At 48.0% G+C, this 115343-nt stretch carries 123 protein-coding genes, 1 riboswitch and 1 other annotated feature (2 of these 125 running past the window's edge); of the genes, 57 read left to right on the top strand and 66 right to left on the bottom strand.

The genetic code is table 11. The features are described 5' to 3' along the window. On the top strand, nt 1-372 hold the final stretch of the coding sequence (locus tag KNP04_RS11925) for a Na+/H+ antiporter NhaC family protein (RefSeq protein WP_353047927.1). Its footprint begins 987 nt before the window's first position; only the last 372 of its 1359 coding nucleotides appear in the window; its start codon lies off the left edge, out of view; it ends in the stop codon at nt 370-372. Nucleotides 373-390: 18 nt separating this feature from the next. Here KNP04_RS11925 and KNP04_RS11920 read toward each other — a convergent pair whose 3' ends face one another. Continuing rightward, complete coding sequence (locus KNP04_RS11920; protein ID WP_214785617.1) at nt 391-1035, bottom strand: TVP38/TMEM64 family protein; 645 nt, start codon at nt 1033-1035, stop codon at nt 391-393. 228 nt (nt 1036-1263) lie between these two features. On the opposite strand from KNP04_RS11920, the gene trhO reads away from it, so the two are divergent. From trhO to ald, 4 genes are all read left to right on the top strand, one after another. After that, on the top strand, nt 1264-2205 hold the full coding sequence (trhO, locus tag KNP04_RS11915) for an oxygen-dependent tRNA uridine(34) hydroxylase TrhO (protein WP_214695947.1): 942 nt from the start codon (nt 1264-1266) through the stop codon (nt 2203-2205). A 126-nt stretch (nt 2206-2331) separates the two neighbouring features. Continuing rightward, nucleotides 2332-2745, top strand: coding sequence for a divergent PAP2 family protein (locus KNP04_RS11910; protein WP_074034273.1), 414 nt, complete (start codon nt 2332-2334; stop codon nt 2743-2745). Nucleotides 2746-2836: 91 nt separating this feature from the next. Beyond that, nucleotides 2837-4060: a PucR family transcriptional regulator gene (locus tag KNP04_RS11905; protein ID WP_214876352.1), complete on the top strand. Its 1224-nt coding sequence runs from the start codon at nt 2837-2839 to the stop codon at nt 4058-4060. A gap of 132 nt (nt 4061-4192) precedes the next feature. Further along, the gene (gene ald, locus KNP04_RS11900; protein ID WP_214695941.1) at nt 4193-5323 is read left to right on the top strand and encodes an alanine dehydrogenase; all 1131 of its coding nucleotides are present in this window, start codon (nt 4193-4195) and stop codon (nt 5321-5323) included. 86 nt (nt 5324-5409) lie between these two features. Here ald and murB read toward each other — a convergent pair whose 3' ends face one another. Together murB and KNP04_RS11890 are read right to left on the bottom strand one after the other, a co-directional pair. Continuing rightward, the gene (gene murB, locus KNP04_RS11895; RefSeq protein ID WP_214695939.1) at nt 5410-6330 is read right to left on the bottom strand and encodes a UDP-N-acetylmuramate dehydrogenase; all 921 of its coding nucleotides are present in this window, start codon (nt 6328-6330) and stop codon (nt 5410-5412) included. Nucleotides 6331-6482: 152 nt separating this feature from the next. After that, nucleotides 6483-7133: a diacylglycerol/polyprenol kinase family protein gene (locus KNP04_RS11890; RefSeq protein ID WP_214876350.1), complete on the bottom strand. Its 651-nt coding sequence runs from the start codon at nt 7131-7133 to the stop codon at nt 6483-6485. Nucleotides 7134-7284: 151 nt separating this feature from the next. Here KNP04_RS11890 and KNP04_RS11885 point away from each other — a divergent pair, with 151 nt between their 5' ends. After that, nucleotides 7285-7908, top strand: a complete 624-nt coding sequence (locus KNP04_RS11885) for a DUF1836 domain-containing protein (protein WP_214747004.1) — start codon at nt 7285-7287, stop codon at nt 7906-7908. 57 nt (nt 7909-7965) lie between these two features. On the opposite strand, the gene KNP04_RS11880 is transcribed toward KNP04_RS11885, so the two are convergent. Both KNP04_RS11880 and KNP04_RS11875 read right to left on the bottom strand, forming a co-directional pair. Beyond that, entirely contained in the window at nt 7966-8448 is a 483-nt protein-coding gene (locus KNP04_RS11880; protein ID WP_015880506.1) for an LURP-one-related family protein, read from the bottom strand. 219 nt (nt 8449-8667) lie between these two features. Then, nucleotides 8668-9162: a restriction endonuclease gene (locus KNP04_RS11875; protein WP_214876348.1), complete on the bottom strand. Its 495-nt coding sequence runs from the start codon at nt 9160-9162 to the stop codon at nt 8668-8670. Nucleotides 9163-9288: 126 nt separating this feature from the next. Here KNP04_RS11875 and KNP04_RS11870 point away from each other — a divergent pair, with 126 nt between their 5' ends. Both KNP04_RS11870 and KNP04_RS11865 read left to right on the top strand, forming a co-directional pair. Continuing rightward, nucleotides 9289-11463 carry a PAS domain-containing sensor histidine kinase gene (locus KNP04_RS11870; RefSeq protein ID WP_214876346.1) on the top strand — a complete coding sequence of 725 codons (2175 nt, stop codon included), beginning with the start codon at nt 9289-9291 and terminating at the stop codon, nt 11461-11463. Further along, nucleotides 11460-12530, top strand: a complete 1071-nt coding sequence (locus KNP04_RS11865) for an SDR family oxidoreductase (protein ID WP_214876344.1) — start codon at nt 11460-11462, stop codon at nt 12528-12530. The genes KNP04_RS11870 and KNP04_RS11865 overlap by 4 nt, the downstream gene beginning before the upstream one ends. A 91-nt stretch (nt 12531-12621) precedes the next feature. Here KNP04_RS11865 and KNP04_RS11860 read toward each other — a convergent pair whose 3' ends face one another. Together KNP04_RS11860 and KNP04_RS11855 are read right to left on the bottom strand one after the other, a co-directional pair. Further along, nucleotides 12622-12993 carry a hypothetical protein gene (locus KNP04_RS11860; RefSeq protein ID WP_214876342.1) on the bottom strand — a complete coding sequence of 124 codons (372 nt, stop codon included), beginning with the start codon at nt 12991-12993 and terminating at the stop codon, nt 12622-12624. A 97-nt stretch (nt 12994-13090) separates the two neighbouring features. Beyond that, complete coding sequence (locus KNP04_RS11855) at nt 13091-14470, bottom strand: TrkH family potassium uptake protein (RefSeq protein ID WP_214876339.1); 1380 nt, start codon at nt 14468-14470, stop codon at nt 13091-13093. Nucleotides 14471-14691: 221 nt separating this feature from the next. On the opposite strand from KNP04_RS11855, the gene KNP04_RS11850 reads away from it, so the two are divergent. The 3 genes from KNP04_RS11850 to KNP04_RS11840 all read left to right on the top strand — a co-directional run bounded on the left by KNP04_RS11850 (nt 14692) and on the right by KNP04_RS11840 (nt 16488). Then, the gene (locus KNP04_RS11850; protein ID WP_251024965.1) at nt 14692-14862 is read left to right on the top strand and encodes a hypothetical protein; all 171 of its coding nucleotides are present in this window, start codon (nt 14692-14694) and stop codon (nt 14860-14862) included. An 86-nt stretch (nt 14863-14948) separates the two neighbouring features. After that, nucleotides 14949-15731 (top strand): flagellar motor stator protein MotA, encoded by a 783-nt coding sequence (gene motA / locus KNP04_RS11845; RefSeq protein ID WP_214790347.1) that lies wholly within the window; start codon nt 14949-14951, stop codon nt 15729-15731. Then, the gene (locus KNP04_RS11840) at nt 15709-16488 is read left to right on the top strand and encodes a flagellar motor protein MotB (protein ID WP_214876337.1); all 780 of its coding nucleotides are present in this window, start codon (nt 15709-15711) and stop codon (nt 16486-16488) included. The genes motA and KNP04_RS11840 overlap by 23 nt, the downstream gene beginning before the upstream one ends. A 32-nt stretch (nt 16489-16520) precedes the next feature. Here the strand turns inward: KNP04_RS11840 and KNP04_RS11835 are convergent, their stop codons facing one another. From KNP04_RS11835 to KNP04_RS11820, 4 genes are all read right to left on the bottom strand, one after another. Beyond that, complete coding sequence (locus KNP04_RS11835) at nt 16521-17945, bottom strand: dihydrolipoyl dehydrogenase family protein (RefSeq protein WP_214876335.1); 1425 nt, start codon at nt 17943-17945, stop codon at nt 16521-16523. Further along, entirely contained in the window at nt 17942-18307 is a 366-nt protein-coding gene (locus KNP04_RS11830) for a DUF1499 domain-containing protein (RefSeq protein ID WP_214695922.1), read from the bottom strand. Before KNP04_RS11830 ends, KNP04_RS11835 begins: the two co-directional genes overlap by 4 nt. Before the next feature lie 64 nt (nt 18308-18371). Continuing rightward, complete coding sequence (locus KNP04_RS11825; RefSeq protein ID WP_214876333.1) at nt 18372-19751, bottom strand: sensor histidine kinase; 1380 nt, start codon at nt 19749-19751, stop codon at nt 18372-18374. Then, nucleotides 19748-20440 (bottom strand): response regulator transcription factor, encoded by a 693-nt coding sequence (locus tag KNP04_RS11820; RefSeq protein ID WP_026824524.1) that lies wholly within the window; start codon nt 20438-20440, stop codon nt 19748-19750. The genes KNP04_RS11825 and KNP04_RS11820 overlap by 4 nt, the downstream gene beginning before the upstream one ends. A gap of 125 nt (nt 20441-20565) precedes the next feature. Between KNP04_RS11820 and KNP04_RS11815 the strand changes: the two genes are divergently transcribed. Together KNP04_RS11815 and KNP04_RS11810 are read left to right on the top strand one after the other, a co-directional pair. Continuing rightward, nucleotides 20566-21387, top strand: coding sequence for a Cof-type HAD-IIB family hydrolase (locus KNP04_RS11815; RefSeq protein WP_214876331.1), 822 nt, complete (start codon nt 20566-20568; stop codon nt 21385-21387). A gap of 30 nt (nt 21388-21417) precedes the next feature. Then, nucleotides 21418-22416, top strand: a complete 999-nt coding sequence (locus tag KNP04_RS11810) for an alpha/beta hydrolase (protein WP_214876329.1) — start codon at nt 21418-21420, stop codon at nt 22414-22416. Between the two features lie 43 nt (nt 22417-22459). Here the strand turns inward: KNP04_RS11810 and KNP04_RS11805 are convergent, their stop codons facing one another. From KNP04_RS11805 to KNP04_RS11790, 4 genes are all read right to left on the bottom strand, one after another. Continuing rightward, nucleotides 22460-24019 carry an aromatic amino acid hydroxylase gene (locus tag KNP04_RS11805; RefSeq protein WP_214876327.1) on the bottom strand — a complete coding sequence of 520 codons (1560 nt, stop codon included), beginning with the start codon at nt 24017-24019 and terminating at the stop codon, nt 22460-22462. A 44-nt stretch (nt 24020-24063) separates the two neighbouring features. After that, nucleotides 24064-24257: a binding site (T-box leader), on the bottom strand. Between the two features lie 143 nt (nt 24258-24400). Next, on the bottom strand, nt 24401-25078 hold the full coding sequence (locus tag KNP04_RS11800; RefSeq protein WP_214876438.1) for a uracil-DNA glycosylase: 678 nt from the start codon (nt 25076-25078) through the stop codon (nt 24401-24403). A 79-nt stretch (nt 25079-25157) separates the two neighbouring features. Continuing rightward, nucleotides 25158-25793, bottom strand: a complete 636-nt coding sequence (locus KNP04_RS11795; protein WP_015880490.1) for an FMN-dependent NADH-azoreductase — start codon at nt 25791-25793, stop codon at nt 25158-25160. Between the two features lie 120 nt (nt 25794-25913). Further along, a complete protein-coding gene (locus KNP04_RS11790; RefSeq protein WP_214746962.1) occupies nt 25914-26345 on the bottom strand; it encodes a MarR family winged helix-turn-helix transcriptional regulator in 432 nt (143 codons plus the stop codon). A 159-nt stretch (nt 26346-26504) separates the two neighbouring features. Here KNP04_RS11790 and KNP04_RS11785 point away from each other — a divergent pair, with 159 nt between their 5' ends. From KNP04_RS11785 to KNP04_RS11775, 3 genes are all read left to right on the top strand, one after another. Then, nucleotides 26505-26879, top strand: a complete 375-nt coding sequence (locus KNP04_RS11785) for a hypothetical protein (RefSeq protein ID WP_074034233.1) — start codon at nt 26505-26507, stop codon at nt 26877-26879. A 131-nt stretch (nt 26880-27010) separates the two neighbouring features. Continuing rightward, nucleotides 27011-27895 (top strand): diacylglycerol/lipid kinase family protein, encoded by an 885-nt coding sequence (locus KNP04_RS11780; RefSeq protein WP_214695902.1) that lies wholly within the window; start codon nt 27011-27013, stop codon nt 27893-27895. Nucleotides 27896-28036: 141 nt separating this feature from the next. Then, nucleotides 28037-28477 carry a GNAT family N-acetyltransferase gene (locus KNP04_RS11775; RefSeq protein ID WP_353047926.1) on the top strand — a complete coding sequence of 147 codons (441 nt, stop codon included), beginning with the start codon at nt 28037-28039 and terminating at the stop codon, nt 28475-28477. A 34-nt stretch (nt 28478-28511) separates the two neighbouring features. On the opposite strand, the gene cbpA is transcribed toward KNP04_RS11775, so the two are convergent. Then, nucleotides 28512-29147 (bottom strand): cyclic di-AMP binding protein CbpA, encoded by a 636-nt coding sequence (gene cbpA, locus KNP04_RS11770; protein WP_214695898.1) that lies wholly within the window; start codon nt 29145-29147, stop codon nt 28512-28514. 186 nt (nt 29148-29333) lie between these two features. Here cbpA and pdxK point away from each other — a divergent pair, with 186 nt between their 5' ends. Genes pdxK through bshB2 form a run of 3 tightly spaced genes read left to right on the top strand, consistent with a single transcriptional unit; the run spans nt 29334 to nt 31232 of the window. Beyond that, nucleotides 29334-30158: a pyridoxine/pyridoxal/pyridoxamine kinase gene (gene pdxK / locus KNP04_RS11765; RefSeq protein WP_214785603.1), complete on the top strand. Its 825-nt coding sequence runs from the start codon at nt 29334-29336 to the stop codon at nt 30156-30158. Nucleotides 30159-30213: 55 nt separating this feature from the next. Beyond that, nucleotides 30214-30585, top strand: a complete 372-nt coding sequence (locus tag KNP04_RS11760) for a YojF family protein (RefSeq protein ID WP_214695888.1) — start codon at nt 30214-30216, stop codon at nt 30583-30585. Then, complete coding sequence (gene bshB2, locus KNP04_RS11755; RefSeq protein ID WP_074034220.1) at nt 30582-31232, top strand: bacillithiol biosynthesis deacetylase BshB2; 651 nt, start codon at nt 30582-30584, stop codon at nt 31230-31232. Before KNP04_RS11760 ends, bshB2 begins: the two co-directional genes overlap by 4 nt. Before the next feature lie 162 nt (nt 31233-31394). Here bshB2 and KNP04_RS11750 read toward each other — a convergent pair whose 3' ends face one another. From KNP04_RS11750 to nhaC, 5 genes are all read right to left on the bottom strand, one after another. Then, on the bottom strand, nt 31395-32228 hold the full coding sequence (locus tag KNP04_RS11750) for an undecaprenyl-diphosphate phosphatase (RefSeq protein WP_214876325.1): 834 nt from the start codon (nt 32226-32228) through the stop codon (nt 31395-31397). Nucleotides 32229-32341: 113 nt separating this feature from the next. Beyond that, nucleotides 32342-33412 carry an MFS transporter gene (locus KNP04_RS11745; protein ID WP_214876323.1) on the bottom strand — a complete coding sequence of 357 codons (1071 nt, stop codon included), beginning with the start codon at nt 33410-33412 and terminating at the stop codon, nt 32342-32344. Between the two features lie 165 nt (nt 33413-33577). Then, complete coding sequence (locus KNP04_RS11740) at nt 33578-34090, bottom strand: type 1 glutamine amidotransferase domain-containing protein (RefSeq protein WP_026824537.1); 513 nt, start codon at nt 34088-34090, stop codon at nt 33578-33580. Between the two features lie 82 nt (nt 34091-34172). After that, a complete protein-coding gene (locus KNP04_RS11735; protein ID WP_214876321.1) occupies nt 34173-34757 on the bottom strand; it encodes a DNA-3-methyladenine glycosylase in 585 nt (194 codons plus the stop codon). An 84-nt stretch (nt 34758-34841) separates the two neighbouring features. Then, on the bottom strand, nt 34842-36218 hold the full coding sequence (nhaC, locus tag KNP04_RS11730; RefSeq protein ID WP_214876319.1) for a Na+/H+ antiporter NhaC: 1377 nt from the start codon (nt 36216-36218) through the stop codon (nt 34842-34844). Nucleotides 36219-36435: 217 nt separating this feature from the next. On the opposite strand from nhaC, the gene queC reads away from it, so the two are divergent. From queC to queF, 4 genes are read left to right on the top strand one after another with little or no spacing between them, the layout of a single operon-like run. Beyond that, nucleotides 36436-37080 (top strand): 7-cyano-7-deazaguanine synthase QueC, encoded by a 645-nt coding sequence (gene queC / locus KNP04_RS11725; RefSeq protein ID WP_015880476.1) that lies wholly within the window; start codon nt 36436-36438, stop codon nt 37078-37080. Further along, nucleotides 37077-37535: a 6-carboxytetrahydropterin synthase QueD gene (gene queD / locus KNP04_RS11720; protein WP_214876317.1), complete on the top strand. Its 459-nt coding sequence runs from the start codon at nt 37077-37079 to the stop codon at nt 37533-37535. Before queC ends, queD begins: the two co-directional genes overlap by 4 nt. Continuing rightward, nucleotides 37517-38227: a 7-carboxy-7-deazaguanine synthase QueE gene (queE, locus tag KNP04_RS11715; RefSeq protein WP_214746937.1), complete on the top strand. Its 711-nt coding sequence runs from the start codon at nt 37517-37519 to the stop codon at nt 38225-38227. The genes queD and queE overlap by 19 nt, the downstream gene beginning before the upstream one ends. Before the next feature lie 11 nt (nt 38228-38238). Beyond that, the gene (gene queF, locus KNP04_RS11710; protein WP_015880473.1) at nt 38239-38727 is read left to right on the top strand and encodes a preQ(1) synthase; all 489 of its coding nucleotides are present in this window, start codon (nt 38239-38241) and stop codon (nt 38725-38727) included. 29 nt (nt 38728-38756) lie between these two features. On the opposite strand, the gene KNP04_RS11705 is transcribed toward queF, so the two are convergent. Beyond that, nucleotides 38757-39413, bottom strand: coding sequence for a TVP38/TMEM64 family protein (locus tag KNP04_RS11705; protein ID WP_214876315.1), 657 nt, complete (start codon nt 39411-39413; stop codon nt 38757-38759). Nucleotides 39414-39524: 111 nt separating this feature from the next. Between KNP04_RS11705 and KNP04_RS11700 the strand changes: the two genes are divergently transcribed. Next, complete coding sequence (locus tag KNP04_RS11700) at nt 39525-40022, top strand: hypothetical protein (RefSeq protein WP_074034204.1); 498 nt, start codon at nt 39525-39527, stop codon at nt 40020-40022. A gap of 24 nt (nt 40023-40046) precedes the next feature. On the opposite strand, the gene KNP04_RS11695 is transcribed toward KNP04_RS11700, so the two are convergent. The 3 genes from KNP04_RS11695 to KNP04_RS11685 all read right to left on the bottom strand — a co-directional run bounded on the left by KNP04_RS11695 (nt 40047) and on the right by KNP04_RS11685 (nt 41907). Next, nucleotides 40047-40538: a hypothetical protein gene (locus KNP04_RS11695; protein WP_214876308.1), complete on the bottom strand. Its 492-nt coding sequence runs from the start codon at nt 40536-40538 to the stop codon at nt 40047-40049. Nucleotides 40539-40625: 87 nt separating this feature from the next. Beyond that, nucleotides 40626-41117, bottom strand: a complete 492-nt coding sequence (locus KNP04_RS11690; protein WP_353047928.1) for a GNAT family N-acetyltransferase — start codon at nt 41115-41117, stop codon at nt 40626-40628. Between the two features lie 25 nt (nt 41118-41142). Further along, nucleotides 41143-41907, bottom strand: coding sequence for a TrmH family RNA methyltransferase (locus KNP04_RS11685; RefSeq protein ID WP_214876306.1), 765 nt, complete (start codon nt 41905-41907; stop codon nt 41143-41145). Between the two features lie 221 nt (nt 41908-42128). Here KNP04_RS11685 and KNP04_RS11680 point away from each other — a divergent pair, with 221 nt between their 5' ends. The 3 genes from KNP04_RS11680 to KNP04_RS11670 all read left to right on the top strand — a co-directional run bounded on the left by KNP04_RS11680 (nt 42129) and on the right by KNP04_RS11670 (nt 45897). Beyond that, on the top strand, nt 42129-43757 hold the full coding sequence (locus KNP04_RS11680) for a PTS transporter subunit IIBC (RefSeq protein ID WP_214876304.1): 1629 nt from the start codon (nt 42129-42131) through the stop codon (nt 43755-43757). Between the two features lie 52 nt (nt 43758-43809). Then, nucleotides 43810-44601 carry an endonuclease/exonuclease/phosphatase family protein gene (locus tag KNP04_RS11675; protein ID WP_074034194.1) on the top strand — a complete coding sequence of 264 codons (792 nt, stop codon included), beginning with the start codon at nt 43810-43812 and terminating at the stop codon, nt 44599-44601. A 117-nt stretch (nt 44602-44718) separates the two neighbouring features. After that, on the top strand, nt 44719-45897 hold the full coding sequence (locus KNP04_RS11670) for an MFS transporter (protein ID WP_214876302.1): 1179 nt from the start codon (nt 44719-44721) through the stop codon (nt 45895-45897). 34 nt (nt 45898-45931) lie between these two features. Here the strand turns inward: KNP04_RS11670 and KNP04_RS11665 are convergent, their stop codons facing one another. Next, complete coding sequence (locus KNP04_RS11665) at nt 45932-46636, bottom strand: alpha/beta hydrolase (RefSeq protein ID WP_214876300.1); 705 nt, start codon at nt 46634-46636, stop codon at nt 45932-45934. 73 nt (nt 46637-46709) lie between these two features. Between KNP04_RS11665 and KNP04_RS11660 the strand changes: the two genes are divergently transcribed. After that, nucleotides 46710-47975, top strand: a complete 1266-nt coding sequence (locus KNP04_RS11660; RefSeq protein ID WP_214876298.1) for a purine/pyrimidine permease — start codon at nt 46710-46712, stop codon at nt 47973-47975. A gap of 24 nt (nt 47976-47999) precedes the next feature. Here the strand turns inward: KNP04_RS11660 and KNP04_RS11655 are convergent, their stop codons facing one another. From KNP04_RS11655 to KNP04_RS11640, 4 genes are read right to left on the bottom strand one after another with little or no spacing between them, the layout of a single operon-like run. Further along, a complete protein-coding gene (locus KNP04_RS11655) occupies nt 48000-48392 on the bottom strand; it encodes an RDD family protein (RefSeq protein WP_214876296.1) in 393 nt (130 codons plus the stop codon). Then, nucleotides 48389-49036, bottom strand: coding sequence for an NAD(P)H-binding protein (locus KNP04_RS11650; protein ID WP_214876294.1), 648 nt, complete (start codon nt 49034-49036; stop codon nt 48389-48391). The genes KNP04_RS11655 and KNP04_RS11650 overlap by 4 nt, the downstream gene beginning before the upstream one ends. Before the next feature lie 34 nt (nt 49037-49070). After that, nucleotides 49071-50375, bottom strand: a complete 1305-nt coding sequence (locus KNP04_RS11645; RefSeq protein ID WP_214876293.1) for a nucleobase:cation symporter-2 family protein — start codon at nt 50373-50375, stop codon at nt 49071-49073. Then, nucleotides 50372-50953 (bottom strand): xanthine phosphoribosyltransferase, encoded by a 582-nt coding sequence (locus tag KNP04_RS11640; RefSeq protein ID WP_214876291.1) that lies wholly within the window; start codon nt 50951-50953, stop codon nt 50372-50374. Before KNP04_RS11640 ends, KNP04_RS11645 begins: the two co-directional genes overlap by 4 nt. A 77-nt stretch (nt 50954-51030) precedes the next feature. After that, nucleotides 51031-51132, bottom strand: a riboswitch (purine riboswitch). A gap of 126 nt (nt 51133-51258) precedes the next feature. On the opposite strand from KNP04_RS11640, the gene KNP04_RS11635 reads away from it, so the two are divergent. Genes KNP04_RS11635 through KNP04_RS11625 form a run of 3 tightly spaced genes read left to right on the top strand, consistent with a single transcriptional unit; the run spans nt 51259 to nt 54629 of the window. Next, nucleotides 51259-51867 carry an NAD(P)-dependent oxidoreductase gene (locus KNP04_RS11635; protein ID WP_214746901.1) on the top strand — a complete coding sequence of 203 codons (609 nt, stop codon included), beginning with the start codon at nt 51259-51261 and terminating at the stop codon, nt 51865-51867. Nucleotides 51868-51927: 60 nt separating this feature from the next. Beyond that, the gene (locus KNP04_RS11630; RefSeq protein ID WP_074034179.1) at nt 51928-53481 is read left to right on the top strand and encodes an ABC-F family ATP-binding cassette domain-containing protein; all 1554 of its coding nucleotides are present in this window, start codon (nt 51928-51930) and stop codon (nt 53479-53481) included. A gap of 20 nt (nt 53482-53501) precedes the next feature. Continuing rightward, complete coding sequence (locus KNP04_RS11625) at nt 53502-54629, top strand: DUF418 domain-containing protein (RefSeq protein WP_214876289.1); 1128 nt, start codon at nt 53502-53504, stop codon at nt 54627-54629. 90 nt (nt 54630-54719) lie between these two features. Here the strand turns inward: KNP04_RS11625 and KNP04_RS11620 are convergent, their stop codons facing one another. The 5 genes from KNP04_RS11620 to KNP04_RS11605 form a co-directional block, all read right to left on the bottom strand. Next, nucleotides 54720-55649, bottom strand: a complete 930-nt coding sequence (locus KNP04_RS11620) for a manganese-dependent inorganic pyrophosphatase (RefSeq protein ID WP_214876287.1) — start codon at nt 55647-55649, stop codon at nt 54720-54722. A 94-nt stretch (nt 55650-55743) separates the two neighbouring features. Further along, on the bottom strand, nt 55744-55878 hold the full coding sequence (locus KNP04_RS15465; protein ID WP_285801235.1) for a hypothetical protein: 135 nt from the start codon (nt 55876-55878) through the stop codon (nt 55744-55746). A 97-nt stretch (nt 55879-55975) separates the two neighbouring features. Beyond that, nucleotides 55976-56257 (bottom strand): HesB/YadR/YfhF family protein, encoded by a 282-nt coding sequence (locus tag KNP04_RS11615; RefSeq protein WP_074034990.1) that lies wholly within the window; start codon nt 56255-56257, stop codon nt 55976-55978. A gap of 67 nt (nt 56258-56324) precedes the next feature. Continuing rightward, nucleotides 56325-57284, bottom strand: coding sequence for a LacI family DNA-binding transcriptional regulator (locus tag KNP04_RS11610; protein ID WP_214876285.1), 960 nt, complete (start codon nt 57282-57284; stop codon nt 56325-56327). A gap of 10 nt (nt 57285-57294) precedes the next feature. Continuing rightward, nucleotides 57295-57528 carry a hypothetical protein gene (locus tag KNP04_RS11605; protein ID WP_214876283.1) on the bottom strand — a complete coding sequence of 78 codons (234 nt, stop codon included), beginning with the start codon at nt 57526-57528 and terminating at the stop codon, nt 57295-57297. 245 nt (nt 57529-57773) lie between these two features. Between KNP04_RS11605 and KNP04_RS11600 the strand changes: the two genes are divergently transcribed. The 4 genes from KNP04_RS11600 (at nt 57774) to KNP04_RS11585 (ending at nt 62118) form a co-directional block, all read left to right on the top strand. Further along, on the top strand, nt 57774-59057 hold the full coding sequence (locus tag KNP04_RS11600; RefSeq protein WP_214876432.1) for an NCS2 family permease: 1284 nt from the start codon (nt 57774-57776) through the stop codon (nt 59055-59057). 228 nt (nt 59058-59285) lie between these two features. Beyond that, complete coding sequence (locus tag KNP04_RS11595; RefSeq protein WP_214876281.1) at nt 59286-60023, top strand: (Fe-S)-binding protein; 738 nt, start codon at nt 59286-59288, stop codon at nt 60021-60023. A gap of 2 nt (nt 60024-60025) precedes the next feature. Beyond that, a complete protein-coding gene (locus KNP04_RS11590) occupies nt 60026-61426 on the top strand; it encodes a LutB/LldF family L-lactate oxidation iron-sulfur protein (protein WP_285801236.1) in 1401 nt (466 codons plus the stop codon). Further along, on the top strand, nt 61426-62118 hold the full coding sequence (locus KNP04_RS11585; protein ID WP_214876276.1) for a LutC/YkgG family protein: 693 nt from the start codon (nt 61426-61428) through the stop codon (nt 62116-62118). Before KNP04_RS11590 ends, KNP04_RS11585 begins: the two co-directional genes overlap by 1 nt. Nucleotides 62119-62150: 32 nt before the next feature. Here KNP04_RS11585 and KNP04_RS11580 read toward each other — a convergent pair whose 3' ends face one another. Continuing rightward, complete coding sequence (locus tag KNP04_RS11580; RefSeq protein WP_214876274.1) at nt 62151-63182, bottom strand: DUF4097 family beta strand repeat-containing protein; 1032 nt, start codon at nt 63180-63182, stop codon at nt 62151-62153. Continuing rightward, the gene (locus tag KNP04_RS11575) at nt 63179-63499 is read right to left on the bottom strand and encodes a PadR family transcriptional regulator (protein WP_214746862.1); all 321 of its coding nucleotides are present in this window, start codon (nt 63497-63499) and stop codon (nt 63179-63181) included. The genes KNP04_RS11580 and KNP04_RS11575 overlap by 4 nt, the downstream gene beginning before the upstream one ends. A 189-nt stretch (nt 63500-63688) precedes the next feature. On the opposite strand from KNP04_RS11575, the gene KNP04_RS11570 reads away from it, so the two are divergent. Continuing rightward, on the top strand, nt 63689-65644 hold the full coding sequence (locus KNP04_RS11570; RefSeq protein ID WP_214876272.1) for an ATP-binding protein: 1956 nt from the start codon (nt 63689-63691) through the stop codon (nt 65642-65644). Nucleotides 65645-65677: 33 nt separating this feature from the next. On the opposite strand, the gene KNP04_RS11565 is transcribed toward KNP04_RS11570, so the two are convergent. Further along, entirely contained in the window at nt 65678-66475 is a 798-nt protein-coding gene (locus tag KNP04_RS11565; RefSeq protein WP_214876270.1) for a glucose 1-dehydrogenase, read from the bottom strand. A 189-nt stretch (nt 66476-66664) separates the two neighbouring features. Here KNP04_RS11565 and KNP04_RS11560 point away from each other — a divergent pair, with 189 nt between their 5' ends. Both KNP04_RS11560 and KNP04_RS11555 read left to right on the top strand, forming a co-directional pair. Next, nucleotides 66665-67987, top strand: a complete 1323-nt coding sequence (locus KNP04_RS11560; protein ID WP_214746854.1) for a hemolysin family protein — start codon at nt 66665-66667, stop codon at nt 67985-67987. Nucleotides 67988-68186: 199 nt separating this feature from the next. Further along, nucleotides 68187-69179, top strand: coding sequence for a 5'-3' exonuclease (locus KNP04_RS11555; protein ID WP_074034157.1), 993 nt, complete (start codon nt 68187-68189; stop codon nt 69177-69179). A 13-nt stretch (nt 69180-69192) separates the two neighbouring features. Here the strand turns inward: KNP04_RS11555 and KNP04_RS11550 are convergent, their stop codons facing one another. Next, a complete protein-coding gene (locus KNP04_RS11550; RefSeq protein WP_214876267.1) occupies nt 69193-69996 on the bottom strand; it encodes a VOC family protein in 804 nt (267 codons plus the stop codon). Between the two features lie 106 nt (nt 69997-70102). On the opposite strand from KNP04_RS11550, the gene KNP04_RS11545 reads away from it, so the two are divergent. Further along, on the top strand, nt 70103-70429 hold the full coding sequence (locus KNP04_RS11545) for a winged helix-turn-helix transcriptional regulator (RefSeq protein WP_318247829.1): 327 nt from the start codon (nt 70103-70105) through the stop codon (nt 70427-70429). 63 nt (nt 70430-70492) lie between these two features. Next, nucleotides 70493-71500 carry a S66 family peptidase gene (locus KNP04_RS11540; protein ID WP_214876263.1) on the top strand — a complete coding sequence of 336 codons (1008 nt, stop codon included), beginning with the start codon at nt 70493-70495 and terminating at the stop codon, nt 71498-71500. A gap of 4 nt (nt 71501-71504) precedes the next feature. On the opposite strand, the gene KNP04_RS11535 is transcribed toward KNP04_RS11540, so the two are convergent. After that, a complete protein-coding gene (locus KNP04_RS11535) occupies nt 71505-72695 on the bottom strand; it encodes a helix-turn-helix domain-containing protein (protein WP_214876261.1) in 1191 nt (396 codons plus the stop codon). Between the two features lie 110 nt (nt 72696-72805). On the opposite strand from KNP04_RS11535, the gene KNP04_RS11530 reads away from it, so the two are divergent. Continuing rightward, nucleotides 72806-74059, top strand: a complete 1254-nt coding sequence (locus tag KNP04_RS11530; protein ID WP_214876259.1) for an MFS transporter — start codon at nt 72806-72808, stop codon at nt 74057-74059. 21 nt (nt 74060-74080) lie between these two features. On the opposite strand, the gene KNP04_RS11525 is transcribed toward KNP04_RS11530, so the two are convergent. From KNP04_RS11525 to KNP04_RS11510, 4 genes are all read right to left on the bottom strand, one after another. Next, a complete protein-coding gene (locus KNP04_RS11525) occupies nt 74081-74377 on the bottom strand; it encodes a DUF3817 domain-containing protein (protein ID WP_074034148.1) in 297 nt (98 codons plus the stop codon). 80 nt (nt 74378-74457) lie between these two features. Then, a complete protein-coding gene (locus KNP04_RS11520; RefSeq protein WP_214746834.1) occupies nt 74458-74964 on the bottom strand; it encodes a DoxX family membrane protein in 507 nt (168 codons plus the stop codon). Nucleotides 74965-75142: 178 nt separating this feature from the next. Then, complete coding sequence (locus KNP04_RS11515; protein ID WP_214695810.1) at nt 75143-75556, bottom strand: pyridoxamine 5'-phosphate oxidase family protein; 414 nt, start codon at nt 75554-75556, stop codon at nt 75143-75145. 117 nt (nt 75557-75673) lie between these two features. Continuing rightward, entirely contained in the window at nt 75674-75874 is a 201-nt protein-coding gene (locus tag KNP04_RS11510) for a cold-shock protein (protein ID WP_015880427.1), read from the bottom strand. Between the two features lie 262 nt (nt 75875-76136). Here KNP04_RS11510 and KNP04_RS11505 point away from each other — a divergent pair, with 262 nt between their 5' ends. Beyond that, nucleotides 76137-77735, top strand: coding sequence for a glycoside hydrolase family 55 protein (locus KNP04_RS11505; RefSeq protein WP_214876257.1), 1599 nt, complete (start codon nt 76137-76139; stop codon nt 77733-77735). On the opposite strand, the gene KNP04_RS11500 is transcribed toward KNP04_RS11505, so the two are convergent. Next, nucleotides 77699-78205, bottom strand: coding sequence for a flavodoxin domain-containing protein (locus tag KNP04_RS11500; protein WP_214876255.1), 507 nt, complete (start codon nt 78203-78205; stop codon nt 77699-77701). The genes KNP04_RS11505 and KNP04_RS11500 overlap by 37 nt on opposite strands. A gap of 103 nt (nt 78206-78308) precedes the next feature. Beyond that, entirely contained in the window at nt 78309-79958 is a 1650-nt protein-coding gene (locus KNP04_RS11495; RefSeq protein ID WP_214876253.1) for a glycoside hydrolase family 13 protein, read from the bottom strand. A 123-nt stretch (nt 79959-80081) separates the two neighbouring features. Here KNP04_RS11495 and KNP04_RS11490 point away from each other — a divergent pair, with 123 nt between their 5' ends. The 3 genes from KNP04_RS11490 (at nt 80082) to KNP04_RS11480 (ending at nt 83210) form a co-directional block, all read left to right on the top strand. Next, entirely contained in the window at nt 80082-80873 is a 792-nt protein-coding gene (locus tag KNP04_RS11490) for an AraC family transcriptional regulator (RefSeq protein WP_214876251.1), read from the top strand. A gap of 77 nt (nt 80874-80950) precedes the next feature. Further along, complete coding sequence (locus KNP04_RS11485; protein ID WP_214876249.1) at nt 80951-82291, top strand: globin family protein; 1341 nt, start codon at nt 80951-80953, stop codon at nt 82289-82291. A 19-nt stretch (nt 82292-82310) separates the two neighbouring features. Beyond that, nucleotides 82311-83210 carry a class F sortase gene (locus KNP04_RS11480; RefSeq protein ID WP_214876241.1) on the top strand — a complete coding sequence of 300 codons (900 nt, stop codon included), beginning with the start codon at nt 82311-82313 and terminating at the stop codon, nt 83208-83210. A gap of 49 nt (nt 83211-83259) precedes the next feature. Here the strand turns inward: KNP04_RS11480 and KNP04_RS11475 are convergent, their stop codons facing one another. The 3 genes from KNP04_RS11475 to KNP04_RS11465 all read right to left on the bottom strand — a co-directional run bounded on the left by KNP04_RS11475 (nt 83260) and on the right by KNP04_RS11465 (nt 86799). Further along, on the bottom strand, nt 83260-83967 hold the full coding sequence (locus tag KNP04_RS11475) for an ABC transporter ATP-binding protein (RefSeq protein ID WP_214695778.1): 708 nt from the start codon (nt 83965-83967) through the stop codon (nt 83260-83262). Further along, complete coding sequence (locus tag KNP04_RS11470) at nt 83967-85604, bottom strand: ABC transporter permease (protein WP_214876232.1); 1638 nt, start codon at nt 85602-85604, stop codon at nt 83967-83969. Before KNP04_RS11470 ends, KNP04_RS11475 begins: the two co-directional genes overlap by 1 nt. 133 nt (nt 85605-85737) lie before the next feature. Continuing rightward, nucleotides 85738-86799, bottom strand: coding sequence for a Fe(3+) ABC transporter substrate-binding protein (locus KNP04_RS11465; RefSeq protein ID WP_214876230.1), 1062 nt, complete (start codon nt 86797-86799; stop codon nt 85738-85740). A gap of 228 nt (nt 86800-87027) precedes the next feature. Between KNP04_RS11465 and KNP04_RS11460 the strand changes: the two genes are divergently transcribed. Next, nucleotides 87028-87594, top strand: coding sequence for a TetR/AcrR family transcriptional regulator (locus tag KNP04_RS11460; RefSeq protein ID WP_214876228.1), 567 nt, complete (start codon nt 87028-87030; stop codon nt 87592-87594). 29 nt (nt 87595-87623) lie between these two features. Continuing rightward, complete coding sequence (locus tag KNP04_RS11455; protein ID WP_214876226.1) at nt 87624-90776, top strand: efflux RND transporter permease subunit; 3153 nt, start codon at nt 87624-87626, stop codon at nt 90774-90776. A gap of 45 nt (nt 90777-90821) precedes the next feature. Here the strand turns inward: KNP04_RS11455 and KNP04_RS11450 are convergent, their stop codons facing one another. Further along, on the bottom strand, nt 90822-91559 hold the full coding sequence (locus KNP04_RS11450) for a YwqG family protein (protein WP_214876224.1): 738 nt from the start codon (nt 91557-91559) through the stop codon (nt 90822-90824). A gap of 149 nt (nt 91560-91708) precedes the next feature. Here KNP04_RS11450 and KNP04_RS11445 point away from each other — a divergent pair, with 149 nt between their 5' ends. The 4 genes from KNP04_RS11445 to KNP04_RS11430 all read left to right on the top strand — a co-directional run bounded on the left by KNP04_RS11445 (nt 91709) and on the right by KNP04_RS11430 (nt 94576). Continuing rightward, complete coding sequence (locus KNP04_RS11445; RefSeq protein ID WP_214876222.1) at nt 91709-92062, top strand: CidA/LrgA family protein; 354 nt, start codon at nt 91709-91711, stop codon at nt 92060-92062. Beyond that, complete coding sequence (locus KNP04_RS11440) at nt 92059-92733, top strand: LrgB family protein (protein ID WP_214876220.1); 675 nt, start codon at nt 92059-92061, stop codon at nt 92731-92733. Before KNP04_RS11445 ends, KNP04_RS11440 begins: the two co-directional genes overlap by 4 nt. A gap of 102 nt (nt 92734-92835) precedes the next feature. Further along, on the top strand, nt 92836-94074 hold the full coding sequence (gene pepT, locus KNP04_RS11435; protein ID WP_214876218.1) for a peptidase T: 1239 nt from the start codon (nt 92836-92838) through the stop codon (nt 94072-94074). A 52-nt stretch (nt 94075-94126) separates the two neighbouring features. Then, nucleotides 94127-94576, top strand: a complete 450-nt coding sequence (locus KNP04_RS11430) for an SACOL1771 family peroxiredoxin (RefSeq protein WP_427373410.1) — start codon at nt 94127-94129, stop codon at nt 94574-94576. A gap of 38 nt (nt 94577-94614) precedes the next feature. Here the strand turns inward: KNP04_RS11430 and KNP04_RS11425 are convergent, their stop codons facing one another. Then, entirely contained in the window at nt 94615-95238 is a 624-nt protein-coding gene (locus tag KNP04_RS11425; protein WP_214876216.1) for a hypothetical protein, read from the bottom strand. A 189-nt stretch (nt 95239-95427) separates the two neighbouring features. Here KNP04_RS11425 and KNP04_RS11420 point away from each other — a divergent pair, with 189 nt between their 5' ends. Continuing rightward, the gene (locus KNP04_RS11420) at nt 95428-97053 is read left to right on the top strand and encodes an ABC-F family ATP-binding cassette domain-containing protein (protein ID WP_214695756.1); all 1626 of its coding nucleotides are present in this window, start codon (nt 95428-95430) and stop codon (nt 97051-97053) included. A gap of 33 nt (nt 97054-97086) precedes the next feature. Here the strand turns inward: KNP04_RS11420 and KNP04_RS11415 are convergent, their stop codons facing one another. Next, a complete protein-coding gene (locus KNP04_RS11415; protein WP_214876214.1) occupies nt 97087-97836 on the bottom strand; it encodes a FixH family protein in 750 nt (249 codons plus the stop codon). Nucleotides 97837-98101: 265 nt separating this feature from the next. Between KNP04_RS11415 and KNP04_RS11410 the strand changes: the two genes are divergently transcribed. Both KNP04_RS11410 and KNP04_RS11405 read left to right on the top strand, forming a co-directional pair. Then, nucleotides 98102-99298 carry a LysM peptidoglycan-binding domain-containing protein gene (locus KNP04_RS11410; RefSeq protein WP_214876213.1) on the top strand — a complete coding sequence of 399 codons (1197 nt, stop codon included), beginning with the start codon at nt 98102-98104 and terminating at the stop codon, nt 99296-99298. A gap of 65 nt (nt 99299-99363) precedes the next feature. Further along, nucleotides 99364-99627 carry an LlsX family protein gene (locus KNP04_RS11405; protein ID WP_214876211.1) on the top strand — a complete coding sequence of 88 codons (264 nt, stop codon included), beginning with the start codon at nt 99364-99366 and terminating at the stop codon, nt 99625-99627. A 24-nt stretch (nt 99628-99651) separates the two neighbouring features. On the opposite strand, the gene KNP04_RS11400 is transcribed toward KNP04_RS11405, so the two are convergent. The 5 genes from KNP04_RS11400 to KNP04_RS11380 form a co-directional block, all read right to left on the bottom strand. After that, a complete protein-coding gene (locus KNP04_RS11400; RefSeq protein ID WP_214876198.1) occupies nt 99652-100089 on the bottom strand; it encodes a hypothetical protein in 438 nt (145 codons plus the stop codon). After that, nucleotides 100086-101411, bottom strand: coding sequence for a PepSY-associated TM helix domain-containing protein (locus KNP04_RS11395; RefSeq protein ID WP_214876196.1), 1326 nt, complete (start codon nt 101409-101411; stop codon nt 100086-100088). Before KNP04_RS11395 ends, KNP04_RS11400 begins: the two co-directional genes overlap by 4 nt. 215 nt (nt 101412-101626) lie before the next feature. After that, a complete protein-coding gene (gene aceA, locus KNP04_RS11390; RefSeq protein ID WP_214746768.1) occupies nt 101627-102895 on the bottom strand; it encodes an isocitrate lyase in 1269 nt (422 codons plus the stop codon). 75 nt (nt 102896-102970) lie between these two features. Then, nucleotides 102971-103267 (bottom strand): hypothetical protein, encoded by a 297-nt coding sequence (locus KNP04_RS11385; RefSeq protein WP_214876193.1) that lies wholly within the window; start codon nt 103265-103267, stop codon nt 102971-102973. Then, complete coding sequence (locus KNP04_RS11380) at nt 103264-105447, bottom strand: malate synthase G (protein ID WP_483297972.1); 2184 nt, start codon at nt 105445-105447, stop codon at nt 103264-103266. The genes KNP04_RS11385 and KNP04_RS11380 overlap by 4 nt, the downstream gene beginning before the upstream one ends. A gap of 181 nt (nt 105448-105628) precedes the next feature. On the opposite strand from KNP04_RS11380, the gene KNP04_RS11375 reads away from it, so the two are divergent. Both KNP04_RS11375 and KNP04_RS11370 read left to right on the top strand, forming a co-directional pair. Continuing rightward, nucleotides 105629-106075, top strand: coding sequence for a MarR family winged helix-turn-helix transcriptional regulator (locus tag KNP04_RS11375; protein ID WP_078146066.1), 447 nt, complete (start codon nt 105629-105631; stop codon nt 106073-106075). Continuing rightward, nucleotides 106072-106707, top strand: coding sequence for a nitroreductase family protein (locus KNP04_RS11370; RefSeq protein WP_074036693.1), 636 nt, complete (start codon nt 106072-106074; stop codon nt 106705-106707). Before KNP04_RS11375 ends, KNP04_RS11370 begins: the two co-directional genes overlap by 4 nt. A gap of 39 nt (nt 106708-106746) precedes the next feature. On the opposite strand, the gene KNP04_RS11365 is transcribed toward KNP04_RS11370, so the two are convergent. The 9 genes from KNP04_RS11365 to KNP04_RS11325 all read right to left on the bottom strand — a co-directional run bounded on the left by KNP04_RS11365 (nt 106747) and on the right by KNP04_RS11325 (nt 114001). Then, the gene (locus KNP04_RS11365) at nt 106747-107409 is read right to left on the bottom strand and encodes an NAD(P)H-dependent oxidoreductase (protein WP_015880376.1); all 663 of its coding nucleotides are present in this window, start codon (nt 107407-107409) and stop codon (nt 106747-106749) included. A gap of 16 nt (nt 107410-107425) precedes the next feature. After that, nucleotides 107426-108037 carry a class I SAM-dependent methyltransferase gene (locus tag KNP04_RS11360; protein ID WP_214876188.1) on the bottom strand — a complete coding sequence of 204 codons (612 nt, stop codon included), beginning with the start codon at nt 108035-108037 and terminating at the stop codon, nt 107426-107428. Continuing rightward, the gene (locus tag KNP04_RS11355; protein ID WP_214876185.1) at nt 108034-109041 is read right to left on the bottom strand and encodes an ABC transporter permease; all 1008 of its coding nucleotides are present in this window, start codon (nt 109039-109041) and stop codon (nt 108034-108036) included. Before KNP04_RS11355 ends, KNP04_RS11360 begins: the two co-directional genes overlap by 4 nt. Then, nucleotides 109038-109712 (bottom strand): ABC transporter ATP-binding protein, encoded by a 675-nt coding sequence (locus KNP04_RS11350; protein ID WP_214876182.1) that lies wholly within the window; start codon nt 109710-109712, stop codon nt 109038-109040. The genes KNP04_RS11355 and KNP04_RS11350 overlap by 4 nt, the downstream gene beginning before the upstream one ends. Nucleotides 109713-109753: 41 nt before the next feature. Further along, complete coding sequence (locus KNP04_RS11345) at nt 109754-110482, bottom strand: GntR family transcriptional regulator (protein ID WP_214876180.1); 729 nt, start codon at nt 110480-110482, stop codon at nt 109754-109756. 79 nt (nt 110483-110561) lie between these two features. Further along, on the bottom strand, nt 110562-111962 hold the full coding sequence (locus KNP04_RS11340; RefSeq protein WP_214876430.1) for a glycoside hydrolase family 1 protein: 1401 nt from the start codon (nt 111960-111962) through the stop codon (nt 110562-110564). Between the two features lie 61 nt (nt 111963-112023). Then, nucleotides 112024-113331 (bottom strand): PTS cellobiose transporter subunit IIC, encoded by a 1308-nt coding sequence (gene celB / locus KNP04_RS11335; protein ID WP_031424291.1) that lies wholly within the window; start codon nt 113329-113331, stop codon nt 112024-112026. A 23-nt stretch (nt 113332-113354) separates the two neighbouring features. After that, nucleotides 113355-113699 carry a PTS sugar transporter subunit IIA gene (locus KNP04_RS11330; protein WP_353047925.1) on the bottom strand — a complete coding sequence of 115 codons (345 nt, stop codon included), beginning with the start codon at nt 113697-113699 and terminating at the stop codon, nt 113355-113357. A gap of 5 nt (nt 113700-113704) precedes the next feature. Next, complete coding sequence (locus KNP04_RS11325) at nt 113705-114001, bottom strand: PTS sugar transporter subunit IIB (RefSeq protein ID WP_015880368.1); 297 nt, start codon at nt 113999-114001, stop codon at nt 113705-113707. 133 nt (nt 114002-114134) lie between these two features. Here KNP04_RS11325 and KNP04_RS11320 point away from each other — a divergent pair, with 133 nt between their 5' ends. Next, nucleotides 114135-115343: the 5' portion of a type I phosphomannose isomerase catalytic subunit gene (locus KNP04_RS11320; protein ID WP_214876176.1), read on the top strand. 579 nt of this gene lie beyond the right edge of the window; only the first 1209 of its 1788 coding nucleotides appear in the window; the start codon lies at nt 114135-114137; its stop codon lies off the right edge, out of view.

Genomic DNA, 115343 nt, shown 5'->3' with positions numbered 1-115343 from the left:
TATTTGCGTGATGCATTGACATCACGGATTCAAAAACGTGCTGGTGCCGAGTGGAGTATCGCTGGTCTCGTCAGTGCGACGAACGTGGCGACGGCGAACAATACGATTTCCATTCTCGTAGCCGGACCACTTGCCGCGAATATTGCCGACGAATATGACATCGAACGGAAGAAATCAGCTAGTGTGCTCGATATCTTCTCATGTGGTGTACAAGGGATTCTCCCATACGGAGCGCAACTTCTTATCGCCGCAGAGTTGACGAAGACCGCTTCGCCGGACCTCGTCCCGTTCATGCTTTATCCGTTCCTCCTCTTTATCTGCGGAGGAATTGCCATCGCATTCAATTTCCCGCGTTTTAAAAAGCAGTCTTAAGCGAAAACACCCCTTTATTCAAAGGGGTGTTTGTCGTTTGGTCACCATTTCTTGTTTCAATTGCTCGTTGCGTTTCTTGAAAGCACGTCGTTTGAGCACTTCTTCTAGTCCTCGACTGATGGCCCACAACGCGACCAAAAGCAGACCGAGCATCGATAAACGAAACGGGCTTTGGATAAATTCTTCCCATTGATCCCCGATGACCGAGAAAATGACGACGACGAGTAGTTTCCCGAATCCCGCCGCCAAAATGAACGTACGGAGCGGCATCTGAATGAGCGCCAGCAAATAGGTGATCAAACTGACTGGGATGAACGGGAGTGAATACAAGAACCCGAGTGAGATCGGACTCATATGGTTGATTCGTTCTAACCAATAGACCGCCGCTTTATGTTTCTCGAGCCAGCGCGTCATCGGTTTACGAAACACATATCGGACCGCTGCGAAGACGACAATCGTTCCGAGTAAGTTCCCGATCCACGATAAAAGGACCCCTAACAAAAAACCATATGTTGCCGCATTCGCTGAAATGATTAAAACGAGTGGCAAAAACGGAAAGATCGCTTCTAAAAACGGAGCGCCGAGTCCGGCCCAAGGACCGCCAGGCAAACTTTGAAGCCATTCGATTAATTGGATGATGTACTGTTGGAGAGAAGTGAGCATAGTCGTTCCACCTTCAACTTTCGTTACTACTACTCTAATACCCGAATTCGATTTGCAAGACGCATCTCCCTGCATTCGTCAAAAAAAATTAAAAACCATTTGCGAAAATTCGTCGTGATATTTATCATATAATAATGGACTTGTGGTTGCAGGCAAGTCTATTCGTCGAACGACACAACCCAACGTTCGTTTTCCTGCAAAAAACTGAACACAGGGGAGCAACACAACATGGAAACAAAACCAATGCGGGTCTTGCTGTACTATAAGTACGTCAACATCGAAGACCCAGAAACACTCACGCAAGAACATTTGAAGTATTGTAAAGACCTCGGCATCAAAGGACGCATCTTGATTTCCTCCGAAGGAATCAACGGGACGTGCTCTGGTACTTGGGAACAAACTGAGCAATACATGAACGACTTGAAAGCAAACCCACTCTTCAGCGATATCGAGTTCAAAATCGATGAAGTCGAAGAGCATGCGTTCAAGAAAATTTTTGTCCGTCACAAGAAAGAGCTCGTGACGTGGCGCTTTGATGGTGAGTTTGATGTACCGAAACAACACGGTGCATACCTCGAACCAGCAGAATGGAAAGAGATGATGAATCGTGATGATGTCGTCATCCTCGACGTTCGTAACAACTACGAGTACGAACTTGGTCACTTTAAAAACGCGATCAAAATCGATGTAGAGGCTTCACGTTACATGCCAGAATGGCTCGAAGAGAACAAGGACCTCTACGAAGGGAAAACACTTCTCACTTACTGTACTGGTGGCGTCCGTTGCGAGAAATTTACAGCATATATGCGTGACCAAGGTCACGACAACATCTTCCACTTAAAAGGTGGCGTCGCAATGTATGGAAAAGACGAAGCGACGAAAGGTGAAAACTGGGATGGTGAGCTTTACGTCTTTGATGAGCGCATCAACGTTCCTGTTAACTCTGTGAACCCGACTGTTGTTTCACACTGCATGCACTGTGGAACCGAGACGGTTCGTTACGTTAATTGTGCAAACCCGGAGTGTAATGTACAGCATTTCTGTTGTGAAGAGTGTGAACCGAAACAAATGCGTTCATGCTCGAAAGAGTGTCAAGAACACCCACGCAACCGTTATATCATCGACAACATTGCAGAGAAACTTCAGGAAACTGAAGGAGTAGTCGGGTAACAAAAATCGACCAAAAGGTGTCATGGACAAGCCGTCCGTGACACCTTTTTTTGACGAAATCTTAACGTCTAGTCTGTCCCGCTTTCGGGTATAGTGAAGTTACTATGTCAGACAGGAAGTGAATGCATGTTTAACGAACCTTTACTCGCTGCGATTCTTGCTTGGTTTATCGCCCAAGCGGCCAAACTCGTTACCGAACTTATTAAAACAAGGGATTTTGAAATTGAAATCATGTTCGCTTCAGGCGGCATGCCAAGCTCACACTCGTCCACGGTCGTCGCGCTCGCAACGGCAATCGGACGGATGGAAGGGATCGACTCGAGTATGTTTGCCCTCGCTGTAGTCTTCGCCACCATCGTCATGTACGATGCGACCGGCGTCCGGCAAGCGGTCGGCTTTCAAGCTCGACTGCTGAATGATTATTTCAAAGGAATTAAACACGAGACCCCACTTTTAAATGAACTCGTCGGGCACACGCCGTTCCAAGTCATCGTCGGGGCGCTTCTCGGTCTCGTCGTCGGATTGTTTTTCCCGATGTAATCCACTAAAGGTATGTCATTTCTCACACTCTCGATTCTTTTTGTGAAGTTTCACAAAGAAGAAGTTATACTCAGAGAGAGGAGGAATCGACATGCCTTTTTTGCAGAAATCTTATGAGTCTCTCGATACACTCGCCGAAGCAATCGGTCAAGCGATCCGAGCACCCATCACGATTGAAAATCGCCACCACCAGTTGCTGGCGTATAGCACCCACCCCGATTCGACCGACCCGGCCAGGATTGCCACGATCATCGGTCGTCGTGTTCCAGAGGCCGTTATTGAAGATTTATGGGAAAGTGGGATTTTACGAGAAGTCATCGACCAAGATGAGCCTGTCGTCATTCCGGCACGGCTCGCTGTCGGGCTCGGCGAACGTGCGGCCATCGTGATCAAGCAACATGACGAAGTACTCGGTTATATTTGGAGCTTGGCTCGAACGAATCCGTTTACCACTCAAGAATTAGCCATCTTGCAAGAAGGAGCGACCATTGCCAAGAAGTTGCTCATGACAATCGCGATGCACGAACGACGCATTAGCGCAGAGCTCGAGCGTTTCTTGTTAGATGTCCTCGCTTCCCCGACGCTTTCCGATGCCAATCGCGAACGATTGAACGAACTCGCGCCAATTGCGGTCGCCAGTCGATTGACGATTATTGAATGCGCTCAACCGATCACCCCGCAACTCGCTGAGCGTCTGCATTATGTGCTCGCGACCCAAGAGGCAATCGAAGTCGTCTTGCATGCCATCGATGGACAGCAGTTACTCGTCTGGCATTATATGAAATCCGAACTTTCCGATGAAGAAGTGGAATTGCTCGCTTGGGCGGAACGATTCGAACAGTTGCTTCAAGACAAGTTCACTGAATCTGAGCCGCGACTAGGAATCAGTCGACGCTTTTTCGAGAGTGACATGCTGTACGCCGCAGCGGAAGAGGCACGTCGTGTCACAACACTTCGTCGTAAGTTCCCTCTTGAGCTCGCGACTTCTCGCGCCTTCGAACAGATCGGGATTTATCAACTCGTCCCGGAACTAGCACGTCGCATTGGACTTCGACTGGAAACCCATCCGACCGTCGAGCGGTTGCAACAATATGACTCGTCCCATCAGACCGAACTCGTGAAGACGCTCGAATGGTATTTTTATTTCGATGGGAACGTAAAGCGGGTCGCCGCCCACCTTCATATCCATCCGAATACCGTCTTGTATCGGATTCGACGCATCGAAGAGTTGACGAATATCACGCAAGTTTCCTTACCCGAACGGTCCATGATTTATTTGGCGATTAAAGCCGGCCAATATCGATTAGAAGACTAGACGTTCGCTTTGTGTTTTTTCACAAAGTGAGCGTCTTCGTTTTTAGAATCCATGATAAAGACAGCGTTTTCGAATGGGTCTATACTAGGGGTGTGAACAATTTGTGTCAACGGAATGAAAGGGGAATGTTCCATGAAAATCGGGGTATTAAAAGAGATTAAAAACAATGAAAATCGGGTGGCTTTGACACCGATGGGTGCATTTATGTTAACGGAACTTGGTCATGACGTCTTCGTCGAAACAAATGCCGGTCTCGGCAGTGGTTTCACAAATATGGAATATATCGATGCCGGTGCAACAATCGTCGAAACGGCGAAAGAAGTATGGGAAGGCGTCGAACTTGCGCTCAAAGTGAAAGAGCCGCAGCCGTCTGAATATCAATACTTCCGTCCTGATCTGACGCTCTTCACGTATTTGCACTTAGCGGCAGAACCAGAATTAACGAAAGCACTCGTCGAATCAGGCATCACTGCTATCGCGTATGAGACGGTCGAAGTCGATCGGACGTTACCGCTTCTCACACCGATGAGTGAAGTCGCAGGTCGTATGGCCGCTCAAATCGGGGCACAAATTCTCGAAAAACCGCACGGTGGAAAAGGAATCCTCATGTCAGGTCTTCCGGGCGTACCTCGTGCGAACGTCACGGTCATCGGTGGTGGCGTCGTCGGAACGAATGCAGCGCGTATCGCCATCGGTCTCGGGGCGAGCGTTACTTTGATGGATATCAGCCCAGCTCGTCTTCGTCAAATCGACGACTTGTTTGGAAACACAATCAACACATTAATCTCGAACAAATACAATATCGCCAAACAAGTAGCTGAGAGTGATCTCGTCATCGGTGCTGTTTTGATTCCTGGAGCAAAAGCACCGAAACTTGTCACAGAAGAAATGGTACAACGCATGTCCCCAGGATCGGTGATTGTTGACGTTGCCATTGACCAAGGTGGAATTTGTGAAACGATTGATCATATCACAACGCATGATGCGCCAACGTATGAACGTTACGGTGTGCAACATTACGCCGTCGCCAACATGCCAGGTGCCGTGCCACGCACATCGACAATGGGGCTTACGAACGCAACGATGCCATATATTATCGAATGTGCACAAAAAGGTGTGCTCCCGGCACTCCTCGGAAACGATGCCCTTCTTAAAGGCTTAAACGTTATCAACGGTACGGTCACATACGAAGCGGTCGCTCGTGATTTAGAGTATCCGTTCGTCCCTGCCTATGAGGCAGTCGCAAAACAAACACAAGCGTAATCAAAAGACGACGAGATGCCCGTTCTCGTCGTCTTTTTCGTAAAAAAAGAAGGGACTGAACATAATCGCCCAGTTCCTTCTTCTCATTATGCGTTTTCGACAGCGATATCTTCCCCGATGATTTTCACTTCCGGTTCCAATTCCACTTCGAACTTCTCTTTAACGGTCGCTTGCACGTGACGGATTAGCGAAATGTATTCTGTCGCTGTCGCCTCCGCGATGTTGACGATGAATCCGGCGTGCTTGAGCGATACTTCCGCCCCTCCGATTCGTTTGCCCTGAAGACCAGAGTCTTGAATCAACTTGCCGGCAAAGTAGCCTGGCGGACGTTTGAAGACACTTCCGCACGAAGGATATTCGAGCGGTTGCTTCGACTCACGTTTATACGTCAAATCGTCCATGACTTCTTTGATCAATTCGTAGTTTTTCGGTTCGAGCTCGAACGTTGCTTCTAACACGATGAACCCTTCTTTTGATACACGGCTCGTACGATAGTCGAGTTCTAATTCGTCTTTTGACAAATGAAGCACTTGTCCGTCCGACGTCAATACTGTCGCAGACGTGATGACGTCTTTCGTTTCTCCACCATATGCACCCGCGTTCATATAGACGGCGCCACCGACCGTTCCAGGGATACCACAGGCGAACTCAAGACCGGATAAACCTTCCGCAAGCGCTTGACGTGAGACATCGATAATCGCTGCCCCAGCCTGTGCCACGATTTGGTTCCCTTCGCGACGAATCGTATTTAGTTCATTCAAGTTTAAAACGACTCCGCGAATTCCCCCGTCGCGGACAATCAAGTTTGAACCGAACCCGAGAATCATGAACGGCATTGCTTCCTGATGGGCTAGTTCTAAGACGGCTTGGACTTCTTCGTACGTGTGTGGGGCTACGAAGTAATCTGCTTTCCCGCCTAGTTTTGTATACGTGTGTGCCGACAGCGGCTCGTCTTGGAGGACGCGCTCAGCCGGAATAATACTCTGGAGTTGCTGTAAAAAGCTCATGCGTTCACTCAATCCTTTACGTTCTATTTAAGTATCTCGATCACATCTTCTTCGTACCGAGCACGTCACTGAATGGTTTCAGTACGAAACACAGTATACAAATGATTGTCGGACGTGACAAGCAACGTTTTTCTTACAATGTCATGATTAGTTTATAACAATAGCGATGTCGCTACAGCCACTACAATTGGAATTGTAAAGTTATCCCAATCTCGGTATGAAATCGCTTCGGTTAGCGTGGCGATGATGGAAATGATAAATCCATATGTTACCACTTGCCACATGACGACATCATTCCACAAAAACAATAAAAATAAGACCGCATACGAGCTTAAGAACATGGCGACGCTCCCTTGGAAGGAACGCTTTTGACCGTACAAATCATAGATGACCGTACCGTATTTCCGTCCAATCAATGCAGCCATCCCATCCCCCCAGGCGAGGACGAGTGATCCCGCTAAAAATGCAATCGGTTCCGACTCAAAGAAGAAGTACAAAATGATAAGTAAGGCGATTGGATAATAGACCGTTCCGAAAGACTTCCGTTCCGTCTGATGTACCGGTGAGGGACTTTTATATAACAAGACCGCGTTCGCAAACGTGAAGAAGATGAGCGGGACTGCCGCGACGTACCAGGAATCCATTAACCAGACCGCTAGTAACGACCAATGTCCGACTGCGATATGTACACTTTTTCGAATCGTTTCGTCTGTCCACCCAAGACGCTTCCCGACCTGTTCGAGACCGACGAGAAATACAAGGACAACCACGATGGAAAGAATCGAACTAATCCATTCATTCATTGCTTGACCACCTCTATGTATAGGATGTGTATAATACCGTCATTATACCTTAATCAGTGCCCAACCTAGCTTACTTTTCAAACATTTGGTAGAATGAGGTCAAATGACTGTATAGCCAACGTACGATGTTGGTGATAGAAAGGGTGGCCGTATGCGCGACGCAACTTCAATTCAAACTTTGGCAGATTGCCTTCACTTCATGCAGGTCGGAGAAATCGAGCGAGCCATCGCCCTCTTCCCTGAAGACGTGCGTGAACATTTTCCAAAAGAGCTTCGAAAAATCCACTTGTTTCATATTGAAAAGAACGGTCTGTCGATTAATCAAATCGTCGCCCTTGCGAACGCATTGACCGGAGAACATCTCTCGGCGACGACAATTCAAAATTGGACGAAGCGTGAAGTCCGTAAAATCATCGGAGTCCCACGAATCGGTAAAAAGTATTCCTTGCATCAAGCAGCCATCATCTACCTCCTTGATGACTTGAAACACCTTTTCTCACTTGAAGAGACAAGTTCCTTATTGGCACTTATCTTCAACAACCCTGACCGGGACGAAGACGACTTCATCACTCCGATTGACTTTTATCGACTATACGCAGAGTATGCGAAGTCGACGAGCCCAATCGACCTGCTTGATACACGGGCCAAACGTTCTCTCGAAAAAACGAAGTACACACATCCGAATATCATTCATGTCTTAAAACTCTGTTTGTACGCACACCGTGTGACGACACTCGAGCTCGAGGCCAAACACTATTTGAACCGTTTCATTTGATGGAACGGTTTTTTATTTCATCAAAAAACACCGGTCTAAGACCGGTGCTCGTCATCGTTATGAGACAGATGCTGCGAGCGGCATCCGCGATTTAACCGTTAACGTTTTTAAGACAGAAAGGAGTTCGAACATCGATAGCTGATCTGCTTCTTTCGTTAAGCAGAACGTGTCGTCCTCTTGTTTCCGTAGCTCCGCGACAAGTTTACCCGCTTTGTCACGGACGCTGAACTTATGACGTTCCACATCGTATTGAATCGTGAAGAGTCCGCGTTCATAGACGTTGTACTCACACTTTTTCCCGAATAACGAGAACTTGTCTTTCAATTGACCAATCGCCTGTCCATCATGGTTCATCACGACCCATTTTTGGCAATTCGGGATATACTTCCCGTGAGCGATCTGTCGTCCAGACAAATTGTGCACTTGGACACTGCCTTCCGCGTCGCGGTGAACAGATCCGATCGCATCATTTGTCTCATCATAAATGGTCGCCTCGCCTTGCGTAAAGACGCAACCTTTTACATAAATTAATTTGCGCACCGCTTTTTCCTCCTAGCACGTTCCAACCGTGATTGTTTGTATGTGTACGGTCGGGCATTTCTTGAAACCCCAATCGTTTCTCTGTGTAGTTTTTTATCTCGTTTCAACTACTACATATTTCATATGACGAAGATGATTATTGCATCGATTAAAGAAAAAGACAAGCCCTTTTTTTCGACATCATTTTGGATTCTGTCGAACTTGTGAACATGCCTATTCTTATCGCTTATATCCCGCTTCTTTTAAGAGTTCTTCAAGCTCCATTCTTGCAATCAGACGAACTTGATTTGGTGCTGCCAATTCATACGCACTGTCCGTGAACGTCGAGTTCGTCACGACCCATCCTTCATGTGCCTGATAGTACGGAACGGCAGCCGCGATTTGTTGAACCGCTTCAAGACCGACTACCTTTTCATAGCGTTTCGCTTGTACCGCAATCGACCATCCATCGGGGGTCTCGAGTAACAAGTCTGCCCCGAAGTCACGCGATGCCGGTGTCACGGTGACCGTGTATCCGAGCGCCGTAAACACATCCTCTAAGAATAGTTCGAATTCTCGGCCATCCATTCGGTCAATCCGGTCGATGGTCGACAGCCGAGCTCTCCAGATGAACCACACGATTCCGAACACGAGTAGTAAGATACTGCTCCAAAGCGGTGCTCCGACCCACCATAGACTAACGGCACCGACCATACTTAGAAGTAATCCAATCATCCCCATCTTTCCTTTCCACGTCCTCTCTCCCACTTTACCGTTTTGAGGGCAGGAAATGAAAGGGGGATCTGTCGAATGTTATAGAAGATATGCTCGTCTGACACCACGAAGGAGGGATGATCGTTCATGGAGAATCGCACCAATCTCCAAAGTGAGTTATTACATGCATTACCTTACGGGGTTGCTTTAATAGAAAAAGATGGAACAATCGTTCAGGCAAACCGACCATTTCTAGAAAAGTTCCCAGAGAATCTACAGACTCGTACGAACCTCTTTCATATGGTCAACCAGTCTCCGATGACAATGGAATTATCTCGCCGAATGGAACAAGGACTTCCATGGATGTATGAGCTGCCGACGATGCGCGTGCATGCCATCCCTTGGGAAAAACACTACATTCTTTCCATCGAACCACTCCCTCATGATACGCGCGTGACAATTCAACACAATGCGTTTGAAGCGATGATGCACACTGAGCTCGACATGGCGATGATTATGACCGATGCGAATATGTTGATCACTCGATTTAACCAGGGAGCTACGGAACTGTTCGGCTACGCCCCTCATGAAGTGTTATATGAAATGACCCCGTTCGCTTTGTTCGAGTCAAGAGAGCTGAGCGAAAAGCGTTCTGCCTATCAAGATGAAACGGAACGGTTGCTTTCGTTCGAACAAATGTTACGCCTCGCACTCGACAAAGGAGACCGTGAGTGGAAGTTTCAATGTAAAGACCGGACACATTTTATCGGAAAACTCTTTATGCATCCCGTCTATGAACAAGAGCAACTCATCGGATTCTTTTTCTTCGTATTTGACGTGAGTCCTGAGATTGAACTAAAACGAGAACTTCGTTATAAGGAACAACGCTATCGCATGTTTGCCGAATCTGTCATCGAGGCGGTCCTATTCCACGAAGACGGGATGATTCTTGACGCGAACAAAGCAGCGGAATCCATCTTCAAAATCCCAGCTGAACAAATGGTCGGTCGGCAAACGGTTGAATTTATTGCCGAAGGATATCGGGCAGATGTGTTACGACGGATTCGCAATCATATCCAAACGCCATATGAAGTGATTGGACGACGAGCGGACGGCACGTTTCTAGAGATGGAGGTTTACCCGAAAGAAGTGACGTATCTTGGCCAAACGTTACGAGTCGCCGTCATGCGTGACATTAGCGACCGAAAAAAAATAGAACGCATGCTCGAACGAGAGAAAAATGCGATTGCCCGCCAACGGGACATCATTCAATCGATTTTACAAGCGTCAAACGAAGCATTCGTCTTGACCGAGTCGAACGGGAGTGTCTTGTTCATGAACGTCCATGCGCGACGCCTCATGGACTTACCTGGGATCGCCCCGAATAAAATACAAGAGCGTATCCCCCTCCTCTCCACGTTCCGTCCTCGCGACCGAAGCGAGATGTTGCGCAAGATGGATCAACTGTTAGACGGAACGGCTCGGGAAGTGTCCATGCGTTTCTCCATCCCTCAACCGAACGATCGGGATGAGGAATATTACGAGATGTATGGCACGACAATGGATACGAAACGACAAATCGGAATGGATAGCGGTTTCTTATTCGTATTCCGTAACCGGACGGAAGAAGAGCGGATGGACCAGATTAAAAATGAGCTAGTGAGTACGGTCTCGCATGAACTGCGGACACCACTTTCTTCATTATCTGGTTACATCGAGTTGATGCTCGCTCGCGATTTGACGCCTGATAAGCGAGAACGGTTCTTAAAGACGATGTCACGGGAAGCGTCGCGGTTAACGGCGTTACTCAATGACTTCTTAGACATTCAACGTATGGAAGGTGGACATCAAGAATACAAGCAAGATCATTTCTCGTTGAATGAACTCGTCTTAGAGGTGGTTGAACGCTTCCGTGAAACAAATGACCATGCCATTCATTTCGATAACGCTGATGAAGACCTACGCTTGATTGCTGACCGGGACCGTATTGAACAAGTACTCGTCAACTTGATTTCCAATGCGATCAAGTACTCTCCAAACGAACAAGAAATCGAAGTACGGGTCCGGCACAACCACAATCAGGCCCACGTCTCTATTCGTGACTTCGGAATCGGTATTCCTGAACACGCCTTCGAGAAACTTTTTACAAAGTTTTATCGCGTCGATAACTCCGATACGCGTAAAATTGGCGGGACCGGTCTTGGCTTATCCATCTGTAAAGAAATCATCGAATCACACGGCGGCAGTATCGAAGTGGAATCGACTGTCGGAAAAGGATCGACGTTTACATTCACATTAGACTTAGCGGAGGAACTGTCATGAACGATTATGCCTTTACCGGATTTCCTGGATTTTTAGCTGGAAAGTTAATCGAACATCTCGCGTCGTTGCCTCATCAAATCGGAACAATCTATGCACTTCATCTTCCGAACCAACAGCGGGAAGCGGAAGAACTACGGGATACGTTGCTGTCTACGACATCCCTTGAGCCTCGTCAGCTCATCTTAGTGGAGGCGGACATCACGTTACCGGAAGTGATTCTCGACCCGATTATGCGCTCTGTCATCGAGCGCGACGTGCATTACGTCTTTCATCTGGCTGCCGCTTACGATTTGAGCATTCCGTATGACCTCGGGTATCGAATCAACATCCTCGGTACAAAACATGTGACGGCATTCGCCAAACGTTCGAAACAGCTAAAACGGTACGTTTACTTCAGTACGGCCTACATTGCCGGTCGTAGGCAAGGGACCGTCTATGAGAACGAACTCTGGCATCGGGCTCGATTTAAAAATCATTATGAAGCAACCAAATATGAAGCAGAAGCGCTCGTCTCCCGCGAGATGGGCACAATGCCAATCACCATTATTCGTCCTGGTATTGTGATTGGGCATAGTCAAACAGGTGAAACGAAGAAGTTTGACGGTGTCTATTTTGTGTTGAAATTGATGGCGCAACTTCAACAGATGCGACCGCTCCCTTATATCGGGCGCGCGAACGTCGAAGTGAATCTAGTTCCTTATGATTACGTCGTGGAAGCGACCGCCTTCTTAGCACACTCGCCAGTCGGGTCGAAGCGAACCTTTCATTTGACGGACCCTTTCCCGCACGGTGCGCGTGAAGTGTATCGGATGCTACATGAAACGATGTTTCAACGTCCACCTCGCGGCACGGTCCCTCATGCTGTTGCAGATGTCGCATTCACGACTTGGAAAAACGCCGCACAACTCGATGTTCCGCACGAACTGCTAGACTATTTCAAACATCCTGTCCATTTCGATACGACGCAAACGATTCGAGCACTCGATGGAACTGGGATTGTCTGTCCGGATCTTCAAGATTATCTACCGGAGATCGTTCGTTATTTCATGACACACAAAAAGCCCTGAATGCGTTCAGGGCTTCAACTATAATGAACTGAATGATTGGGATCAACAAGTCGAATGCGAGTGTACTCCGTAACGAGAGTACACTTGTTTTTTATACTTGATCCCTTTCTTTATGAGAAATCGCTTGTTCGTGTAGCAGACGCTCGAGAACGAGGATATAGACCAACGCCACGAGAAGGCCGATTATACCAGGGAGAACAGCAATGATTGCATCCTCCAAATATATTTTTGGAATCAGGTAAAGGAAGAGTGACTTCACCACATTCATCAATATCAGTGAGGTGAGCAAAACAAGCGTCACCGCTCTTTTTGATACATCCCCGAAGAATGGACGTCCTTCTTCCTCTCTTTTTGTCATACCTAGCCAAGATAACAAGTTAAAAACCCCCTTGATCGATTCAGACAGATTACTCATCTCCAAATCCATTATATACCAATTATTAAATGGGATAAAAGCTAACATAAATGATTTCGATTTCTGATTAGTAGAGACCTAAAAAAAGCTGCACTTCCACATGCGTGGATTGCAGCCAAATACATTCTTTCTTCATGCGCTCTTTTTAACCAATCAAAATCTTCTCTTTCGGATAGCGAATCTTTCGGTCGGCTTGTCGTGCGACCGTAAAGAGAATCGTCAACGACCCGACACGTCCAAGGAGCATCATAAACATGATGAACCCTTTACCCGCAGCATTCAAATCAGCGGTAATGCCTAATGATAACCCGACCGTCCCGAACGCCGACACCGTCTCAAACAGAATGGCGCTCGCTGGAATATGACCGTTCGTCAAAATGACGAGTGTCGTGATCATCAGGATGAAGAAGAAGCTTGAGATGGCGACAACGTATGCCTTTTTGATTTGAAACGCATCAATCGTCCGCTCCATAATGACCGTTTCTTTCTTACCTGCAATGAACGCCCACATGTCCGCAAAGATGACCGCTAGCGTCGTCACTTTAATTCCTGACCCTGTCGAAGCTGCACCGGCCCCGATATACATCAAAATTAAAATCAAGCCGATTGAGGCAGGTGCCATCGTTGCGATATCAATCGTATTGAAACCGGCCGTACGTGTCGTCACGGCTTGGAAAAAGGTTACGTGTAGTGCCTCACCGATGGACCGCCCATAGAGAGAACCTTCGTTTGATACCCACTCAAACATCATGAGCACGAACCATGCCACCCCATTGATGACCAAAAGGGATAGAATCATGATCTTCGAATGGAGAGCGAGACGCTTCCATCCTCGCACCTCTGTCGCATCGGCAATCGTCGTGAACCCGAGACCCCCAATCATGATCATGAGGGCGATGGTCACGACAATCGCCGTGTTTTGTTCAAATGACATCAGACTGTCCGGGAACAACGCGAAGCCTGCATTGTTAAAGGCAGAGACGGCATGGAAAAAGCCGTAGTAAAGTGCCGCACCGAAAGAATAACTCTCTGTACTATATAGCTCGAACGTCAAAAACAGCATCCCGATAAATTGAACGATGACCGTCGTGAAGACGATATTTCGCACGAGACGAACCGTTCCACCGGGTCCGGCTAAGTTTAACGACTCTTGTAAGAGAATCCGTTGTTTCAATCCAATTTTCTTCCCTAATACACTCAGGAGCATCAACGCAATTGTCATGAAACCAAGACCTCCGATTTGAATGAGGGCGACAATCACCAATTCCCCGAACAGGTTGAACGACGAACCGATGTCTACAGTCGATAATCCGGTCACGGTACCAGCAGAAGTCGCGATAAATAGACAATCAATCCAAGAAACTGGTTCTTCTTGAGCAAATGGCATATATAAGAGTGTTGCTCCAATAAAAATCGCAAGTAAAAATCCTCCCGCGATAAAGCGGGCAGGTTTTTCAAACACGACTCGATATAGTACCTCGATTCGCTTCAAACGCATTTCACGCGCTGACAGTCTATGTCGCATCACGACATCCCCTTCACTTCTGTTATTCTAAGCCTCATGTTACTCCTCGCCTTTCTAAATGCCAACAAGAAAATGTATCTCTAACGCTTTCCTCGAATTTTTGGTATTATGGGAGATAGACTTTAAGAATGTTGAGGAGGTTGAATGAAACCGTGGACCCTAGTACGGTAGATCATTCGATAGAGGATGTCTCGCGAAGGTTGGAGCGCCAATCACAATGTATGCCCGCTCACCTTTATTTTCAGCTAGAAGAGTTACTCAATTGGTCACTTGAACAAGAAGTCGTGAATCAATTGTACGCATTGTTAAAAAAATACGACGTATTAACCGATATAGAGCGTGAAGAACGAAACATCAGCATTCAAATGCTGATTGATGAAAACGGCGCTTAATCATCGGGAACGCATGTTGCGGGAGACGAGTAGCGTCTCTCGCTTTTTTTGTCCTGATTTATTTCGGAAAGGTGGAAAACAAAGACATGGATGTCGTCACGTTAGTCGGGCTCATACTCGGGTTCCTCACCCTCGTTGGTGGAATGTTATTAAAAGGAGCGGGTATCGCACCGCTGATCAACCCTGCCGCAATCGTTATCATTTTCGTCGGTACAGCTGCTGCGGTCAGTATCGCCGTATCGAAAGAACAGCTTCAAAATGTACCGAAGTTATTTAAAATCTTGTTCAAAAAACAGGAACTCCCAAGTAAATCTGGATTACTTACACAATTCGTCGACTTATCGACGCAAGCTCGGAAAGAGGGACTCTTATCCCTTGAAACAGCACTTGAACAAGTTGAAGAACCATTTTTACGCCAAGGCATGATGATGGTCATCGACGGTCAACCTTCTGAATACATTGCAGAAGTCATGTCACGTGATATCGAAAATATGGAACAGCGCCATAAAGCGAACGCCGACATCTTCACCCAAGCCGGGACGTATGCTCCGACGCTCGGGGTACTCGGAGCCGTTATCGGATTGATTGCTGCCCTGAAAGATTTGTCGGATATCGAAAAACTCGGACACGCCATTTCGGCGGCCTTCGTCGCAACACTATTCGGGATTTTCACCGGGTACGTACTTTGGTTCCCGTTTGCCAATAAATTAAAGCAGTATTCGAAGAGTGAAGTCATCATCAAAGAAATGATGATTGAAGGGATTTTATCGATTCAAAGCGGTGAATCTCCAAAAACGTTAGAAGATAAGCTGTCTGTGTATTTGTCTCCAAAGGAGCGAGCTGACTATGAAACGCAAAAAGAAGCATGATCATGAAGAACACATTCCAGAAGGTTGGCTCATTCCTTATGCTGACTTATTGACGCTCTTACTCGCGCTCTTCATCGTGTTGTTCGCATCGAGTAACATCGACCAAACGAAGCTCGAGAAAATGTCGCGTTCATTCAACCAAGTGTTTTCTGGAGGTGTCAGTGTCTTTCAAGCCTCGACCGCCTCAAACAGCGACATCAGTCGGACGGATAAAACGAATACGACCGCCAATCCGCGCACGTACGAACTCGCTCAGCTCGATGAGTTGAAAGAAGATGTAAATCAGTACATTAAGAAGAATGGGTTAGAGAGTCAAATTAAAGCGACAATTAACTCCAGTGGTCTCGTCTTAACGATTCAAGACCGCGCCCTTTTCAACTTAGGAGAAGCGACACTTGATGCTGATGCTCGAAATGTGGCTCAAAATATCAGTCAAATCTTAGAGAAGGCTGGAAAGCGAGAAATTGTCGTGTCTGGTCATACAGATAACATCCCAATCAACACGGCCCGCTTCCCATCGAACTGGGAACTCAGTTCAGCGCGTGCGACGGCATTCATGCGTGGATTATTAACGAATGACGCACTGAATCCGGCTCAGTTTACACTTGCGAGCTATGGGGAATTCAAACCAATCGCCACGAACGATACAGAAGAAGGTCGTTCGAAAAACCGACGCGTCGAAGTGCTGATAAAACCGCTCGTCGACTTATCGGAGGGCGAACCAAAGATGGTTGAAACAATCACATTACCGAACTAAAATCACCCACTCAAACGAGTGGGTGATTTGTGTTATTGCGTCAATTTGAAGTAACGTCTCGCCAGTTCCGTGAGCGGACTTTCAAATAAGCGTTTCCGCCAGTAGAGATCTGTCACTTTCTTCACCGCTTCACTTCGCGATGGGTAAGGGTAAATCATTCGTGACAACTTGCCGATCTTATCGCCGCGTTGCATCGCATAGACGACGATTTGCATCCAGTCGCCAGCTGATTCACCAACCGCATGTGCCCCGATAATCTTTCCATTTTTCTTCGTGATGACTTTGACAAAGCCCGCCTCTTGGCGTTCGGCGATGAAACGGTCCACTTCTGACAGTTTCGCTTCATATGTCTCGATGTCATCCCCATAACGCTCACGTGCTTCTTTCTCCGTCATCCCAACGTGAAATACTTCGGGATCTGTGAACGTGATCCACGGTAGCTTACTGTAATCTACCTTGTTCCATAGTCCAAACAGTGCGTTTGCGACAACAGCTTTCCCTTCTTCGCCAGCCGCGTGTGTAAACGGTAACGTCTTGATCGTATCGCCAATCGCAAAGATATGCGGCTGTGACGTCCGATACGAAGATGAGACATCGATGTATCCTTTCGTCACTTGAACATTTGCACGATCGAGACGAAGTGCGTCGATGCGTGGCACACGCCCTGTCGCCATGAGCAGTTTATCTGCTTCATATTCGACTGTCTTGCCGTCCACCTCTGTCGTAACACGAATGCGGCCATCGACTTCATCGACCCGATTGACCTTCACGCCAATTTTTAAGCGCATCGCCATCTCAAGTTGAGATTTTAGGTAGGTTGAGACGTCCTCATCTTCTTTTGGTAAGAACGCATCCTGTGCCTCGAGTACGGTAACTTGCGAGCCGAGTCGGACAAACGATTGTGCTAGCTCGAGGCCGACTGTCCCGGCACCGATGACAATGAGGCTTTCCGGAAGCGTCTCTTCTTCAAAGACCGTTTCATTCGTTAAGTATGGGACTTGGTCCAATCCGTCGATTGGAGGAACTGTCGGTTTTGAACCGGTCGAGATGACAAATTTTTTCCCAATCAATAAATCGTCCCCGACTTTTAATTCAGTCGGGCTTTGGAAAGAAGCCTCTCCGATGTACACGTCGACCCCAATCTTTTCAAAACGTTCTGTCCCATCATGATCTTGGATAATGGCGCGCGCCTTGTCGACTCGTGCTTTCGACATTTGATAATGCTCGCCTCCGTTAAATTCCGTTCCGAGAACGCGCGCTGCGCGCATCATCGCATTTGCTTCTTTTGAGGCGGCAATCAAGGCTTTTGATGGGACGCATCCGACATGCAGACAGTCGCCACCTAAATGTTTATTTTTTTCAACAAGCGCAACTTTCGCGCCTAAGTTCGCTGCTCCTGCTGCTACCGTCATTCCAGCGGCACCGCCACCGATGACAATCAACTGATAGTCCTTCATCGAATCAACCTCCGGTATCGTTCACTCACATCTTCCATCCGTTTCCGGTTCACGCCAAAGTCTGAATAGCCGACACGTGACGCAGACCGAAACTCGACTTGTTGAGTGGAATCATCAAATAGAAAATTCACATCATCTTTAAAGCGCATCACTTTCGAGGTCACCACATAATGAAGGCCCTCATCTGTTTCTTTGATCAGTTCGGCCCGTGGCAATTGATTCATTGCCATCTTGATCGCTTCAATTGATTGACCGCGACTACCCGCATATGGGAGCGGAGACATGCGTAACTCTTCAATCGAGGTTTGCGTCGAGACGGCGTTTGGACTTCCTTTTAACGGCTTCAATGACTGATTGGCCATAACAAAAACCTCCCTCATTCTACATACATCTATATGTATCCTGAATTCGGGAGGTTTAACCCTATTAATGTAGTTCGCTCGGGTCGAGAGGCAACAAGACGGTCACGGTCGTTCCATGTCCGACCTCACTCTCGATGACGAGTTTTCCTTCATGTGCCTCAATCAACTCTTTGGAAATGGCGAGTCCGAGACCGCTACTTCCTTCCGTCACATGGGCCTGATAAAACATCTCGGTGATACGCTGCAAATGCTCACGTGAGATACCAGGACCTTCATCGATGATGGAGATGAAGGCGACACGTTCCGATTGAACGAAACGGATGGTCAATGTCCCGCCGTCTGGCGAGAAGCGAATCGCATTCTCAAGAATGTTCAGGAACACTTGTTTCAATCGATTCTCATCAAATAGCCCGACTGACTTTTGAGGATAGCGTTCGATGAGTGTAATGTCTTTGTCTTCAAGCGACTGCTTTAACTGCAATGTCACTTTCCGCAACAAGGAGACTAGATCGAGTTCCTGACGATACAAGACCAATCGACTCTCTTCAATCTTTGTGTAATCGAGAAGCTGCTCCACAAGACCAATCATGCGCTCTGTTTCCGAATGAATGATACTCAGACCAAGCTCCGTTTCTTCAGATAACTTCTCATCGCCACCTCGAATCGTCTCCGTCCATCCTTTAATCGATGTGAGCGGTGTCCGCAGTTCATGGGAGACGCTTGAGAGAAACTCATTACGTGTCGACTGGTGTTGCTGTACTTTCGCACCTAAATACGTGAGTGTTCGAGCCAATGCCCCAAGCTCGTGTTTCTCATTCGACTCCACAGCGACGTCGAAATCACCTTGAGCCATCTCATCCGCCGTTTCGATGATTTGACGAATCGGACGGACGAAACGATCAGCAATGCGAATAACGGTGTAGAGCGCGAGTAACCAGATGAGGACACCAATCATGACGACGGTCATCCAAATCTCACGAATCAGCGTGTCTAGGTCTTCGAGCGGGCGTGTAAAGCTAATCGCAAACTCTGACGTATCGTTCGTCATAATCGGACTGGTGACCGATAAGTAATGCTCGTCACCGACGTCATAGTCCTGAACGACCGACTCACCTCGTGACAGCTCTTGCAATTGTTCTTGTGAAAAAGATGCCTGCCTCGTCCGTTGACCGGTCGTCTTGACGATGGAACCGCTCTGGTCGACAATCGTCAAATCGGTGCCGGGATATCCGAATGTCCGGACGAGAACGGAAAAGGCACTCGGCGTCTCAAACCCGACTTGGGCTTGAGGGTAAAGATATGCACTCGTGGTCGCATGACTAAGTAACGCTTCCGACTCATACTCGTAATAGTATCGATATGTCCCGTAAGACAAGACACTGACGAGTAAAAGCAAAACGATTGTCACGACAATCATCATGCGAATGACTAACTGTTGTTTCATGCTTCATGTCTCCGCCATTTATATCCGTGACCCCATAATGTTTCAATATAAATCGGATGACTCGGGTCATCTTCGATTTTTTGACGCAATCGACGAATGTTAACGTCGACAGTCTTGCGGTCACCGAAGTAGTTGACGCCCCATACGGCATCGAGTAGTGCATCACGCGATAAAACAATTTCCTCATTTTGAACAAGATGACAAATCAAGTCATACTCGGTCGGCGTCAAATCGATCGATTGACCGTACTTCGTCACTTGCTTCGCCGCAAGATCAATCGCGAACGGTCCTGACTTCAACCGCTTCGAGTCTTTTCGTTTCACTTTTTCGACGCGGCGTAGCAACGCTTGAATGCGTGCTACCAATTCGCCTGGACTGAACGGTTTGGCGATATAATCGTCCGCCCCTTTTCCGAGTCCTTCGATTTTATCTTCTTCGAGCGTCCGTGCCGTCAACATGATGATCCCGACGTTTTCATCGATATCTCGAATGGCCGCACATGCCTCGAACCCGTCCATCTCCGGCATCATAACGTCTAATAAGACAACATCGAACGGTTCACGGTCAAATGCGGTGACCGCCTCTCGTCCATTCGTCGCTTCGAACACATCGAAACCGGCTCGTTTTAAATTCACAATAATGAAGCTGCGAATCGCATGCTCGTCCTCAGCTACTAAAATTCGATTCATATTTACACCTCTTCTAGAGTTCACTTCTCTACATTATAGTTACGTTTTTGCGACAAGGTTGTCAATTGACCTTAAAAAGGTTTAGGATGGAGTCATTAGATTCTGAAGGAGGACCCCCTACTACTATGAGTTACAAGATGATTGTATTGGATATGGATGATACGCTCCTCACGAGCGACCATACGATTTCCCCTAAAACAAAAGAAGCACTTCTCGATGCGCAAGAGCGCGGCTATAAAGTCGTGCTCGCAAGTGGCCGCCCAACGTTTGCAATGTGGGATGCAGCCCGTGAATTAGAACTTGCGAAGTACGGTAGCTTCATCTTATCGTTCAACGGTGCCTCGGTCATCAATTGCGCGACGAACGAGGAAATTTTCTCGAGCACGCTTCAACCGGACACAGTCGCTCATCTCCATGATATCAGTGAACGGGAAGGAATCGCGATTCATACGTACGTCGGTAACGAAATCGTAACCGATCGCCCGAATCCGTATACGGATATCGAAGGTGAATTGACAGGTATGCCGGTCGTTCATGTCAACGACTTTAAAGAAGCCGTAACAGCACCTGTCGTCAAATGTTTGATGCTTGCCGATGGTGACACCCTTGCTCCGATCGAGACGAAGCTACAAGAAGAGTTGGCTGGAAAATTGGCCGTCGCTCGTTCAAAACCGTTCTTCCTAGAGTTCACGGAAGCCGGTGTCACAAAAGGGACAAGCCTTGCTTTCCTAGCAGATCAACTCGGCATCGCCCAGAAAGAAGTCATCGCTTGCGGTGATGGAAACAATGACTTGACGATGATTGAATGGGCAGGTCTCGGTGTTGCGATGGGTAACGCCAATACGACAGTCAAAGGGAAAGCGGACTTCATTACGAAGTCAAACAACGAAGACGGAATTGCGCATGTCATCGAGACATACATGGCGGACGTACTCGTCACGCAATAAGCTTCTGGTTGTAGAAAGGGAGGAAGTAAGATGAATAAAGGGTTGAAACGCGCTGGAGTCGGGCTGATTGGAACAGCGGTCGCGGGAGCGGCTTATGTGTTCCTTTCACCTAAACCAGCAACACGTTTAATCAAAACTTCGTTCGCAGGGGGGAACGAAGTGGAGATGAAGGGATTCGAGGAAGTCGTTCAAAAGACGTCTGTCCGAAAAGACATCGACTACTTGTCTTCTTATGACAACGGGACGTTTGATTTGATTCGCTATGAAGGTGACCGAAAACCTGTCCCAACAATCTTTTGGGTGCATGGTGGCTCGTTCGTCGGTGGTGATAAATCTGACGTCTTAAAATACGCCACCTCGATTGCGAGTAACGGCTACAACGTCGTCAGTATCAACTACGCGCTTGCGCCAGATGTATCGTATCCGACACCGCTTCAGCAAATGGAAGAAGCGTATGCATTCATCGCTGAAAACAACGATCGATTCCGTCTCGATTTGGACCGCGTCTTTTTTGCGGGTGATTCGAACGGCGGACAGCTCGTTGCACAGTTTGTCGGGATTCAGTTGAATGACGACTACTCGCCTTCGGCCGAAGTCAGACAAGTTGTACCGAAATCGTCTATCCTTGGAACCATCTTATTGTCTGCACCATTCGACTTGAAGCGTTCATGGCTCGAATCATCGAAATCTGTGAACCGCTTCTTGTTCAAACGCATCGGTTGGGCTTACTTCGGCACATACAACTGGGAAACACTCCCGGTCGTCGCTGAAGCTTCGCCGCTCGTCAACGTACCGGCCACATTCGTTCCGACGTTTATCGCTGACGGAAACGACCATTCGTTTGAAGATCAGGCAAAAGAATTTGCAACGATTCTCTCAGGTCGAACAGATGTGACGACTGTATTTTATGACCGGAACGAACATGAACTCGGTCATAACTATTACTTCGAAATGGACCGCCCGGCGGCAAATTCGACGTATCGCCGTCTGATCACGTTCTTACGTGAAACGACGAATCAATCCGTATAAAAATAAGCGACGTTCTCTGTTCGGAGAACGTCGCTTATTTTCGTTAGCGCAACAGTTCGAACGCGCGTCCAATCAATTCATTTCGAGAAGGAGATGTATGACGAAGTGCTTCAAGTCTTTCAATCAAGGTCTGCTTCAGTTCCTCGTCTTCTACTAACTCCAGACACTCAATGTGTAACAACCACGCATCTGGATGCTCGGATAAAATGTCTGGAACGAGACCATCAATCGATTCCCCGCGTTCACGCATGAGGTGAATGCGGTTGAACATCGGGTCATCCTTCGTCCATACACGTTCATCCCGTTCGATGATCACCGGCTTTTCAATGATCATCAATTCTTCCACCGTCGTTCCAGGGAATACCGATGGAAGTGAATCGACGCGTACTTCGAGTGAATCGAGTGAGATCGTCCGTCCTTCTAGTTGAACGGTCACACCTTCGAGCATGTCCAATGCACATGCTTGACGAAGGGTCGTTCCGTCCTCGAGGAGATCATCGCGGTCTAACGCAGATTCCGTGTCATGGACAATGAGAAGTCCGTGACGTTCTCGTTTCGTCAACTGACCACTTTGTACGACTGTGCACTCATCCCATTGGATAAGCGTATGTTCCTTCGATTCTGTCATGTGGCGAACGATGCCGACACGTTCTGAACCGTCTTCGAGTCGAATCGTCGATTGACTACCCGACGCCAATGCTTTCGCGACAGATTCAATCCCACCTTTTCGAATGGCCATTCTTCCTTCTAATTCATCTAAAACGGAAGAAAGCGTCTCAAAGTCTGGAATGACGAACAGTTCTTTTTGCATATTCGTCACGTCTTGCTTCGTCTGTAGCGCATGCTCTAAATCAAATGGATGTTTGACGACCGCATCCGTCAGACAGTGACGGCTTTCACCGACAGATGACAAGAGGCCCGCCCCGTAAATCATCGGATTTTCAAGGTCACCAATCAATCCAAATTCAACTGTCCACCAAAAGATACGTGCGACTTGTTGTGCCTCTGAAAAACCGGTCACTTGCGCTTTCGCTTCGTGTACCGCCCGTTCTGCCGCCTCGATGTCTTGCTCCGTTGAGTTGGCGTTCTCTTTCACGATCGTCAAGCGTTTCAACGCCGCGAACGAAGCATGCTCTTCTCGGTTCATGAACGCCTTCGCCCCTAGTTGACCGAAACGTTTGACGATTGCCGAGAACGTAGGGTCCATCAACATCGGCGCGTGACCTGCTGCCTCATGAATGATGTCAGGTGCTGGACTGTATAAGATATTCTCGACTTTTCGAATGTCTGTCGCGACCGGCAACATTCCGTTCCCTTGGAAATCAAAGAAGGCAACGCCTGGGATGAGTCCATCCACTGCGACCGTCGACCATCCCACTGCCCGCATCTCATCCGTCATCTGTTCGACGTTCGGTAATCGGTCTGGTCCCATTCCTGTCCGTTTTAATCCTTCGATGTAAAACGGGTGCGCTTTTCCTTCTAACGTATGCAGATTCAAGCTTAAAACGAAGCGCCACACGGCGTGATCCGTTGGTGTGTATTCATTGTAAAACTGCGGTGAAATATGTGGGGCAAGATGTGCTGGAATCGATTGTGTCAACATGTGAAGTCCTCCTTTAAAGTCAAAAAATCCCTATCGATTAAATCGATAGGGACGACAAAGCCGCGGTACCACCCTGGTTGCTAGAAAACATCTAGCCACTTCATCCGATAACGGGGGACCGCTCAATCATGAGAGCTCGGGAACTGTAATTCGATTCATCTTTTGGTCGTGTTCGCAGCACCACACGCTCTCTGGGCCAGGGAAGATGTCTCTACTTCGGTTCCTTCTTCGCTTCTAATACGTATTCATTTCTCTATCTTTTATACAGTTATGCTGTTATGCATATATGCTTTTAAGCACTAAAGTGACGTCTTGTTAGTTACTGTACCAAAGGTTTTTCAATGCGTCAACAAAAAACAGTCTACGAATTTTCGTAGACTGTCAAAGACACCAATCGATCGGGGACTGTCCCCACTCGTTTAAAGCGTCATTCACTTGAGAAAACGGCTTCGAACCAAAGAATCCTCGGTGGGATGACAATGGACTCGGATGAACGGACGTGAGCACTTTATGCTGCTCCCCAATCCATTTCATTTTCTTCTTGGCGTCATTCCCCCACAGGATAAATACAATCGGCTCTTCACGACTCCCAAGCCGCTCAATCACCGAGTCGGTGAACTGTTCCCACCCTTTCCCACGATGCGAACCCGCCTTTCCCGCTTCGACCGTCAGCGCTGTGTTCAAGAGGAGGACTCCTTGTTTCGCCCACTTTTCTAAATTCCCACTCTTCGGAATGTCACATCCGACGTCATCCTTTAGTTCTTGAAAAATATTTCGTAACGATGGCGGAAAACGCACCCCATCCTGTACAGAAAAACTGAGGCCATGTGCTTGGTTTGGTCCATGATACGGGTCTTGCCCTAAGATCACGCATTTCACGTCACTGAATTTGGTATAGATAAAAGCGTTCCAAATGTCTTCACGGTTCGGATACACCGTCGTCTCTTCATACGCTTGATCGACGAATTGCTTCAACTGTTGGAAATAAGGTTGACTCATCTCGTCTTGGATGATGTCTGTCCAATCCCCAAGTAATCGACTCGATAACTGCTCTCCCATTGCATACTCCCCTTTCCCTTTGTATGATACCCAAAATGAGTGCATACAAAAAGACGAGTCAATCGACTCGTCTTTCGCATTATACTGTTACTGCGCCTGCAACTTCTTTCGCAAGTGCTTCTGCTTTCGCTTTCGCGTCTGCAACGATTTCTTCGATTTTGTCTGGGTATTGGTTCATCCCTTCAACCGCTACCGTCGTCACTTCAGACACACCGACGAACGCGAGCGCTTGACGGAGGTATGCATCTGCAAAGTTAAGGTCAGTTCCTGTGTAGATCCCACCTGTTCCTTGGATGTGGATCGCTTGTTTGTTTTCAAGCAAGCCGACAGGACCTTGCTCTGTGTAACGGAACGTTTTACCTGCCATGAGGACGCTGTCGAGGAACATTTTCATGCGTGCCGGGAAGAAGAAGTTCCACATTGGCGTCGCGAATACATAAAGGTCCGCTTCCATGAACTTCTCGAGCATGCCGCTCATTGTGCCTACTTTTTTCGCTTCCACGTCAGTGAGTGCTTCGCCTGATGCGAATTTGCCCCATGCGCTGAGCACGTCTCCATCGATTTCTTGTACATCGACATCGTAGAGTTCGATCGCTTCTACTTCGATTGATGCGTTTTCAGCCTTGAGCGTTGATACGAATGTTTCTGCAACTTGTTTGCTGTATGAAAGTTCAGTTGGTTTCGGGTTAGCCGATACATATAATACTTTAGTCATCGTGTAATCCTCCATTTGGTAATCTCTAATTTTTTTCAATAACAGTTAGAACTATATCATCTGTATATCTCATCGTCAATTATTTTAACTTCAAGATATTAATGAAAAAAGCAACGGGCTTTATTTGCCCGCTGCGTTATAACCGACTCGTTTCAATAACGAAATCAATTGTTCCGTCTCTTCATCGCTTAACGGTCCGTATATATCTTTAAAGATTTCGATGTGCTGTGGATAGACGACATCCATGAGCGCCTTCCCATCCTCTGTTAACGAGGCGTATGTGACGCGACGGTCGGACGGACAGGCGATTCGTTCAATCAGCCCACGCTTTTCCAACTTGTCGATCACGTATGTCACGCTACCACTCGTAATCAAAATCTGGTCCCCGATTTGTTGTAACGGGGTATCTCCTCGTTTATACAAAACGGATAAAACACCGAACTCTGTTGAATTTAACTGGTGGCGTCGTAAATCTTCTTTCACACGATCGCTGATGGCATCCATCGTTCGTGCGAGAACGACCCATGCCTTCAATTCAAGGGATTCAATCATGTCGGTTTCACCTCAATTCGTTCATCATATATCACTAGTATAGCAGGACTTATGCAGTATAAGCCGGGAAAAATACTTCGTCAAGGAACTTCTTCATTGTCGCGTATGTCGGAAACGTTTAGAATGGTAGTATTGTGATTTTAAGAAAGGGTGGACCGTATGCGTGAGTATTACGAAATTTCATTGACGATTAAACGGGAGTTTTTGCATGCTGTCATCGATTTGTTGAATCGGGAAGGCATCGCACCGGACTATGCGCTCGAAAAGGAAGGCGCGGTCTTTTTATTGTTCAATCATTTACCTTGGCCAAACGTGACCCGTGAACCGCACGCCGTGGAACGTTTCTTGTTGACGTTGAAGCGATCGGATTATTTATTCGTCAAAACGAAACGTAAATCACCGGTCCCCGACCATGAACCGGTCGCCTGCATGGGCGCCCTCGTTTCTCCGTTTCATGAACATCTGCGTATCGAACTCGCAGTGGATGAGTCTGAAGCGAGTCATTTAGATATGTCCGCATTCCGTCATTATTAAACGAACGACATGTTCCAATCCCCATGAAGATCAGCCGAAAGTGCTGACGATCATGGGGATTTTTTAGGAGTAACCGATTTCGCAGACGGGAATAAAGGACAGTATTCGAACCGAAAAGGAGATATGTTGGAATGGACACAGTCATGTTAATCGTCAATCCATCCTCAGGAAAAGAATTGGGGGAACAACACGCGACACATGCCGAGGAAGTATTGCGTGAACGATATGGACACGTCGATGTCCGCTTCACCGAGAAAGAACAGGATGCGACGAACTTTGCACGAGAAGCAGCAGAAAAACAATATAAGGCCGTCATTGCGATGGGTGGGGACGGAACGTTGAACGAAGCGGTCACCGGACTTGCGGAAGCGCCTCATCGTCCCGACTTTGGAATCATCCCGCTCGGTACGGTCAATGACCTTGCCCGCGCACTTGGTGTACCAAATGATCCAAAAAAAGCGATTGAAGCTCTTCGTAACGCTGAACCGACACCGATGGATATCGGAAAATATGAGAACGGCTATTTTATGAACGTCATTGCCATTGGTCTCATTGCCGAGGCGGTCGATGAAGTGAGTGTGGAAGAAAAGACAAAGTGGGGGCCGTTCGCCTATCTAATTGAAGGCGTGAAGGCGTTCCGCGAACATAGTCCTTATGCGTTGTCGATTGAAAGTGAGGACGGTCAATTTGATGGCGAAGCTTATCTCGTCGTCATCGCTTTGACGAACTCGGTCGGAGGATTTGAGAATTTCGAACCGGACGCACGACTGAACGATGGTCTGTTGCACGTCTATATTTTTGAAGAACTCGGTCTAAAAGATGCACTTCAATTAACGCCTGCCCTGTTCACCGGAAAATTAAAGGAAACGGACAGTGTCACGTCATTCTGTACGACACGGGTGAGCGTCCACTCGCCTGAATCTCTTCCTGTGAATGCAGACGGTGACACTGGTGGAACGTTGCCATTTACATTTGAAATTTTACCGAGTCATTTGAACGTATTGAAGCCCGTATAAGAGAAGGACTTTTATGAACGAAACCGAATGTTAACAAGCGAGAAAGGAGAATGACCTATCAACATCTCGCTTGTTCAACTTACAACAGCATCCGACGAAATCGTCGAGACATTCAATCGCTGGAATAATGACCCACAAATCGTGCATTTGATTCGTCCGAGTCGGTCTGAAGAAGAATTGACCGCTCATTATGAGATGACGGTCGAAGATTTAGAGGATCGTCTTCTGACACATGATATTTTTCTCATTTATGCAGACGACCATCTCGTCGGTGAAATGAACGTCATGTATGACCCCCCTCATCTGTACCGTCAAGAACCTGGTACTGCGTGGCTCGGGTTTGTCATCGGGGAATCCGTAGGACGTGGCAAAGGTGTGGGCACGGAGTCCCTTCGTTTGCTGGAGGAGAAACTGCGGGCGCAGGGGACGCCTCGCATGGAGCTCGGCGTGTTCGCCTTCAATCACACGGCCCATCGACTCTATACGAAACTCGGTTATCAAGAAATCGGACGAATCGAGCACTTCACTTACTGGGACGGACAATTCTGGTCCGACATCCGGATGGAGAAACGACTCGACTAAAAAACCCTTTCACGTCACGTGAAAGGGTTTTGACTTAGTTGTTCAAGTTCTCGACTTCGACGATCCGGAAGCCTTTTTGTTCAAGCTTGGCAACAACTTTGTTCTTCATGTCTTCTTCGCAATCCGGTGGTAACGTCACAAGTACCCGACGCAACACTTTACTTTTTGCATCAAGCGTCATCAAGCTTGCGATTGACGTATACTTGTTCACGATTTTTGTAATCTTCTCGAGCGCTCCTGCCTGTTCGCTCAAGGCAATCGTCAAGACGTAGCTACCTGTGTCACGACTCCATGCCTCCTCGAGCATCCCAAGCATCTTCCCGTGCGGAAGAATCCCATAAAATTCATTACTTTCGTCTTTCAACACGGCAATGTATGGCAATTCTTTGATCGAGAAAAAGACTTCGAAGAAGCCGTCGGATTCATGAACGTATTTTTGCGTATTTTTAATGAGCGTCATCACATTATCGTCCATGTTTTCCCCGTTCATTCCATGACGATAAATATGCATCTTATAAATGTTACCGCGGAAAAATTTCCCCGTCTCGTCTAAAACAGGCACACAACGATATCCTGTTTCTTCAAGCGTATGAAGCGCTTCCCGCAATGTTGCCTTTTCACTGATCGTGACAACATCTTTCTTCGGGATACATAAGCTATGCACTAACATGCGTTTTCCTCCCAGCCAATAATAAAGTGGTCTACACCCTATTCATTATTATTCCCCAAATATGATGAACATCCTGCATACTTTTTCTGAAAAGTTATGAACACTTCTTGTAATCCTTGCATTTGTCGGAATACGAAAAAGTCGTTATAGTGAAACTATCCAAACAGACAAAGGGGATGGACGATTATGACGATGAAGAAAGCATTGACGATTGCCGGTTCTGATACGAGCGGCGGCGCGGGTATCCAAGCCGACCTCAAAACGATGGAAGAACTCGGTGTGTACGGTATGACAGCTTTGACTGTCATTGTGGCACAAGATCCACATAACGCATGGAACCACGAAGTCTTTCCAATCGACACGACATTGATTGAGAAACAAATTGATACGGTACTCGCTGGGATCGGAGTCGATGCAGTGAAGACGGGAATGCTCCCGACACCTGAAATCATCGAACTCGCAGCACGTAAGATTAAAGAATACGGAATCGAGAATGCCGTCGTCGACCCGGTCATGGCATGTAAAGGTGCGGATGAGATTCTTGACCCGAACGTTGCGGTCGCGATGCGTCAACATCTCGTACCAGTTGCAAAAATCATCACTCCAAACTTATTCGAGGCGCGTATGCTCGCTGGCCTCGATAAAACACCATCGACGATGGACGAAATCAAAGAAGCGGCTCGCCTGATCCATGAGCTCGGCGCTGAAATCGTCATCGTCAAAGTCGGTGGCAAACTTGGTTTCGATACAGCATTCGACGTCTTGTACGACGGAAACGAATTCCGCCTGCTTGAAAGTGAAAAAATCGAGCCTGCGTTCACACACGGTGGTGGATGCACGTTCTCTTCTGCCATCGCGGCCTCTCTCGCAAACGGCCATACGGTCGAAGAAGCGATTGAAATCGGAAAAGAATTTATCACAGAAGCAGTTCGTCACTCATTCCGTCTCAACCAATATGTTGGACCGACGAACCATACGGGATACCGTAAAAAAGTAGCAACACAATCGTAAACAGATGACCCGGAACGTGACGTTTCGGGTCATCCTTTCCATTGGAGGGACAGACGTGAAAGCGATTCAACCTGATCACATTCAGCAATATTTAGACAATCACGTCGCAACACCACTTTTCGTGCATGTCGAGACGACAAATGGTGCCTATGCGACACATAACGACCCGGACTTCCATAACGCCGGGATGTTTATCCGTAATGCCAAAATCGAATATAGCATCGGTCAAATCAAAGGAAACGGACCTTACCGTGTCGGCTTAAAGCTCGATCACGGCTGGCTCTATGTTGAAGGATTGACCGACTACGAAGTGCACGGCGAACAGTTACTACTCGCTGGTCACGATCGTCTCGGTCGACTGGCGTGTGCCTTGCATATCGATATCAAACCGCTCCCTCAAGGAGCATCGGAGGTGGAGAACCAATGAATGGACCATTACTCGTCATTTTCCCACACCCGGACGATGAGGCGTTCAGCTCGGCCGGAACAATCATCCAACATCGTCAAAAAGGACTCCCGGTCACGTATGTCTGCTTAACACTCGGCGAGATGGGACGCAACATGGGTTCCCCGATCTTTACGACGCGTGAGGAGCTCCCTAAAATTCGAAAGCATGAACTTGAAGAAGCTTGTCGGATGATGGGCATCGAAGACCTGCGCATGTGGGGACTTCGTGATAAAACCGTTGAATTTGAGGACGAGGCAGAGCTCGCTGGTCGCTTCCGCGCCTTGATTGACGAAGTGAAGCCGGAAACGGTCATCTCGTTCTATCCAGGATATGCCGTCCACCCGGACCATGAAGCGACAGCTCGTGCTGTCGTACGAGCACTTCAGGAGATGGGAGAGTCACGCCCTGAGTTTTTAGGTGTCGCCTTCGATCGCCGCACAGAAGAAGAACTCGGACAACCTCACGTGATCGTCGATGTGACGGAAGAGAGCGAGCAGAAAAAAGACTCTCTCTTTGCTCATCGTTCTCAGACGGAAGGTCTACTTCGCGCGATTGACAACGCAGAAAACGCCCACGTCATGGAGTTACTCCAACGTGAGCGCTTCTATCATTATCCGTTCTCATGATTCATAGGCTAGACGGGTCATATAAAGCAATGCCCCAACGGTCCCAAGACCGATTAACGTTCCGAATACTACGACGATTTGTCCCATGTTTTCACCTCTTCTAGACTATACGAACAATTCCATTCATTGGTTTCAAACACGTGCCGTTCGCACGTGTTTTTTTTAGAAATAAAGAACGTAAATCACGATGGCCAATACGATTCGATAGACCGCGAACGGCATCAATTTCACTTTGTTGATCAACTTCAAAAAGAACTTAATCGAAATAAGCGCGAACAGAAACGCACTGATGAACCCGACGATAAACACCGGCAATGTATCGAGCGTAAAGTACGTCCATTTGCTGTAGAGTGACAACGCACTTGCTCCGAACATGATCGGCACCGCCATGATGAACGTAAAATCTGCCGCTGCCCGGTGACTCATCCCGAGGAGGACGCCACCAGAAATCGTCGAGCCCGACCGCGAGAATCCTGGCCATAACGAGAAGCATTGAATCAATCCGACACCAAGCGCTTGCTTATACGTGATGTCATCGAGCGTTGCAGTCGTTTGTCGTTTCACACCTGATAAATCTGCGGCAATCATAAAGAAAGCCCCAATGACTAACCCAATCAACACCGTCTTGACCGAGAAGAGGTGTGTATCGATGTAATCTTCGAACAATACACCGAGGACTCCGGCCGGAAGCAGTCCAATCAAAATATGTATCAGGTTTAATTGGCGTACTGCCTCGTTTTGTCTTAGTGTGAACAGCGACTTCGGGTTCAGTAACGCTTTGAATCGGTTTCGAAAGACGACAACGACTGCTAAAATCGAACCTAATTGAATGATGATTTTAAACGTGTTCGCCACTTCCTGACCTAAAAACTGATTCGAGTTCAACCAAAGCCCGTCCACGAGAATCATATGATCCGTCGACGAGACCGGAGCAAATTCGGTCAGTCCCTCAACGACCCCTAACAAAAAGCCTACGAATAACTCATACCATTCCACGATGTTTCTCCTGTAACTCTTTAGATTGTTCTCATCATACACTTCTCCTCACCATCTTGCGTCCGTCTTAAGACGTAAAAACAGGCATGGCTTATGGCCCATGCCTGTGAGAATTATCGTGCAGTCGCATGAACGACCCACACAACAAGTCCAATCATTGAAAACGCCAAAAATAGCGACGCTGTCGTCCCTATAATAAAGACAACCCCTAATCCAAGAATGCCAAGATGCCACAGCATCGAGACAGACGATTCCGTCGTCGCTCGAATGGATGAAGGAACTTGATGGTGCAAAAGTCCATAATAAAGCGGCTCCATCGCCCCATAGAGAAGCGCCAACAATCCCATGACACCAATTCCGATTGGACTCGGAAATAAACCAATGAAGAGAAACCCGCCACCCATCACCCAACCGAATCGTTTCAACCAACGTTCCGATGGCGCAACACGCACGATGGTACCTGCGAACAGTTGCCCAGGTAACTGGATCAAGAGCAACCCGCTTGAAATGACACCGAACCAATAGATCGGAACGGACACATCGCGAGCGTACAGTTGCCAAAATTCATCGATGAAGTTAAAAGCGGATGCCGCTGCCAAAAAACCGATTGTGACATAACGAAGTTGTCGGTTTGACCAAATAAATTGGAACCCTTTGAACAAATGACGCCATGTCAAACGTTCCTCCCGCTCTCGATGAGTCGGTTCAACGAGAAATACGCTACATAGTGTCGCCATCATCAAACTCAAAATCGAGACTCCATAGTTCCACTCCAAGGGAAGGTACTGCGCCAACATACTACCACTCAATGCCGCCACCACAGCGGCCACAATCCCAATCGCGTTCAGCTTCCCAAGAACCCGTTCGAATGACGACGCTTCGTGACTTTCCTGTAAGGACTCGTATAGCAGCGCATTCTCTGCCCCACTTCGAATGACCGACCCAACGGCCGAACAGCTGATCGCGACAAAGAAACCCGTGAACGTGAACGAATACAAAATGACGATAAACGACAGCCATTCTAACGCGACACCGATTTGGACAAGTCGACGCCGTGCCGTATGGTCCGCCCATACACCAGTCGGTACTTCGAACAGAACGATGATGAGCGCATATACCATCTCTAAATAAACGACTTCCTGAATGGAGATGCCCCGTGACTCCCAGAACAGGCGTTCAATCACGTATGCGGGAATCAAGCCTTCAAACCAACGAATCCATCCTAATCGGACAACGTTTCGACGAACTTAACTAGGTGAACGTGCTCGTTTTCTCATTTGAATCTCCTCCTTACTTGTCTATTCCCGAAAACACAAAAAAACCACGAGATTCCTCTCGTGGTTGACGTGTTATTTCAATAAGTTGAGAATCTCGCGATTGAACGCCGGAATGTCATCCGGCTGACGGCTCGTCACAAGCTGGTTCTGACAGACGACAACTTCTTTATCCGCATATTTTGCACCGGCATACTCCATGTCGACTTTAATCGATTTGTAGCCGGTCGCGTCACGACCTTCTAACGTCTTCGCCGTAATCAACAGCTGTGGTCCGTGACAGATGGCAAAGACAGGTTTTTTCGCGTCCATGAAGGCTTTGGCGAACGAGACGAAACGCTCGTCCTCACGCAACAAGTCAGGTGAGAATCCGCCTGGTAAGAGAAGGGCGTCAAAATCTTCTGGCGATACATCGTCAATCGATTGATCGATGTTCACTTTCGCCTCTCCTTGCTTCCCTTCTACCGTATTACCTGCTTTCTTCTCAATCGTCACGACGTCATGTCCCGCATCCACCAATGCGTCACGGGGACCCGTGAATTCTACATCTTCAAACATATCTGTAATGAGCGTTGCTACTTTTGCCATGTTCTAAACACTCCCTCTGTTTGTTTTATGCACATAAGGACTGTTCCACAGGCATGAATCACTTAAACATCACTGCATGCATTCAACGGAACTTTGAGACGTACGGATTGTCGCGTTCAAAGAAGCGATACGGATAGTCACGCGCCTCACCCGTGTTCGGGATCCCGATGCGTGGCCCGGACTCAATTGCCATCCCCGTCTCGCCTTCAGCAAGATAGAGCGGGTCTTGTTGGAACGAATGACCGTATAAGTCCATCGTGATTCCAAGTGCTTTCGTCAGCTTCCCTGGTCCGTTCGTTTGGTCATATCGTTTCACCCCAGGACGGTTCGAAGCAATCCATTCATGTCCTTGAATCGGTTCGACGGCTCGAATCAACACGGCTTCCGGTGTACCAACCGGACCACTGACCACGTTCAAGAGCGTATGCGTATGCATTTGATACGTGTACACATGACCAGGTTGCCCGAACATGACTTCCGTCCGTTTCGTTCGACGCCCTCCGAAACTATGTGCCGCTCGGTCGATGGCACCGAGGTAAGCTTCTGTCTCAACAATCTTCGCGATGATGTCACCTTCCGGATGTCGCCGCACCAAATATTGCCCGAGTAAGGCACGGGCCAATTCGAGTGTCGGTTGTTCATAAAATGCTAGATCGAGTCGCTTCATCGTTCCACCTCCGTTTGTTCTATTTTCTCAAAAATCGTGTCTCGCACACAAAAAAGATGCCCTGCATGGCAGGACACCTCGCTATTATGATGCGATTTTAAGTGGTTCACGTTGCTTCCCCAATCGGACGTATCCCAAAATGATGGAGAAGACCGGGCTAAGCCAGAGGAAGAATGCAAATGGTGCGTATTCCAATACAGGTACGCCGAGAGTCGCCGCGAAGAACGCTCCGGAGACACCCCACGGAATGAGCGGGTTAATCACGGTCCCACCATCCTCAAGCGCACGTGACAAGTAGCGTGGGTCGATCCCGCGATTGATGAACCCTTGTTTGAACGCCTGTCCCGGCAAGAGAATTGACAAGTACTGTTCTCCTGCGAGCAAGTTTACCCCGATTGAGCTGAGGACGACCGATAGAACGGAACTTCCTGGTGACTTCAAGCGCTCGAGCAACGATTCAACGATTGCTTGGAACACACCGAGTTCACGTAACAGGCCACCGAATGCAAGGGCGATCAAAACGAGGCTGACCGACCAAAGCATCGATTCTAGACCACCACGATCGAGTACCGTCGCAATCGTCTCATTCTCGACACCTGACTTGAATCCAGACTGCATGACACCGAGCCAGTTCGAGATGCTCCAGTTGCCTTGAACAAAACCTGCCGTCAACACACCAGCGAACATCCCGACGAGCATCGTCGGCAAGACAGGCATCCGACGGAACGCAAGCACTGCGACGAGTACAGGGGCAATTAACGTGAGCCAAGAAAGGTCGAAACGTCCGCTGAGCGCAGCTTGTGCTTCCGCGATTTGAGTCGTATCAGCAGTTTGACCGCTACGTCCGAGGAACGTGAATAAAATCAGTGTGATGATGAACGCTGGAATCGTCGTCCCCATCATGAAGCGAATGTGGTCGAATAGTTTGACACCCGCCACTGCTGGCGCAAAGTTTGTCGTGTCCGACAACGGGCTCATCTTGTCTCCGAAAAGCGCACCCGATACGATGGCACCTGCAGCGAGAGCTGGCGAGATGCCTAGTGCCGTCCCGATTCCGAACAAAGCGACACCGACCGTTCCGACTGTAGTAAACGCACTTCCTGTGAATGTTGAGACGATCATCGTAATCAATAAGACACTTGGTAAGAACCATTCAGCAGAGATTGTATTTAATCCGATGGAGAGGATCGTCGCGACCGTCCCGGACATTTGCCATACTCCGATGAGCATCCCGATCAACAACAAAATCAACACCGGCATGATGGCTTCACGAATCCCGTTGATCATCGCCGTCTCAATTTGTTTGAAGTCGCGTGAACGATAATACGCGTATCCACCTACTATTACCATTGTTCCAAAAATCGCCATATGCGGCGTCGCTTTGGCCAAAAACATCAGTGCGAGCAAGGTGATCCCGCTCATCAACACGACGAATACAGCTTCTTTTCCTTTCATCTGCATCGACGTCCCCTCCTTTCGTTATATCATGATCATTTATTATTTCGCCTAACCGCTTAAACGCTTTTATGCACAAAAGCACGTCAGTGATGTTTTTTACTATACTCGCTTCCTTTCTCCCTGTCAAACGCCTTTTTATGATAAATTATATGCTTGAGGGTGACCTCCGGAGTTCGTAACCTCCTCCGACATCAAAACTAGCGAAAAGGAAGTGTGCTTCATGCAACACGAAAAAGCTTTGGTCGTCTTCAGTGGTGGCCAAGATTCAACCACTTGCCTATTTTGGGCAAAACAACAATTCTCTCATGTGGAGGCGGTGACGTTCGCATATGGTCAACGCCATGATGCGGAAATCGAGGTCGCAAAAGAAATCGCGGCAGAACTCGATGTCCCACACCACATCCTCGACTTGTCCCTACTCGGACAACTCACATCAAACGCGCTCACGAGACATGATCTCGACATCGACAATGCGGACGTTCCAAACACGTTCGTCGATGGACGCAACCATCTATTCTTATCATTTGCGGCTGTCATGGCCAAACAACTCGGTATGCATCACATCGTGACCGGTGTATGTGAAACGGACTTTTCAGGTTACCCGGATTGCCGAGACCAATTCATCAAATCACTCAACGTGACACTTAATTTAGCGATGGACTATCCATTCGTCATCGACACACCGCTCATGTGGCTCGATAAAAAAGAGACGTGGGCACTCGCCGACGAACTTGGTGCCTTTGACTACGTCAAAGAACGTACGCTCACTTGCTACAACGGCGTCATCGGTTCAGGCTGTGGAGAATGTCCGGCGTGTAAGCTTCGCCAAAACGGACTCACAGCTTACGAGGAGGTGCGCGTATGAAACATGCTCCATTCCTTGCCCCGACCAGTGTCGAATCGAAACAAGAAGGGTCGCTCATCTACTGCCCGCATCGCGTTCAAATCGTCAAAGAAGTGACATTCGACGCGGCGCACCATCTATTTGACTATGACGGCAAATGTCGTGCCCTTCATGGTCATACGTATAAGCTCCAGATGGGTGTCAGCGGTTTTCTCGATAATCGCGGGATGACGCTCGACTTTGGTGACTTGAAAAAAATCTTCAAAGAAGAGCTTGAGCCATATCTCGACCATCGCTATTTGAACGAGTCACTCCCTTATATGAATACAACTGCAGAAAACATGTGCTATTGGGTTTTTGAACAACTGGCGACACACCTGCCAAATGAACGCGACGTCCGCGTCGAATTCGTACGCCTATACGAAACACCGACGTCATACGCAGAGTTCCGCCGTGAATGGTTGGTGGAATCGTGAAAATCCCTGTTTTAGAAGTATTCGGACCGACCTTCCAAGGAGAAGGACGTGCCATTGGACAGAAGACGATGTTCGTCCGGACCGCCGGTTGCGATTATCGCTGTTCGTGGTGCGATTCAGCATTCACATGGGACGGTTCAGAAAAACCGGACATGCTGACGGCGGACGAGGTCATCGATCGCCTTGACGCACTCGGTGCGTACGATTACGTCACCATATCGGGTGGAAACCCGCTCCTCATCGCGGCCATGGAGAACCTCGTCGTGAAATTGAAAGAGCGTGGCGTCACACTCGCCGTCGAGACGCAAGGTAGCCGCTATCAAGAGTGGCTCACACAGATCGATGACGTGACCCTCAGCCCGAAGCCTCCTTCATCTGGCATGAAGACAAACTGGGAACAACTCGACGCCATCGTCGAACGGCTGCGCCCGGAGCAGACGACATTCAAAGTCGCTGTCTTTGATGAAGTGGACCTCGCCTACGCGAAAGAAGTACAACAACGCTATGCACCGGACGTCATGTATTTATCTGCCGGTAACCCAGAGCCAGGTGCTGACGGTGATATCACCGATGCCCAGCTCCGTCGTTTAAAACAATTGTGGGAAGACGTCGCACGCGACCCTTCATGGCAAAGCGTTCGCGTCCTGCCACAACTACACACATTACTGTACGCCAACGAACGTGGCGTCTAAGGAGAATGAACATGAGACCAGAAGACTTACAAGACCTCTCGCTCCTCGGACAGAAGAGCGTCCCTTACATTTTTGAATATACACCTGACGTCCTCGAGGCGTTCCCGAACCGTCACCCGGAGAACGACTACTTCGTCAAATTCAACGCACCGGAATTTACGTCCCTGTGCCCAATCACAAACCAACCCGATTTTGCGACGATCTACATCTCGTATATCCCGGATGAGAAACTCGTTGAGTCGAAGTCATTGAAGTTGTACTTGTTCAGTTTCCGTAACCACGGTGACTTCCATGAGAACTGCATCAACGTCATCGGGAAAGACCTCGTCAAGTTGATGGAGCCGCGCTATCTCGAAGTGTGGGGCAAATTCACACCGCGTGGCGGTATCTCGATTGATCCGTATTACAACTACGGAAAACCGGGTACGAAGTACGAAAAAATGGCGGAGCATCGTTTGTTCAACCATGACCTCTATCCAGAGACGGTCGACAACCGTTAACTAAAAAGTAGGCGCTCCATTGGAGTCGCCTACTTTTTTTGATAGCGATGGATCTGTCGCTTGATCGGTTCACGGAACACGGTCGCGATGAGCGTCAATACGAGCATGATCCCGAACGCCAATGCAATCAGCGTCCAATCTCCGCTCGCGATGCTGCTTCCGAGAAAATTGTTCGCGAACGCCCCAGGAATCATACCAACGACGGTCGCAAACAGATACGCCGGTACGTTTACTTTTGCCAAACCGGAAGCATAACTGACCAAATCGAAATTGACGAGCGGGATGAGACGTAGGATGAGTACATAAAAGAATCCGTCCTCTTCGATTTTGTGCTGAATCGCTTCATAGTTCTTTGATTCGAAGTGATGCAAGAAACGGTCGCCGAAATAAACGGCCACATAATACGCGACGAGAGCACTCAGTGTCGCCCCGATGACGGTATAGACGACACCTGGTAACATCCCGAACGCCAAACCGCCGGCGACCGATAAGACGGACGTCGGAAACAGGATGAGCGGGCGAACCGTGAATAAGAGAATATAAATCAAAGGAGCCAACCAACCGAATTGAATGATATAATCCCGGATGTCCCCTGGACTTACATCAATCCATTGATAGAGGAACGTCGCTGTCCCGAACAGGAGTAGGACGAGTGCAATCATCCACTGTACCTTCCATTTTTTCATCGTCCTCCCTCCTTCCTATTTGGTTTTATTCCCGCAATCCGAGATGTCATCCATCTTTTTTCAGCCATCCCGATGTGGTACGGTTAGAGAAAGCAGAAGGAGGAAATCGATATGAACCTTGCAGATGCCCTAACATTAAAACAGTTGCTCCATGAGCAAATCGATACATTGACCGAAGAGATTGAGCACGTGGCATTCATCTCGCTCGAAGTGAATGATTCCATTCCGACGATTCAGTCCCGCTCCCTTCAAGATATCGAGATGGAACTTGAGCACATCCGTCTGGACTTACGTCAGCTCGACCGTCTCATTCAAGAAGCGAACGTCCAAGCCGTCGTTGAAACGCATGACGGTCCGCTCCCGCTCGTAGAGGCAATCGAACTCGCCATTCAATTGCGTGTCCAAGCACGTCTTTATGAGAAATTGTCATTACGTCCGAAAAAGGAATACGTGCACGGGGTTTCCGTGATCAAACACGCCTTATATGACCCGGAGCTATACCGCTTGAAAGCACGCGATATTAAAAAACGAGCCATTCGAATCGAAAGTGCCATCCAGGCCGTCCGCTACCAGACCGATATCGACTTTGATGCTTCACGATATATGTAAAAAGCGAAGGGGTCCCTTCGCTTTTTACATATGGTCATGGTGATTATGGTGGATATCATGATGGTTCGATGAAGAAGAACGGTGACGTGGTGGAGCCTCATCGGCAAATTTTTCCCCGTCCAAAATGCCGAGACGCTTGTATTGACGGTCGAGCCGCTCTTTCGTCTCCTCGCGAACGGATCTTGATTCCATCACCAATTGATAGCACCCGAGTGCGACACGGAACGGTTCCATCCGTGTCCGTTCAATCGAGAAGGAATCGACACCTCGTAAATACTCGGCCAATCGCTCGGCCGTGTCATCGTCCGGATCATCGGCGAGTTGCGAGGCGAATTGTTGTAAGTCCTTCAACGTGCTCGATGTTTTGGAATGTTGAAAAATCGTTTTTACGAACGCAAAAATAATCAGACCGAACACAACCATGAACACGATAGGAAATATCGACACAATCCCGGTAAAGAATGAGTCCCCCATGGAGTCACTAAACGGATCTCCGCCAAATCCAAACACTGTCATTTCAAATTCCCCCTTTTTCTTTGTGTACGTTCATTCAGTCGAATCGGTTTCATCAAAAAACCGCGATCATTCGACCGCGGCATCCATTCAACTGTTCAATTGTTTCTCCATCATGATACGTGGCTCGCCGTCTTCGGTGTAGGCGCCCATGATGTCATATCCGCAAAGGAGGTTCAAGATGATGACCCCTTTGTTCGTATTGCGCGCTTTCGTCCGAATCGAATGGAATCCTTGCGCTTCGACCCATTCAAGTTGCGTGTCCATCAGCTTGCGACCGATACCATGCTTTTGAAAGTCTGGGTGTACGCCACCCGCCCAGCTATAAAATCGATAAGGCTCTGCCTCATAACCAATTTTAAAGCCGACCAGTTGCTCTTCTGAGAATGCTAAGAGCACTAGTGGATTGGCGTGTCGATACAGGCGCTCTTTAAATCGCAGCTGATCGAGGTCACCATATAACGTGCGGTACAGTCGGAAGAAGTCCTCTTCAAAATCTTTAAAGTTGTTCGTCACATCTTTTACGATAAATGAACTCGTCGTACTCATCGTGCCATCCCCTTTCAGTTTCTGGACAAAGATTCCGTACGTCTGTTCTTTTCGCCGTTCATTCCGAATTTCCTGTCTCCCGTTCGAAAGCTGTTACACCTTTTTGTTTATATAGTCCGAGCGTACGCTTCGGTAAGCTCTTGACCATCCAGTCTTTGAAGATGCGCGCTTGATCTTCGACAGGCAGTTCATAGCCATCCGTCACGATATGACGTGACCGTGTCGTGACATCATACAAAGAAATCGCAGCCGCCACCGAGATGTTCAAACTTTGAACGTATCCTTGCATCGGAATGACAAAGTTTCCGTCCGCCTTGTTGAGTGCGGCCTCCGAGACGCCACTATGTTCGTTCCCGAATAGAAGAACCGTCGGCTTCGACACATCTACTTCTTCGAGCGGAATCGCTTCCTCGCTTAGCGCCGTCGCATATACTTGGTAACCACTTTCTTTTAAAGCGTCAATCGCTTCTTCAATCGATCCGTGCTCCACGACGTCCACCCAGCGATCGGCGCTTTTGGCGATAATCGAGTTCGGTTTGAACTTTGCTCGCCCTTCGACGACATGCAACGTTTGTACCCCGAACGCATCGGCTGAACGCAACACAGCGGATTGGTTGTGCGGATCGTCCACACCTTCCGTCAAAATCGTGATATGGTTCGTTCGTGTATTCAACACTTCATACATCCGTTTAATGCGGTCTGGCATGAGCATTTCATAGAGAGGAAGATCGTCCTCCTGCAATACACCCTTCTGCAATAACTGTTCTTTTAATTCAATCTGCTCGTCCTTCGTCAAAGCAGATGTGGTCTGTCTCCAACCCATCTTTCTCGCTCCCTTCAACCTATCATATTGTAGCTAGATTCGATTCGACTGACAAGTTCACCTAACATCTTCCATTGTCGCTTTGAAAATGAAAACAAATGAAAATAGCGAAAACGGTTGCATGAATTTATGCAATCGATTACAATCATTTATGCAAGCGATTGCACTATTGGCAAACACAAAAATAGATAAAACTCCCTCACAGGAAGGAAGCGTATAGCATGAAACAATTGATCTCATTCGATTTCTGGCAAAAACTCGGTAAGGCCTTGATGGTCGTCATCGCCGTTATGCCAGCTGCCGGTTTAATGATTTCCATCGGTAAATTGATTGGAATGTCAGCCGGAGATGTCGGTATTTTATTAACAACAGCTCGCATCATTGAAGATTTAGGTTGGGGCATCATCGTCAACTTACATATCCTCTTCGCAGTCGCGATTGGTGGTTCGTGGGCAAAAGATCGTGCAGGTGGTGCGTTCGCAGCACTTCTCGCCTTCATCTTGATCAACCGTGTCACAGGTGCCATCTTCGGTGTCAACGGTGCCATGCTTCAAGATCCGGAAGCGACAATCGAGTCACTCTTCGGTGCAAACCTTGTCGTCGCTGACTACTTCACATCTGTACTCGGCTCACCTGCCCTCAACATGGGTGTGTTTGTCGGGATCATCGCCGGTTTCCTTGGTGGTGCACTATACAACCGTTTCTACAACTTCAACAAATTGCCGAACGCCCTCTCGTTCTTCAACGGGAAGCGCTTCGTACCATTCGTCGTCATCCTTGGTTCAGTCGTTGCTGCCATCGTTCTATCGATTGTATGGCCAACGATTCAAGGTGCGCTCAACAGTTTTGGTGAGTGGATTGCCACATCACGCAACACGGCTCCAGTCCTCGCTCCGTTCATTTATGGTGCGCTCGAGCGTCTCCTCTTGCCGTTCGGTTTACACCACATGCTCACTGTTCCAATGAACTACACGGAACTTGGTGGAACGTACACAATTTTAACAGGCGCGACAGCTGGGTCAGTCGTTGCCGGACAAGACCCGCTCTGGTTGGCATGGGTAACAGACCTCGTCAACTTGCGTGCCGCTGGTGATACAGCTGCATACAACGCCCTTCTCGCTGATGTCGTTCCGGCCCGCTTCAAAGTCGGTCAAGTCATCTTGTCATTCGCTGCTTTGATCGGTGCCGCATATGCGATGTATCGTAATGTTGACGCTGAGAAGAAAGCACAATACAAGCCGATGTTCTTGTCAGCTGGACTCGCTGTCTTCTTGACAGGTGTCACAGAACCAATCGAGTTCATGTTCATGTTCGTCGCGCCAGTCCTTTACGTGGTCTACGCGCTTATGGCCGGTGCTGCATTCGCATTGGCAGATATCATCGACCTACGTGTCCATGCTTTCGGTGCGATTGAACTCTTGACGCGCATCCCGATGATTGTAAAAGCGGGACTACTTCAAGACTTGATCAACTTCGTTCTCGTCTCTGTAGCATTCTTCTTCCTCAACTTCGGTGTGTTTAACTTCTTCATCAAGAAGATGAACTTGCCGACACCAGGACGTAACGGGAACTACATGGAAGAGACGACAGAGAAGTCATCTGTGACAGGTAACGAACAAGTCATGGGGATTATCGCCCTTCTCGGTGGGGAAGAAAACATTGAAGATGTCGATGCATGTATGACTCGTCTTCGTGTGACCGTTAAAGACGTCACACTCGTTTCTGACGAACAAGATTGGAAGAAAAATGGCGCCATGGGTCTCATCGTGAAAGACCGTGGAGTCCAAGCCATCTATGGACCGAAAGCCGACGTATTGAAATCAGACATTCAAGACGTCATCGGTGCATAATCTACTGGCCAACTCGCTCGAGAGTTGGCCTTTTTTCTAAAGGAGGACTATCGTGAATATTTTAACGCTCAATTGCCACGCCTGGTTAGAAGACCGTCAACAAGAAAAGATTGACGCCATCGTCGAACGCATCGCGAGTGAAGAGTACGATCTCATCGCGCTTCAAGAAGTCAATCAACATAAAGAGGCCCCACTGATCTACGGGAACATCCGTGAGAACAACTTCGCACACGTCCTCGTCGAGCGCTTAAAAGAGTTGGACGTTCACTATCATATGACATGGGACTTTGCCCATTATGGATACGATATTTACGAGGAAGGCGTCGCCATCCTGTCGCGCACACCGTTCCTATCAACAGAATCGTTCTTTGTATCGAAGACGACGGACCCAGACAACTACAAGTCTCGTAAGATTGTCAAAGCTGTGATTGCAGGCGCAGATGCTCCAACGACTATTTACTCGTGTCATCTCGGATGGTGGCATGATGAAGAGGAGCCGGTGAAACACCAACTCGATGAACTGATTCGTCGCGTCGAGCATGACGACCATGCCCTTCTACTCGGCGACTTCAATAACGATGCTTTCATTCGAGGAGAAGGATACGATTACTTGATGGAGAATGGACTCCAAGATTTGTTCCATCTCGCAACAGAACGGGAAGGCGATGCGACGGTACAAGGAAAAATCGCCGGGTGGGACGAAAATAAAAAATCACTTCGCATTGATTTGATGTTAACGAATGCCCCGATTCATGTTTCTCGCCATGCGGTCGTCTTTGATGGTGAGAACGGACCGATTGTCTCCGACCACGCCGGTGTCGAAGCAACTGTATTTTGGCGCTAATTCGCCTTTTTCTCCTTACTTGGGAGAAAAGGGTTTTTCTTTTGGAGAAAATCTTGTAACGTGATAGAAGACTGATGTCTAACTACTAATGAATGAGATAGAAAGAAGTGTTTGAATATGAAGACAAGCTCGCTCAGTCGAAGCGACTGGACTTTAGTTTTATCCTTATCCTTATTAACTTTCGTTCTCGGAACGAGTGAATTTGTCATCGTCGGGATTTTACCCGATATCGCAAACGGGTTATCCATTTCGATCGCGACGGCCGGGAGTCTCGTATCGGCATTCGCCATCAGCTTTGCCGTCGGCACACCAATCACCATGTCCTTGACGAGCCATCTTCCTAAACGTAAATTGATGCTTGGCCTGACGATTCTCTTCACTATCCTGAACTTGTTGAGCAGCCTGGCACCGATGTATGAGTGGTTACTCCTCTTGCGTATGTTGACGGCCGTCGTCACAGGTGTTTTGATCTCGCTTGCCATGCTCGTCGCAAGTGAAAGTGTCCCACCGACAAAGCGTGGGGTCGCCGTATCCTTTATTTTTGGTGGATTCACGATGGCGAACGTGTTCGGCGTTCCAATCGGGACATTCATCGGACAACAGGCAGGTTGGGAATCCACATTTATATTAACGACTGCACTCGGTGCAGTCGCCTGGATTGCCATTTACCGCGTCTTGCCGAACCAATTGTCTCAAGAAAAAGCATCACTTCGTGAACAATTGACATTGCTGACGAATCCGCGCATCTTGATCGCATTCCTGATTCCGGCGTTCGGTTTCGGGGCAACGTATGTCGTATATACGTATCTCGTGCCGATTTTAAAAGATGTACTCGGTGTACCGGTCGCTTGGGTCAGTCCGATTTTATTCGCATACGGATTCATTTCGATTTTCAGTAATATCGCTGCCGGAAAGATTGCTAGTCACAATCCAATCGGACGCTTACGGTTCGTCTTTCTCGTCCAAGCGCTCGTCTTGGCCGCGCTATTCGTGACGACGTCGAATGTGACGCTCGGTCTTCTCAATATCGCACTTATGTCGTTCATGGCGATTTTATTGACGACATCGACTCAGATTTATTTGATCGATTTGGCAGAGAAGTTCAATCCGAATGCCAAAGGTCTCGCCTCGTCACTTATGCCCGTGGCGAGTAATGTCGGGATTGGACTCGGTTCCGCTCTCGGTGGTGTCGTCTATGCGACGAGCCCCATCATGACGCTCGCACTTGTCGGCGGTCTGGTCGCCTTCGTCACAGCCGCGTTGACCGCAGTCAGTTATTCGCTTGATCAACGCTAACACGTGTGCACCTTCATCGAGGTGCACACGTTTTTTATAACCATTCGAGAATCGCTGATAGGACTTCGTCCAATTGTTCTTTCGATGTGAGCGGGCTTTCCTGATCTCCTTTTTGTGGACCATACATTCCGAAGTTTGCATGATTCCCGCCTTCAATTTGTACGAATTGGCTATCTTCAGGGAGGTCGCTTCGACTCGCCTCGATGTCTTCCGGGACAGCCAATCCATCCAATTCACCGGAAATCGATAGTACACGTAAGTCGCTATCGACCATCGAACTGATCGGATACGAAGCGAGGAAAATGACACCCTCTACCAATTCTTGATGCTCCAGTGCATACCCCGAAGCCGCCGAACCTCCGAGTGAATGACCGGCCACGATCCAGCGTTCGATCTCCGGATGTGTCTCGATGATTGGAGCTGCTGCATCAATATCTAAAATGCCTAAATTGAGACGAAGCGACGGAATCGCGACAAAGACACCCTCTTCCGCTAATTGTGTTCCGTAATAGGCATACGCCTCTTTCTCGACTTTCGCCCCTGGATAAAGAATGACGCCGACCTCACTCGTCGTGTCCCCAAACTCGAGACGGTTGTCGACCACTTTCCCCTCTTCGGCATACTGTGTCGCTTCATCGGTCGGTCCATACGTGAACTGTGTCCAAATCAAAAAGCCTGCTACCGCGACAACAAGCAATCCTACGATTGAGAGTGCGGCCCACTTGAAGAATTTCTTCATTATATAGCCTCCATTTGCATCCACTTCCTCATAACGTTACACTAATAAGAAAAAGCATGATCAGGGGGACACCATGACCAGAAGTAATGTAACCACGACGATTCAGTGGTTTATTTTTATTTTAGCTACAAATATTGTACCACCACTCTCCATCGCCGCCTTGTTTGAACTGTCACCAGATGAGACGATGACCTTCATATCCCGCTCACTCTTCATCTTCGCACTCTTTAGCATCATCCAGACGTTGCTCGGACATCGCCTCCCGATACTCGAAGGACCCGCTGGCATTTGGTGGGGCGTCTTCACCTTATACGCATCCATCGGTCCTGCCTTATACGGAAGTCAACAAGAGACGTTGCAGGCACTTGGATTTATGTTGTTCTTAAGCGGTATCCTTGGCGTGTTGCTAACCGTTACCGGTATCTTAAGACGAATGCTTTCCCTGTTTACACCACAAGTACTCGGCGTCTATATGATTTTACTCGTCCTCCAATTGTCAGGGGCTGTTATTAAAGGTGGCTTCGGAGTGACGGAAGACGGAATCAATATCGTTCAAGCCGTCGCGACAGCAGGTCTCGTCTTGTTTGCACTCACGCTCGAACAAAGTCGCTTTAAACAATACGGACTCGTCATGACGCTTTTCGTCGGGTTCGGTTTATTCCATTTGCTCGACCTTGGAAATCCAATCGTCCGCTCGGAATCGTTCTTCCTCGTACCGGAACTTCTTCCGTTCGGAAGTTGGGTGTGGGATTGGAACTTGTTGCCGACGGCTTTCGTCATCACCTTGCTTCTCATGACGAACGTCCTTGCGAACATCAAATTAATCGAACGCATCGTCAGCTCTCGTGAAAAACGCGAAATCAAAGGGAACGTTCCAGCGTCTGGTGTCGCGAGTGGAGTCAGTCAAATCGTGGCCGGTCTGTTCGGAACACCGGGTCCTGTCGCCATCTCAGGGACGGCCGGATTCCTCTCTTCGACGGAGAGCGTCCAGCGCGCCCCTCATTTAATTGCCCATGCCCTCATGATGGGATTAGCACTCATCGGTCCTTTCGTCTCGTTGATTGCGAGTATCCCAGCCGCTGTCGGCTATGCGATCGTGACACCACTTATCGCAACGATGATCATCATCGGAATCAATGAGGCTGCCTTCGAATTAAAACAATCAACGGCTTCCCTTACGGTCGGTCTCCCGCTCGTCATCGGTGCCGGGGCGATGCTCTTGCCACCAGGTTCCATGAATGATTTGCCGCCGCTCCTTGCGACCGTCTTCTCTAACGGACTCGTCCTCGGAACGATTGTCGCTTTGACCGCAGCTACTTTGAGTAAAATTAGAGATTAAAAAAAAGAACTGGCCATATAACGGTCAGTTCTTTTCACGTACATGCATATGATAACGGGCATCGTGCGGTAACACGGCGCCTTCTTCTTGTTCAAAATGCGCACGGTCTTTCCAGTATCGCACCCCCGACAACGTATCACGGTAAAGAGCACGCTGTAGCGCCTGTTTTGCCGTGACAGCGGTGCCGTCGTCATTTTTCAACTCGAGCCCCATCAACTTATAGCCAATGGTTTGTCCGCCTCGACTCATTTGGCAAGCTTCCATCGCGTATGTGAGCAGTGTCGGTGTGACGACTGCATGCACGAACTCGCTCTTCACTTTCTTGCGCACGAGTTGCTCCACGCCATAGCTGACGAGCCCTGCGATGACACTGTCAATTAAGACCGCTTTCGTTCGTTTCTTCGTCAATGGATTCATCGGCTCATCCTCTGCATCATACCCGACGTCAACACTTCGATTCCTTCGCCTTCTTCAGACGCCATGATCAACGCACGTGCGACATGCAGCGCTTGAATCGGTGCGATTTCTGGTGCCTTTTCCACTAACAGCGACTGGAACGGGCGACTGATGACCTCAGCCGCTTTTTCCCCGAGTCGGAATGAATCACGCTCGCCGAGTAACAACGAAGGACGCGCGATAATGAGATGATGGAAGTTGAAGATGCGCAATCCGTTTTCAAGCTCCCCTTTTACCCGGTTGTAAAAGAAAGAAGAACGTAACGATGCGCCTTGTGCCGATACGACCGCATAGCGTGTCGCACCGTGTGCCTTGGCAATACGAGCGACTTCAAGTGGCAACTCCAAATCAACTTGCTTGAACGCTTCTTGTGAGCCAGCGACCGCAATCGTCGTGCCAAGTGCACAATAGACGTCATCGATGTGTGGAAGTGCCGCATCCATCTCCTCGAATCCGACGACCTCGTGTAGTTTCGGATGACTCCATCGCTTCGAGCGACGGACGACAATCCAGACCGACTCATAACGGTCACTCTCTAACAGCTGTTCTACCAATTCGCGGCCAATCAAGCCGGTCGCGCCTACGACAAGTGCAGTTTTCCCCATTCGTGACTCCTCCTAGACTACTATTTCCTTCAGTCTAGCTGACTTGCCGTTCTTCGGCAATGATCGTCGCGGGACGGAAACGGTCCATCATACGGAAGAATCCGTTTAATAGGAGCGCCGTGAACGATCCTGCCACAATGGCACTATCTGTGAACAATTGAAGCCATTCCGGCATGTTGGCGACGATTGCCGGGTTAGCGGTGATACCGAGTCCGACACCAATCGAGAGTGCGATGGTAATCAAATTCTCGTTTTTCGAAAAATCGACTTGACTCAGAATCCGAATGCCGGAAGCGGCGACCGTTCCGAACATGACGAGCATTGCTCCACCTAAAACAGGCTTTGGAATCAATGTCGTGAACGTGGCGACTTTCGGAAGGAATCCGAGCAAGATGAGTAACCCACCTGTCCAGAAGATGACACGGCGCGATTTTACACCAGACAATTGAACAAGTCCGACATTTTGACTGAACGTCGTGTACGGAAAGCTGTTGAAAATTCCTCCGAGAATCGTCGCGACGCCTTCCGCACGATACCCTTTCGTCAATTCGTTCGCACCGATCGGTTTTTTCGTGATATCGCTGAGCGCCAAGAATACACCTGTCGATTCAATCATCGAAATAATGGCGACGAGCGTCATGACGAGGATGGCAGACACATCGAATGTCGGCATCCCAAAGTAGAACGGTTGAACCATTTGGAACCATCCCGCTTCACGGACAGGACTGAAGTCCACGAGACCGAGCGAAGCAGCAACCCCTGTTCCGATGAGGACGGCAAAGAGGACAGCAGCGGCGCGTGTGAAGACAGTACCAACACGGTTCAAGATGAGAATGAGTAAAATCGTCAAACCACCTAATCCGAGATTCTGCATGGATGCGAATCCAGACTCACCTGGCATCCCGCCACCGATGTCATTGATAGCGACCGGAATCAGTGAGAGACCGATGATCGTCACGACCGAACCGAGAACGACCGGCGGGAAGAAACGTGCGAGCTTCCCGACAAATCCGGAAATGAGGATGACGATGAGCCCACTGGCAATCAACGCACCATAAATGGCCGTAATCCCATTTGCGCTTCCGATGGCGATCATCGGACCGACCGCCGTGAACGTACATCCGAGGACGACCGGCAATCCGACACCCGTGAAGCGTGTCGTCCATACTTGTAAAAGCGTCGCCACCCCACACATGAATAAATCAATTGCGACGAGATAAGCGAGCTCGGTTGGACCAAGCCCGATGGCACCACCGACGATGAGCGGGACGATGGCTGCTCCCGTGTACATGGCGAGCAGATGCTGAAACCCGAGACTTGCCGTCTTAAATGTATTCATCGAACGACCTCCACGAATGAGATGTGGTCTTTCTCTAATTTCGCGATACGTGCCAACGATTCGACGCGATAACCACGCTCAATCAGTTTATCGCGCCCTGGTTGGAACGATTTTTCGATGACGATGCCAACACCTGCCACTTCTGCACCTGCCGCTTCGACAAGTTGTGTCAGTCCGAGTGCCGCTTCCCCGTTTGCGAGGAAGTCATCGATGACGAGAACGCGTTCGCCTGGTAAAACGAAGCGCCGGCTCAAGCTGATGCGGTTCGTCTCCTGTTTCGTGAACGAGTAGACATCCGCTTCGACGAGGTCGTCTTGGAGCGTCAGCGATTTCCGTTTACGCGCGAATACGAACGGGATGCCCATCTCAAGCGCTGTCATCATCGCTGGCGCAATCCCACTCGATTCGAGTGTGACGATTCGGTCGATTTGAGCGTCTTTGAAACGTTCTGCGAACTCTTTTCCGATGGCTTGCATGAGTGCGGGATCGACTTGATGATTCAAGAAAGCGTCAACTTTCAACACTTGGTCGGATAAGGCCCGACCCTCTTCACGGATTTTGTCTTCTAACTGCTTCATTGTTGTTCCCTCCATTAAAAAATGCGATTCGTCACCCCTCATCGGGAGGCAACGAACCGCATGGAAATCAACGACAGCATACGACAAGCGCCACCCGTAGTCGAACCATTTACGGTAGTTCGGTAGAGACTTGCGGACCATATTTCCGCTGATATACGAGTGCGAATCTATTTTTATAAGATAGACCTTATTGTAGACGAGCTGACGAGAAATGCAATAGGTTGGAATCAAACGGTGAAATGTTCGATTTTTCTGAAACTGCTGTATACTGTATGTATTGGATATGAGAGAGGAGCCCTGCCCTTATGAAGTTATTCGTATTAGGCGCAACCGGTCGGACCGGACATCAATTCATCGACCAAGCCATCGAGCACGGTCATGACGTCACCGCATTCGTACGTGAACAGAAAAAGTTGATTCGGACCCCACAACTTGAAATCATCGAAGGCGACTTATATGACATCGATGCGTTAACAGAAGCGATGCACGGTCATGATGCGGTCATCAGCTGTCTCGGAACGGATTTGAGCGATCCGGACTTTTTAGCGAGTGTCACGGACAAGCTCGTCCCAGCGATGAAGACGAATGGCATCTCACGCGTCGTCTATTTGGCCTCAGCCGGAATCGACAATGAGATCCCGGGACTTGCTGGGAAAGCCATTACGTTCATGCTCCGGAAACCCCTCCGTGATCATCGGGCAGCCGTGGACCTATGGCGCAATTCGTCATTCGATTATACGATTGTGCGCCCGATGCAATTGACGGACGGTCCTCGCACCTCGACTTATCGTATGGCCATCGACGAGGTACCGGATAACGGGAAACACATCTCACGGGCAGATGTCGCTCAGTTCATGCTTCACGCCATCGAAGAGAATGAACACGTACGGGAGTCAGTCGGACTGGCGTACTAATTTGATTGGATTCATGCTACAATATCGGGTAGTTTACTTTGAAAGGAACGAAAACGAATTATGAGTATATTAACGGTACAAAACTTGAGCCACGGCTTTGGTGACCGCGCTATTTTGAACGATGTCTCTTTCCGCCTCTTAAAAGGGGAACACATCGGTCTCGTCGGAGCGAACGGTGAAGGAAAATCGACGTTCATGAACATCATCACACGCAAACTGCAACCGGATGAAGGGAAAATCGAATGGGCGAAAAATGTCCGTGTCGGTTACCTCGATCAACATGCGGTGCTCGAACGCGGGATGACAATTCGTGACGTATTAAAAGGTGCTTTCCAATACTTGATCGACATGGAGACGCGCATCGGCGAACTCTACATGGAGATGGGTGACGCGACACCTGAACAGATGGAAGACATGCTCGCTGAAGTCGGTGAACTTCAAGAGACGCTCGACTCGAACGACTTTTATATCATCGATGCGAAAGTAGAAGAAGTCGCACGCGGTCTCGGTATTTTAGATGTCGGTCTCGACCGTGACGTCACGGACTTGTCAGGTGGGCAGCGTACGAAAGTATTGCTTGCGAAGTTGCTTCTCGAGAAGCCAGATATCTTGCTCCTCGATGAGCCGACCAACTATTTGGATGAAGTGCATATCGAGTGGTTGAAACGCTACCTCCAAAACTATGACAATGCCTTCATTTTGATCTCACACGATATCCCGTTCTTAAATAGCGTCATCAACTTGGTCTACCATATGGAGAACCAAGAGTTGAACCGCTACGTCGGGGACTATGACAAGTTCATGGAAGTGTACGAGATGAAACGCTCGCAGCTTGAAGCAGCCTATAAGCGTCAACAAGCTGAGATTGCCGACTTGAAAGATTTCGTCGCCCGGAACAAGGCGCGCGTCTCGACACGAAACATGGCGATGTCACGTCAGAAGAAACTCGATAAGATGGATGTCATCGAATTGAGTGCAGAGCGTCCGAAACCGGAATTCCGCTTCCTGCAGGCCCGTACATCGGGACGACTCATCTTTGATGCCAAAGGTCTCGTCATCGGATACGACGAGCCGCTCTCACGTCCGCTCGACCTTCAGATGGAGCGCGGTCAAAAGATTGCCCTCGTCGGAGCAAACGGAATCGGGAAGACGACGCTCTTAAAGAGCTTGCTTGGGTTGATCAATCCGCTTGAAGGAACCGTTGAGCGCGGTGAGTTTCTTGAGATGGGTTACTTCGAACAAGAAGCGGCAACGAGCAACAACACATGTATCGAAGAGATTTGGAGCGAGTTCCCGTCACTCAACCAACAGCAAGTACGCGCGATGCTCGCGAAGTGCGGACTCATGACGAAACACATTGAAAGTAAAATCTCCGTCCTCAGTGGTGGTGAAAAAGCGAAAGTTCGTCTTTGTAAACTCCTCAACAACGAGACAAACCTTCTCTTACTCGATGAGCCGACGAACCACTTGGACGTCGACGCGAAGGAAGAGTTGAAGCGTGCGTTGAAAGAGTACAAAGGAAGTGTCCTCCTCATCAGTCACGAACCAGAATTCTATGAAGATATCGTCACAGACGTCTGGAACTGTGAGTCGTGGACAACGAAAGTATTTTAATTCAGTAAAGGACGTGTCGTATGGCGACCCCAATTCAAACGAATGAACGGATTATTTTGTATGACATTATCCGAGGGTTTGCCCTCTGCGGCATTTTCCTCGTCAATATCCCGAGTATGCTCGGGAGCGACTGGATGTTCGGTCGTCCCGATTATTATGGGAGCGACTTGTTCGTCCGCACGCTCTTTGACTTGTTCGTGCAGACGAAGTTTTATACGATTTTCTCCCTCTTATTCGGGATCGGCTTTTCGATTTTCCTCGAGCGTTCTTACGCTCGTGGCGAATCGGTCAGTCGTTACATACGCCGGATTTTGATCCTCTTCTTGTTCGGTCTCGCGCACTTGGCGATTTGGTCAGGTGATATCCTCCATACGTACGCGATGTGGGGCTTATTGCTTCCCCTTTTCTATAAGTTGAGCAACCGTGCCATTCTGACGTGGGCATGGGGCTTGTTGATCGGAAGTATCCTTCTGTTGTATGGAACTTCCGCGTTGAGTGAATGGAGCACGGGTGGAAGCTATTATGGCGGCATCCCGTTCCCTGATGTATTCAATCAAGGGTTTGGTGCCTGGTTCGATTATCGATATTCCATCGAAATTTTTAACGCCTTCTCCAACTCGTTCGTTGTCGGTTTCGAGATTCTCAGTCTATTCTTATTCGGACTGTATATCGGACGTGAACGAAAACTTCTGACGTGGCGTCTAGAAAGCTTGATGCGCACGGCCATCATCTGTGCCGTCCTCGCCCTTCCATTCTTCGGCGTGATCATTTGGCATCATTATGGTGAAGGGTATGCATACTTCTGGTTAAACTTGTTCGCCGTCTTGATTTCCGGGAAGTTACTCGCCACGACTTACGTCTGTCTGTTCACGGTAGCCGTTCGTAAAGGTCGTACGTTCGCGCCTCTTCAAGCGCTCGGACGGATGGCACTCACGAATTATTTGACGCATACGCTGATCGTGTTCTTACCGGTGATCGCACTCGGTGCATACGGGGCGCTCTCTTTAACCGAAGGGTTATTCCTCAGCATCGCCATTTTGATTGCCCAAGCGTTCTTCTCGATGTGGTGGCTAAAAAATCACCGTTACGGACCGTTTGAGAAGCTATGGCGTTTAGGGACATATGGAAGACAAACGAAATCATCCTAAGATCGGACTTCATTGTCCGGTCTTTTTTTAAACAAAAACTGCAGACGAATGAACGTCTGCAGTTCCGCTCGAGGCTAAGGCTTCGACTTTTTATTTTGTTGCCGCTTCAGTTAAAACCGGCACGATTTGCTTCTTACGTGAGACGACGCCAGGAAGTGTCGCCAATCCGTTTTGAAGCGTCACGTTGAACGCTTGTTCGAAGAGTTCTGGTTTTGGTCCGACGACAATCGCTTCTGAGTCGTTCGTCAAAATGTTCGTGATGGCGAATACGAACAAGTCTAAGTTTTTCGCCGCAACCGTGTTAGCAATCGCTGCTTCGACCTCCTCTTTACGGTTCAAGACATCATTCGCATCGACCGTGTTCACTTGCGCGATCTCGACACGATAGTCGCCCATTGCGAATTCTTTCGCATCGAGTGAGATGAGCTCTTCAATCGTTTTTTGGCTAAGGTCTGCACCGGCTTTGAGCATCTCAAGCCCGTATGCTTCTGCATCGACGCCAGCAATCTCAGCAAGTTCTTTCGCTGCTTTGATATCCTCATCCGTGCATGTCGGCGATTTGAAGAGAAGTGAGTCCGAGATGATGGCTGAAAGCATCAAACCGGCCATATCCACTGCGATTTCGACACCGTGCTCTTTATACAACTTCAACAAAATCGTCGCTGTACATCCGACTGGCTCCGCACGATAGTAGAGCGGGTCTGCCGTTTGGAAGTTCGCGATGCGGTGGTGATCGATGACTTCAAGGATTCGCACGTCTTCGATGCCGTCTGCACTTTGCTGGAACTCGTTGTGATCGACCAAGATGACTTCTTCTGCCTCACCTGTTATGCTTTCAATCAAGCGTGGTGCTTTTACGCGGAAGTGATCGAGTGCGTATTGCGTTTCCCCGTTTACTTCACCGAGACGGACCGCTTCTGCGTCCATCCCTAATTTCTTTTTCAACTCGGCATAGGCGAGCGCTGATGTGATGGTATCGGTATCTGGATTTTTATGTCCGAAGACTAGTACTGTACTCATGTCTCATTCTCCTCACTAAATAGTTTTCCCTTATCCATTATAACGTCCACGGCATTTCTTTCAATTCCCCAAACAAAAAGAGCCGTGTCGGCTCTTATGATTGTTCGTCTTCATCTGTCTCCTCGAGGTCGGAATGATCGCCTTTTGAATCTTCTTCGTGGGAGATATCCGGTTGATCTCGTTTCAACTTATCTTTTTCTTCTTGTTCACGCTTTTCTTTGTCTGACATATCGTGTCATCCTTTCGAAAATCCGACTTGTCGTAATCTGTTCCCCAAGCAAGATTTCGTCAAACGACATTTCATCAAACGTAAACAAACTGAAACGTCAGGCTTGAACGAAAACGATTTCTTCTCCACGAAGTTCGACTTTCACGTCTTGTCCTTGGAACAACCACTCATCTTGTTCCGCCACGACGAAACGAATGCCGTCTTCTTCGGTCTCAACAGCCGCATTGTTCACGTCTTCTGTGATGACTCCCACGGAGAAACCGTGCGTCAAGTCTGTCGAACCCCCGTATTTTGCAAACAAACGAACCGTTTGACCCGCTTCGACTTCCATTTCTTCTTTGAACCATTGGAGCGCTTCTTCTGTTACTTGAATCTTCATAACATTTCCTCCTCTCGACTACTTCTTTCATTCTAAACGTTTCAAATGAGTCGAGCGAGGATGTTGCCTAAAGTGTCATTCCCGCTTGATAGCTGACGGTCATCCCGTGAATCTCTGGAATGGCTCCGTTCATCTCAGCGAGTGTCGTTTCGAACAGTTGACGACCAATCTGTTCATTCGGAGAAAGCATCGTCGACAGCCCGAACGCCCGACTAATCGGATGACCATCAAACCCTAGCATGGCGACTTCCTCAGGGATGGTGACGTGCCGCCGTTGCATCTCCCCCAAAAATCCGAGAGCGACATAATCCGACGAGAAAAAGAGCGCTCGAGGACGCTCTTTTTGAGAGAGGAACGTTTCTGCTAACCGAATACCGTCCTCACTCGTCAAATAACCGGTCCAAATCCATTGCTCACGCGCATGCGCTACTTCATCGAAATAGGCTTGCTGACGCGCAAGGGAGCTCGGACTATGGCTTCTTGACAAGATGATTCCAATCTCTTCATATCCATGCTCCTGTAGCACATGAATACCTGACACGAACGATGCATAATGGTCGACATGGATGGATGAGATCGTCTCCGGTGCGCCGACGGTCGCTACGGCAATCGGTCCGTACGCACGATACGTCTCCATTTCCTTAAAGGACATTTCGTGCGACAAGACGATCGCCCCATCGACTTCGCGATGCTTCAATAAATCGAGTGCTTGTCGCTCCTCACTCAGCTTATACTCCGTCTGCCACATGACGAGTCGGTAATCGTGCTCGAGGGCCGCTTTCGCAAGCCCGTTGACGAAGAGACCGTAATACGGATGATCCATATAAGGTAAGATGACGACGACACGTTGTGTTTTCCCCGTCGACAACGTCAACGCCTGTTGATTTCGCAAATACCCGAGCTCTTTCATCGCCGCATGGACACGGGTCCGTTTTTCCTTCGATACATACGGATGCTCGTTCAACACGCGCGAGACCGTCGTCACCGATACGTCAGCGTGCTTCGCGATATCTCGAATGTTTGCCATTCGCCCCACCTCAACTTGTCAGTCTTTGCATATAGTGTACCCACTCTGCTTGCTGACTGTCACCTCTTTCGACGACTTGACTTCGAATCGCTTGAACGAGACGGAAGCGCTCCTCTAACGGTAAATGAAGAAACTCTTCCTGGAAACGGGTACACAACATTTTTCCAAACGGCGTATACAACTGATTGATAACGAGTTCGTATACGATTCCACTGCACCATGTCTTCCACGTTGTCGGTTTCATATCGGTTCCCCTCCCTTTGTCTATACCGTATCTTCTGAAACGCGTTTCAGAGCAAGGCCTTTTTTGAAAAAAGTTTATTTCCGAACATTATTTATTGGTAACTTTCATTTTTCATGTTTTTTACTCAAAACAATTGACGGGAATCAAACATTTTTGTATAGTCATCAAGTTGATAACGTTAATTTAAACATTTTTCTCAATTAATGTTCGGAAATAGACCGAAATAAGGAGTTTTATCGATGAATATTTTTCAACTGAAACAACATGGTACGAATGTTAAACAAGAAGTGACAGCCGGGATTACAACGTTCGTGACGATGGCGTATATCTCTGTCGTCAACCCGGCGATTCTATCTGACGCAGGAATCCCGTTCGCTCAAGCTTTCACGGCGACGATCATTGCCATCCTCATCGGAACAGGCTTAATGGCATTTTATGCGAACTTGCCGATTGCTGTGGCACCCGGGATGGGGCTCAACGCCTTCTTCGCTTACACGCTCGTCGCCCAAGAACAAATCGCACCATCCGCCGCACTCGGCGTCGTCTTCGTCTCGTCCGTCTTCTTTTTAATCTTGTCGCTTTCTCCGATTCGGACAAAACTGATTCAGGCGATCCCGACTTCGTTGAAACATGCGATCACGACCGGAATCGGTCTCTTCATCGCTTCGCTCGGATTAAAGTTATCAGGATTGATTGTCGCAGATGAGGCAAACTTGGTGCGTCTCGGTGATGTATCCTCACCAGAAGTGTTACTCGTACTCGGTGGTTTAATCGTCTCGGCACTTCTCTTCTCACGCAATGTTCCCGGTTCGTTATTGATCGGGATGCTACTCACTGGAATCGCTGCTTACTTCATGGACATCTTACAAATCAACGGTGTCACGGCAATGCCGACACTTCCAGAAGGACTCATGGTCAACCCGGTAACAGCATTTAGTGATGTCATTCAATATGGATTATTCGGTGCCGTCCTCTCGTTCTTCCTCGTCACATTGTTCGATACGACAGGTACACTTGTCGGTGTCGGGAAACAAGCTGGTCTCTTAAAAGAAGACGGAACGATTGAAAATGGTCACCGTGCACTCTTTGCCGACTCACTTGCCACAATGGGTGGTTCACTCGTCGGGACGAGTCCTTCGACGGCATACATCGAGTCTGCAGCCGGTGTCGCACAAGGTGGACGTACAGGTCTCACAACGGCCGTCGTCGCTGGTTTGTTCGGATTGACGCTCTTCTTCAGCCCGCTCATCGGTGCCATCTCTGGCGTTGCGGCGATCACAGCTCCTGCACTCATCATCGTCGGGGCGCTCATGTTGACGAACGTACGTTATATCGACTGGAGCGACTTTAGCGAATACTTCCCGGCCTTCATGACGATTTTGATCATGCCGCTTTCAGGAAGTATCGAACGTGGGATCGCATTCGGGTTCATCTTGTACCCGATCTTCAAAGCGATGAACAAAGAGACGGTTCACCCGCTCATCTACTTGTTCGGCGCACTCTTCATCTTGGAAATGTTCTTCCTATAATTTAGATACAAGACCTTCGTCATATGACGAGGGTCTTTTTCTGTTATACGTGACAGAATGCTGTTTTATATCAGACTATGGATGAATTCTTATTCAGTGAGACGCGTTATCAATTAGACAGGATTTTACAAATAAATCAGTTTTTCTCCCCATTTTTCTGTCACTTTTCTACGTATTATGAAATAATGACGGTGAAATCGCTATCATGAGAAGAAAGAAGGAATGGCTATGCCGAATGTAGCTTTATTCGTCACTTGTTTATCTGATACGTTGTTTCCATCCGTCGGACAAGCGACAGTCGAACTGCTCGAACATTTAGGGTGTGAGGTGACCTTCCCTTTTGAACAAACGTGTTGTGGGCAACCTGCTTATAACAGCGGCTATCATGAGGAAACGAAAAAGATTGCCAAGCATATGATTGAAACGTTCGAACAAGCAGATGCGGAATATATCGTCGGACCATCGGGATCATGTGTCATGATGATGCGCGACTATCCGCATTTGTTCCAAGGTGATCCGGTATGGGGTCCTCGTGCAGAGGCACATGCCGCCAAAACGTTTGAGCTGACGCAGTTCATCGTCGATGTGCTCGAAGTCACTGATGTCGGCGCCAAATTCCCCGCCAAAGCGACTTATCATGCGTCTTGTCACATGACCCGCCTTCTCGGAATTGAAGCGGCGCCTGGAAAGTTGCTAGGAAACGTTGATGGCTTGACGATGGTCCCCCTCGCGAACGTACATAACTGTTGCGGGTTCGGAGGGACGTTCTCCGTCAAGATGCCGGATGTGTCAGTGCAGATGGTGGATGAGAAAGTCGAATCGATTTTACAGTCCGGTGCAGACGTTTTGATTGGGGCAGATGCATCGTGTCTGATGAACATCGGCGGACGCCTTCATAAACAGGGACATCCGATTAAAGTGATGCATATTGCCGAAGTCTTGAACGAAGGAGTGAAGCAAGCATGAGCATGGGGATTCGGTTAGATGAGAAGTTTCAGGACCGTCGCAAGGACGGGATTGAGGATGCGTTCATGCGGCAAGCCGTCAGTTCAGCTCAAAACCGGCTGCGGGATGGACGGTTGGATGCTGCGGGTGAACTCGGAGACTGGGAAGCCTTCCGTGACCACTCGGAAGAGATTCGTCAACACGTGCTTGAGCATCTCGACTATTACTTGTATCAATTGAGCGAGAATGTCTCAAAACGAGGTGGGAGCGTCTTCTTCGCAGAGACGCCAGAAGAAGCGAACCGTTACATTCGGGAAGTCGTTCGTTCGAAACAAGCCAAACATGTCGTGAAATCAAAATCGATGGTCACAGAAGAGATTGGATTGAACGAGGCGCTTCAGGAAGAAGGATGTACCGTCGTCGAGTCCGACCTTGGGGAATGGATTTTACAACTCGACGAAGATCCACCGTCTCACATCGTCGCCCCCGCTCTACACAAAGACCGCAACGCTGTTCATGAGACGTTCACCGCTCACGGCTATACCGGTTCAAATGATCCGACTGAACTGGGGCGCTATGCACGACAAGAACTACGAAAAGACTTTTTAAAGGCAGAAGTCGGCATCACCGGCTGTAATTTTGCCATTGCGGAGAGTGGAGCCGTCGGACTTGTGACCAATGAAGGGAACGGTCGCATGGTGACGTCACTTCCTGACACGGTCATCTCTGTCATGGGGATGGAACGCGTTGTCCCTTCTTATGAAGAGTTCGAGGTACTCGTCAATATGCTTTGTCGAAGCGCGGTCGGTCAACGCCTCACGTCATACATCACGACATTCGCCGGGACGCACGCGGTCGGTGAAGTCGATGGTCCTGAAGAATTCCACCTCGTCATCGTCGACAACAAGCGTTCTAGCATTCTCGGGACACAGTTCCAATCGGTCCTGCAATGCATCCGTTGCGCGGCATGCATCAACGTCTGTCCGGTCTATCGCCATATCGGCGGTCATGCATACGGGTCAATTTATCCTGGTCCAATCGGTGCCGTGTTGGCCCCACTCCTAGATGGATACGAGAACTATAAAGAACTTCCTTATGCGTCGAGTCTTTGCGGTGCCTGTACAGAGGCATGTCCCGTGAAGATTCCGTTACACGAGCTGTTGATTGAACACCGCCGCGTCATCGTTGAGGAAAAGAAACAATCACCTTTCGTGGAACGAATTGCGATGAAGGGATTTGCCGTCACAGCATCAAGTCCGTTCTTATTCGAAGCAGCGGAACATGTCGCACCGTTTGCGACATCACCGTTCGCCACATCCGGTCAGATCGAAAAAGGACTGCCGGCTTGGACGGACTCGAAAGACTTGCCACAGCCGAACAAACAGACCGTCCGAGATTGGTTCAAGAAACGGGGGAACGCCTGATGAATCCTGGTACAATCACAAACCGTGAAGACTTTTTACAACGCATCGCCAAACAGCTCGGGCGTGAGGTCGACCTCACCCCACCTAAACGCGAGTACAAACATCGCCCACAAGACGACGTGTTAAAAGATGCGAGCGAAGAAGAGCTACTCGAGACGTTTCGCATGGTCGCGACACGAATCCACACCGATTTGGTGGAATGCGAATCCACGCATCTTGATGATACGCTCCGCATCTTGATTGAACGTTACGAAGGAACACGGATCCTTGCGGAAAACGATGACCGAATTTCCGCTTGGGCGCCCACAACGAGCGAGACGTTCGTATGGTGGGATTCGACAACGCCGGACACGAGCCGAGAGCTCGCCGCACGTGCCGACATCGGCATCACGATCGCGGATGCGGCGTTTGCGGAAAGTGCAACAATCGTCCAATATGCGAAGCCGGGAAAATCACGGACGATCAGTCTGTTACCGCAAGACCATATTGCGATCATCCCGAAATCTGTCCTTGTTCCACGTATGACGCAAACGGCACAACAGCTTGCCGCACTCGATCGAGATGGTCTCCATTCCCCGAACGGTGTCAATTTCATCTCCGGTCCGTCGAATTCGGCCGACATCGAAATGAACCTCATCGTCGGTGTTCATGGTCCTGTTCGAGTCGCCTATGTGTTGGTACATGATCTATAAGTATAGCCCCTCCATCGATGGAGGGGCTACGTTTATCCTGATACCGTGACGCTTCCGTTTGAGCTTGTTAGTTTCACTTCAATGGATCCTTCACCGAACACGCACTCTTTCGACCGTTCTCCGAACACATTGACTTTTCCATTCCGTGACTTTGCCCGAATCGTCACATCTTCCGGACGTTCATCCACGTGCAAGTCAATCTTTCCGTTGTTTGTCTTCAAACGAATCGGTGCTTGAATCGATTGAACGAGGCAGTCAATCCGGCCGTTCGACGTCTTGGCATCAATGGCTCCTGTGACGTGATCAACATCGATTCGACCGTTCGAGGAATGGATATTGATGCGCTCTAGCCGAGAGTGCTTCGCTTCAACACGACCGTTTGAGGAATGAAGCTCCCAATCGTGACCATGACAGTCTGATGCGAGCACTTTCCCGTTCGATGTGCGAAGTTCGCCATGACGTGCTTGAATGTGATGTGCGATGATTCGCCCATTCTCGCTCTCTACGAGTAAACGTTCCGCTTGAAGATCTTGTACATCACTCGAACCGTGACGATTCTTCAATTGAATTTGATGATAGGCGTGATGAGGTAGCTCGACCCGAAGGACCGGTGCTTTTGACCCAAACCACGAAAACAAATCAGACAGACCGAAACGACGTTCGGATTCAATCCGAATTTCTAACGTGTCCCCGACGATATCCATGACAACCCCATGGTCGGTCTCTGTTTCAAGTGTCGCGTACGCATACCCATCTTGTGATGGTGTCACGAACACCTGCGCATGTTGAACTTGAATGAGGACGCTTTGGAAAGCGACGGTCGAACTTTTGACAACTGCAGGCGGTCGTGTCGACTCCGCTACTTCAAAATCGACAGAAGCAAGTAGTTCCGATGCGAGCACGCTCGGTTCCCCTAACTCGCGCGCCATCTCTTCATCACTTCTTCCTTCTAATCGACCGCTCGTGAAGTACTCAGACACATCTCGTAAAATATCGAGGCGATCTTTCACCTTCACGTTCATCAATAATTGCTCAAGTTCTGACAAGTACTGTTCTTCATTCATCTGTCGTCTCCCCCTCGGATTAAGTCATTGACGCCGTTCGTGAATACATTCCATTCTGTTCGTAACTCAGCCAAATGTGTAAGCCCTTGTTCCGTGATCTGATAGTACTTCCGCGGCGGCCCTTCTCCGGACTCCATTAAATACGTTGTGAAATAGCCCTCTGTCGTCAAGCGACGCAACAACGGATAGACGGCACCTTCTGAAATGGCTACTTTGGCCGAAATCGCTTGGACGAGTTCATAGCCGTAGCGGTCTTGTTCCGCTACAAGCGCCAGCACACAAAGATTGAGTACGCCCTTCTTGAATTGAGGATTCATGATCCCACCCCCTACTATACATAGAACAATAGCACATCAACCACTACTATTCAATAAACAATAGTATTCATTCCCCTGATTTCTCAATATCTAGCTTCTGAGGAGGTGAATCTGTACAATAAAAGAACGACACTCGTAGGATATTTGTCACAGTCGGAATGTTCATCATTCTAGGAAGGAACGGTCTTTATGAAGTCATGGATTGACCAGCGGATCGGAAGACAATTTTTATTCGTCTTCTATTTATTCATCGGACTGATCCTCCTCACATCACTTGCCGTATATGTGTATACGGAAAACCAAATCGAACAGACGACGTCATCGCTCGAGAACATCAGTGAACGGCGCACAAATGCGACCGAATTGTTCGAGACATGGCAGTCGATGCAATATGAAATGCGCGGCTACGTACTCCTCGGAGACGATGCGATGCTAGAGCGCGTACAAGATAAACAAGTTTTGATTGACGAACAGACGACTTGGTTCGAACAGAACGCCGTAACCGATAAGGAAAAAACGTATGCGAGCGATGCCCGTACGCTGTTTGTCGCTTATCAAGAACGCGTCATGCCAAGCCTTGAACGTTATGTAGAAGGAAAACGGGACGGAAGTGTGACCGAACCCTTTTTAAAAATGCCAACGCTCGGGAAGGTAAACCCTCAAAAAGAGCCGCCGGCAGACCGTAAATTTAAAATCAACTCGAAAAGTGCCGCAGATATGAGCGCGAGCATCGTCGATATGGAGAGCGTCTTCACGGAATATCGGAACTCACTGAACGCAGAAGAGGATGCGCTCCGTGCTCAACTTGCGACACATACGAAATGGGCACAAGCTTTATGGCTCCTCTCCTTACTCGGAGTCCTATTCATTCTCTTCATCGTCGCTCGCCCTTACGTCAGACGCTTAACGGGTCAACTTCAGGAATTGATTGAAAACAGCAAGCGCCTGGCCGGAGAGAAGCAACCGGTCACGCCGGTCACCGTTCAATCTAAAAACGAAGTCGGTCAACTGACAACCTCATTCCGTCAGATGGCTTCGTCACTCACGACGCAGCGCCATCGAATCGAAGAAGAGCGTGAGAAGACAGCGCGTCTCCTTCACTCCATCCGCGATGCCGTCATCTATGTCGAGCACGCAACAAGCGAAAAAGTAGCCAATCAAGCCCTCTTCGTCTTGTTTAACCAACCGATCACAAAGCGAAACGAAGTCGACTTATACCGTTTAGACGCCAGCCTTGAAGAACTTGGACTGCAGGTGGACCAAAAGGATGACTTTTTCGCGTTCATGGAGCGGTCGTTTGACGGACAGTGTAAAGAAGAGAGCGTCACGTTCTCGATGAACCAGGAAGAGCGCTTCATTCAAATGTATGCGGAGAAGATTTACTTGAGAGGAACACGCCATGGCACGATGCTCGTCTTCCGTGATGTCACGCATGAGACTGAGGTCGACCGTTTGAAAACTGAACTCGTTTCGACCGTCTCCCATGAACTTCGTACCCCACTCACGAGTATCATCGGATTCACCGAGCTTCTCCGTTTCCGAAAACTTTCAGCCGAACGTTCGGAGAAATATTTGGGGATGATTCATCAAGAGACATTGCGTCTCGAAGATTTGATTTCCAACTTGCTCGATGTCCAACGGATGGAATCAGGACAACAGACGTATCATAACGAATCCGAGCGCCTGTCCGACATCCTGAAACAGGCTATCGCGGTGCATCAAGGGGCAAGTCAACATCATCATATTTCGTTTGATTGTCAGGAAGATCTTTACGTATATGGAGACCGAACGCGACTTAATCAACTTTTCATGAATCTGCTTCATAATGCTGTGAAGTATTCTCCTCATGGTGGAGACATCCATGTTCGCGTCGCATGTGAGCGACCGGATTGGATTGATATTTCGATTGAAGACCATGGAATCGGGATTCCTCAAACCGCACTGTCGAAGTTGTTTGACAAGTTTTATCGTGTCGACAATTCCGCCAGTCGCAAAATCGGAGGCACCGGCCTTGGTCTCGCGATTTGTAAAGAGATTGCAGAAGGTCATGGCGGCACAATTCATGCCACATCGAACATCGGTAAAGGTTCCATTTTCACCGTTAGTCTTCCAAAAATGGATGTAACGAGTCAGATGAGTAGCTAAACGAAAAGAGGGTGCGATAGCGCACCCTCTTGTTTACTGTACTTTATTCTCTGGACCGAATGATGGATAAAGTGATAGTCCACCATCCGCAAAAATCGTTGTCCCTGTAACATATGACGATTCATCCGACGCGAGCCATGCGGCAACGGCAGCGATTTGTTCCGGTTTCCCGATGACGTGAGATGGGATGAGTGCCTCTAACCCTTCCTTCTCTTCTGGGTCGCTCATTGTCTCTTCGTTGATTGGCGTATCGATTGCCCCTGGTGCGATCGCATTAACACGAATGTGATTCGGTGCATATTCGAGAGCGACTGATTTCGTAAACATTTTTACGCCGCCCTTACTTGCTGCGTAATGTGTATAACCTGGACGTGGAATGATTTCGTGAACGGAAGACATGTTGATGATATTGCCTTCGATTTCGTTCTCAACGAAGTACTTCAAGGCAGCACGGACACCAAGGAACGTACCGTTCAAGTTGACGTCGATAATCTTCTTCCAATTGTCGAATTCCATCTCATGTGTTTTCGCTTCGACTTGAACGCCCGCGTTATTCACGAAAATATCCATCTTCCCAAACTCAGAAATGGCTTTCTCGATCATCTTCTCCGCGAGTCCTTCTTCCGAGACGTCCCCTTTTACGGCGACGGCTTTCCCACCACCCGCCTCGATGCCGCGGATGACTTCTTCCATCTCTTTTTCACTACTACGATAATTCAGGACGACGTTCATCCCTTCTTTCGCATAGCGTTCCCCGATTGCTCGACCGAGACCTTTCGAGCTTCCCGTGATGACCGCGACTTTTCCTTTTAACTCTGGATAGTTTGCCATGTGAATTCCTCCTTCATCTTCTCGTTTTTAGTTCCCACATTCCCCTCTTCATCAAACATGATTGGCTGCATTTTGAATATTTGAAACAAATCAACTATACTGAAACAAACTATTCGTTTTCAGGAACTGCCTGAAAGACGTTTGATCTTATACTCAATGGAGGTGACTCCCCGATTTTTGGGGGAATTGTTGGACAGTCCCATGTTACTCAGCTTACTCATCGTTGCGCTCTTAATCTTTTTGACTGCCTTTTTCGTGGCAGCCGAATTTTCAATTGTGAAAGTGCGTGGCGCTCGACTCGACCAGCTCGTGCTTGAAGGAAACAAGAAAGCGGTCAGCGCAAAAAAAGTCATCGAGAATATCGACGACTCCCTTTCTGCATCTCAGTTCGGAATTACGCTTTCTGCACTCGGACTCGGGTGGATTGGTGCCGATCAAATCGAAACATATATCCACACATGGGTCGACCAGTTGAACTTATCGCCGTCTCTCGTGACATTCTTGTCGTTCCTGATCGCATTCTTACTCATTGCGTTCCTGCACGTCGTCATTGGAGAACTTGTGCCGAAAACACTTGCGGTCCATGAAGCCGAAAAGTTGACGCTCCTTGTCGCACGTCCGCTCTACGTGTTCACGAAAATCTTCTACCCGTTCATTCGTGCCTTGAACAGCATGGCACGTCTCACCCTCCGCTTATTCGGGGTGCAGACAACGGCTCAGGAGACGGCACACTCAGAAGAAGAGCTGAAAATCATCATGACGGAAAGTTTCCGCAGTGGTGAAATCAACGAAAACGAGTTGGCATATGTACAAAACATCTTCTCGTTTGACGAACGAATTGCCAAGGATGCCATGGTTCCACGTATGAACATGGTAACAATCGATGAAGAAGATACGATTGAAGAGATCATTTCAGTTGTCGAAGAGCACCAGTATACGCGTTATCCGGTCACACGAGATGGCGACCGCGACGACGTGCTCGGATTTGTGAATGCAAAACAACTCTTCACTGCTCAACTTTCGAAAAATGACGCACCGTTCGAGTCGTTCATTCATCAATTGCCACTCGTCACCGAGTTCACGCCGCTTCAAGAAGCGATGGTGAAGATGCAAAACGCGCAGACGATGATGTGTTTAGTCATCGATGAGTACGGGGGTACTGCCGGCCTCTTAACGATTGAAGACATCCTAGAAGAAATCGTCGGTGAGATTCGCGACGAGTTCGACCGAGATGAACAAGCAGAAATTACAGAAATTGCTCCGAAACATTACCGTCTCTCTGGACTTGTGTTAACACAAGAACTCGAGGAACGGTTCGGGATCGAAATCGAAGATGATGTCGATACAGTCGGCGGATTTGTCTTATCGCAAAAAGCGAACGCTCGGACGGGCGAACGCTTCCTCTTACCTGGCGACCATGAATTGATTGTCAGTGAAGTCGATAACCATCGAATCGTCTTCGTCGACCTGATTTTAGCTTCACATGAAGAGGAAGAGCCTCTCTCAGAATAAGGTTTCTGTCAAACCCTTCTCCTTGATTTGGAGAAGGGTTTTTCATGTGTGAACCGAACTGTCGCTATATTTTCGCCTCTTGCCGTGATATACTGCACATATGTTGCTTATTTGAGTGTCACGCACTCAATGACACAACATCACCGAAACATGGCGAGATGTTCGGTTTAAACAGAAAGAAATAGAAAGAAGGTTACGCATGGAACGCAAACTATTTTTGATTGACGGTAACTCCATGCTGGCCAGTGCTTACTATGGTGCCGCCGCGAGCCGAACAAAAAAAGGACGCGAGGTATCCAAAAACGATCGGAGTGCCGTCATCGGAATGACCGGCCTCATCCGGACGATTCTACGCAGACATCGTCCGACTCACTTTGTCGTCGTCTGGGACGTCTCACGTGAAACATTATGGCGTCGAGAACTCTACCCGGGCTATAAACGCCGCAGACGTCAAACACCGCCTGAATTGAAAGCGCAGATGGAACTCATGCGCCAACTGCTTGAGGATAGTGGAATTCCACAATTCCAAGTAGAAGGCTATGAAGGGGAAGATTTAATCGCCCACATCGCACGTAAATTCAGTTGCAGTGCACCTGTGGTCATCATGACAAAAGACAAAGACTTGTTACAGCTTGTCAGTCCACGAATCACCGTTTGGTTGCAAACACAGGAGCTTCAGCAAATGCAGGCTCGCTGTGACATTCGTGATAACCGTCCGTTACCGCTCAAACGTCATTTAGAAATTCGACCAGAAGAGATTGCGGCGTTATACGAAGGGTTGAAACCGAAACAGCTGTCAGCCGTTAAAGCGTTGACGGGAGACCGTTCAGACGGAATTCCACCCGTTGCGGGACTTGACGAAAACCAATCGGTCCAACTAATCAAACGATTCGGTTCGCTCGATAAGCTGTATTCTGCCTTGAGTATCAAAGGGGATAAACGACAACAAGTAAATGAAACGATCGCGGCACTGACGTCAGAGGAGGTGCCCCGTAACTTGAGACGAACACGCAAAAAAGCAGAGCGCAACATGGAGCTCGTTCGTCTTGATGTCACGGTGCCGGCACTTGACCATTTGAAGTTGGCTCATCTCGAGCTCAGCCTCAACCCGAAGCGAGTCGAGCAAGCGTATCAAAAACGCGGACTTCGTCTCTCCTTCAATGCAGGTCAGAAGAAAACATCCGCACGTTAAAAAGAACGGCCGCTCATGCGCCCGTTCTTTTTATATGCACAGTAATTCCATCTTCATCCGTCAACGTCCATTCAGACGATGTTCCACCTAACGCCTGGTTTGTCTCTTCGTTGACAAGAAGTGTCCACGCTTCGAGTCCGGCTTCGACCCCTAGAGCTTCACTCGGACGTGCCCACACGTTCGTGCCGATGTGATGATGATACCCGTCTGCCGCTAAGAACAGTGCCCCCGGATAAGAATCCGTCGTAACGGAAAATCCGAGTCGGTCATGGTAGAAGCGTTTCGCCGCTTCAATCGACCGGACTTTAAAGTGCACATGTCCCATCGTCGTGCCGTCCGGTAACCCTGCGAATGGTCGATTCACTGCAGCTTGAAGCATCGATTCATAATCGACCGGTTCAGTCGCCATCTTCACATGCCCGTTCGCTTCATAGCTCCATTGTTCTTTCGGACGATCGGCATATAGCTCGATCCCGTTCCCTTCTGGGTCACTCAAGTAGAACGCTTCACTCACTAAATGGTCGCCTTGTCCGACTTCGATGCGTTGTTCGATGAGGTGCGCCAAGATGCTTCCTAACTCTACACGATCTGGCAATAAAATCGCTAAATGAAACAACCCTGCCGCCCGCGGATTCGTCTTCGCCTGTGGAACATGGTGCAAGATGACGAGCGGACGCTCTTTCGTACCGAGCGTGGCAAGCTCTTCGGTTTCTTCTAGGACACTCATCCCAATCACGTCTACATAAAATTGTTTCACCTGTTCGATGTCACGGACGCGTAACGTCACCGGTCCTAGTTCAATTTGTTCGATTTTCATATACAATCACCTCACCTTCACTATACCCGCTCGGTTCACATTGCAGAAGTAGGCACAAAAAGGTGGTATAGTTACTTCAACGATACTAATGGAAAGGAAGAGCGATGTGACCAAGATAACAAGCTGCGAAGTCGATACGGCACTCGAACTGATTACAGGAAAATGGAAACACTCCATCCTCCTCGCCTTAATCAATGGTGATACGCTACGCTTCAGTGAGTTGAAACGAGCGTTACCAAAAATCAGTCAAAAGATACTGACCGCACAACTCCGTGACTTAGAAGAACAAGAGATCGTCATCCGAACCGTCTATCCAGAAGTCCCTCCCCGTGTCGATTATCGTTTAAGTGAGTATGGGAAAACACTGATCCCGATTCTTGAAGCGATGAATGAATGGGGAATGCGTCACGCCGAACGGATGCGCTCCAACTAGTTGTCCACATGTGGATAACCGTTTTAACCGATTTCATTTATCACTTATCCACAGGAGGTCATCATGATTCGTTATCCACAGTTATCCGGTCATCAAATCGGTGTCACCGCTCCCTCATCAGGTATACCAACAGAATTACACCATTTATTGCATCAAGCGGAACATAAGTTTTCCAATCGAGGGTTCACGTTACAATTCACCCCGAATGCGTGGAAACAACGATTTGGGAAGTCTGCTCCGGCTCGGGTCCGTGCACATGAACTGACATCCCTACTTCAAGATGACAATGTCGACTTGATCATCCCGCCCTGGGGTGGGGAGCTCTTAATGGAAATCCTCGATCAAATTGATTGGCAATCCTTACCCGCGAAATGGATGCTCGGTTATTCGGATACGAGTTTGTTACTCTTCGTCTATACATTAAAAACTGGAATCGCCTCGGCCCATGGTCCGAACTTAGTCGATTTGCGTGCAGATGTATGGGACGAGACGAGTTCGCGCTGGCTAGATGTTTTGTCGACGCGGATCGACGAGACGGTCATCCAACGCTCGTCCGAGAAGTTCCAAAAAGAATGGCAGTTTGACAATCCGACGCCACATCTGTTTCATTTGACGGAAGCGACTGAATGGAAAGCAATCGGTGGTCAACACGCAACAGGTCGATTGCTCGGCGGATGTCTTGACGTGCTCTTACATACAATCGGGACACCGTATGGAGACGTTAAGACGTTCCAACACGAGCACCTGAATGATGAACCGATTCTTTGGTATTTTGAGAACGCAGAGATGAACGTTCCGGCATTAAAAAGGACCCTCCTTCAAATGAAATGGGCCGGTTGGTTCGATCATACGTCTGGTATTCTATTCGGACGAAGTGATGCCCCATCTGTGCATCAAGACTATACGGCCGAGATGGTGTATGAGGAGCTCCACCACATGTTAGGAGTCCCTATCTTTTTTGATATCGATTGCGGACACGTTCCCCCGCAGATGACGCTCATCAACGGGGCCCACGCCTCTGTGCAAGTCGAGCATGGTCAAGGGACATTGATTCAAACGTTCAAGGGCTGATTCGTCAGCCCTTGATTTGTTGTAGCAACGTTTCTAAACGTTTGCGAAACAGTCCTTGCGGGAATTCGGCTACTTGTTCTTCGATGACCGATACCCAGTCGTCTCCACATCCGTTCAGTGTTCCCCTTAATAACCCTTCGTAGTAAATCGCGATATCGACTAAACTATGTGCTTTCCACTCGTCTCTGTTTTCCCATAATGCCAATAAACACTCTCTTCCTTTTTCCGATTCCCCTCGAAAAGCATAGTACACACCTTTCGCCATCGAAATCGCCGCAATGAACGGCTCGATCTCTGTCGTGAGTGATTCCATCAATTTGACGTTTTCCCCTAATTGATCGATATGTCGATATTCCATCGCATAGAGTGCTTCAGAAAGTGCCACTTTGATTTCTGCCAAGCGGTCTTCCGTGAATTGAATGTATTGCTTCGCCTTTTGTAGAGACTCACGAACTTGCTTTTCATCGTTCAAATAGAGCGCACAAATCGAAATGGTGCGATACACGTCGTCCGCACGGTAGTAGATTCTTGTCCGTTTCATATACTCGAGCACGTCTTCAAGCTGTCGAATCGAATCTTCCAAATCCTCATCACAAAGAAGGTTTTTAAATACGATCAACATGACATACTCAGTTCTCGTTTTCGTTTTCATATATTTCGCATCAAGAAGTTCGATCGCGTCAATCCGTTCAAGCGATTCCTCAAATCGATTCCACATCAATAAATAATAAGCCTGGCTGATTCGTCCCATTGCCAATTCATCAGATTCACCTAGCTTCTCAAAAATTTCAATGGCACGGTCGTAATAGGTCAATACCTTCTCATTTTCCCCTTCTTGAAAGTACGTATCCCCATACAACATGTATGCTTTACCTTGCCATACGGAGTTCATTTCTTCTTTTAAGTATGGGGAAAGCATCTGTCGTATTTCTTGATCTGGACGCGAAACGAGTGTCATTTCTTCATATTCTAACTGTTCGACCATCGTTTGTAGTTCAGCTTCTTTCGGGTCAGTCAATAACTGTTGCATCGAGACATCTAACCGACTTGCGAGTTCTCGTAAACTACGCATCGATGCCTCCGCTTTCCCATTTTCAATCATACTGAGCATCGACTTCGTGACGATTCCTTCCGCCAACTGCGTTTGGGTCATTTTTTTCTGTTTTCGTAACACTTTAATTCGTTCACCAATCATATGCCACCTCTATAAGTTAAATTATATTGAACTTTATGTTTACATTTCACTCGATTACCTTTATGATAATGTTAAATCACATTTAACTATTTTGTAAAGGAGTGTTCTCTATGAAATTCTTATCTTCCAATTTATCGATTTTATTACTCGGTAAATTCATGTCACTTTTCGCATCCAACTTATTTACGTTCGTAGCGGGATTAACGGTGTTGACGACGACTGGATCTGGATTACAATTCGCATTTGTCTTACTGGCAGGCACATTGCCACGCGTTCTTTTGTCACCATTTGCCGGCGCTTATGCGGACAAACTTGACCGAAAACGAGTCATCATCAAGATGGAGTCTTTGAATGGAGGATTATTTTTACTCGCAGGGATCGCAAGTTTGCTTTGGACGTTCGAAGCACCTGCCTTTTATGTCATCACATTCTTCCTATCCATCGTCTCTACCTTCTTATCGGTCACGCTATCGAGTTCGATCCCACTTCTATTCGAAGAGGAAGAGCTTCAACGTGCCAACTCCCTCATTCAGAGCATCATCTCCATCTCAAGTATCGGCACTCCGCTTCTTGCCGGAGCACTGTTTAAACTCATACCGATTTCAGCTTTTTTATTCAGTTCAGCCCTATTCTTCATGATTGCCGCCTTGCTTGCTTCTCGACTCACATTTCATCAGAAAGAGATTGCTCCAACCGAACAATCCACCTGGGAAGATGTACGGTCTGGTCTCTCTTATTTGAAGCAGCAACGAGTTTTATGGACTGTCGCCGTTCTAGCTGCCTTCTTGAACTTCTTTTTCGTCGCGACAGAAGTGTTGTTCCCGATAGCCGCTTTACAAGAGGTCGGCGTGTCTCCGTTTCAGTTTGGACTACTTGAAAGCATGGTTGCCATTGGATTCTTAATCGCTTCTTTACTTCACGCCTTGCCACTATTCAAAATCAAACATCGCCTGTCGACCATGCGATCTGCACTGACCATACTCAGTGTTCTATTTGTCGGCCCTGCCATTCCATTATATTTGAACTTCAACATCCTCACTTCGATTTTCTTTTTCGCAATGTTCGCCTTATTGAGTGGTTTCTTTATCGTACGTGTCAACGTTCCGATTCAATTGCTTTTACAAACGAATACGGATCCGAATTATTTAGGTCGCGTGATCGGGGTACTCGAGTCACTTGCGATGGGTATCACGCCAATCGGTTTTATTCTATTCGGGGTATTGAGTGATCTTGTACCAGTCGCACATCTATACACTGCATGTATGATTGGCCTACTCCTATGTACCTTCACGCTCACATATCGGATTCGCCATGACATCCAAGCGGAACGAGCAGCAGCTCAGTCAATTGAACAAGCATCTTAACAAAAAAAGACATCGAACGAATCAGTTCGATGTCTTCTCTGTTGACGGGAGTACCCGTTTCTCTAATAAAAATGGTCCGAATGGGATGACGGATGCCATGACGGCAAGCGTCAGCACTTTGAAGCCCCAACGGAAGCGCCACGCCATGTACATGGCCGCAAGTACGTAGGCCACAAACAAGAAACCGTGCGCTGCGCCGACAATACTGACCGCGAGTGGAATACCCGCCATATACTTCAATGGCATCGCGATAAACAGTAACAACAAGAAGGACACACCTTCTGTGTAGCCAAGCCATTTAAAATGAGTCGTAGTCATATGCGTTCTCCTTTATCTCTGTAGGCTATATCTATCGTAGCCGAAACATGAGAGGTTTGTCACAGGAGAGTGCATAAAAGTTACGAAGCTATTTGACGATTTGGTGAACGATGCAATACTTTCGTTTCGACGAAGTTGCGAAGGAACAAACCATCGACTCCGATTTTCCCTGCGTTATGTCCAGCAACCAAAATCAATACAGATACGATCAACATCGTTGGGTTCGTACTGACCGTTCCAGAGAGCAAGAAAGCCATGTTCATGACAAGCCCGAAGAACGCCGCGCTACGTGTGAGTGCACCGAGCAATAACCCTAACCCGACCAAAAATTCACCATAAGGAATGAGGATATCGAACAATCCAGCGTTTGGAATCGCAACGTTTTCTAAGAATGCAGCCCACCATCCTGCGACAGCTGGATGTTCTCCAGTCGCGAGTGTCACCGCGTTGTTTAAGAATCCCTCCGTTCCAAAGCCACCTGTGATTTTACCCCAACCTGCTGTTAACCAATGATAACCGAGCCATACACGTAACACCGTCAAGATTGCCGTAGCGATGTTATGATTTTGCCAAAATTTCGTGAACATGATGATTCCTCCTTTTCAAGAAATTGAATAAATGAATAATGTGATTACATTCACAATATACCATCTATGTTCACTATTTCACATATGAATTTTTGTTTGTTCATGATTCGTCCATATGTACGTCACACTCTATTCATATCCATCAAAAAGACGCCTACTTGAGGCGTCTTTGAGGATTTTACAAGGTCACTTCTTGAGGTGGCTGACCTTTCTTGTTCATCACACGCATCGATTCCGGCTCGATTTTGAGGATGACCAGCTTCGGATCGTCTGGTCCATCAAACCAGCCTTCGAGTTTGTCGTTCCACACTTTTTCTTTCATCGATTCATCATCTGACACAGTCGCTTTCCCTAAGATTTCTAAGTACGTGTCGCCGACCCCATCGCCATCATAACCAATCAAAATATGCGTATATGGATTCTTCTCTAATTCCTCCACCTTATCTGTATCGTTCGAGGTTGCTGTGTAGAGTGTAAAATCATCATGGAAAAATGTCATGTAACGACTATGTGGCTTCACCTTATACACGGTCGCCATCGTCCCTACATCACTTGAATCTAGGATTTTTAAAGCTGTTTCTTTTGCACTCATTCCGAATTCCTCCTTCATGATTTGTCGCTCGTATACTGTTCCCTCAAACTACACGATTAAACACAAAAAAACCTGCTCGCCGATGCGAGCAGGTATCATATTCCTTAGAAAGGAAGATTAGATTTTTTCAACGTTAGAAGCTTGTGGTCCACGAGCTCCGTCTGTGATTTCGAAAGTTACTTCTTGGCCTTCTTCAAGTGTTTTGAAGCCGTCGCCTTGGATTGCTGAGAAGTGTACGAATACGTCGTCTCCGCCTTCCATTTCGATGAAGCCGTAACCTTTTTCTGAGTTAAACCATTTTACTTTACCTGTGTTCATGAATGAACCCTCCTGAAATAAACGCTATGCGTTATAGTAGTGCCTTACTAGAAAAAACTTGACCAAAAAAAATACAAGCCTCTGGATTATCTAATGAAAAATAATCCCAAGCACTTGTGAATTATGATTCCAGCTATTCTTAATTAAGCACATATTGAATATAACACGACTAGATGCTTCTGTCTAGTAAATACTTCTGATTGCTAAAAAACGGGGTGAAACGGGTACATGCTAGAGAAGATGATGCGAGGAGGATCTTATGATGAAAAACACAAGCGACCCGCAATCAATCGCTTCGATGATTGCCTCTTATTCTGATTGGTCGGAAGAAGACCTCATCCAGCGAACACTCGAATGGCACCGCGCCACGCGCGAGACAGCTTACTCAGAGCAGCAACAATCCATCCCTTGCCGAATTCCAATGACAGAACGCATTACGCCTGTTCAAACGTCACTCCCGCTCGAACAAATGGACGGAATGGTTCGTCCTGTTTGGATGCGCCGACTCGATGCGGAATATTTGAATCTGATGCAGGTCACAAAACAACGTGTTGATGTGACAGACTATGGCGCCGTCGGGGACGGACAAACGGATTGCACGCTCGCTTTTCGTCTCGCCCTCCGCTCTAACCGCCGCGTCTTTGTCCCGGCAGGTGTATATATCGTTCGGGGCATTCGCCTTCCTTCGAACTGCGTGTTAGAAGGTGCCGGACAGGACGTCACCATTCTAAAACTATCGGATCGTGCCCCAAAGCATCGAAGACTGTTACGAAACGCCACCCTATTTGCGGGAAACCATCATATTGAGGTATGTCACCTGACGCTCGATTGGAACGTCGCACGATTAGGCGATGCGAAACGGACGACGAGCGGTGACACGACATCGAGTGCCTTGACGTTTGCGCATGTGACGTATGGCTGGGTGCATCATGTGACGGCTAAAAATGCCGGTCTTCATGCGTTCGACATCACGTCTCCACACTATCATTACTTAGGGGACGGCCTCCGTGCCGCAAACGGCAGTCGGTATATTCATCTTGATCACCTTGAGGCGACGAACTATGGGGATGACGGAATCACGACACACCATAGCGATGCCATTTATATCACTAACTGTTATTGTCATCATCCTCATGGTCGAACACATGCTGTTGGATTCTCAAATTCGAATGGCATTGAGATCGACGATGGATCGCGGCACGTCACACTCGTAAACAATAAAAGTGAAGGATGTTTTGGCGGAATCGAAGTAAAGGCACATGGAACCTCATCCGCAGCTCATGACGTTCATATCTTCGGCCATCTTTCGGTGCATGACAATCGTTCATTTAACTTCCGTCACATTGGTCATCATTTAGCAGACGATCCCGATTCGAAGACAGCACGCTTTCTATCTGGTACGAATTTAGTATCCGTCGAACCGGTTAGAAGCTCGCTATATGCGAAATCCTCTCCAAGAAGTTTAGTCGTCTCGGCCTATCAGGACGTCTTGATTCATGGATTTACCGCGATTGGTGACCCAACTTACGATTATGAAAAACATCCGGCACTGGCGATTCAATACAAGTCTCGACGCGTTCAATTACATCGCATCTCCGTGCGCGGATTTACAACCTCGAGAGCTGATCTCGAACTGTTCGGAGGGGATAACCGGACCGATGAAGTGACCATCGAAAACTTACGATGCCACGAATCTGCGCCAATCGCGTTAAGAATAGGACGCCAGCTGGAGAGGATCGCACTTTATCACATCGAAGGACAGAAAAAAAGCGGAGATGTACTCATCTCCACGAAAAGTCCGATCGATGTGCAAGGTATACTCGCTTACGGATTCTCGGACCGAGTGCGTTCGGACGTTTGAGCCGCCTCGACAAGCCGATCCAGTTTGTCCTCATCGAGTTCAAGCGAGCTTTCTTTCTGTTTGGCCATCATGCGGACGATCGCTTTGTCTAAAAAGCCCATTCGTTCAAAGTCATACCCACTTCCGACGACTTCGACGAAATAGGCATGTTCGCGCAGCGTAGCACGATAGGCTTCTTCTAGCTCGCGAATCCTCTCCGATTCCGTCGGTGTCCCGGCACACAAATATAGAGCGAGAGGATGCTCCAGCAAGTGTGCTTCATGAAGCGTCAACCATTCTTTCATCTCGTCCTGGATGGTACCCATCCGAATCGAACTGCCGACGATGACGTGATCCACCGTCTCCCACATGACGTTCGGCTCTTCTACGATATTTTGGACATGAACGTCTCCCGATAACCGTTCAGCGAGTAAAGACGCCACTTGTTCACTCGTTCCATATCTGGAAGAGTACGCGATTAAAGTACCCATGTCGTTCCCTCTTTTCATGTCAGACGTTACTTACACTATTCCCGAATCGTGAGAAGAAGATACGCGACCACTCAAAAAAGCTCGCCGTCTGGCGAGCTTTTCGTCACAGTTTATACACTTGTGCTTCGTAAGGACGAAGGGTGAACGGTTCAATCGGTTCCATGTTTCCGATGACGCGTTCTTTTACGTCATATGGTAAGTCACGTTGTTGTGTGTCACCTGAGAAGTTACAGAGCACGAGCCATGTCTCTCCTTCGAACGAACGCGTGAACGCATAGACTGCCTCATCTTCCGGTAACAACAGCTCATACTTTCCATAGACAACGATTGGATTGGCTTTACGGAGCGCAATCAATTGACGGTAGTAATGAAAGAGCGAGCTCGGGTCTTTCCGTGCCGCTTCCGCATTGATGTCGACATAGTTCGGGTTGACCCCAATCCATGGTGTCCCTGTCGTGAAGCCACCATGTGCTTCGTCCGACCATTGTACTGGTGTGCGTGAATTGTCACGTCCTCGCTCATGGATTCCCCGGAAAATCTCGTCGTGCGTCAACAACCCTTTTGATGTGTAGTCACGGTAGGCGTTTAACGTTTCGATATCTCGGTACTGATCAATCGAATCAAACGCGACGTTTGTCATCCCGAACTCTTCCCCTTGATAAATGTAAGGTGTGCCTTTCAATAGATGAAGAAGTGTCGCAAGCATCTTCCCGGAACGGACGCGATATTCCGGAGAGTCGTTCCCGAAGCGCGAGATAGCACGGGGCTGATCATGATTACTCCAATACAGGCTGTTCCATCCTTCTTCTTCCAGTCCTTCTTGCCAACGCGAGAAGATTGTCTTCAACTCTGTGAGTTTCCAGTCCGTCGGATTCCATTTCCCGAAGCTGCCGTTTCCGACGTCTACGTGCTCAAAATGAAAGACCATGTTCAGTTCGTTTCGGTCTTCCCCTGTATACAATTTCGCCTCTTCCACACTGACCCCTGGCATCTCACCGACCGTGATCGTGTCGTATTTCGATAAGACTTCTTGATTCATCTCTTGCATGAATTCATGGATACGTGGCCCGTTAAAGAAGAATGGCGTGCCGTCACCGTAACCTGTTCCTTGCGTTTGACCATCCGGATAGCTCGGGTCTTTCGAGATCATATTAATCACGTCCATCCGGAACCCGTCGACCCCTTTATCGAGCCAATACGTCATAAGATCGTACACTTCACGACGAAGCGTCTCGCTTTCCCAGTTCAAATCCGGTTGTTTCTTACTGAATAGGTGAAGGTAGTACTCATCGCTCGCCTCGTCATACTGCCAAGCGCTGCCGCCGAAGAAAGCTCCCCAGTTCGTCGGTGGCTGACCGTCTTTTCCTTTTTTCCAAATATAGTAGTCACGATATGGACTCTCTTTTGAAGAACGTGACTCCATGAACCACTGGTGTTCGTCAGAAGAGTGGTTAACGACAAGGTCCATCATGATTTTAATCCCGTGACGGTGTGCTTCCTCAAGCATCGCATCAAAGTCGTCCATCGTTCCGAACTCGTCCATGATGGCACGATAATCACGAATGTCGTATCCGTTGTCATCGTTCGGCGAATCGTATACCGGCGAGAGCCAGATGACATCGATCCCGAGTTCTGCCAAGTAAGACATCTTCTCCGTGATCCCTTGGATGTCACCAATCCCATCACCATTCGAGTCATTGAAGCTCCGTGGATAAATTTGATACACGACTGCTTCTTTCCACCATTGTTTCATGTTACGTCCTCCTTGAAGTTCATTTCCGTTTCAACGCTTTCATCGTACTGCCTTCAAGGATTCATGACCATCCATGATATGATTAGAATATGTACAATTTTGCTATAAAATGAGGAGACTATTATGGAAATCGGCTTTTGTGGCTATTCGTATCATACAACGACCTACACTTTTCCATTCGCTAACTTACTCGATACGTATCTGATTCGCTTACAGACAGAGGGGACGGCTCGGATCGTGGTCAATGGGGAAATGATGATCACACGACCTGGTGACGTATTGATTGTCCGTCCAGGTGACTTCTATGAAATGCACGTCGATACACCTGCGAGCGGAGACTATCATATCTTTTGCTCCGGACATGCGATGGATACATGGTGGCATGCGACTCCACGGGAGCGAATGTATGCCATCACCATCGATTCCCGCCTACTTTCGCTATGGCAACACATTACAGAGGAAGTGCGCCGTCCACCATCTGAACAAAGTGCGGTACTAATTGAAACTCTCGTCAAAGCGCTTCTACTCATGCTTGATCGTTCAATTCAAGATGTGCATTCCCAGGCGCGACCTCCAGTCGTCTCTCGTATGATGCGCTTTATCGAATCGCACGTCACGAGTGACTTCAAAGTGGTCGACGTCTCCGCAGCGGTCGGACTCAGTGTTTCACGGACCGTTCATCTCTTTAAAGAAGAGACCGGGATGACGATCATCGAATATGCACAATCGATTCGTTTACAGCTTGCCGAAGAGCAAATGCGCTATACAAAACATTCGTTAGAAACGATTGCGGAACTGTCTGGATTTCGAAGTTATCCATATTTCCACAGAATTTTTAAACGAAAATATGGCGTAGCACCAGGGGTTTATCGCACTCTTCAACAAAAAAACGAAAAAAAAATAAAAAAAGAGTGATCCATTTTTTGAACCGCTCCGTTAGATGGGTGTAAATAACGACAACAACACTCACTTACGAAAAGGAGCGATTACACATGAAGAAGAAGACGTTAAACAAAATCGTAGCACCGGCACTAGCCTTAGGACTACTCGTACCGGTCAACGCACAGGCAGCGGATCACACACCGACAGCAAGTACACCAGCAGGTGACCTTCGCGCCACACTCGATCAACTCTTATCTGAGCACTACGTATTAGCCGTCACATCGATGATGAAAGGATACGACGAGGCTGCAGATGCTGAGGTCGCGGATCAAGCACTCGATCAAAACGCGCTCGACATGACGCCAGCTATCGCTTCCATCTACGGTGAAGAAGGCGCTGCACAATTTGAAGACATCTTCCGTGGTCATAACGACTATTCAGATGATTTCGTAGAAGCTGCAAAATCAGACAACCAAGAACTACGCATGGAAGCTGAAGCTGAAGTCGATGAGTTCGTAGAAGAATTCTCAACATTCCTCGACGCAGCAACGGAAGGTAACTTACCGAAAGAAGCAGCAGCGGATGTACTTGAACTTCATGAAGACCAAGTCCTCTCTGTATTCGATAACTATGTCGAAGGAGATTACGAAGAAGCTTACATGACGTTCCGTGAAGGCTACAAGCACATGTTCAACATCAGTAAAGCCCTCTCAGGTGCAATCGTCACACAAATGCCTGACAAATTCACGACTGGAGCAGATACACCAGCTGTTGAACTCCGCTCAACATTGAACAGTCTTGCAGGTGAGCACTTCGCCCTCGCTGCAATCGGTATGCAAAAAGGATATGACCAAGCAGAGGACTATGACTACGTCACATGGGCAGAAGATCAGAACACACTCGACTTCAAAGCGGCCATCGCATCTGTATACGGTGACGAAGGTGCTGCACAGTTCGAAAAAGTTTGGAACTCAGATCACATCACAGCACAAGGTGATATCGTAGCTGCTACACTTGAAGGGGACGAAGCGAAAATCGAAGAAGCACGTATGCGCCTCGACCAATTCGCTGTCGACTTCAGCACATTCCTCGATGCAGCAACAGAAGGTAACTTGCCACAAGCTGCTGGTGAAGAAGCCATCAAACAGCACGAAGCGCTCGTACTCGACACATTCGATCAATATGTCGCAGGCGATGCAGAAGCGGCTTGGATGTCATTCCGTGAAGGATATGCGTTCATGTTCGGTGTTGGTGAAACACTCGGTAACGCGATCGTGACACAAATGCCTGACAAGTTTGAAGAAACAATGATGCCTGAAGAGATGCCTGAAACAGGTCTCGGTGGTGCACAAGAACAATCAATGAACACGCTCTACGCTGGATTAGCTGTACTTGGCGGAATCTTACTCGCCTTCGTAACGCTTCGCAAACGTAAAGTGTCTGAACAATAATCAATAAGGAGGGAGCCCCATGAACAAGCGCCATTTGTTTCTGGCGCTCTCTCTCTTTTGTTTTAGCTTCTGGACGTGGACGAGCGCCCAAGAATCGTCGTCACCACCTGTAGAAGAAAAACAAATAGAGGAGAGCCCGGATTTAACGGCTGAATTCTCACTTCTACAGGAAGAGGTGAAGAAGTTACGATTAGCGGAGGAAGAAGAAAATGCTAAGGCCGTCACCCCTGTTCAAATCCAAATTCCGAAAATCGATGTCGACACCGCCATCGAACAAGTCGGGGTACTAGAAAACGGACAGATGGGTGTTCCAGAAGATGAAAATCAGGTCGGGTGGTTCGAACCTGGTGTCACACCAGGAAGTAAAGGAAATGCCGTGATCGCCGGTCACGTCGACAGCAAGACCGGCCCGGCCGTCTTTTATCAACTCAATCAACTTAAAGAAGGCGATGACGTTCTGATTCTAGACGAAGCCGGAAACACACTTCGGTTCCGCGTCACAAAAACAGAACGCTATGATACGAAAACTGCGCCAATCGAAGAGATTTTCGGTGCCACATCAAATCGCAATTTAAATTTGATCACCTGTTCTGGTACGTTCGGGGACGGGGGCTACGATGAACGATTCGTCGTATATACAGAGCTAGTGGATACCGAGCTGAACGAAACTGTCGATCTCGAGATTCCAACGGCAGTCGAGCGACAAGGAAACTTGTTAACCTGGCACGCCGTGCGTCAAGAGAGCGTGATCGGATATCGCATCTATGAAGTCGTCGACGGAAAAGCGACTCATATCGAAAGCGTCCCATCCCATGCAAGAAAGAGTATCGAAGTCGCAAGTGAGACAGGTGTTTCTTATTATGTGACTGCGATTGACCAACTTGGAAATGAGTCGAAACCTTCCGAGATGACCAAATGATAAAAGACCCCTTACTCACTTTTAACGTGTGAATAAGGGGTCTTCTCTATTATACGAAGCAAGGAATCTGCGGGTTGAACGTCTTGTTGTTCTCCGTCATGACTTGCTTTTTAATTTTGCCTTCTCCGAGGTAGACGATGCGGTCAGCAAGCGCCTCTGCATCTTCCTCGTCGTGTGTCACGAAAATCGTCGTCGTACCTGTCTGCTTCAAGAGACGGCGAAGGTCGTCGCGAATCCGATGTTGAAGTGACGTGTCGAGGTTACTGAACGGTTCGTCTAGAATCAACAGTGCTGGTTTCGGTGCGAGTGCACGCGCGAGCGCGACACGCTGTTGTTGTCCCCCACTGAGTTCGTACGGGTAGCGGTGGCGGAACTCCGTCAAGTTGACGAGCGCGAGCATCTCTTCGACACGTGCATTTCGTTCTTTCCGGCTTAGTTTATGAAGACCGAACCGAATGTTCTTTTCAACGGTCATGTGTGGGAAGAGTGCGTAGTCTTGGAAGACCATCCCGACGCCACGATCTTCTGGCGGCATGAACTGACAATCGTCGCAACAGACGCAGTCATTCACGACGACGACGCCCTGGTTCGGCATCTCGAGCCCTGCGATCAATCGGAGAATCGTACTTTTCCCAGAACCGCTGTCCCCAAGAAGCGAGACGATTTCGCCTTTTGTGATCGAAATCGAGAACCCTTTGATGGTTTCTTCATGTGCACCTTTATAGCTAAAATGTAAATCGTTGATTTGAACGAACATTAGTCGGCCTCCTTATCAAGCACCTTGTGGGAAACGAATATCAACAGTCCACTCATGAGGACGATGACGATGGAAGCGAGTGCCGCTTCGTGAATCTTCTCATCACTCACGTATTTGAACGCTTGTGTCGCAAGCGTCGAAAAGTTAAATGGTTGTAAAAAGAGCGTCAACGGCAACTCTTTCATAATATCAATAAAGACGAGGATAAATGCGCTCATGATGGCGCCTTTGATCATCGGGATATCCACGCGGAAGAACGTTTGAACCGTGTTCCATCCGAGCATGCGGGATGCTTCCGTGAACGATTTCCCGACCTTCTCGAACCCGCTCTCAATCGAGTTGTATCCGATGGCGAGGAAGCGGATGACGTAGGCGAAGATGAGCATGATGAGCGTCGTCCGAAACACAAACGTCTGACTCAAGTCGAGCGCCTTAGCCATATCGAGCACTTTGCCATCGAGCCATAAGAAGAGCGTGATGACCGCAATGGCGATCGCTGCTCCCGGAATCGAATACCCAAGCGTCGTCACTTTTGAAATGACGCGTGTCATGTTCGACGGGAAGAGCCGCGTGTAATTCGCAATGATGAGTGCAAACAACAGGATGATCACTGTCGCGATAAAGGCGACACGCACCGTATTCCAAACGAGTTGCCAAAATTCCTCTGTGAAGACCGTATCGAACGTCAGGAACGTCCAGGCCGTCAACTGCGTGAACGGAATGACGAATGCGATGGCAAAGATGATGGAGACATAAGCGAATACCGCGTAGCGATGCCAGCCTTGAAGCGGTCTCGGTTTGAGCGGTTTCACTTTCGTTGAAGCGTAACTGAATTGCTTCCGTCCTCGCACGAGTCGCTCCATCGTCAAGATGGCGATGACGAGAATCATGAGAGTACCCGCCAGCTTCAGCGCCGACGACGTATCCTTCATCCCAAACCATGTGCTAAAAATAGCGGTACTGAACGTCTGAATCCCGAAATATTTCACGACGCCATAGTCGTTGAGTACTTCCATCAAGACGAGACTGACACCGCCAATGATGGCGACTCGGGAAATCGGAATGACGACGGTGAAGAAAATATCCCACGAGCCACGACCGAGGATCCGTGCGTTTTCAATCATCGAGGACGATTGGTTATGCAGGAACGCTCGTGTGATCGTATAAATGTATGGATAGAGGAACAAGGTGAAAATAAACACTGTCCCTTGAATCGACATGATATTGAAGTACGACTGATCGACGGTGATCCCGAACTGGTTCCGTAGCGTTGTTTGGATCACTCCCGTGTAATTTAAAATGCCGTGATACGTATACGCCCCGATATAAGGCGGAATCGCGAGCGGCAAGATGAGTGCCCATTTAAAGAAGCGACGGAATGGAAAATCATAGACGGTCACGAACCAGGCAAGACTCGTTCCAATCACAGTCGTTAGGAGACCAGTAGCCACCATGATGAACAACGTGTTCCGCACATAACGGGGCAACAAATACTCTTGAATATGCTGCCAGTTGTCATTGACTGGTGCAAATAATTCCACGAGCACGACAATCCCCGGCAAGACGATCAATAAAATCGCGAGAAAGCTTAGGATCGCCCATCCATTCAGTTGTCGTTTTACCGCGTGCCAGTTCATGTCGTACCGCTCCCGTTCTGTAAACAATCAATTCCTGTCCCATCATATCAGTTTCTACGCGTCCCGTGTAGCGCTTAGGGTGTATGAAACGCAAAAACCTCCGGCCTGAACTCTCGTTCAAGCCGAAGTCATCTTACTTCCAACCTACTTCGTTAAAGATGCGGATTGCTTCTTGTTGGTTTTCTCCAAGTGCAGAGAGGTTGATATCTTGCTCTTTGAACTCGCCCCATGATTGAAGAAGCTCATTCGGCTCAACCGACTCGTTGACTGGGTATTCGTAGTTCACACTCGCAAATTTCTCTTGAGCTGACGGCTCTGACATGAACTCCATCAATTTTTGAGCATTTTCTGTATTCTTCGATGCTTTCGTCATTGCGATACCAGAAATGTTCACATGTGTACCTGTTGTATCTTGGTTCGGGAAGAAGACACCGAGTTGCTCGGCGACTTTCTTCTCTTCTTCGTCTTCAGAATTCAACATGAGCCCCATGTAGTACGTGTTCATGATGGCGACGTCCCCTTCACCAGCGACGACTGCTTTCGCTTGGTCACGGTCGTTCCCTTGTGGATCACGTGCCATATTGTTCACTAAGCCTTTCGCCCACTCTTTCGCCTCGTCGACTCCGTTCACTTCGATGAATGACGCGAGAAGTGAAATGTTGTACATGTTTTCAGATGGACGGACGAGTACTTTTCCGTTCCACTGTTCTTCTGTCAACGCTTCATACGTCGACAAATCTTCTGGTTTCACACGATCTTTTGAGTAAACGATGACACGCGCACGTTTTGTCAAACCGAACCATTCGTTGTCCGTGTCACGATATTTTGCAGGGATGTTTGACTCAAGCTCGTCGCTATCGACCGCTTGGAGATGTCCTGCTTCTTTCGCTTGATACAAGTTCCCAGCATCTGCCGTGATAAAGAGATCAGCCTCAGTGCTCTCTCCTTCAGTGTTCAAACGCTCAAGAAGTTCGTCACTCTTACCTTCAACGACGTTTACCTTGATGCCCGTTTCTTCTTCAAACTGCTTATATAATTGTTGATCGACATCGTAGTGGCGACTCGAGTAAACATTGACGACGTTCGAATCGTCCGAGCCTTCATTTGAAGTTGTCTCATCTGTGCTTGCACAAGCGGCAAGGAGTGATGTCGTTAACGCTGCTGAAATTCCTAAAGCTGCATATTTTTTGTTCATCTGTCATTCCCCCACGTTCAATGTTTTTTCTCTATGGTAATGATAATTACTCTCAGTACCTATCATCACTGATAATCATTCTCACGTCAAGGATTTTCTGCAATCGCTATCAGTTGAAATGTGTGATTTGTGACAGTTTTGAAGTCATTAATTCTTGACTTCAAAAGATTTCTAACGCTATAGTGAAATCAAACAAACCGTCTGGTCGGTACAGAAAGGGGTGAAGATATGACAAACCGATCGAATATCACAAAACAAAAGCTGTTAGATGCGGCAACGGATATCATCATGAGTCAAGGTGTCCATCAACTTACATTAGATGAAGTCGCCAAAACAGCTGGCGTTTCAAAAGGTGGGCTTCTCTATCACTACGCTTCAAAAGAAGCATTGATGACCGCAATTGTCGAACGGTTACAACAAGAACAAAATGAGTTGTATGCCTCACTGCAACAGGAAGGTCACGGTCCAGTCGAAGCATTCGTTCGTCTGTTCGATGAAACGAATTTGCATCCCGAACGCGCTGCCATTCATATCGACGTTGAGAAAATGATTGCATTTCTCACGCTGTTCGCCGTCGACCAAGAGTATGCCGATCGATGGAAGCAAGATTTAGATACGTTCTTCGCACAGTTTCAAAAAACAGCCGACCCGGTTGAAACAATGATCATTCGTTATGCACTCGAAGGCATGATGATGTCAGAACATTTTGGGGTCGGTGTTCCCCCTGCCGAGCTCAAACAAGCGATCATCGCACGCTTGATTGAACGGGCACACGCCATCGACAGTCAATCATAAAAACAACATATAGAGGAGATTAAAAACCCATGCAGAAAATCACGTCTTTTTCCGTTAACAACAAGTTTGCGGTTTGGTTGATGACGATCATCTTGACGGCCGCAGGTCTTTTCGCAGGTCTGACGATGAAGCTCGAGACGCTACCGGATATCACGACGCCGACCGTCTCGGTCACAACCATTTATCCAGGAGCATCCCCTGAGCAAGTACTCGAAGAAGTCAGTACCGTTCTCGAAGAACGCCTGCAAAGTCTAAATGGCGTGGAACAAGTTCGTTCTTCATCGTTCCAAAACGCTTCAAACATCCAAATCGATTACGACTTCAGTACGGATATGGATGAAGCGGAACAGCAAGTCAAAGACGCGTTAAGTAACGTCGAACTACCTGAATCGGCACAAGAACCTCAAGTGTCACGCCTCAGCTTCGACGCTTTCCCGGTCATCGGGGCCGCCATCTCGGATGAGAGCCTGGACTTGGCTGAATTGACGAAACTCGTCGAGGAAGAAGTCCAACCCGCTCTTGAAGGAGTCGAAGGCGCACAAACCGTCCAAATTGCTGGACAAGAGATTCGCCGCGTCGAACTTCAATTCGATCAAGAAGCGCTCGCTGAATACAATTTGACAGAAGACACGGTCAAACAATTGATTCAGGCGAATGATGCCCGTATCGCGCTCGGATTATATGAATTAGGTGACACGGAACAAGCGGTCGTCATCGATGGAAAATCTGAGACGCTCGAAGCGTTCCGTGACATCCAAATCCCTTACTCACCAGCACAATCAACGCCGACGACACCGTCTGCTCCGACTGAATTGCCACCTGGTCAAACACCAGACGTGCCGACAGAGGTCCCGACGGAAACACCATCGGCATTACCACCAAACGTTCCGACGACGGTTCCGACTGTCGCGTTGAGCGAACTCGCGACAATCGAGGACAAAGGAATTGAAGAATCGATTTCTCGCTCGAACGGTGAACGTTCAATCGGCGTACAGGTGACGAAGACACAAGATGCGAACACGGTCGATGTCGTCAATGCCGTCAAAGAAGTATTGAATGACTTCGAAGCAGAGTATGACACGGCGAATGTATCGATCACACTCGACCAAGGACAACCGATTGAAGAGTCGGTCGAGACGATGTTATCGAAAGCATTGCTCGGTGGCTTATTCGCCATCCTCATCATCTTAGTGTTCTTGCGTAACTTCCGATCGACAATCATCGCTGTAATCTCGATCCCGTTATCGCTTCTCATGGCACTTATCGTGTTGAAGCAATTGGATATCACATTGAACATCATGACACTCGGTGCGATGACCGTTGCGATTGGACGCGTCGTCGATGACTCCATCGTCGTCATCGAGAACATTTACCGTCGCCTCACACGGTCGAACGAACCACTTCGCGGTAAAGAATTGATCATCGCGGCGACAAAAGAAGTATTCATCCCGATCGCCTCGTCAACAATCGTCACAATCGCGGTATTCTTACCGCTCGGATTTGTCACAGGATTTGTCGGTGAATTGTTCTTGCCGTTCGCATTGACTGTCGTCTTCGCCCTACTCGCTTCATTACTTGTTGCGATTACGGTCGTACCAATGATGGCCGACTCGTTCTTTAAAAACCGCGATAAGTTGAAGCCAGAAGAAGGTCCAGGAAAGCTCGCAGAATGGTATCGCGGCGTCTTGAACTGGTCACTGAACCATAAACTCGTCGTCTTCGGACTCGCGACTGCCCTATTGATTGGTAGTTTTGCCCTCGTCCCAGCGATTGGGGTCAACTTCTTGAACCAAGATTCGGAGAAGACGTTGTTCGTCACGTTCGACCCAGAACCTGGTCAAACGCTTGAAGATTCGATTGCCGCGGCTGAAGTGGCAGAAGAATACTTCATGGAAGAACAACCGAACGCAACGGACGTTCAATTTACAGTCGGTGGAGAGAATCCGCTGAACCCAGGAAACAATAAACAAGGAATCTTTATCGTCCAGTATGACCCGGACACAGAAGATTTCGCAGATGTGAAGTTGGCTGATATTGAGAAGTTGAACGAACTCGCCTCAAACGGGGAGTGGAAAGAACAAGACTTCTCAGGTGGCGGCGCAACGAGCGGTGTCACGTATAACGTCTACGCCAACTCGCTTGAAGATTTAGAAGCGATCGTGCCGACCTTCATCGAAACGATTGAAGAAGAAACGGATTACGTCCGTCAGGCAACGTCAGACTTACGTGAGTCGTACGTACAATACACGTTCAACGTCGACCAACAAGCCGCTGCAGAAGCCGGTGTGTCTGCAGGTCAAATCGCACAAGTCATCAGCCAATTCCAGGCACCAGAAAGCCCACTTGCGAGCGTGACAGTGGATGACAAACAGTTAGACGTCGTCATCCCGAACGAGCAAGTAACGTATGATAGTGTCGATGACTTACAAGCACAAGAAATCACGACACCGTTCGGACCACGCCCAATCTCAGACTTCATTGAAATCGAAGAAGGCACAACGCCGGATACACTCGTCGAGCGCGACGGAAAACTGCTCGCACAAGTGAGTGTCGAACTCAGCACGGATAAAGCGACAGAAGCGTCTGCTGCGATCGAAGAGCGCGTATCAGAGATCGAGCTCCCGTCTGGCGTATCGTATGATGTCGGCGGTGTAACGGAACAGATTCAAGAATCGTTCACACAGCTTGGTCTTGCGATGCTCGCCGCAATCGCCATCGTCTACTTGGTTCTCGTTGTCACATTCGGAGGGGCACTCACACCATTCGTCGTGTTGTTCTCACTCCCGTATGCGATTATCGGGGGACTTGTCGCACTCCTCATCACTGGTGAAACGATTTCGGTTTCTGCCTTGATTGGGGCACTCATGTTGATCGGGATTGTCGTCACGAACGCCATCGTCTTGATTGACCGCGTCATTCATAAAGAAGAAGCTGGTTTATCAACACGTGAAGCGTTACTTGAGGCAGCAGGCACACGCCTTCGCCCAATCTTGATGACCGCACTCGCGACAATCGGCGCACTCGCACCGCTCGCACTCGGTCTCGAGGGTGGAGCACTCATCTCGAAAGGTCTCGGTGTCACCGTAATCGGCGGACTTACAAGTTCGACGCTTCTCACGTTGCTCATCGTACCGATCGTCTATGAGTTCTTCGCACGATTCCGTAAGAAAAAACAAGCGTAAACAAAAGAGAGTTGACTTTAACAAGTCGGCTCTCTTTTTTTACACTCAATAACACTGCATGATGATTTCGGTTTCTTCAAACCGTTTGGCGCGGAGGGCATCTTCTGGAATAAGAAAATAAAGAATTCCAACATCCCCAAATATGACATCTAATTCTTCAGTAGAATCCATTTGAAAGAGCAGGAAAGGATGATTGAATCGTTCCCCATATGTTTCTTCTACTTCTTCAAACACGTCATTCTGCACTTCATTCGGATGTCCACCGATTGCGTGGAGTTCTTCTTGTTCGAATTGTTCGACAAGCGTTTCGTACAGGTCGTCACCGAGCAAATCGTACAAATCATATCCATTCTCCGCATAGCCCTCTTTGAAAGAAACGGCACGCTCATTCAAAGCTTCTCCAACCCGCACTCGCTCAAATTGCGTTTCTTCCGTATACAAGACACGCCAAAGATGACGCTCGTCCTCATCTCCCCAAGGTTGTTCTTCCAAGTCATAGAAGAAAGACAACAAACCTTCTTTCGGGAGTGCATCCACGGATTCAAACCCAGCTAAATCACTTAAACGGAACTGAGCTAAAAACGTCATATTCTCCCCAGGGTGCAAGTCAGCATTTGGCAAATCGGGATGCCCACCGAATTTTGAATGACCTATTTGAACTTCTTCTCGTGTGGTTCGTGGTACAAGCGTCAAATTGACCCGCTTCGTGAACGCACGTAAAATGTCTTCCCCGTTTTGTAATCCATGCTCTTCAATAAATTGCTCAATCGTTTTTAGTTCCATCTCGACACCCTGCTTGTTTATGATAGATGTAGTATAGCATGTCGAACGTATGTACCCCTTATCTTTTTTGTCATACCCTTTTCTTGACCGATGAAGATGAATTTGAGAAGATGCATACGTTTTGAACGACGCGAAAGGAAGTCATATATATGAAATTATTGAAATGGATGATTGGGCTCTCACTCTTGTTTGGATTGAGCACGCTCGGCAACTGGATGGTTGAGACGTTCTCGTGGAAAGTACCGGGCAGCGTCATCGGCATGGTGCTGTTGCTCGTCCTCTTAATAACAAAAGTCATCCGCGTGGAATGGATTGAAGACAGCGCTGGATTTTTGACGAAGCACCTCGCCTTCTTCTTCATCCCGATTGCCGTCGGTCTCATGGCGTACGGTACGTTGTTAAAAGCCGCTGGCATCCCTCTTCTCGTCACACTACTCGTCAGCATGGCGGTCGGTATGATCGTGACGGCTCTCGTTTCCGGGAAAGAAGGTGAGGCGTCATGACATACGTTTGGATCGGATTGACGATTCTCGTGTATTCGCTCAGTCGTCAACTTTCGAAAAAATGGGCATCTCCGTTCACTAATGTCGTCTTCTTAAGTACAGCGATTCTGATTCTCCTGTTACTCGTGACAGGACAGTCCTATGATACGTATAAACCGGCTACCGATCTCATCACCATCTTACTCGGTCCGGCGACAGTCGCCCTCGGGTTACCGCTCTATCGCAACTTACCCGTGTTACTCGCCCGGGCAAAGCGAGCATTGAGTGCGATTGTCATTGGGTCTCTTTCCACGATTTTTGTCGCTGTGTTCTTCGGGAAGTTGTTTTCGTTTACCGAAAACGTGTTGATTGCGCTATCGGTCAAGTCGGCCACGTCTCCGATTGCCCTCGAATTGGCTCGACAGTTAGAGGGGGATGCGACACTTGCCGCCTCGATTGCCGTCGCCTGCGGTATTTTAGGTGCGATGCTAGGTCCGGTGCTCTTGACATGGATTCGTATGGACGACCCGTTCACGCGTGGGCTCACGCTCGGCACCATCAGTCACGGAATCGGGACCGCACAAGCAGCGACGGAACATCCGTTGTCTGGTGCAACAGGTGGTGCCGCGATGGGATTGACCGCCATCTTCACTTCGTTCATCTTGCCCATTTTATACCCGTTTCTCTTTTGAACAGGTCACGCTCATTTCATCGATGGGCGTGACTTTTTTGTTTCGACTTCGAGCGCGCGTGATAAACTAATGAAGATGAAACTTTTTAGAGGAGGGCAATCCATGCAAGAGAAATTAATTGAACGCTTAATGACTTATGCGAAGATTGATACACAGTCTGACTTCACGAGTACGACAACACCATCGACGGCCAAACAATGGGATTTGATTCGTCATTTGGAGAAAGAACTGAAAGAACTCGGGCTGACAGACGTCGAGACGGACGAATACGGCTATCTCTTCGCCACACTTCCGAGTAACGTCGACCATGACGTCCCGACAATCGGCTTCCTCGCTCACGTGGATACGGCGACCGATTTCACGGGTACGAACGTTTCCCCTCAACTCGTTGACCATTATGAAGGTGGCGATATCGTCTTGAACGAGTCCTTAAATGTCGTCTTGTCACCAAAAGACTTCCCAGAACTTGACGGGTATGTCGGACATACGCTCATGACAACGGACGGAACGACACTCCTCGGTGCGGACGATAAAGCAGGAATCGCCGAAATCGTCACAGCCGTCGAATACTTATTGGCTCACCCTGAGATTCCGCACGGACCGGTCCGCATTGCTTTCACACCGGATGAAGAAATCGGGCGTGGACCACATAAATTCGATGTCGCCCGTTTTAACGCGGACTTCGCTTATACGATGGATGGTGGCCCGCTCGGGGAGTTACAATATGAAAGTTTCAACGCAGCCGGTGCGACCGTCACCTTCCACGGGACGAACGTTCACCCGGGTAGCGCCAAGAACAAGATGGTCAACTCGATGAAGCTCGCGATGGCGTTCCAAAACCGTTTACCGGCTGATGAGGCACCGGAACGTACGAGCAACTACGAAGGATTCTTCCATTTGAACGGTTTTAATGGGGATGTGGAGAAGACGACACTTCAATACATCATCCGCGATCACGACAAACAGAAGTTCGAAGCGCGTAAAGCGTTGATGGAGAAACTTGTCCTCGAATGGAAACAAAAATACGGGGAAGAGCGGATTGAGCTCAAAATGGAAGACCAGTATTACAACATGGCCGAGAAAATCGAACCGGTGAAACACATCGTCGATACCGTCGCTGACGTCATGCGCGGCCTTGGCATCGAACCGAAGATTGAACCGATTCGTGGTGGGACAGATGGATCGCAACTTTCTTACATGGGCCTTCCGACACCGAACATCTTCACGGGTGGCGAGAACTATCACGGGAAGTTCGAATATATCTCTGTGAACAACATGGAAAAAGCAACAACCGTCATTATCGAAACACTTCGCACATTCGCGAAGCGTGCACAAGCATAACACATGCGCCTCCAATCGTTCTCTTTTACACTAGAGACATTGGAGGCGATTTTTGATGAAACATACATTTAGCATGAACCTCGGCTGGGATGGCGGACGAAATGACGTCGGTACCCTCGAGGCTGAGCGATTAAAGACACAGATTTCGATTCCACCCGAAATGGACGGTCCCGGAGTCGGCACGAATCCGGATGAAATGTTACTCGGGGCAGCGGCCACGTGTTATATCATCACACTCGCAGCCGTACTCGGGCGAAGCGACCTGACTCACCGTGGCATCACGATTGACGCAGAAGGAATCGTCGATGTGACGAACGGCATCTTCACCTACGAGACGATTCGCTATGCGACAACGATTCAAGTACCTGCAGAGATGACCGACCGAGAGATTACGCTAGTCGAGCGCATTGCGAAAAAAGCGAAAGATCAATGTATGATTTCACGCGCACTCGCAGGAAATGTGGCGTTCGAATTGAATACGACTGTTGTACGAGTCGACTAAAGCCATCGTGATGATGGCTTTTTCTGTGCATCGAAGTATCAGCTACCTTGTTGATCGACAATCTCACCGTTCACAGAAATTCCTCGTACAACCGCGTCTTCTCCAATTTGAAAATAATATCGGTACGGGCCTTTTTGAATCATCGTTGCCTCGGTGAATGTATTTTCGTGATGGGATGTCGTTTCAATCGTATCGATTTCTGGATTGTTCACTTCTCCAAATCCCACATTGAAAGAATGTTCGGCGTTTCCGGCGTCATCGTATTCTCGTAAAAATGTGCTATATGAGGTGAAATTGTCGTTTTCATAGTGCGTCCACCCTCTTGGTCCAAGAAGCTCCCATCCTTCTTCATCATTCCCCTCAAAGAACTGGACGACCAATGCCTCCATCTTATTTTGAAACTCACTATCATCTTGAAATTCTGTAGGATCCGGAATCGTCGTGTACATGACGATGGTCACCCCATCGTGACGTGTTGTATAAATCAATTTATTCATGTCATAAGTAAGACCTTTAGCCAATGCCTCGTCAAAATCATCATATTTCCCAAACTCAAATTTCCCCACCTCAAACGCTTGAAGTTCATTCCTCAATAGCGAATTCACGATACTTGAACTGACCACAATGAATATGATGATCAGCCAGAGTCTAAATTGTTTCATAGTACCCCTCATTTGATTCATGTGCATTTCTGTACTACATAATATTTCCATCTTACGGTGTAGAATCCTTTATCATGATGCACAAGTTTATCTTTAACGTTTGTGAATCATGACGTGACACTGCGCGATTTTTAAAAACGTGATACAATACACGTCGTAAACTAATCAGAAAAACGAGGGATACCATACATGATTACAGTAAATAACGTCAGCCTACAGTTCGGCGGTCGCAAGTTGTTCGAAGACGTGAACATCAAGTTCACACCAGGCAACTGTTACGGATTGATCGGTGCGAACGGTGCCGGTAAATCGACATTCTTAAAGATTTTATCAGGTGAGCAAGATACGACGACGGGTGATGTCAGCATCACACCGGGTGAGCGTCTCGCGGTCCTCAAACAGGACCACTACGCGTATGAAGACAGTGCTGTTCTCGAGACCGTCATCATGGGTCACGAGCGTCTTTATAGCGTCATGAAAGAAAAAGACGCCATCTATATGAAAGAAGATTTCTCAGACGAAGATGGAATGCGCGCAGCTGAACTCGAAGGTGAGTTCGCTGAGTTGAACGGTTGGGAAGCAGAGTCAGAAGCGTCGATGGTTCTTCAAGGTCTTGGGATCACAGAAGCGCTTCACCAGAAACAAATGAGCGAACTCACAGGTGGCGAGAAAGTCAAAGTCCTTCTTGCCCAAGCACTCTTCGGTAAGCCAGACATCTTGCTTTTGGACGAGCCGACCAACGGACTTGACCTCAAAGCAATTCAATGGTTGGAAGAGTTCTTAATCAACTTTGAAAACACAGTCATCGTCGTTTCCCACGACCGTCACTTCTTGAACAAAGTCTGTACACACATGGCAGACCTCGACTTTGGAAAAATCCAATTGTATGTCGGGAACTACGACTTCTGGTATGAGTCAAGCCAACTTGCTACACGTATGGCGGCAGACCAGAACAAGAAGAAAGAAGAGAAGATCAAAGAGCTTCAAAACTTCATCGCACGTTTCAGCTCGAACGCATCGAAAGCGCGTCAAGCGACGTCACGTAAGAAGTTGCTCGATAAGATCACACTCGACGACATTCGTCCGTCATCACGTCGTTATCCATTCGTCGGATTCACGATGGAACGCGAAATCGGGAACGATGTTCTCTATGTCGACAACGTTTCGAAAACGATTGATGGCGTAAAAGTGCTCGACAACGTCACGTTCTCACTTAACAAGACGGACAAAGTCGCATTCGTTGGTCGTTCTGACGTTGCGATCACGACACTCTTCAAAATTCTCATGGGTGAGATGGAACCAGATACAGGTTCGGTCAAATGGGGCGTGACGACGACTCAGTCGTACTTCCCGAAAGACAACTCGGAATACTTCGAGGGCTCGGAAAAGAGCATCCTCGACTGGTTGCGTCAGTTCTCACCAGCCGATGAGTCAGATACGTTCCTTCGTGGATTCCTTGGCCGCATGCTCTTCTCAGGCGAAGAAGTCATGAAGAAGGCGTCTGTCCTCTCAGGGGGAGAAAAAGTACGCTGCATGCTCTCGAAGATGATGCTCTCAAACTCGAATGTGCTCGTCCTCGACGATCCGACGAACCACTTGGACCTCGAATCGATCACAGCACTCAACAACGGTCTCGAGTCATTCAAAGGCGTACTCCTCTTCAGCTCACATGACCATCAGCTCATCTCGACGATTGCGACACGCATCATCGAAGTGACACCGAATGGCATCGTGGATAAAGAAGCAACGTACGATGAGTACTTGGAGAACGAAGCGCTCCAACAACAAGTTGAATCACTTTACCAAAATGCATAATAAAAATGATCGGCTCGCGTGAGCCGATCATTTTTATTTGACGTTTACCGTCTCCATCACATGCTCATGAATGTCATGACCTTTCGTGACGTGGACTTGAACGTTGTATGCGCCAGATTCAGTAAAGGTGTGCATCCCTTTGTACATACCAGCATCTGCTTCCTCTAACTTCACCCACTCATGCTTCTCTGCCCCGTCTTGGAAGATTTCGAGTTGTACGTCTGCCCCCGCTAACATCTCCTCTTCAATCATAACGTGAACCATGAACGGCTGTTCCTCACCTGCTGTCGCCTCTTTCGGTTCGAGCGTGATGTCCGCTCCTGCATGGTGATGGTGGTCACTATCCTCTTCCGCTTCGGCAGCCGTTTCAGGATGTCCGACCGTAACGTTCGTCGTTGGCATCGTATGCATCGAACGCGCTGTCACGTGAACTTGGACCGTGTACACCGCTTCTTCCGCGAACGTCGTCTCCGCTTCGTAGACGCCATCTTTTGTGAGCGACGCCTTGATCATGTCACTTTCTTCTTTCGCACCGTTCTTCCACACTTCGAACTTGATTTCATCCGCATCGTCCACAGGTTGACCATCTTGCGTAACTTTTACAGATAAAGGTACTGTTTCTTCTTTTTCTGCCGTCGCAGAAACCGTCAACTCTGCCTCTACTGGCTCCATCGATTGTGGAACAGCTGCGCTTTCCGCTTCTTTCTCCGTGCCGCACGCACCGAGTACGAATAGGCCGATGAGTCCAAACACGACCCCAAACCGTGTCATCATCTTTTTCATCATAAGTCCTCCTTATAAATCGCTTACATCTTTCACACATTTTTCATGATACCACCCTTTTCCAGAAAGAGTGTGAGCATTCTGTGAGATAACCCACGATACCTTCTCACAAATTTCACACATATAGTTGAATCAAAATTCGTTTCATCTATTTCCGAATATTAGTCCATCATTTCTAAAAAGGGGTATATAAAAACTATACAGGGTGTGCATTTGGAAAGTCTTAACATCAAGAGGATGACATCATGAATGGAGGCGAATTCAGATGAAACGTAGGGTCATTCGTGGGGCGATGGCACTGTTCATCTTATTGGCAATGGTGATCACGCAACCGATTTCCGTCAGTGCTGCCGCTTCAAAATTTATCACGAGCGTGAATACGACGAGCAAAGTTGTGGCGCTGACGTTCGATGATGGGGCAGACGGGGCGAACACGAACAAGATTTTAGACATTTTGGCAAAGAACAACGTCAAAGCTACTTTCTTTTTGACAGGATCCGGTGCAAACAATCATCCCCAATACATTAAAAATATCGCCGCAAAAGGGCATCAGCTCGGTAATCACTCATATACACACCCAGACTTCACCAAACTAACTGCTACTCAAATGAAATCCGAACTCGACCGCACGGAAGCCTTGATTAAATCATTGACCGGAAAAACGACAAAACCGATTTTCAGAGCACCGTTCGGAGCCGTCAATAGTACTGTGTTGAACGGCGTCGGTGCTGCAGGCTATGGATACACGATTCAATGGAACATCGATACGATTGACTGGAAAGGATTGACCGCGAGTCAAATCAACACAAAAGTACAAACCAATATCAAACCGGGTTCAATCGTCTTGATGCATACAGGTGCAGGTGCACCGGGTACTCCACTCGCATTACCGACGATGATTTCGCAACTCAAAGCAAAAGGATATCAATTCGTCACGGTCTCGCAATTACTCGCCTATCAAAACACGTCAACGAACAAAACGTATACTGTGAAATCCGGTGACACGTTGTACAGCATTGCACGGACGTATGGCGTCACCGTATCCGCTTTAGCGGCAGCTAACAACATCACCAACGTCAACTCCATCAGTGTCGGACAGGTGCTCATCATTCCAGGAACAACCGTCACACCTCCACCTACAACGACCGTGAAATACACCGTAAAGTCGGGCGACACGCTCTACAAGATTGCGACGATGTACAATACGACCGTCGCGAAAATTGCAGCCGCTAACAATATCACAAACGTCAATCTCATCAGTGTCGGACAGGTGCTCATCATTCCAGGAACAACCGTCACACCTCCACCTACAACGACCGTAAAGTATACCGTGAAGTCGGGCGACACACTGTATAAGATTGCGACGATGTACAATACGACCGTCGCGAAAATCGCAACCGCCAACAACATCACGAACGTTAACCTTATCACTGTCGGACAAGTGTTAACCATTCCGAAATGAGTGAACCGTGAATCTTTTCCTCTACTTGTGACGTATCGTATGCAAACAGGAAAAGAGGAATCGCTATGACTCGAATCGCAATCCGCGTTAGTATCGCTGCACTCATCGGACTTGGTGTCTCCATTGCCACATTCTCGATTTTGATTTGGCTCGGTTATGAACAAGCACTCACATCCGGTGAGCCAATCCAATTCTTGACTCGTGACATTTATCAATTCGAAAACGAGGTCGGGGTCGCCAATCAGAATCAGATGGCCATACTTGGTGCAGGTTTTATGGGAATCGCTATTCTCGTCGGAGAAATTGGGGCACGCCTCAAACAAAAATAACCGCTGCGCGTGCAGCGGTTATTTTTAGTGATGATGTCCACCATCGTGATCATGTGACTGAACTGTCGATTGTTCAATCTGGTCGATTTGGTCTTGCGGTACATCGCCGACAATCATCCATGCAGTTGGGGTATATACTTTCTGCCCTTCATGCACCATGCCGTTCACTTGATAGATTCCTTGATCGAGCTTCACGCTCGTCACGAGGTAGCCATCCCTTTCCGTCACTTCGTATGTCCGTGTGTCTTCGGTAGCATAAGGTGTGACTTGAATATGGCTTTCTGTCACGCGTTCGTCATTCGCTACTTTCATCGCAAGTGTCGTCGATCCGACTTCCACGCGTTCAGGTACAATCAATTGAATGCCAATCGGATCAATCGTACGTTCGATCGGTTGAAGTTGACATGCCCCTAACCAGATTGTCGCCATGATGACAGGAAGAACTGCTTTGAATCGTCTCATGCCGCCACCTCCGCTTTCAACTTCCGTCGACCGATGACCCAATCGAATACAAGTACGACGAGGATGCTGATTCCCGCGAGCGGTAATGTCACACCGAGAAGTAAAATCGAGATACCAACGATTCGTTTGATCCGTTCGTCTTCGAACCGCTTCATCTGTTCGATGGACCCGACTTTTCGTTTGCGCCACATCACGAACGAGCTGATGACCACAAAAATGAGACCTATACAAAGCGCGACCCCGACCAATTGATTCAGTAGTCCAAACAAACGACCTTCGTGGAAGGCGATGCCGACCGTAATCAGTTTTCCGAGAATCCCATAATCCGCATACGTTACAGAACTAAGTGTCTCACCGCTATATTGATCTAAGTTCACCGTTGCTTCTTTGAACGGGTGTCCTGCTGCCGATGTGACGGTATAGACGCCTGTTTCGCCTTCTGGAAGCGAGATCGTGTACGGTCGATTGATCGACGTATTGTTCACGACCTGATTCAAGTCAATTGGCAACAGTGTACTTGGTGAAGATGCCGGTACAAGATCTGTTTGTGTTGCCCAAGGTACGTCTTCTGCCACATCTTTTGTGGTTACAGTTGATTCCGGTTTAGCGCCAAATGCATAGGCATACAGCGGTGCTCCCGTATTTGTCGACGAGGAGACCCACTGCAACATCGCCCCCGACACGGAGGACCAGGCAAGACCTGAACTAATGATGATGACGAGACCTAGCGATGACCATAAAGCGACGCTACCGTGCATTTGTTTCCACCATTGCCGACCCTTCCCGAGCTTCGGCATGAGCATCCGAACCGGATTTTTCCCACGTGGCCAGAATAAGAACGTTCCCGTAATGAGAAGAATAATGGCCCATGATGCCGCAAGCTCGACAATCCAGTTCCCGATTTGTCCGCCTAATAGTGTGCCATGAATCACAACCAACAAATCCATACTACTTTCAGCAGTTCGTGTCCCTAAAACTTCGGCAGTTTCTGGATGAATATATGTATACATCATCTCATCATTGTTCATCCAACCGACTCGAGTCGATTCACCTTCATTCGGCAATCGAATCGATGTGATTATCGCATCCGGATATTCTGTCATGAATGATTCCTTTTGGATTTCTATCGGCTGTTCTTCCGTGAAAGATGCCGTCATCATGTCATTGTATTGCATCTTCGTGACTTGTGGTTCAAACAAATAAATGCTTCCTGTCACAGCCAAGATAATGAAAATCGGTGCAAATATAAGACCTGCATAAAAGTGCCAACGCCAAATCGCTTGATACCAAGCGTTACGTTTGTTCAATCGTTCCCCTTGCATAACGATTCCCCCTTATTTTTGTGTCCAACTTGTGAACAGATTGAGTATACAAGGAATGGAAACGTTTTATTCTTGCTATTTGTGACAACTATTCGTCGATATAGAGAAGTCAAAATGAACTTTAATTCATCTTTTTTTCACATATTCCAGGTCTTACTCCACACATTTTCACATAAACAAAGAGACGCCAACAAATTGGCGTCTCCAGAGTGTGATTAATTTGTGAACTGCTCTGCTTCTGTCGAACCGGCAAGTGCAGTCGTTGACGATTGCCCACCTGAGATAACGAGTGAGACTTCATCGAAGTAACCCGTCCCGACTTCACGTTGATGACGTGTCGCCGTGTAACCATGTACTTCAGCCGCAAATTCTGCTTGTTGCAATTCCGAGTAGGCTGCCATGCCACGGTCTTTGTATCCGCGTGCGAGCTCGAACATACCGAAGTTGAGCGCGTGGAATCCAGCGAGTGTGACGAACTGGAACTTGTATCCCATTGCGCCGATTTCCTGTTGGAACGTCGCAATTTCTTCGTCTGACAACTTCTTCTTCCAGTTAAATGATGGCGAGCAGTTGTAAGCGAGAAGTTTTCCTGGATACTTCGCATGAATCGCTTCGGCAAATTGACGTGCCTCTGCCAAATCTGGTTCAGACGTCTCACACCAGACGAGGTCTGCATATGGTGCATAAGCGAGACCACGAGCGATGGCTTGCTCGATACCAGCTTCTGTACGATAGAAGCCTTCCGGTGTACGCTCTCCAATGATGAATGGATGATCGATTGGATCGATGTCGCTCGTGATCAAGTTTGCCGCGTGTGCGTCTGTCCGCGCTACGATGATTGTCGGGACGCCCATGACGTCTGCCGCGAGTCGAGCCGAAATCAAGTTTTTCACAGCCGTCTGGGTTGGGAGTAACACCTTCCCACCGAGGTGACCACATTTCTTCTCAGACGAGAGCTGGTCTTCGAGGTGAACACCGGCAGCACCCGCTTCAATCATCGCCTTCGTTAATTCGAATACGTTGAGGACACCACCGAACCCGGCTTCCATATCCGCGACAATCGGTGCGAACCAATGCGTATCGCCTTTTCCTTCTGCCGTTTGAATTTGATCGGCACGTTGAAGCGCCTGATTGATTCGTTTGACGACACTCGGAACCGAGTTGGCCGGATATAAACTTTGGTCCGGGTACATGTGACCTGACAGGTTAGCGTCTGCCGCTACTTGCCAACCGCTTAAGTAAATGGCTTCAAGTCCTGCCTTCACTTGCTGAATGGCCTGGTTACCTGTCAATGCGCCGAGTGCATGAACATAATCACGCTCATGCATCAATTGCCACAGACGTTCCGCTCCTTTTGTCGCAAGCGTTTGTTCAATCACGATGGACCCTCGTAATTTCATCACGTCTTCTACAGAGTATGGACGTTCTACCCCTTCAAATCGTTCTGACTTCCAGCTGTTCACTAATTCTTCGCGTTGTTTCATTAACAAATCCTCCTGTATTATATTAATTTTAATTTATTCAATTTGTTATATAACAGATGATGCAAATTAAACACTTTAGTCGAGGTAAGCACAGCACTCCAACGCTGCTTTGAACGTCGAATGCTCCATCCCACAGCAACGACAGACGTTCTCTTCGTCCCGATCTTCCGGTTTGCGGAAGACGACGACTTCCTCAATCGGTTCCTTCATGATTTGAAGTGATCCATCTGCCCGGTCCAAGACGAGACGCATCAAGTCGTTCCCGTATACGAATGCTGTATTCGCAAGTGATGCTGTCGATTCTCCAGATACGATGCGGCGGACGACCCAACGTTCAATCAACTGTTCGCTTTCCATTTTTTTCGTAGTCATGATGAGGTTCCTCCTTTAAGGTTTAACTCCATAGTTTGTCGTTTCATAAATTCACGGCGACGGCGATGTAAGATCGGTTCTGTGTATCCGTTCGGTTGTTTCAACCCATGAAACACGAGTTCATGGGCAGCTTGATAAGCGATCGATTGATCGACGTTCGGTGTCATCGGTCGGTAATTCGGATCTGACTCGTTTTGCTCATCGACGACTTGCGCCATCCGATAAAGTGTGACCTCCACTTGATCTGCTGAACAGATGCCGTGATGCAGCCAGTTGGCCACGTGTTGACTCGAAATCCGGAGTGTCGCTCGGTCTTCCATCAGTCCGATATGGTGAATATCCGGTACTTTCGAACAACCTACACCTTGTTCGACCCAACGAACGACGTATCCGAGCAATCCTTGTAAATTGTTCTCGAGCTCTTCTTTGATCTCGTCTTGCGAATAGATGCGTGTCGCGAGCGGAATGTCGAGGAGCTGTTGTCGCTCATGTTTCGAATGAGGTTGCTTGATCAATTCTCGCTGTACATCAAAAGCATCGAGTTGATGATAGTGCATCGCATGGAGCGTCGCCGCTGTCGGTGAAGGCACCCATGCCGTCGTCGCCCCGGAGCGTACATGTGCAATTTTTTCACGCATCATGTCCCGCATCCGATCAGGCATCGCCCACATCCCTTTTCCGATTTGTGCTTGATGATGGAACCCGCTCTCGAGACCGGTTGATACATTCAACCGTTCATATGCAGCGAGCCAAGGTGACGTCTTCATTTCTCCCTTTCGACGCATCGGTCCGAGTGTCATCGAGGAATGAATCTCGTCCCCCGTCCGGTCGAGGAAGCCCGTGTTGATGAAGACGACCCGCTCTTTCACTTGAGCGATACAATTTTTCAAGTTGAGTGACGTTCGTCTCTCTTCATCCATCACGCCGACTTTTAACGTATGGCGCGGAAGGTTCAATAGATCTTCTACAGCGTCAAACAAGTCATTGGTGAATGCTACTTCTTTAGACCCGTGCATTTTCGGTTTGACGATATAGATCGATCCTTCCCGAGAGTTGAGGCGGCGATGTAGATGGCGACTCGCGATCAATGAAGTGAAGATGGCATCAACGATCCCCTCTGGTACCTCACGACCTTCTGCATCAAGGATCAAGTCCGTCGTCATCAAGTGTCCGACATTTCGAATGAATAAGAGTGCGCGTCCTGGGAGCACAACTTCCACTCCACCTTTTCCAATCAAACGCTTATCTTCGTTTAAACGTCGAGAGAGTCGCTTCCCGTTCTTTTGGAACGAGGCTTCAAGCGTCCCATCCATCAAGCCTAGCCAATTACGATACAGATGAACTTTGTCTTCCGCACAAACGGCTGCGACCGAGTCTTCACAATCCACGATTGCGGATAGGGCTGATTCGAGCTCGATGTCCATCAGTCCAGCAGGATCGACTTTTCCGACCGGATGTTCACGGTCAAATTGCAGTTCAACGTGCAAGGCATGGTGTCTGAGCATCAACGTCTTCAACTCGTTCGGTTCCCCGGTGTAACCGACGAAAGAATCATCTGCGAACGAATACTCGTCGTCCCCGATTGCCGCATAGACGACATCGTCACGAACGACGTATCGTGTCACTTCCTTGTGCGACCCTGACGGTAGCGGGAACGTGTCATCTAGAAACTGTTTCGCCAACCGAATAACTTCATTACCGCGAACGGGATTATATCCCCGTCCCTTTTCCATACCGTCCGCCTCTTCAATCATATCTGTTCCATAAAGGGCGTCGTAGAGACTTCCCCATCTGGCATTGGCGGCGTTAAGTGCATATCTGGCATTGTCTAACGGTACGACGAGTTGCGGCCCCGCTTGATGCGCGATTTCACGATCGACACCCGAAACATCGATGTTAAAATCTTCGACAATCGGTTCGATATAGCCGATTGACGTTAAAAATGTCTCATATTCGATTGGATCGACTTCTTCTTGGCGACTGTACCACTCCTGTAACAATCGCTCATATGTCATGCGCTGCTCCAGAAGTGTCTGATTTACTGGAATGAAACGCTCTAGAAGCGATTCAACGCCTTCCCAAAAAACGTTGATTTCCTGGGGTTCGAGTACGTTCTTATTCACAAATTCAACCAGCTTTTCATGAACATGATACGTATTTAGTCGTTCATAGTGTTCCAAGCGTTCACATCCTCCTTTAATCATTGTTATATATCAGTTGATTACAATATAGACTATTATATAACAGTTTGACAACCCATTTCTTAAAACTTTTTATTTGAAATCTTGTCAGGATGGGTTTACTATACGTTGTGTGACCCATCAATGATTGAGTCATCAATGATTTGAGGAGGCGATGTGTATGCGAGATTCTTGCTCGCTCCGTGATCAAATTCTCTATCACATCATCACCGTACAAAAAGAATTGGGGCAATTATTCGACTCTGAAATGGACGGGCTCAGCTTGAGTCGCTACGACATTTTAAGCAACCTGTATCACGTCGGTCCATTGCGACAACGTGAATTGCAACAGCGCGTCGATGTCGACCATGCCGCCATCACCCGACATCTGAAACAATTGGAGACACAAGGACTGATTACGCGGAGACGCTGTGAACAAGACAACCGTGTCATCTATGTCGAGTTGACAGACGATGGTCGTGAGCAAATTGCACATTGGACTGAGCAAAAAGAGTGCTTAACGGACCGACTTTTTGTCAACATGAAGGTAGAGGATCAACAACAGTTATTAGCATCCCTAACGATGTTACAAGATACAATTGACCATGAAAGGAAGACAACAATATGAACACTGCTACACAAAAAGACTTTATGGAGATTGTCAAAGGACGCCGCTCGATTCGTGTGTACGATGAGAACGTCAAAATCTCAAAAGAAGAAATGACCCAAATCCTTGAAGAAGCGACAACAGCTCCTTCATCACTTAACTTACAGCCATGGCGCTTCGTCGTCATCGATAGCGCAGAAGGAAAAGAAACGCTCCTTCCACTCGCAAGCTTCAACAAACGCCAAGTGGAAACATCTTCAGCTGTCATCGCACTCTTCGCTGACTATCAAATGGCAGATTACACAGAAGAGATTTTTGATACAGCAGTAGAGCGCGGTATGATGCCGGCTGAGGTCCGCGACCGTCAAGTCGACATGATCAAAGGCATCTTCAAAGACGCACCGAAAGAAATGGTCAAAGACAGCATCATGCTCGATTCAGGTCTTGTTGCGATGCAACTCATGCTCGTCGCACGTGCGCACGGATATGACACAAACCCAATCGGCGGATACGACAAAGCGAACATCGCTGAAGCGTTCGGTCTCGACAAAGAACGTTACCTTCCAGTCATGCTTCTCTCAATCGGGAAAGCAGCAGAAGAAGGGTACCCATCAGTACGCTTCCCAGTCGACCGCATCACAGACTGGAAATAATTCAAAAGGTTCAATCGCCTCAGCGATTGAACCTTTTTTTCATCCGATATATTTGACGACTTCGTTGAAGTCACGACGTGTTTTCGGTGCGAAATCACGCGCCCGATACCCAAATGCGACCATGACCGAAAGTGACCATTCGCCTCGTTCCATCACACCTTCTGAGATGAGCAACTCATCGATTTCCTCTTGATTGAACCCTTCAATCGGGCATGAATCAATTTCGATTTGTGCAGCGGCCGTCATCATATTCCCGAGTGGAATGTATGTCTGACGCTTGATCCATTCCTGGAAGACACGTTCATCATCCAAGAGACGATAGTCGTTCTCCTGGAACTCCTGTACCCGTTTCACGCGTTGCGCGTATTCTTCTTCCGTCCGGCCCTGTACACCCGTCACGATATGACGAATATAGTCCGCATCGTAACGCATCGCTTTCGGTGTTCTTGCGAGAATCAACACGAAGTGGCTCGCAGTCAAAGCCTGACCTTGCGCTCCCCATGCGTGATCTTTAATTTTTTGGAGCAAATCTTCCCGACGCACCACGACGAATTGCCATGGCTCGAATCCGAATGAACTCGGCGAAAGACGTCCCGTCTCTAAAATGAACTCCATGTCCTCTTCTTTGATTTTACGATCCGCATCGAATGCTTTCGTCGCTTGACGCCAACGATACGCTTCTAAAATGTCTTTCTTTTTCATCGTGCTCACTCCTCCATTACCAAGATGACTCCATCATATCAAACCGATAAATCAAAAATCGCTCATGAAGATTCTTCAGCGGCAATCGCACCGTTTGTACGTACTGAAAAGGTGTCTCGTCGTTTAAATAATGAAGGTACTCATCCGCCGGATAATATAAAATCACATCGACCGGGCGAGGATCTATTTCAACAGATTCGATGATGTTGGCAATCACTTGGCGGAAGACGTTCACGGAGAACGGATTAAAGAAGTAGAATCGATTCGCATCCGATGGAATCGTGAATTCCTCCGCGAGTCCTTGTTCCAATTGAACGCTTCCCCGATTACGATGTTTCTTCGTATAGCGCACCCAATTCTGGAGTGCCTCCTCGTGAAATCCACCGTCCATCTCGACACCGATCGCCCGCACGCGAAACGCATACGCCAAATAAAACGGGAGACGTCCTTTGCCCGAACCGAAATCAACAATCGTATCTGTGGACTCTAACGGATAAGCGTCCCGAAGCAAATCGAGTGCCTCGTAAGGAGTCGGCTCATAACGATGATATTCGGCCGAGGACGGAAATCCCTGCTGTGGTTTGACCGTCTCAATCTGTAGGAGTTGTTCATATTGCTGTTCGTTCATGATGAACCTCTTTCTTGAATGGATTGGAAGAATGGATGCCGCTCCATTTCTCTCGTAAATGACGTCTGTTCCTGATAGGCGACATACATGACATAAATCGGAACCAACACTTTAAACCAGCTTGGAAGTAAAATGAAGCTTGTCACGCCAAGTGGAATGAGTCGAAACCACAAATTTCGGTGGCTCGGCGTCCTGAAATAGATTAGGATTGCCATCGTCCGTCTGACGGTGCCAAAGCGATTCGGTCTCGGTCGATATAGTGGACGTGTCCGCTCACTCGTCTTCTCGATGGCACCTGAGGTTGTCAGCAGGACTCGGTCGAATGAGGCACGCTCACGTTCCCCGATTTCAATCTCGCGACCGATATTCGGATGTTTCGACACCCATCCTTCCCCTACGTATAACGCAAATGTGACCATCATGCTTCCGATCAACACACCGAGTAACACCGACTCAATCAATAGCGCATACACGCCTACAAAAGCAATCAACACGATCAATAATCGTTTCATGAGATGGACGTGTCGGAGGCGAAGTTGATACTGAATCCATGCATGGCACCAGGAGAGTAAGAAAAGCGCGGCTCCGAATGCGAGGATCTCGACAGTGGTTCTTCCCTTCACATGTAGAATCGGTGCGATCAATAGAAGATAGAATCCGTATTGAATCAGGTGTTGAGTCATCTGATATACGACGGAGTACCATTTCAACTGTCGAATGAGATGACGATCAGCTACGAGGATGAGGTCGGCGCGCTCTATCCATACAAACATGCGGTCCTGCCACATCACCCATCCGAACAGGATTGCCCATAACAGGTAAGGCACATCACGCAACCAATCGATATTCCCTTCCCATACGAGCCAGTAGGAATAGCCTGCCCATATGAGAAGAGGAATGACGCCGTATAAGAAAATCGTCCAGTCGACAATCAATCGGACCGTCTTCCACTGTTGTTTCATATAACGGGAGACACGCATCCAAAACAATCGTTTCGCAATCATCGGAGCGCCACATCTTCCATCATGTCAAATAAGGTCATCCCCTCTGTATCGAGTGCTTCACGAATCTCTGCTTTCGTCCCACTCGTCAAGAGTTCCCCGTCATCAATCCATACGAACCGGTCACACAACCGCTCGGCCGTATCAAGAACGTGTGTGACTAGTAAAACAGCGGCTCCCCTCGTGCGCTCCGCTTCTAACAATCGAAGTAATTGGATGGTGGTCGTTGCATCTAATCCGATAAACGGTTCATCGACAATCAATACATGCGCTTCTTGAATGAGCGTTAATAAAATCATCGCTTTTTGTTTCATCCCTTTTGAAAAAGAGGAGAGATACCGGTCTGTCACATGATCAAGTCGGAAAAGCTGCAGCAACTCCTTCGTCTTTTCCTTCGACTCGACACCCGTCAATTCATGGACGAGCGCAATATGTTCCGATAGTGTCAAATAATCGTAGTAAACCGGTTGCTCCGGGATGTACGCATAGCGTTCCATCTCGACGGTTCCTTTCATCCATGGAATCGTTCCTGTCAGACAGGCGATTGTAGTCGTTTTTCCTGCACCGTTCGACCCGATTATCCCTAAAATCTCGCCCGACCGCACATCAAACGAAATGCCTTGAATGACGGGCTCGTTTACCTCATATCCTGCTTGTTCAATTCTCACATCCACGATGGGTCCTCCTTACGAAAAAGTCGCCATCGCGGCGACTTTTACTTCACAATATTGACCGATGAAAACACAAATTTATCGTATCGGTGACGGGCAAACGAATACTCGAACGGTTTCCCGTTACTCAAATAGACGACTTGCTCGACTTCGATAATCGGTTCAGTGATATCATTCTTCAAGTAAGCTTGATCGTACTCATCCGGTTTATCTGCTCGAATCACTTTATGCGAGCTTGTAATCGTATAACCTAGATCTTCTTGAATATACGCGTACACGGACTTTTCTAAAATTTCACGTGTGATTCCTGTAATGAGGTTAGCAACCATGTACGTCAATTCGATGACATATGGCTCATCGTCTACGTAACGCACACGACGTATTTCATAGACTGGTTCTGTCAGCTCAATCATAAGATGATTGGCGACTTCCTGACTCGGAAACTTCACCTCAAAATTGAGGACTTCACTTCGTAACGAGCGATCTCCGATAACTTGAGTCAGCCCTCTCGTTTCTTTGCTAATCACGTTGATACGATCTTTTTGGAAGCTCGACTGTAAAATGAATGTTCCTTTACCACGTTTACGATAGATCAGCCCTTCCATGACGAGAATCTCAAGCGCACGTTTCATCGTCATTCGGCTCACTTCAAACTCTTGGGCCAAATGGATTTCATCAGGTAATGCACGTTCTAGCGGATAAACGTGTTCAATAATTCTTTTACGAATTTCATCAGCAATGGTTTCATATTTCGGTTTTTTCTTAGTAGACATATAGCACCTCATGTATAGACATATATGTACAATATATCAAAAAAAGCTGACAAAGAGTAGCCTTTGTCAGCTCGCTTCATTATTCTGTGAAACCTTTCGCTTCAATCAATTGTTTAAACCAGTGTCCTGATTTTTTTACAGTACGCTGTTGCGTATCTAAATCAATGCCTACAAATCCATAGCGATTTTTATAAGCATTGCTCCATGACCAATTGTCCATGAATGTCCAAAGATGATAGCCTTTCACGTTCGAACCCTCTTCAATCGCTTGATGCATCCATTTCAGATGTTCACGAATGAAATCAATCCGATAATCGTCTTGGACACTTCCGTTTTCGTCACGATAACGCTCTTCACCCTCGACACCCATTCCATTCTCTGAAATGAAGCACGGAATATTACCATAGTTTTCTTTTAGATTGATTAAAATATCATAGATTCCTTTTTCGTAAATTTCCCATCCACGATACGGATTCATTTTACGTCCAGGCATCTCATAGAAATCAAATAAGTTTTCCGGTAAGAATGGTGCGTCCGGATTCGGAAGCGATGCTTTTGCTTTCACGCGACGTGGCTGGTAATAATTGATGCCAAGCAGGTCGACTGTATGTTCGCGAATGAGTTCAAGATCGCCTGCTTTCATCTGTGGCATCGCATCTTCCGACTTCAGCACATCTACTAATTCTTGAGGGAACGTACCTAAAACAGATGGATCGAGGAACGAGCGATTGAACATCGCATCAGCAATGCGCGCTGCGCTCAAATCAGCTGGGTGCTGACTTCTCGGATATGAGGGTGTCAGATTTAAGATGATTCCGATTTGCCCTGATTGTCCCATGTCACGATACGCTTCGATTGCCATCGCACTCGATAAGATCGAGTGGTACGCTACTTGGACAGCTCGCTTGAAATCAACAACGTTTGGATAATGAAAATCATATAAATATCCACCCTCTACCGGTACAATCGGTTCATTATGCGTGAACCACTTCTCGACGCGGTCACCAAACAACTCAAAGCATGTCTTCGCAAAGGTGACATATGCCTTCACGACTTCCCGTGACTCCCAACCACCTTGTTCTTGAAGCGCCATCGGCATATCAAAGTGATACAGATTGATGAACGGTTCGATACCATGATCGATTAAGCAATTGATGACATTGTTATAAAATGTGATTGCCTCTTCATTTACTTCCCCGACACCTTGTGGAAAAAGACGTGACCATGAAATGGAGAAACGGAACGTGTTATGCCCGAGTTCTTTCATCAATGCGATATCTGCTTCATACAAATGATAGAAGTTTGAGGCTTCTGTTGCACTCACGCCATTGAAGAAGCGGTTCGGCTCTTGCATGTACCAGTAATCCCAGATGTTCAATCCTTTTCCACCTTCAAAAGCAGCACCTTCCATCTGTGTAGCTGAAGAAGCCGTTCCCCACCAAAAGTCTGTCGGAAATTGATAGGTCTTTTGCTCTCTCATACGTGTTTGTGTCGGGTTCGTCATTATTTATCTCTCCCTTATTTGTATTTTCTCTATGTGTTTACACTGCTTCTTGTTTATCTGTTGATTCTTCTAATTCTTTTTTCAAATTCATTCGGTCGATAAATTTCAAGAACGGGAACCAAATCGCCAAAATAATGAAGAAGTTCACGATTTGAAGAAGACCTCCTGCAAGCGAGTTCGTCGCCATGACACCACTCAAGAACATCGGGACAGTCCATGGAACCGCGACACCAGTTGGTGGTGGGACTAAGCCTGTTGACATCGCGAAGTATGTGACCGTCACCGTCACGAGCGGTGCGACAATCCAAGGAATCATGATGAGCGGGTTCATGACGATCGGAAGTCCGAAGATGACCGGCTCGTTTACATTGAATAGTCCAGGTCCGAGGGATAGTTTCCCGATTTGTTTCAACTGTTTCGATTTCAAGAACAACAAGATGGCCACGACGACAGCCAGTGTAGATCCGGAACCACCAAGCCCTACCGTGTAAATTTCAATGAACTGTTTACTGATAATGTTCGGAACATCTCCAGTCGAGGTATAAGCCGTCAAGTTTTCCACAGATAATGTGTTCCAAATCGGGTCCATCACCGAGTTGACGATGACCTGACCGTGGAGTCCGAAGAACCAAAATAGCTGAACGAAGAAGATTGCAATCAACGTTGGAATGAGACCATTTCCTAATGTCACAAGCGGTTGCTGAACGACGTTGAAAATGACGTCATGAAGATTCGTATTGAATAAGTTCGTTACGATGATGTTGAATGTTAAAAATACAGTCAGGGTTAACAATGCAGGAACAAGTGCTGAGAATGATTTCGCAACAGCTGGCGGTACTCCATCCGGCATCTTGATCGTCCAGTTCTTTTGAACGACAAATCGATAAATCTCACCGGACAGGAATCCTGTAATCATCGCAAGGAACATCCCTTTTGCTCCAAGACGATCCAATGGAAGGACATTCCCGACTGCCTCTGACATGCCGTCCACTTCAATCAAGAACGGCGTTAAGAGAAGGAATGACACGAGCGAAATCGCTCCCCCGAACACAGCCTCGACTTGATAACTTTTCGATAGATAATACCCGATACCGAAGACGACAAAGATAGACATAATCCCCATCGTTGCAGATGGTGCGTTTCCGAGTGATGTTTTAAATACACTGAGTGTACTTTCGGACATGAAACGGTCGAGGAACGGCAGGTTTGCAATGACGACGATGATTGACCCAAACATGGTAATTGGGAAAGCGAGCATGAATGCATCTCGCAATACTTGTAAATAGCGACTGTTGTTTAAATAGGTCGCCATCGGCATGAGCAGTTTACTGATCATGTTGAACATTTTATTGTCCTGTGACATATGATTCACCCTTCTTGATTAGGATTTACAATCTTTTGTTCGACCATTTCGACCAAACCCGCTGTCAAATCAAGCATCGTTTGCGTAGACATCAAATGGTCCTCTGCATGAAGAAGCAATAACGATACGTCTGTTTTTTCTCCATTCGCTTCTCTCTGAATTTGTGAAAAGTGTGTTTGATGTGCTTCTTTTAATTGTTCGCGTGCCTCGCCAATCTTTTCTTCGAACGTTTCATAAGAACTCGTTTTATACAGTTGAATCGCTTCCTGAATCGTACTTCTCGCATTGCCACTGTGCAAAATCATCATGAACGCCATTTGTTCCAAAGTTAACTCATCTACCTGTTCCACGTTGTTCACCCCATTAATTTCATGGCTTGCTCGTATGCAGCTTTTCCGTTCGCCGTGCCGTACGCCATCATATCGATTACTTCAATCGGCGTTGATGTTTGTGCTTTCAATTTATCCAATAGGAATCGCATTTGTGGACCAATCAAAATCACATCTGCCTCGTCCATCTCGGTTACAACCTGGTCTTGACCAACTGCCCAAATCTTCGCCTCATCCCCAATTGATGTGGCGTGATCCTTCATCTTCGTCACGAGTAAACTCGTCGACATCCCTGAACTACACGCTAATAAGATTTTCTTCATGTGTCCTCACTCCTTATTTGAAATCGTTTACATATTTTATTATACACATGATTTATTTCATGTCTATACTTGATTTAAACTTTGTTTAGTTTTTAAATTCATAAGTGTATATTAAATAATAGGAGGATGGAATATGAGCGCTATTCTTTTACAACCACACTATCAACACCGACTTTGGGGAGGGGAGCGTCTGAAGCGATTTGGTTTCGAATTCAATGACCCTTCAATTGGTGAAGCCTGGACGGCTTCTGCATTAGAAAAAGGCAGTTCAGCCGTTGCTTCTGGACCTTACATTGGTCTTTCTTTGCATGAACTCTATCAACAACATCCAGAGTTGTTTCAAATTAGCTCGGATGTGTTTCCGCTATTAATTAAATGGATTGATGCAAACGATGATTTGTCTATTCAAGTTCATCCGAATGATTTGTTGGCAAACCGACTCGAAAATGAACCATATGGAAAAAATGAATGTTGGTACATTCTCGATGCTCCGGCAGATGCGACACTCATTTACGGTCACTCCTATACCACCTTGGAAAATTTCAACAAAGCGCTTGAAACAGGCGATTTGGAAAACGGCTTAATACGAAAACCGATTCATGCCGGTGATTTTTTCTATGTCCCAGCTGGAACGGTGCATGCGTTGACAAAAGGGGTATGCGTACTGGAAATTCAACAAAGTTCGGACACAACCTATCGTCTATACGATTACGAGCGAGTAGATGTGACGACCGGTCGTCCTCGTGAGCTTCATGTAGAGAAGGGAGTCCTCGCTTCTTTCGTCCCTCACCTTGGCTATAGCGAACCAATCCGTCAACTCGATCACTTTCGAACACGTTTGACGAAGAATCCATTCTTCTTCGTGGAAAAATGGCACGTTACAGCGAAAGAAAAGATTTCGACCGACACGTTTCGGTTACTATCTGTCGTGCAAGGAACATTAATCATTGATGAGATGGAAGTACCTACGGGAGGTACACTCCTTCTCCCGGCCAATGAGTCGTTCTTGATTGAGGGAGAAGCGACTTGTTTAGTGACTGGTGTTCCTTCCGATGAGAAGCAAGTCGTCCGAATCGGGATCGATTTAGGAGGGACGAACACTCGGATTGCGGCTGTTTCACTCAAAGGTGAAGTACTAAAACAACTTACGTTTAACACGCAGCCTCACCTTCCTTTTGAAGAAGCATTACAATCTATCGAGACTGCGATTCATCAATTCAATGTTGAATTCGATATCCAGCATGTCGGGCTTGTGGCACCCGGTCCACTCGATTTGAAACAGGGAATGTTTTTAACTCCTCCAAATCTTCCGAATTGGCACAATCAAAAAATCGTTGAGCCT

The sequence above is a fragment of the Exiguobacterium sp. CH10 genome, assembly GCF_018617635.1.
GTDB lineage: Bacteria > Bacillota > Bacilli > Exiguobacteriales > Exiguobacteriaceae > Exiguobacterium > Exiguobacterium aestuarii_A.
This window is presented reverse-complemented; position numbering and strand designations above follow the sequence as displayed.

Coding starts and splice junctions, on each gene's coding strand:
- KNP04_RS11920 (WP_214785617.1), bottom strand. CDS start 1,035: ATGCTCACTTCTCTCCAACAGTACATCATCCAATTAATCGAATGGCTT.
- trhO (WP_214695947.1), top strand. CDS start 1,264: ATGGAAACAAAACCAATGCGGGTCTTGCTGTACTATAAGTACGTCAAC.
- KNP04_RS11910 (WP_074034273.1), top strand. CDS start 2,332: ATGTTTAACGAACCTTTACTCGCTGCGATTCTTGCTTGGTTTATCGCC.
- KNP04_RS11905 (WP_214876352.1), top strand. CDS start 2,837: ATGCCTTTTTTGCAGAAATCTTATGAGTCTCTCGATACACTCGCCGAA.
- ald (WP_214695941.1), top strand. CDS start 4,193: ATGAAAATCGGGGTATTAAAAGAGATTAAAAACAATGAAAATCGGGTG.
- murB (WP_214695939.1), bottom strand. CDS start 6,330: ATGAGCTTTTTACAGCAACTCCAGAGTATTATTCCGGCTGAGCGCGTC.
- KNP04_RS11890 (WP_214876350.1), bottom strand. CDS start 7,133: ATGAATGAATGGATTAGTTCGATTCTTTCCATCGTGGTTGTCCTTGTA.
- KNP04_RS11885 (WP_214747004.1), top strand. CDS start 7,285: ATGCGCGACGCAACTTCAATTCAAACTTTGGCAGATTGCCTTCACTTC.
- KNP04_RS11875 (WP_214876348.1), bottom strand. CDS start 9,162: ATGATTGGATTACTTCTAAGTATGGTCGGTGCCGTTAGTCTATGGTGG.
- KNP04_RS11870 (WP_214876346.1), top strand. CDS start 9,289: ATGGAGAATCGCACCAATCTCCAAAGTGAGTTATTACATGCATTACCT.
- KNP04_RS11865 (WP_214876344.1), top strand. CDS start 11,460: ATGAACGATTATGCCTTTACCGGATTTCCTGGATTTTTAGCTGGAAAG.
- KNP04_RS11860 (WP_214876342.1), bottom strand. CDS start 12,993: ATGTTAGCTTTTATCCCATTTAATAATTGGTATATAATGGATTTGGAG.
- KNP04_RS11855 (WP_214876339.1), bottom strand. CDS start 14,470: ATGCGACATAGACTGTCAGCGCGTGAAATGCGTTTGAAGCGAATCGAG.
- KNP04_RS11850 (WP_251024965.1), top strand. CDS start 14,692: ATGCCCGCTCACCTTTATTTTCAGCTAGAAGAGTTACTCAATTGGTCA.
- motA (WP_214790347.1), top strand. CDS start 14,949: ATGGATGTCGTCACGTTAGTCGGGCTCATACTCGGGTTCCTCACCCTC.
- KNP04_RS11840 (WP_214876337.1), top strand. CDS start 15,709: ATGAAACGCAAAAAGAAGCATGATCATGAAGAACACATTCCAGAAGGT.
- KNP04_RS11835 (WP_214876335.1), bottom strand. CDS start 17,945: ATGAAGGACTATCAGTTGATTGTCATCGGTGGCGGTGCCGCTGGAATG.
- KNP04_RS11830 (WP_214695922.1), bottom strand. CDS start 18,307: ATGGCCAATCAGTCATTGAAGCCGTTAAAAGGAAGTCCAAACGCCGTC.
- KNP04_RS11825 (WP_214876333.1), bottom strand. CDS start 19,751: ATGAAACAACAGTTAGTCATTCGCATGATGATTGTCGTGACAATCGTT.
- KNP04_RS11820 (WP_026824524.1), bottom strand. CDS start 20,440: ATGAATCGAATTTTAGTAGCTGAGGACGAGCATGCGATTCGCAGCTTC.
- KNP04_RS11815 (WP_214876331.1), top strand. CDS start 20,566: ATGAGTTACAAGATGATTGTATTGGATATGGATGATACGCTCCTCACG.
- KNP04_RS11810 (WP_214876329.1), top strand. CDS start 21,418: ATGAATAAAGGGTTGAAACGCGCTGGAGTCGGGCTGATTGGAACAGCG.
- KNP04_RS11805 (WP_214876327.1), bottom strand. CDS start 24,019: ATGTTGACACAATCGATTCCAGCACATCTTGCCCCACATATTTCACCG.
- KNP04_RS11800 (WP_214876438.1), bottom strand. CDS start 25,078: ATGGGAGAGCAGTTATCGAGTCGATTACTTGGGGATTGGACAGACATC.
- KNP04_RS11795 (WP_015880490.1), bottom strand. CDS start 25,793: ATGACTAAAGTATTATATGTATCGGCTAACCCGAAACCAACTGAACTT.
- KNP04_RS11790 (WP_214746962.1), bottom strand. CDS start 26,345: ATGATTGAATCCCTTGAATTGAAGGCATGGGTCGTTCTCGCACGAACG.
- KNP04_RS11785 (WP_074034233.1), top strand. CDS start 26,505: ATGCGTGAGTATTACGAAATTTCATTGACGATTAAACGGGAGTTTTTG.
- KNP04_RS11780 (WP_214695902.1), top strand. CDS start 27,011: ATGGACACAGTCATGTTAATCGTCAATCCATCCTCAGGAAAAGAATTG.
- cbpA (WP_214695898.1), bottom strand. CDS start 29,147: ATGTTAGTGCATAGCTTATGTATCCCGAAGAAAGATGTTGTCACGATC.
- pdxK (WP_214785603.1), top strand. CDS start 29,334: ATGACGATGAAGAAAGCATTGACGATTGCCGGTTCTGATACGAGCGGC.
- bshB2 (WP_074034220.1), top strand. CDS start 30,582: ATGAATGGACCATTACTCGTCATTTTCCCACACCCGGACGATGAGGCG.
- KNP04_RS11740 (WP_026824537.1), bottom strand. CDS start 34,090: ATGGCAAAAGTAGCAACGCTCATTACAGATATGTTTGAAGATGTAGAA.
- KNP04_RS11735 (WP_214876321.1), bottom strand. CDS start 34,757: ATGAAGCGACTCGATCTAGCATTTTATGAACAACCGACACTCGAATTG.
- nhaC (WP_214876319.1), bottom strand. CDS start 36,218: ATGCAGATGAAAGGAAAAGAAGCTGTATTCGTCGTGTTGATGAGCGGG.
- queC (WP_015880476.1), top strand. CDS start 36,436: ATGCAACACGAAAAAGCTTTGGTCGTCTTCAGTGGTGGCCAAGATTCA.
- queD (WP_214876317.1), top strand. CDS start 37,077: ATGAAACATGCTCCATTCCTTGCCCCGACCAGTGTCGAATCGAAACAA.
- queE (WP_214746937.1), top strand. CDS start 37,517: ATGGTTGGTGGAATCGTGAAAATCCCTGTTTTAGAAGTATTCGGACCG.
- queF (WP_015880473.1), top strand. CDS start 38,239: ATGAGACCAGAAGACTTACAAGACCTCTCGCTCCTCGGACAGAAGAGC.
- KNP04_RS11705 (WP_214876315.1), bottom strand. CDS start 39,413: ATGAAAAAATGGAAGGTACAGTGGATGATTGCACTCGTCCTACTCCTG.
- KNP04_RS11700 (WP_074034204.1), top strand. CDS start 39,525: ATGAACCTTGCAGATGCCCTAACATTAAAACAGTTGCTCCATGAGCAA.
- KNP04_RS11695 (WP_214876308.1), bottom strand. CDS start 40,538: ATGACAGTGTTTGGATTTGGCGGAGATCCGTTTAGTGACTCCATGGGG.
- KNP04_RS11685 (WP_214876306.1), bottom strand. CDS start 41,907: ATGGGTTGGAGACAGACCACATCTGCTTTGACGAAGGACGAGCAGATT.
- KNP04_RS11680 (WP_214876304.1), top strand. CDS start 42,129: ATGAAACAATTGATCTCATTCGATTTCTGGCAAAAACTCGGTAAGGCC.
- KNP04_RS11670 (WP_214876302.1), top strand. CDS start 44,719: ATGAAGACAAGCTCGCTCAGTCGAAGCGACTGGACTTTAGTTTTATCC.
- KNP04_RS11665 (WP_214876300.1), bottom strand. CDS start 46,636: ATGAAGAAATTCTTCAAGTGGGCCGCACTCTCAATCGTAGGATTGCTT.
- KNP04_RS11660 (WP_214876298.1), top strand. CDS start 46,710: ATGACCAGAAGTAATGTAACCACGACGATTCAGTGGTTTATTTTTATT.
- KNP04_RS11655 (WP_214876296.1), bottom strand. CDS start 48,392: ATGAATCCATTGACGAAGAAACGAACGAAAGCGGTCTTAATTGACAGT.
- KNP04_RS11650 (WP_214876294.1), bottom strand. CDS start 49,036: ATGGGGAAAACTGCACTTGTCGTAGGCGCGACCGGCTTGATTGGCCGC.
- KNP04_RS11645 (WP_214876293.1), bottom strand. CDS start 50,375: ATGAATACATTTAAGACGGCAAGTCTCGGGTTTCAGCATCTGCTCGCC.
- KNP04_RS11640 (WP_214876291.1), bottom strand. CDS start 50,953: ATGAAGCAGTTAGAAGACAAAATCCGTGAAGAGGGTCGGGCCTTATCC.
- KNP04_RS11635 (WP_214746901.1), top strand. CDS start 51,259: ATGAAGTTATTCGTATTAGGCGCAACCGGTCGGACCGGACATCAATTC.
- KNP04_RS11630 (WP_074034179.1), top strand. CDS start 51,928: ATGAGTATATTAACGGTACAAAACTTGAGCCACGGCTTTGGTGACCGC.
- KNP04_RS11625 (WP_214876289.1), top strand. CDS start 53,502: ATGGCGACCCCAATTCAAACGAATGAACGGATTATTTTGTATGACATT.
- KNP04_RS11620 (WP_214876287.1), bottom strand. CDS start 55,649: ATGAGTACAGTACTAGTCTTCGGACATAAAAATCCAGATACCGATACC.
- KNP04_RS15465 (WP_285801235.1), bottom strand. CDS start 55,878: ATGTCAGACAAAGAAAAGCGTGAACAAGAAGAAAAAGATAAGTTGAAA.
- KNP04_RS11615 (WP_074034990.1), bottom strand. CDS start 56,257: ATGAAGATTCAAGTAACAGAAGAAGCGCTCCAATGGTTCAAAGAAGAA.
- KNP04_RS11610 (WP_214876285.1), bottom strand. CDS start 57,284: ATGGCAAACATTCGAGATATCGCGAAGCACGCTGACGTATCGGTGACG.
- KNP04_RS11605 (WP_214876283.1), bottom strand. CDS start 57,528: ATGAAACCGACAACGTGGAAGACATGGTGCAGTGGAATCGTATACGAA.
- KNP04_RS11595 (WP_214876281.1), top strand. CDS start 59,286: ATGCCGAATGTAGCTTTATTCGTCACTTGTTTATCTGATACGTTGTTT.
- KNP04_RS11590 (WP_285801236.1), top strand. CDS start 60,026: ATGGGGATTCGGTTAGATGAGAAGTTTCAGGACCGTCGCAAGGACGGG.
- KNP04_RS11585 (WP_214876276.1), top strand. CDS start 61,426: ATGAATCCTGGTACAATCACAAACCGTGAAGACTTTTTACAACGCATC.
- KNP04_RS11580 (WP_214876274.1), bottom strand. CDS start 63,182: ATGAATGAAGAACAGTACTTGTCAGAACTTGAGCAATTATTGATGAAC.
- KNP04_RS11575 (WP_214746862.1), bottom strand. CDS start 63,499: ATGAATCCTCAATTCAAGAAGGGCGTACTCAATCTTTGTGTGCTGGCG.
- KNP04_RS11570 (WP_214876272.1), top strand. CDS start 63,689: ATGAAGTCATGGATTGACCAGCGGATCGGAAGACAATTTTTATTCGTC.
- KNP04_RS11565 (WP_214876270.1), bottom strand. CDS start 66,475: ATGGCAAACTATCCAGAGTTAAAAGGAAAAGTCGCGGTCATCACGGGA.
- KNP04_RS11555 (WP_074034157.1), top strand. CDS start 68,187: ATGGAACGCAAACTATTTTTGATTGACGGTAACTCCATGCTGGCCAGT.
- KNP04_RS11550 (WP_214876267.1), bottom strand. CDS start 69,996: ATGAAAATCGAACAAATTGAACTAGGACCGGTGACGTTACGCGTCCGT.
- KNP04_RS11540 (WP_214876263.1), top strand. CDS start 70,493: ATGATTCGTTATCCACAGTTATCCGGTCATCAAATCGGTGTCACCGCT.
- KNP04_RS11535 (WP_214876261.1), bottom strand. CDS start 72,695: ATGATTGGTGAACGAATTAAAGTGTTACGAAAACAGAAAAAAATGACC.
- KNP04_RS11530 (WP_214876259.1), top strand. CDS start 72,806: ATGAAATTCTTATCTTCCAATTTATCGATTTTATTACTCGGTAAATTC.
- KNP04_RS11525 (WP_074034148.1), bottom strand. CDS start 74,377: ATGACTACGACTCATTTTAAATGGCTTGGCTACACAGAAGGTGTGTCC.
- KNP04_RS11520 (WP_214746834.1), bottom strand. CDS start 74,964: ATGTTCACGAAATTTTGGCAAAATCATAACATCGCTACGGCAATCTTG.
- KNP04_RS11515 (WP_214695810.1), bottom strand. CDS start 75,556: ATGAGTGCAAAAGAAACAGCTTTAAAAATCCTAGATTCAAGTGATGTA.
- KNP04_RS11510 (WP_015880427.1), bottom strand. CDS start 75,874: ATGAACACAGGTAAAGTAAAATGGTTTAACTCAGAAAAAGGTTACGGC.
- KNP04_RS11505 (WP_214876257.1), top strand. CDS start 76,137: ATGAAAAACACAAGCGACCCGCAATCAATCGCTTCGATGATTGCCTCT.
- KNP04_RS11500 (WP_214876255.1), bottom strand. CDS start 78,205: ATGGGTACTTTAATCGCGTACTCTTCCAGATATGGAACGAGTGAACAA.
- KNP04_RS11495 (WP_214876253.1), bottom strand. CDS start 79,958: ATGAAACAATGGTGGAAAGAAGCAGTCGTGTATCAAATTTATCCACGG.
- KNP04_RS11490 (WP_214876251.1), top strand. CDS start 80,082: ATGGAAATCGGCTTTTGTGGCTATTCGTATCATACAACGACCTACACT.
- KNP04_RS11485 (WP_214876249.1), top strand. CDS start 80,951: ATGAAGAAGAAGACGTTAAACAAAATCGTAGCACCGGCACTAGCCTTA.
- KNP04_RS11480 (WP_214876241.1), top strand. CDS start 82,311: ATGAACAAGCGCCATTTGTTTCTGGCGCTCTCTCTCTTTTGTTTTAGC.
- KNP04_RS11475 (WP_214695778.1), bottom strand. CDS start 83,967: ATGTTCGTTCAAATCAACGATTTACATTTTAGCTATAAAGGTGCACAT.
- KNP04_RS11470 (WP_214876232.1), bottom strand. CDS start 85,604: ATGAACTGGCACGCGGTAAAACGACAACTGAATGGATGGGCGATCCTA.
- KNP04_RS11465 (WP_214876230.1), bottom strand. CDS start 86,799: ATGAACAAAAAATATGCAGCTTTAGGAATTTCAGCAGCGTTAACGACA.
- KNP04_RS11460 (WP_214876228.1), top strand. CDS start 87,028: ATGACAAACCGATCGAATATCACAAAACAAAAGCTGTTAGATGCGGCA.
- KNP04_RS11455 (WP_214876226.1), top strand. CDS start 87,624: ATGCAGAAAATCACGTCTTTTTCCGTTAACAACAAGTTTGCGGTTTGG.
- KNP04_RS11450 (WP_214876224.1), bottom strand. CDS start 91,559: ATGGAACTAAAAACGATTGAGCAATTTATTGAAGAGCATGGATTACAA.
- KNP04_RS11445 (WP_214876222.1), top strand. CDS start 91,709: ATGAAATTATTGAAATGGATGATTGGGCTCTCACTCTTGTTTGGATTG.
- KNP04_RS11440 (WP_214876220.1), top strand. CDS start 92,059: ATGACATACGTTTGGATCGGATTGACGATTCTCGTGTATTCGCTCAGT.
- pepT (WP_214876218.1), top strand. CDS start 92,836: ATGCAAGAGAAATTAATTGAACGCTTAATGACTTATGCGAAGATTGAT.
- KNP04_RS11425 (WP_214876216.1), bottom strand. CDS start 95,238: ATGAAACAATTTAGACTCTGGCTGATCATCATATTCATTGTGGTCAGT.
- KNP04_RS11420 (WP_214695756.1), top strand. CDS start 95,428: ATGATTACAGTAAATAACGTCAGCCTACAGTTCGGCGGTCGCAAGTTG.
- KNP04_RS11415 (WP_214876214.1), bottom strand. CDS start 97,836: ATGAAAAAGATGATGACACGGTTTGGGGTCGTGTTTGGACTCATCGGC.
- KNP04_RS11410 (WP_214876213.1), top strand. CDS start 98,102: ATGAAACGTAGGGTCATTCGTGGGGCGATGGCACTGTTCATCTTATTG.
- KNP04_RS11405 (WP_214876211.1), top strand. CDS start 99,364: ATGACTCGAATCGCAATCCGCGTTAGTATCGCTGCACTCATCGGACTT.
- KNP04_RS11400 (WP_214876198.1), bottom strand. CDS start 100,089: ATGAGACGATTCAAAGCAGTTCTTCCTGTCATCATGGCGACAATCTGG.
- KNP04_RS11395 (WP_214876196.1), bottom strand. CDS start 101,411: ATGCAAGGGGAACGATTGAACAAACGTAACGCTTGGTATCAAGCGATT.
- aceA (WP_214746768.1), bottom strand. CDS start 102,895: ATGAAACAACGCGAAGAATTAGTGAACAGCTGGAAGTCAGAACGATTT.
- KNP04_RS11385 (WP_214876193.1), bottom strand. CDS start 103,267: ATGACTACGAAAAAAATGGAAAGCGAACAGTTGATTGAACGTTGGGTC.
- KNP04_RS11375 (WP_078146066.1), top strand. CDS start 105,629: ATGCGAGATTCTTGCTCGCTCCGTGATCAAATTCTCTATCACATCATC.
- KNP04_RS11370 (WP_074036693.1), top strand. CDS start 106,072: ATGAACACTGCTACACAAAAAGACTTTATGGAGATTGTCAAAGGACGC.
- KNP04_RS11365 (WP_015880376.1), bottom strand. CDS start 107,409: ATGAAAAAGAAAGACATTTTAGAAGCGTATCGTTGGCGTCAAGCGACG.
- KNP04_RS11360 (WP_214876188.1), bottom strand. CDS start 108,037: ATGAACGAACAGCAATATGAACAACTCCTACAGATTGAGACGGTCAAA.
- KNP04_RS11355 (WP_214876185.1), bottom strand. CDS start 109,041: ATGATTGCGAAACGATTGTTTTGGATGCGTGTCTCCCGTTATATGAAA.
- KNP04_RS11345 (WP_214876180.1), bottom strand. CDS start 110,482: ATGTCTACTAAGAAAAAACCGAAATATGAAACCATTGCTGATGAAATT.
- KNP04_RS11340 (WP_214876430.1), bottom strand. CDS start 111,962: ATGAGAGAGCAAAAGACCTATCAATTTCCGACAGACTTTTGGTGGGGA.
- celB (WP_031424291.1), bottom strand. CDS start 113,331: ATGTTCAACATGATCAGTAAACTGCTCATGCCGATGGCGACCTATTTA.
- KNP04_RS11325 (WP_015880368.1), bottom strand. CDS start 114,001: ATGAAGAAAATCTTATTAGCGTGTAGTTCAGGGATGTCGACGAGTTTA.